Genomic DNA, 115343 nt, shown 5'->3' with positions numbered 1-115343 from the left:
GATTTGTTTTAATCCTAAATCTGCTGGGCTTAGCATGGTTTCAGCAGTGTTAGAAATGATTTTTGTGTTTCCGGTCAATGAGATTTCATCATAACCATCTAAAGCGTGAACAATGCTATAATTTTTGTCGGTATTTTGGTAGAGATAGCCATAGATACGTTGCAATTCTAAATTGAACACACCAACCATTTGGTGTTTAGGAAAGGACGGATTTACCATTGGACCTAACATGTTAAAAAAGGTCTTCACACCTAATTCTTTGCGGATAGGAGCCACATTTTTCATGGCTGGATGAAATAATGGCGCATGGAGTACACATATGTTTGCTTGATCTATAGCGTATTTTAAAAAGTCTGATTTATTCGAAAAATGAATTCCTAAGGCTTCCATAACATTAGATGATCCAGAAGCAGATGAAACGCCATAATTACCATGTTTGGCTACTTTTACTCCAGCGCCAGCCGTGATAAAAGACGCGATTGTGGAGATGTTAAACGTGTCTTTTCCGTCACCACCAGTACCACATAAATCGATAGCCTCGAAGTCGGATAAATCTACAGGAATGCAAAGTTCTAATAAGGCATCCCTAAAGCCTTGTAACTCTTCTAGAGTAATGCTACGCATCATGTAAATTGTAAGAAAGGATGCAATTTGACTTTGATTGTATTTGCCTTCGGAAATATTCACCAATACCGTTTTTGCTTCTTCACTAGAGATGCTTTCGTGGTTGATTAGTCTGTTTAGTATTTGCTTCATAGTATTTCCCATTGCAGCGGGAATCTTTTAATTAAACTTTAATTTTTAGGTCTCTATTTAGATGGCTTATGCCGCTGTATCATTTACTTTACAACTGTTAACTATTGACCCAGTTTTCTAGAATTTGTTTTCCATTTGGTGTCAATACCGATTCTGGATGATACTGTACACCTTTTACATCGTAAACTTTGTGTCTTAACGACATTATTTGTCCGTTACTATCAAAAGACGTTGCTTCTAAGGCTTCAGGTAAATTTTTATGTACAACCCAAGAATGGTAGCGACCAACTTCTATAGTCTTTTCCATGTTTTTGAATAAGACTTCGTCGTCTACGGTAATATCAACCTGAGTGGCAACACCATGATAAACATCATCGAGATTAACAAGTGAGCCACCAAAAACTTCACCAATGGCTTGTTGCCCTAAGCAAACACCTAAAATGCTTTTGGTAGGTGCATAGGTTTTGATAATAGCTTTTAATAATCCGGCTTCGTCAGGAATGCCTGGTCCTGGTGATAATACAATTTTTTGAAAAGCCTCAACGTCTTTAAGCGTGAGTTTATCATTTCGTTTTACGGTGACTTCGCAATTTAAATCCTCTAAATAGTGGACTAAATTATAGGTGAAGCTGTCGTAGTTATCTATTACTAATATTTTCATATATAGTTCCCGAGAAAGTGGGAGTTTTATTAATTAAACTTGTGTTTCGTTTGTTCTCGTTTTCCGTTGCGTTAAGGATTGAGGCTTTGTTGGAGCTCCTCAAAGAGAGCGACTGCCGAAAGCCTGACCCTTGCGGTAACGCCCTAATTTTAAATATCTTCAGCCATTTCAATCGCTTTTGTTAAGGCACCTAATTTGTTATAGACCTCTTGTAACTCGCTTTCTGGATTGGATTTTGAAACCAATCCAGCACCAGCTTGCCAATGCAGTTTATGATTTTTACTCATAAACGTTCTAATCATAATGGCGTGATTATAATTACCATTAAAATCCATAAAACCAATGGCGCCACCATAAAAAGCGCGACTTGTTTTTTCGTATTGTTCTATCAATTGCATGGCGCGATGTTTTGGTGCACCACTCAATGTTCCGGCTGGAAATGTATCGGCAACGACTTGCATGGTTGGTGTTTTATCATGAATTCTTCCTGTGACTTTGCTTACCAAATGGATCACATGAGAGAAGAATTGTGCTTCGCGATAGGTTTCAACTTTAACCTGGCTACCATGACGGCTCAGGTCGTTTCTGGCGAGATCAACGAGCATGACATGTTCGGCATTTTCCTTATCATCTGCAGCGAGTTGCTTGGCTAGTTTTTGATCATCTTCATCATTTCCTGTTCTTTTAAATGTGCCTGCAATGGGATGGATTTCGGCTTGGCCATTGTTGACAACAAGCTGAGCTTCTGGTGAACTTCCGAAGATTTTAAAATTTCCGTAGTCAAAATAAAAGAGGTAAGGAGAAGGGTTGATACTTCTTAGGGCACGATATACATTAAACTCATCACCTTTAAAGGCCTGAGCGAATTTTTTTGAGAGCACGAGTTGGAAAACATCGCCTCGAGCACAATGCTTTTTAGCGAGTTCTACGTGGTCTTTATACTCGTCATCGGTAAGATTGGATGAAATATCAGAATCGGTTTTAAAGGTATAAGATGCAAAATTTTTAGAACTGATTAATTGTAAAACCTCGTCTATATTATTTTCGGCTTCAAAACAATGCGCGAATATATACGCCTCATTTTTAAAGTGATTAATGGCGATTATGTTTTGATAAACCGCATAAAAAATATCTGGAATATCAAGAGAATCAGGTTTTTCGCTAATCTCAATATCTTCAAAATATTTTACAGCATCATAAGCAGTGTAGCCAAAAATACCATTGTTTATAAATTTAAAATCTTCATCAGAATTTACTTTAAATCGTTTCGTGAATTTGTGAATCTCTTCGGTAACCGAAATGTTTAAGGCATTATTTGTTTTAGAACTTCCGTCAGGATAAGACTGTTCAATAACATTATTTTTGACTTTAATAGATGCTATTGGATTAAAACAGATGTAGGAAAAACTATTATCATTAGCATGATAATCACTACTTTCTAGTAGAATGCTGTTTGGGAATTTATCTCTAATTTTTAAGTAAATGCTCACAGGTGTTATGGTGTCTGCCAGAATTTTCTTGTAATGCGTATATAAACTAAATGTTTTCATTTTTTATAATTAAAAAAAGGCTTGTCGTGAATGACAAGCCTTTTTGATATGTTACTTTAAATATACCTATAGGGTTAGTTCACGAAGTTGTTGTTTCGAGAGTTCCACCACCAAGTATGATTTAAGTTTATGTTCATTGTTTTGTAAAGTTCAAATATAGACATCAAAATTTAGTTTTCAAATTTAATTGCATAAAAATGAAAAAGATTCCCAAATTCATGGGAATCTTTAAGACTAAATGTTGCTATTAATCAAATTTACTTAAAATTTCAACTTTACATTTAGATCGAATTCATCATATATTGCTTTATCTTTTAGTCCGTCAAAAAAGCTTGCCGAACCATATTTGATATCATATTTTGTTCGGTCCACTTTAAGCGATGCTGTTGCTGTGTTATCTGCAATAGTCATATCAAATGAAATAGGATGAGTTTTTCCTTTGATGGTTAAATCGCCTGTAATGTTATAATTTCCGTTTTTGCCTTTAACGTCAGTGATGTTTAAGTTTGCTTTAGCATGATTGCTTGTTCCGAAGAAATCATCAGACTTTAAATGTCCTTCAAGTTTTTCTTTGCCTTTTCCAGCTTCTAAATCGGTAACATTAATTGAAGTCATATCCATAACGAAATTGCCTCCGGTTAATTCATCATTTTCAAATATTAGCGTTCCATCAAGCAGGTTGATAGTACCTTCATGGGATCCAGTGACTTTGTGACCTTTCCATGAAATAGTCGACTCTGATATTTTAACTTCATTTTTCTTAACTGAAGTAAATGATGCAAAGGTTAATGCCAGAATTAAAATAGCTGCTGTTTTTAATGTGTTTGTTTTCATTGTTTTAAATTTGTTTTTGGGTTTGTTTATGCTCTTAGTTTATCTAATAATAAGTTTAAAGTTGTTAACTCTGATGTGTTTAAATTTTTTGTAATGTTAAGGTTGCTTTTTTTTACTTTATCGTCTAATTCGGTTAATAGTTCTAGGCCTTTAGAGGTGATTAAAATTTCTATTTTTCGTCTGTTTGAAGGGCATGTTTGACGCGTAACCAAATCTTTCTTTAATAGTTTGTCTATCAAACGCGTAGTGTTACTCATCTTGTTTAACATGCGTTCTTGTATCGTGCTAAGATTAGCAGGCTGTCCTTTTTGTCCTCTTAATATTCTCAACACATTGTACTGTTCAGACGATAAGCCGTACGATTTAAAGTCTGTTAATGCCTTTTCTTTTAGCCAATTATTGGTGTAAATCAAATTAATAACGGTTTTGTCATTTTCATTGAGTTTAACGGTACTTTTAATATCAGATTCTATTGACATATGTATATACAATTGTTGTATGTACAAATGTATGATAATTTATACTTGTAATGATTAATGTTTTGTTAAATTTTTAAATGCATCTTATTTGATTTATAACTTTATAATATGAAACACGTATTTATCATTATTTTAGTTGTGTTTAGTCTTTTTGAAGATCAAAAAAGCGAAGCCAATACGCAAGATTTAAAAGTGCTTAATTTTGATGAGCTTCAATCTTATCTAGGTTCTAAAGATGAGAGTAAAACGTATGTTGTGAATTTTTGGGCAACATGGTGTGCGCCTTGCGTGAAAGAATTGCCATATTTTGAACAACTAAATGCTAATTATGTCAATAAATCGGTTGAAGTTATTTTAGTCAGTCTCGATTTTCCAAAGCAAATTGACACCAAATTGAAGCCTTTTCTTAAGAAGCACAATTTAAAAAGTGAAGTGCTGGTATTGGATGACGTAGATTCAAATACATGGATTCCAAAAGTGAATAAAAACTGGTCAGGTGCAATACCTGCTACTTTAATATATAACAAAGACAAAAAAGAATTTTACGAACGCTCTTTTGATTATCAGGGACTTGAAACCCAATTAAAACAATTTATAAAATAGAATATCATGAAAAACACACTTAAAACATTTTTTGCATTAATAACTATTGTGGCTTTGTCGTCATTTACAAATGTAGATGAAGGTCAAGGGTATCACATTGGTGATATTGCAACCGATTTTGACTTAGAAAATATTGATGGAAATAAAGTCTCAATGAAAGACTACAAGGATGCCAAAGGTTTTATCATTGTTTTTACCTGCAATACGTGTCCTTACGCTGTAGCTTATGAAGATAGAGTTGAAGCTTTAAATAAAAAGTACGCAGATAAAGGCTATCCTGTAATAGCTATTATGCCAAATAATACAGATGTTAAACCAGGCGACAATATGGATGCCATGAAAGCCAGAGCTAAAGCTAAAGGATTTACGTTTCCTTATTTAATGGATGAAGGTCAAAAAATATATCCGCAATATGGAGCAACTAAAACACCACACGTGTATGTTTTAGAGCGTACCAAAAAAGGACATGAAGTAAAATATATTGGCGCAATTGATGACAATTATAAAGATGCTAGTGCTGTGACAAAGACCTATGTTGAAGATGCAGTTGATGCTTTATTAGTCGGAAAAGAAGTACCAGAAGCTACAACTCGTGCCATTGGTTGTTCAATTAAGGTGTAATGCTTGCAATAACTTTAAAAAATTTTAATCCGAAGTGTAACACTTCGGATTTTTTTTCGTCTATATAAAAAAATGTCCTAAGGAAAAGTTAAATTTGCATGATTTTTGATATATAAAAATATGACTGATTTAACACAACAAGAATGGGCTTCAAAACTTGCTGCTGATAAAAATGCAGTAGTATTAGATGTAAGAACTCCAGAAGAGGTAGCGCTTGGTATCATTCCAGATGCTATCGTTATTGACATTTATAATGGTCAAGGATTTATTGAAGCTATTGAAAAACTCGATACATCCAAAACCTATTATGTATATTGTAAATCTGGAGGTCGAAGTGCTCAGGCATGTCGTGTAATGAATCAGTTAGGTTTTAAAAACACGTATAATCTCATTGGAGGCTTCAGCGAATGGTCAGGTGAAGTAGCTTCAATTTAAAAATCAATCAAAATGAAAAACAAGGTACTTATGTATTGTTTTGCACTATTTGCATTAGCATATAGCTGTAAAGAAGAACCGCAAAGTGAAATAAAAATGGTTTCACCAGAAGAAATGCAATCACTGTTAGAACTTGAAGATATTCAACTAGTCGATGTAAGAACACCCGCTGAACATAAATCAGGATATATAGAGCATGCTCAAAATATAGATCTTACATCACCTACTTTTGATGAAGATATTGTAAAACTAGATAAAACAAAACCAGTTGTGGTGTATTGTAAATCTGGAGGAAGAAGTGCCAAATGTTCTAAAAAACTTAAAGAAGCAGGCTTTGTCAAAATTTATGACCTCGAAGGCGGATTAGAAAAATGGAAATTCAAAGGTCTCGAAATTAAAACTATAGAGTAAATAGTTATACACTATATCATACAAATTAAACCGAACGTTATGTTCGGTTTTTTTATATGCTGATTTCTGATATGTTAATGAACTCTCAATAACTTATTTAATCCCTTTGTTTTTTTTAAATTAGCGTCTTTCAAAACCTAACTAATTCTAATGAAGCATTTAATTCTTTCGCTCTGCAGTATTTTTGTATTTTCAATCACTACGAATGCTCAAATTTTAGAGCCTGTAAAATGGGAAACTTCAGTTGCTAAAATTTCTGATACCGAATACGATTTAATTTCTACTGCAACGATAGATAGTGGCTGGCATTTATACTCTCAAAGTGTGCCAGATGACGGACCAATTCCAACTACATTTCTCTACAAAGCGAATGCCGATTACGAACTTAGTGGAACGACTTCTGAAGACGATGGTCATGTTGTTGACGATCCTGTGTTTCAAATGAAAATCAAGTTTTTTGAAAATAAAGCAGAATTCAAACAGCGTATTAAAGTCTTAAATCAAGAACTCTCAATTGTTGAAGGTGAAGTTGAATTTATGGCTTGCGATGATGAAAAATGCTTACCACCAGATTATGTTGAACTAAAGTTTAATTTAAAAACTGATGAGACATCTCAAATATTTGAACCAGTTACCTGGGAAGCTTCCGTAGAAAAAATATCGGATACAGAATATGTATTGGTGTCTAAAGCTAAGATAGATCAAGGCTGGCATTTGTATTCTCAAAATGTTCCTGATGACGGCCCAATACCAACAACGTTTGATTACACTTTAGAAAATGGTGTCGAACTCATTGGTAATACAAATGAAGAGGAAGGTGTCACTATTGATGATAAAGTCTTCCAGATGAAAGTGAAGTATTTTGAAGACTCTGCCGAATTTAGGCAGCATATCAAAGTGTCAAATCAAGATATAAAAAGCATAAAAGCCGAAGTTGGATTTATGGCCTGTGATGATGAGAAATGTTTGGCTCCTAGTTATTTGGATTTAGAATATTCGCTTACAGGAGAGCTTATTTCTAAGAGTAATATTGTATTAAGTGAACGTAGTAGAAAATTGTCTGAAGCATTAAAACTTAATGTGTCTGGATGGGAGAAATTTGAAGAAGAGAAAGTAGAAGAGAAGAGCAATTTTACCATATTCTTACTTGGATTTCTTGGAGGTTTAATAGCGTTGTTGACGCCTTGCGTATTTCCAATGATACCATTAACGGTATCCTTCTTTACCAAAAGTGCTGGAAACAATCAAAAAGGAATTGCCAATTCAGTAATGTATGGTTTTTTCATATTCCTTATCTACTTTTTATTGAGTTTACCATTTCATTTATTAGATTCACTAGATCCTGAAATATTAAATAATGTATCTACTAATGTGACATTAAACATTATTTTCTTTATCATTTTTATTGCATTTGCGTTTTCATTTTTTGGGTATTACGAGTTGACACTTCCCGCTTCATGGAGTAATGCACTTGATAGTAAAGCGAATAAAATAGGCGGACTCATAGGCGTGTTTTTTATGGCGCTTACTTTAGCTATTGTTTCATTTTCATGTACTGGACCCATATTAGGAACTTTGTTGGGAAGCTCGCTTACATCTGATGGTGGAGCAACACAACTAACACTAGGTATGAGTGGCTTTGGTTTGGCGCTAGCATTACCATTTACCTTATTTGCAATGTTTCCTAAGTGGCTTAATTCTTTGCCTAAATCTGGAGGCTGGTTAAATACAGTTAAAGTCGTTTTAGGATTTATAGAATTAGCCTTAGCGCTTAAGTTTTTATCTAATGCCGATTTAGTGGAGCATTGGGGACTTTTAAAGCGTGAAATCTTTATAGGTCTTTGGATTATTATTGGTATAGGTTTGGCATTATATCTCTTCGGAAAAATTAAATTTCCACATGATGGGCCATTAAATAAATTGGGTAAAGGCCGTATTACAACAGGAATATTGACTGTTGCATTTGTGATTTATTTAATTCCAGGATTGACCAATACAAAATATGCTAACCTAAAACTTCTAAGTGGTTTTCCACCTCCGCTGTTTTATAGTTTGTATGATAAAACTTCTGAATGCCCTTTAAATCTTAATTGTTACAAAGATCTGGAAGCAGGTATTGCTGCGGCTAAGTCTGAAAACAAACCCATAATGCTTGATTTTACTGGATGGGCTTGTGTAAATTGTCGTAAAATGGAAGAGCAGGTCTGGAGTAAACCTAAGGTTTATGATTTGTTAAATGAAAACTATATCATTATTTCGTTATATGTTGATGACAGGAAAGAGCTACCCGAAGAAGAAAAATTTGAATTTCTAAGACCTTCAGGTAACGTTAAAAAAATTAGAACTATAGGTGATAAGTGGGCGACTTTGCAAACGATAAACTTTAAAAATAACTCACAACCTTTTTATGTTTTATTGGATCATGATATGTCGTTGTTAAATCATACAACAGCTTATACACCTAATGTTGATGAGTATTATGAATGGCTTGTAAAAGGCTTAGAAAACTTTAAATAGAGATTTTATTTTTCAAAATACACATCTTCAAAAGGGACTCTAAACCGAGGTCCATATATGCCTTTGTCTTCATCTCTGATTCCGCAACCAATGACCATGTTAATTTCGGCACCTCTGGGCAAGGCTAAAATTTGCTTAACTCTAAGCGTATCACTGCCTTCCATCGGACAGGTGTCATATCCAATTGCAGACATGCTTAGCATAAAATTTTCAGCTGCTAAAGCGGCACTTTTGTGTGCCACAATTCGCATGTCACTTAAACGGGTTTGACGATACACAGGTCTGAATAAGCCAACAATTTGAAAAACCAGATACTTGATAAAACCCAATATTCCGAAAACATCGGTATAGATCGTCGGAATTAGTTTTTGGTAATAATCAATGGCCATTTTTTTTCGTTTTAACCAGCGCTCTTCAAGATTTGGTTTGTCGTAAACTTTATTGAGAAATTCGATATTTGCTTTAGCACGTTGTCGCCATAAGTCTTTTCTTGTTACTATAACAACAAGCTGTTGAGCAGTTTTAGCTGCATTTTGATTAAGACAAGCCACAGCAAGTTGATCAAGTAGAGTTTTGTCTGTGATATGATAGAATTCCCATAGTTGCAAATTGCTGCTGGTAGGTGCTAGCGATGCTTGATAAAGGCACTGTTTTACTTTTAGGGAGTCTATGGGTTCACTTTTATAAACTCTGGTAGATCTTCTATAATTAATTGCTTCTGTTACTGTTTTTTCCATAGGCTGAATATAACGAAAAAAAGCCTCCATTTATCATTAGTTAATTTGAAAAATGGAGGCGAAAATTATAGCTTAAAATGAGTGTTAAGTCACGCTGGTTTTTAATTTGTCAGCATGCATTTGTCTCAATTTTGCCAGTTTTGGTGTAATTACAAAACTACAATACCCTTGAGTTTGATTGTTGGCATAATAGTTTTGATGCACAGCTTCTGCTTCGAAAAATGGACCTAATTCACTTATTTCAGTTACAATAGGATTCTCATAATAGGAAGCCATCTCTTTAACAACCAAATTGGCTACTTGTTTTTGTGTATCGTCGTGATAAAAAATCACAGAACGATACTGCGAACCAACATCTGCACCTTGACGGTTTAATGTAGTTGGGTCATGACTTGTCATAAAAATAACTAGCAAATCTTGGTAAGAGATAATGTCTGGATCAAAGGTGACCTGAACCACTTCGGCATGGCCAGTTAATCCGGAACATACTTCACGATATGTTGGTGTTCCTGGTACTGTGCCACCGCTGTATCCTGAAACCACTTTTTCTACACCTTTTACTTCGTTGTAAACCGCTTCAATACACCAGAAACATCCAGCTCCTACGGTTAATTGTTCTAATGTCTTATGTGTCATTATTTAGTCTCCTCTACTTTAGAATCTAGTTGCATAGATTCTGAATTGATACAATAACGCAATCCACTTGGTTCAGGGCCGTCTGGAAATACATGTCCTAAATGTGCATCACATGTATTGCACATGACTTCTACGCGAACCATTCCAAATGAAGCATCTTTTTCATATTTGATTGCGTTTGGTTTAATAGGTTGTGTAAAACTTGGCCATCCCGATCCAGATTCAAATTTTATGGTCGAATCAAATAAAGGAGTGTCGCAACAAATACAATTGTATTGGCCTTCATCATAGATACTGCATAAAGCACCACTGTGAGGGCGTTCGGTTCCTTTTTGACGCGTAATTCTGAATTGCTCTGGAGTTAATTGTTGACGCCATTCGGCATCTGTTTTTTCAACTCTGCGCTCAGGAATTGGATTACCGTTTACGGCAAAGTTGATTAAGTCTTTCCAAGTTAACATAGCTTTTGTCCTTTCTGTTTTATTTAATAATTACTGTATAATTAACTTCACATTTTAGTCGAAATGAAACTCATAATCTTACAGTATTGAAGTTTTTTATACTTCATTTTAGATATGAAGTATGGTCTCCTAAAGTTACGAGATAAATTTAGAATTCTATTGAATTTATTTTTATAAATAACATCTATTTTGACAGTAAATTCGTATATAAACCATAACCAATCATTATATTCCTATCTATGACATTTAAAATAAAGTCAGTTTGGCTAAAGCGTATAATCAAAACTCTATTAGCTGGGCTAGCTATGCTTTTATTATTTTGGTTTTCGGTGTATATCGGACTTTGGGGAACTCTGCCATCTGGTAAAGATCTAAAAGATATTAAGCAGGCAGAAGCTACATTGCTTTTAGATGCCAACAGTGAGTTACTGGGAAAATATTTCATTTTTGATAGGCAAATAGTATCCTATGAAGATTTGCCTAAGCATTTAGTAGATGCTTTGGTTGCTACTGAAGATTCACGTTTTTATGAGCATAATGGTGTGGATTACACAAGTTTGTTTCGGGTATTTTTTAAATCGATTTTATTGCAAGATAATTCCTCTGGAGGCGGAAGTACTATCAGTCAGCAATTAGTGAAAAATATCTATGGAAGAGAAAAGCATGGTTGGTTTTCAATGCCAGTGAATAAGGTAAAAGAAATGATTGTTGCCAAACGTTTTGAAAGCATTTATTCTAAACAGGAAATCATTGCTTTGTATTTAAACACGGTACCTTTTAGTGAAAATGTTTTTGGGATAGAAAGTGCTTCTCAGCGATTTTTCAATACAACAACAAAAGACCTGAGTTTAGCGCAGTCGGCAACTTTAATAGGGACATTAAAAGCGCCTCATGGTTACAACCCTAGATTATTTCCAGAGCGAAGTCAGTTAAGGCGTGATGTTGTTTTGCAACAAATGGAAAAATATGACTATATAGATGAGGCTTTAAAAAAGACAACCAGCGATATACCGTTAGAGACTGATTATAGAAAATTTAACCACACTGATGGTATAGCACCTTATTTCCGTGAAAAAATCAGATTGGAAGTTAAGCGTGTTTTGGATAGTATCAATGCAAAAGATGGCATAGCATATGACCTGTATAAAGATGGTTTAAAGATTCATACCACACTTGATATTGCAATGCAACGTTATGCCGAAACCGCAATGAAAACGCACATGGCGACACTTCAAAATCAGTTTGAAAAGGCGTATGGAACACAAGCACCATGGATAAAAAATACGGCTTTGATTGATAGCAGAATTAAAGGTCTAAAACTCTATAAAACTTTAAAAAAGAAGAATTGGAGTGATGCACAAATCATGGATAGTTTACAAGCAAAAGGGAACTTTAGATTGTTTTCATGGAAAGGTGATCTAGTAGAAGAATCTTCAATTTTGGATAGTCTAAAGCATACCATGAAATTTTTAAATGCAGGTTTTGTTGCTGTTGATCCTAAATCTGGTGCAATTAAGGCTTATGTTGGAGGTATTGATTTTGAACGTTTTAAATACGATCACGTTTCAGCGTCTAAACGTCAGGTAGGCTCTACATTTAAACCGTTAGTTTACACAACTGCTTTAGAAAAAGGAATCGAACCTTGTTCGTATTATCCTGTTAAAGAAGTGACATATACCAATCAAAAGGGGTGGACACCAACGAATAACGGCGAAAATGAAACAGATAGACATCTCAACTTTTCTTTGGAAAAAGCGATAAGTGAATCTGTAAATACAATTGCAGTTAAGGTGCTTGAAGATGTTGGTATAGAGGCAGTAATCGAACAGGCTCAAAAAATGGGAATCAAATCACCTCTACCAAAAGTGCCTTCATTGGCTCTTGGGACTGCAGAATTATCAATGTTAGAACTTATTGAAGCTTATACAAGTTATGCAAATGAAGGACGTATTTCAAAACCTTTCTATATTACCAAAATAGAAGATAAGACAGGACAAGTGATTTATGAAAGTCTGCAAGCTAACGAATCACCTGAAGCATTTTCGAAAACCACACAGCAAACCATGATTGAGATGATGAAATCTACAATTAATTCTGGAACTGCACAGCGCATACGTTCGCGTTACGGACTTCAAAATGACTTAGCAGGAAAAACAGGAACTACACAAAATAATAAGGATGGCTGGTTTGTTGGCTTAAGTCCGAAATTAGTCATGTTATCCTGGGTTGGAAATGATGATCACCGCATTGGTTTTAGCAATACATCTATTGGACAAGGCGCCAATTCGGCATTACCAATAGTTGCTTTGTTTTTAAAAGAGATGAATACCGATAATCAGTTCAACGCCATTACTCAGGCGAAATTTGAAGCACCATCAGAAGCTGTCATTAATGCATTAGACTGTGAATTAGAAAAACGCGATGGGTTTTTAAAGCGTCTGTTTAAGAAAGATAAAAAAGAACGTGAGTTTGATTCTTCTTCCGAAGTTATAAAGAAAAAGAAAAAAGGGCTCTTCAATTTCCTTAAGAAAAAGCAATAATTTAAAAGATTTGTGCTGTGTTTGAAATCAAATTTTTAAGGCGCCTTAATTTGTTTTATTCTTTTTTGTAATATGAAATAGTATGTATTTTATTTTGTACATTTAGCTTCTCCCACAGTTGCAGAATTAATTCTGTTGACACTTATTTAGAAATAATAGTATGATGGTATATTAAGTTATGCTGTCCTAAACATTTATTTATACAATTAAGTGAAATAGAATAATTATGATTCAGAACGCTCTACAATTTACTACGCAACTCCTCAATCAATACATTAAAAATAAATTTAGATTACATGATGATGTTGTTATTTGCAATGCTATTGTAAATGCTGATAATTCGACAGAAAGAGTCAATCAGAATAAAGTGGTTGTGTCATTTATAAATTTAGAACTGGATAAATCTATCCGAAATACTGTTCATCCGGCGAATGCGCCAAATATACAGCCTGTTAGCAACAGGTATAACCTGGATGTTTTGGTCGCTTCAAATTTTGACAGCTATGATGAGTCTTTAAAATTTCTCGATGCCGTAATTACTTTTTTTCATACCCATCCAGTAATAGATTCTAATACAAGACCCAATATGCCAGACACTATTGAACAGATGTCTTTTGAAATGGAAAAGTTGGGGTATCAAGAAACGGATAGTCTTTGGAATGCATTGAATGCAATATATCGACCTTCTGTTATTTATAAACTTCGTTTGGTGTCAATTAATACGGATGAAATTTGAATTAAGATTGAAATTTTAAAACTTTAAACATCGAGAATTAATGAGTACCGTTCGCTATAAGAAAATCTTTGAAATCAAAATAACGCATGGCTATTTCAGTACGTTAATTCCTGAAGATTTAAATATATTATTTGGTCCAATCACGCAAGACATTATGAGACGGTTCGATATTCAGGTTAAAAGAACACTTAGCAATTGTAGTTTTTATATGAATTCGGAATCTTCGATTATTGATTTTATTAATCATTTAGATTCGGAATTAACTCAAAATTATTTTGATTTCTATATCGAAATTAAAAGCCCTTATTTTTATAATTATACTCAAATTGATTTGGATACTCAGCAATCAATTCTCTATGAAAGTCGCTCAGCTGATAATACCTTTACAGAAACTTCGATAGTCTTAAATCCAATACAGCATCATCTAAGCTCGACGGATAAATTTGCTGAGGTAAACATCTATTTTCAAGATATTATAGATGCTGTTGATGCAGAGTTTGTTATTGCATTCGAATCCAGAGCAACTTATTGGCAATATTTCATAATAGATAGAAGTGATTTTCATCTTAAACAACCACATATAATAAGTGATCAGGATATCTCTTTTCAACCACCAAAATTAGTGACCACACAACAAGGAGTACAAGCTTTTGAGATAATTAGTGAAATGCCTTTAAAACTAAGTCAACAGCATCACTATACATTTAGTTTGTATGATGTGATTACCGATAATTCTGAGTCACCAAATGAATCGTCGCAAGGTCTGAAGAAAATCATCAACAGTTTGCCTGGTGCAAATGCTAATTTAATTACTCTCAAAGAAGAAAATGGAAAACAAATTTTTTTATCACCAATCTATATTTACATATAAGTTAATCGTCTAAAATAAAAACTAATGAATGAAAATAAAATGAAAACTCCAGGTGTTTATATTGAAGAGATTAATGCTTTCGGAAATTCTGTTGTTCCTGTTCCTACAGCCGTGCCAGCTTTTGTAGGCTATACACCACAAGCTAAATATGAAGGCGTATCTTATATTAATGTGCCTAAAAAAATATCATCATTTGCTGAATTTCAGTCCATTTATTGTTATCCAGATTCAGTGCCTCCTGAACAGCCTGTAAAACAGTATAACCCAGATTATTATTTGGTTAAACAAGACCAGCAACCAGTTAAGGGAGATTTTATAACGATTGAAGGCAGCCTTTATGCCATCGTTCCTGATCCTAATACCATTTATTATTTGTACAATAGTATACGTTTATTTTTTCTTAATGGAGGAGGAGATGCCTATGTTGTATCGGTTGGCACCTATGGTGATCCATCTGGGAATCCTTCAAATCCAGAAGATCATGTGGTCAATCCAAATGTTGAATTAAATGATTTACTTGCTGGGATCAAATTATTGGAAAATGAAGCTGAGCCCACGATGTATATCTGTCCTGAAGCAACATTATTATCTTTTGAAAATAATGCGACACTCATGCAATCAATGTTATTACAAAATGCTGAAATGAAATCTGCGATAAGCATATTTGACGTGATTGGAGGACGTCAGCCAGATCCTTTTTTTTATACTGAAGATATTTCAACGTTCAGAAACAATACTGGAGTAGAAGGACTGAGTTATGGTTGTGCGTATTATCCTTTTATTGGAACAACAATAATGCAAGATACCGATATAGATTTTACAAATCTTTTTGGAGGTAATATTGATGCTTTGGCAGTTTTATTAAAATCTGAATCTTTATCTAATCCGAATATAACCAGTATTATTAAAGCAATTAAAGATTCATCTACAATACATTCAAATATAAGTCAGCTTCATACTGCGTTACTCAATGCTAGTCGTATATATCATGATATCATAGCAAAAGTACTATCAGTAATAAATGTACTTCCACCAAGTGGAGGAATGGCAGGTGTCATTACTGTAACCGACAATGAAATAGGACCTTGGCAATCGCCTGCAAATAGGTCTATAGTGGGAGCAGTGTCACTGCCAATCCGACTTACAGAGGCAGAACAAGCTGGGCTAAATGTAGATGCTATTTCAGGAAAGTCTATCAATGCTATTCGGTTTTTTAATGGTGTTGGGATATTAATTTGGGGCGCACGTACATTAGATGGCAATAGTAATGATTGGAGATATATTTCAGTACGAAGAACATTGATATTTATTGAGCAGTCATCAGTACTTGCCGCTCGTGCTTATGTGTTTGAACCTAACGATGCAAATACATGGAAATCTGTCAAAGCACTGCTTTCTAGTTTTCTGACTAGCATTTGGAAAGAAGGCGGACTTCAAGGTGCTATGGCTTCTGATGCATTTTCTGTACAGTGTGGTTTAGGAACAACAATGACTAGCGAAGATGTTTTGAACGGACTTATGAAAGTGAGTATTAAGGTCGCTGTGGTTAGACCTGCAGAATTTATAGTAATTACGTTTGAACAACAAATGACTACAACTAATTAAATAGTCAGTTAACACGATATATTTTGGGTAAATTCAATAATAGTTTAAGTGATGCTGCAAAATCACTATTAAATGAACAAGTACTTGAGCAACGTAAGTTAAATGTACAGTTAGAAGCATCTGTGCTGAGTTTATTTTATATGCAAGGCGCAAGAGTAAATGATTGTAATAAAGTTACAGAATCTGAAAAAGCAGATGAATTGCTAATGAAATTAAAATCACAACTAACAGATACTAATGAAATAACTAAACAGCTTACAGAATCTGCTAATGAAATTCAAACTTCTGTTGAAGCATCTGTAAATTGTGTTGCCATTATGGCTAGCAATATACAGAGGGCAGCAAATGCCATTCTAAAGCTAGCAGCAGATGTTGGAAGTATTTATAATATTGTTAATGCTTCAGACAGTGGAAGTGATATTTTAAACCAAATTGATACAATTAACTCGCTAATCAAGAAAACAGCTTTTAACGCACAAATAAGTTCTCAACGTTCAATGGAGACCTCTGTGTTGGCTGCTCAAATGGTTCCAGAAGTAGTTGTTACTCATGTTGAAAAGATTCATTTAGAAGCGGTCAAAATGTTAGGAGATGCTAACAAAAATGAAAGTTTACTTTCTGAAAAAGTAGCTAATAATAAAAGTAATTTACTCAAAGCCTTGTCTGAGGAGAAGACTTTAGGAGGTCGATTACAACATACATTTGTTAATTGTAAAGGCCACTTAAATACCTATGATAATATTAATAAAACGGTCAATTTTGGGCTTAATGTTATAACAGAAGGTAAGTCTGGCAATATGTTTACAATAGCTTTTAATAATGTTGAGTCATTCTTTTATAACACCACAAAAGCACCTTTTAATGGTGTAAAGGACTATGTGCTCTTTTTTGTAAAAGACAAGGATAAATCTGCATTTAGTATTGCAAAAGCGCAGGAACTATTACACGCTACAGGCGAAGGAAAAAAACGCTTTACTATTATCGAAATGGATGGTAAAAATAAACCCGTAAGTACTGATGGGAAGATAAAGAAAGTGATTGAGTTCGATGAAGTTCTGGATACAGATGGAGAAACACTTATTAGAGGTAATGATTATGTGGTTTTTTTAATGATAGAGTTTACGGATGACTATAAAAAGATGCGTAATGATTATTCTGATGTGTTATCGGCACCTTCGTTAGCATTTAGCATGAAATACAAATTAAATTCACCAGAAGCACGTTCCATCAAAGTGATGCTGAAGCAACCGGGTTCGACGATAGATGGCGTATTAACGTTTGAAGTAAATCAAATAAGCACTGCATTTACACCAGAGTACAGATGTTATTTTTTGCCTTATGCTTTGGATAAACAAAACAGGTTTTTAACTGAATCTGAAATGGCAACATTTATACATGATTTAGAGGAACAAAATAATAAGAGTATTAGTGAGATTAAGAAGGAAAAAGCCTTAAGTATGTCTCTTTTAAATGGCCTTGATGGTTTATACGAGTTGTCACCAATACCAATTTTTAATAGTGTTGTGGCTAATAAAGTTCCTGTTAGTAATTATTCTGTTGCTCAGTATAAAAACGCAGCACCAAGTACTTTTATTACTGCTACAGTGAAAATTCAAGCGAATACGACAGACAGTTTTGGGCATCCACTAATCAAAGGGCAAACCTACCTTCCCGTGATTTTAACTACATCTGATGGGACAGATAAGACAGCAAAACAATATGCAATTTCGCTTTCAGATCCTTTGCAAACAAAACCATTTGTGATAAAATAACTACTAATAAATTCATAAGACCCTAAACGTAAACGCATAAAAAAAGATAGCTATGGCAAATAATGATTTTTATAAAGTTACCGATTTTAAACAAGCCGAATTGGATAGGCTTAAAAATCTAGTGTATGAAGCGAAATATGAAGCAGACTACTATGAAGCTATATATAATGCTCTTTCAGAAAAACAAACGAGATACAATGCTTCTTTAAATACTTCCGAAGCTAATGCCAATCAAGCAGATACAAATAAAAAGCGAATAGATACACTTGTGCAAGAAGCAAAACAATTATTTGATGATTCAGGAGATTTGTATAAAGCTATACGTCATTTAAAATCAGAGACATTATCTATTGACTCTGAAATTAAGGTGCTTCTGGAAAACCTTATATATAACATAGATTTAATAAGTAAACTCTCTAATCTTATTAAGACAATTAAAGCTCAAAACCCTTTAATCTCTGATCAGTTGGTAGACATGATTAATACAGCTGAAGTAGATGCAAATACTGCGTTTGATTTCACTTTTAAGGCTTTAGAATCAAGTTTTGAAACGCAAATTTTGATTTCAAAATCTCAATCTGCGGCTACCACTGAGTATAAACAATCTTTAGACTTACTAGCACTTCTCATTGGGCACTTTAAACTTTTAGATGTTGTGCGTCCTGGAGCTACTCATGAAGTAGATGCTGATGCTATTGATGCTAAAAGTTTACAAGACTTCGTAAACGATATGTATAATGCTGCACAGACTAATTACATAACAAATGCTAAAGCGGTTGAATTATGTGATGCCGAATTAAAGGATGTAACGTTGTCCTTAGATAATGCCAAGTTGAAATTACAGTCTTTAACCGATGAATTAAATGCTGTTGAGGCTGCTATGTAATTTAATAGTACTCGTTTATTTTTATCAGTTTAAATCACGTAACCTTTTGGGATTGTAACACCTTTCTTAATTACGACAATACCATCTTTTATAAAATACATGTCAGTTTCGGTGTCTTCTAAATGTTTTCCTCCATTGATTCTGACATCATCTGCAATTCTACAGTTTTTATCAATAATAGCATTTTTAATAAAACAGCGTTCACCTATACCAAGCAGGACTTTGATTTTATTATTTTCAATTTCCTCTAGAGTTTCATAATGATCAGAACCCATCATATATGTGTTGATGATTGTTGATTCTTTTCCAACTCTACTTCGAATACCAATCACAGATTTTTCAATTTTGGCAGCACTTATAATACAGCCCTCCGAAATCACCGATCGCACTAAAGTTGTTCCTGCTATTTTTGTAGTTGGAAGCATTCGGGCTCTGGTATAAATTCGTTTGGTCTTGTCGTATAAGTCAAATTTTGGGATGTCATCTGTCAATCCGATATTGGCTTCAAAAAAAGAATCTATGTTTCCAATATCTGTCCAGTAGCCTTCATATTGATAACTCACGGTTTTGTGAGTGTCGATACTTTGAGGAATGATCTCTTTTCCGAAGTCATTAGTATCTGGATTTTCCATCAATTTAGCTAACAAGTCTCTGTCAAAAACATAAATACCCATAGATGCTAAATAATGTCGACCCTGACCTTTCATTTCATCACTCACCTCAGAGGTCCAGTCTGGAAGCAATTTTTTATCAGGCTTTTCTATAAATGAAGTAACGACATCATTATCATCAGATTTCATAATACCAAATGACGTGGCGTCTTTTGCATTTACAGGAATAGTTGCAATAGAAATTTTAGCATTGCTTTTAATATGTGCATCAATCATTTTTTGATAATCCATCTGGTATAATTGGTCACCAGATAAAATCAAAAAGTATTTAAAATCATGACTTAAAAAGTGGTGCATACTTTGACGTACAGCATCAGCAGTCCCTTGAAACCAGGTTTTATTACCTGGCGTTTGTTCTGCAGCCAGGACATCAACAAATGCCGAACTAAAAAAACTAAAGTGATATGTGTTTTTAATATGACGATTTAAAGATGCCGAATTAAATTGCGTTAAAACAAACATGCGTTTGATATCGGCATTAATACAATTGGAAATAGGAATATCTACTAATCTGTACTTTCCAGCAATAGGTACAGCTGGTTTAGAACGTTCGGCAGTTAAGGGGTAAAGCCTGGAGCCTTGACCTCCACCTAAAATTATGGCTAATACATCATTATTTATCATATGCTATTTTGTTACAGATTGGTATAATTCTTTTACTTGAACGGCTATAGATTTCCAGTCAAAATGATCTTCAACACGCTGACGCCCTTTTTTTGCCATAGACTGGCTTAAAGCTAAGTTACTAATTAATTGATTAATACCTTCAGCTAAATCTCTGGAAAATTTTTCAGGATTTTCAGGCTCAAATGGTGCTTCTTGTTGTTGTTCGACAGGAATTAATAAGCCTGTTTCATTATGAACAACGACTTCTTTTATGCCACCAACAGCACTTGCTACAACAGCAGTATTACAAGCCATCGCTTCAATGTTTATAATTCCGAAAGGTTCATAAATTGATGGACAACAAAACACATCAGCATGAGAATAAAACTGAATGATGTCTTTTTTGTTGAGCATTTCAGAAATCCAAATCACATTATCTCTCTCTTTTTGGACTTCAGCAACGCGTTCCTGCATTTCTAATTCAATTTCTTTAGTGTCTGGTGCTCCTGCACACAATACAATTTGCGTGTCTTTATCAATATGCTTGATAGCATTAATTAAATGTATAATTCCTTTTTGGCGTGTGATCCTTCCTACAAATAAAACATAAGGCTTACTGGTATCAACATTATAGCGCTCTAATGCAGAAGTATCAGAAGTGGTTTTGTATTCATCCAGGTTAATACCATTATAAATCACTTTTACCTTATCTTCATCGACATTAAAATGTTTTAACACATCAACTTTTGTTTCTTCAGAAACTGCTATAATGGCGTCTGCCATTTCAATTGCTGTTTTTTCAATCCATGATGAGGCATCATAACCTTTACCGAGTTGCTCTCTTTTCCAAGGACGCAGAGGTTCTAATGAATGCGTAGTAACGACTAATGGTGTGCCATAGCAAAGCTTAGAAACAATTCCTGCAAACTGAGCATACCAGGTATGGCAATGAACCACATCAGCATCAAAAACACCAGTATTCATCCTTATACAGGTTTCCATAAACTTGAAAATAGGCTTTAAATTTTCAGTAGTATTTGACAAATCTAGAGCTTCAGAAGAAAATCCTTTAACGGTTAAGTTGCCATTTGCTACATCTTGATCTCCAACACATCTCACTTCAACATCCATCAGGTTGGCCAATTCACTTGCCAAGTATTCAACATGAACGCCAGCGCCTCCATATACATAAGGTGGAAATTCTCTGGTGTAAAAAACAACTTTCATAATTGGTGGTTTTAGTGTATCACATATGATATGCATTCAACAACGTATATAACTTTTAAACAAATATAATTGTCCAGTTATATGTCGTATGCTTTATAGCAGTATGATATGTTTTGTAATGTAATAGTTTTCTTGATGAATGAATTTGAGCGTTTTTATCTGAAATATTAATTGGCTTTAAGCATAAATTTCAAGTCTCATTTCTATTCATTTAGATTTTAACATGAAATTAAATAAAAAATATCAGTATTTGAAACAAATCAGTCTTTTATCTGAAATTTAATGTTCTTGTTTTCAAATTGTTCTGAAAAGGCAACTTAATATGTGTAAAAATCACAATTGTATGACATTATGATTGTAAGTTGTCTTAAGGAGACTACGACATGGTATTCCAAATGGATTTTGATGATTCCAATTTAGATTTTGGACGGGTCTACCGAAGCGGCTAGATTCACCTTGCTCACCATGCCGTTACTGCAAATGCAATGTATTGTCTTTACAGGACAAATGCTTTAAAACAAAAAAATCTGATCAAGTAAACTTGTCAGATTTTTTCATTCCAAATCGCAATCAAATTGCGCTTAATGTGGAGTCGGAGAGAATCGAACTCTCGTCCAAACAAGCTATTAAAGAGCTTTCTACACGTTTATTCTGTTATTAGGTTTTCGATGTTAAGCTGGCAAAAGACAACCTACTCAACACTTAGCTTTTTAATCTCGAAAGTGCATCAAAGCGCTACACCATCTAAGTTAATATTTACGATGCCTCTATTAAGAACGCCATTAACCAAGGCTTTCTGGAGACATTTAGCTTTCCTACCTAGTAGGACGTGGCTTAATCTTACTGTGATTCAGATTAGGCAGCTAAAGCGTAGTTATTCTCGCCGTTTAAAAAGTTGACCTAGCCTTTTACGTGTTTCAATGTCATTACACGACGTGCTTACCGTTTAATGAGTCTCGCTGTCAAAACCAGTCGACCCCATTATAATGAGATAGTAAACTTTAATTTACGTCCTCGAATTTATCCCGAACTTATTTCGAAATTTTATCCGTATCTCTTTTAGTAATTTTTTTAGCGTTCCCTTTCAGGTCAGGCTCTCACTACTCGCTCTCTGCGAGGAGCTCAAACAAACCGTTCCATCCTTAACGCAACATCCCAATCACCTGTAATACCCGTGAAAGGTGTGCGAAATTACTAAAAATATTGACTCAAAAGCTATACCAAACCCTTTTTATAATCCTTTTAAGAAAAAATGTCAGTTCTAATTATTAGTTTTAAGTAAATTCAAAAAACAATGATCAGAAAAGGAACAGAGGTGAAGTGGACTTGGGGCAACGGAACCGCAAAAGGAAAAGTTGAAGAAGTATATACCAAAAAAGTGACTAAAACAATAAAAGGGAATGATGTTACACGTCGTGGAGAAGAAGATAATAAAGCCCTTTATATTCAACAAGATGATGGTGATTATGTCCTAAAAAGCGAAAGTGAAGTAGAGCGTGTAGATTGATTTTTCCTTAAAAATTGACTTGCTAAAGCGGTAAAATCCGCTTATTTTCGTGAAAAATTATCTCATATGAAATTCGCTATCATCAAAGAACGTAAGAATCCACCAGATCGTCGCGTGGTATTTTCACCAGAAAAGCTAGCAGAAGCTAGAGCACAATTTCCACAAGCCGAATTTGTAGTAGAATCTTCAGATATTCGTGTGTTTCCTGATGAAGCCTATAGAGAACTTGGGTTTACTGTGACTGATGATGTGTCCGATTGCGATGTGATGATTGGCGTAAAGGAAGTGCCATTAGAGCATTTAATTCCAAATAAAAAATATTTTTACTTTTCGCATACGATTAAAAAGCAACCTTACAATAGAAAGCTTTTAGTGGATATGCTTCATAAAAATATCGAAATGTTTGACCACGAAACCATTGTTAAGCAAAGTGGTGCAAGACTCATAGGTTTTGGACGTTATGCTGGTTTGGTTGGTGCATATAACGGCTTTAGAGCATTGGGCTTAAGAGATAAGTTGTTTAATTTGCCTAAGGTAGAAACGCTGGCCGATTTAAATGAAGTTAAAGCCGAACTAGATAAAATTACATTACCTAATATCAAGATCCTTCTCACAGGAACTGGTAAGGTAGCTATGGGAGCAAAAGAAATTTTAGACCATTTAAAAATTAAGGAAGTAAGTGATGCCTTATACCTTACGTCTCAGTTTACCGAACCTGTATATGTCATGGCTGATGTTATGGAATATGCCAAACGTACCGATGGTAAAGTGGGTGATAAGTGGGAGTTCTACAAAGATCCTATAGGCTATGAAAGTAATTTTATGCCTTATGCTAAAGAAACCGACTATTTTATAGCAGGTCATTTCTACGGAAATAATGCACCTTATATGTTTACAAGAGATGATGCTAAACATCCAGATTTTAGAATTAATCTCATCGCTGATATTTCGTGTGATATCGACGGACCAGTAGCGAGTACAATCAGACCTTCAACTATCGCCAATCCGTTTTATGGTTATGACCCACAAACCGAAAGTGAAGTTGCTTTCGATGCTAATGATGCTATCACAATGATGGCTGTCGATAATTTACCTTGTGAATTGCCTAAAGATGCCAGTGAAGGCTTTGGTGACATGTTTTTAGAGCACGTTATTCCAGCATTTTTTAATGGCGATGAACGCGGTATTTTAAAACGAGCAAAAATTACTACTGCAGATGGTCAGTTAACCGAACGTTACAAGTATTTGCAGGATTATGTCAACGGACAATAGTGTTAGATTGGAAAATATTCAGTGACTTTAGCATCTGTAGCTTTCAGATCATAATAGAAATAATGCATCTTGTCTTTTTTATCAAACTCACCATTATTGTCGGTATCTTCTATAGTTTTAAAATATAATCTGGAGTTAATAGGTAAAGGTTTCCATTCTATTAAATCTTGATGTTCTGGAGAGAGTCGTTTAAAATGACTTCCATCATTATAACTTATGTAAATTGACTTTAAATCTTGTTTGTCTAATTTTCCGTTAGCATTGGTGTCTTTATCAATAACATCGTATACATAATAGCCTTTTTTTAATGTTTTAAAGGATTCAAACAGAAATGACATTTGATGTATTTTAATGATATTGTTTGTGAGTGGTTTTAATACATCAGAGTGTATATTTTGAAACTTTACATTAGATAAATCTCCAGCAATTCTGTAGCCATTATATTTGGCAACACTGTAATTCTGGCTGTAAAAACTATCGCCACCATACTTGCTCGATCTTGAGTTTTCGATGCTATAGGTTCCAATAGGATGAATGACGTAATTTGTACTATCGATATATATTGGTAAATCTGCAATATCTACTGAATGCTCTTCTTTTTTTAGCTCAGGAATGGCATCAACGGTATCTACTACTTTTCGTTTATCATCAGTTTTACAAGCTGTGAAAGCTAAGATAAGGCTACATATTAGAATGATGTTTTTCATGAGTTTTAAATTTTAGAATTAGAAAATGCTTTTAACAACCAATAGGTTATGGCTAAAAAAGAAGCAAAAGTGACAGTAAATACCCAGGCTTCTATATGCGGTTGAAATATGATATCGTAAATATCTGAAAATATATGTAACGGATTATGTAATATCTCCCAAGAATTATAGCGTAAAAAGCGTCCTAAATAAATGCCCAATGCTGTCAAACCAAAAATGCTTAGCATCATAGGTGATATAAGCTTTGGGTTGAGATATTGTTTCAATAGGTGTTCCATATCTGAAAGTGATAAGAAAAATAAAATCAATCCGTTAAAAGCAAAAGACATAATGACCAAAATATCTAGCCATAAAAAATGTTGGTTGGTACGTGTTAGATGTAATAAATCGGTAACGATGTATGGTGCGTTTGGTAAAAATAATAACCAGACAGCAAACGAAATGAATAAAGTAAGTTTATTCAGCTTTGATGTACTGGTAAGGCTTGTTGTGATGGCATAAGGAATGATGGCCAGAAATAAATTCCATACAAGAAATAATAAATAAAATGATTGGTGAATTTTCATTCTAATCATCAGTAAGATGATACTCAATGCCATTGAAATGGTTAATAAGGATAGAATTTTAAATCTGTTAAGAATATGTGTTTTTATGGTGTCCATGTGATACTAATTTTTGTGTCTATTAAAAAAATGGTAATAACGCCTAAGATATAGGCGATGAGGTCTGAAAAGCTAAACGTACTGCCTAGAATTATATGAGCAAGACGATGATTTTGAAGGTTTAGATAGTCTAAGAAATCAAACAGTTGTAAAAACTCAATTAAAAATGAAAATGCTAAAACGACACTGGCAATGTATATAGGTTTGATATGAATGAAGGTTCTAATCATGCAATACATTAAAATGACCACCAAAAAATCACCAAAAGTGTGTCGTATAAAACCTTCGGTTAAAAATGCAGCAATACATATTTCTATAGATAGCAGCATTAAGCTTGAGGCAAAAAAGAGTGTATTGAATTTGATGGTCATTTGATTTCTATTTTTTTACCTAAAAACTTAGGTTCTACATTAAACAAGACATCTATTGAAGCTTTAGCTCTAGCTAGATACTCACGCAATTGTACTTTCAGGCCATAACGCCCTTGAACATTTTGAGCATTAAACGCTATAGCTGTTACATCATTATGATTAGCGAGGTAAATGGCACGCTCGTTATGAAATTGTTGAGAAATAATTGTTATAGAATCTTGTCCAAAGATGTCTTTAGCTCTTACAACAGAATCCAGGGTTCTAAATCCGGCATAATCTAAAAAAATCTTATTTTCAGGAATGCCTTTTGCTACTAAATCGGCTTTAAAAGTTGTGGGTTCATCATAGGTTTTGCTTCCGTTGTCACCACTAACCAGTATATATTCTATTTTATGTGCTTTGTAGAGTGCTACTGCTGCATTAATTCTATAAGTATAATACAGATTAACATTTCCGTTGGATAAATATTTAATAGTACCCAGTAGTAAACCTACTTTATTTTGAGGAATTTCATCAACAGAATCATAGATATGATCTTTAGCTTGATAGCTTACCATATAATTGGTAATAATCAAACCAAAAAGAAGCACAATGGCTATTAATATAAGGAGTCTTAGTTTTTTCATAATATTATAAATAATCAAGATGTTGATGCATACAGATTCATAGATTTTACACTGCAGGTTTTAATTCTGTCATCTGTATGAAATGACAATTGTTGACGTTGCTTTTCAGAAAAAATGGCTTGTCTTAAATCGTTGATGTCGATGTAAAGCAACTGTTTATAATCAAACTGATGAAATGGGTTAGCATTTTTGCCTATTGTATACGACTTGTGATAATAGACATAATATTCAGGTAAAATGGCAACACCCAAAATCATGGCACCATAGAGATACGGACTCCTTTTACCGTTTCCAAAGCATAAACACTGTAACGCAATTTCATCTTCTACTTTAGTACCATAACCGGTTAAAGTATGGTAGGCATCATGACGTTCTACTTTTGCTATAAGTTCAAAATTGTTGTTCTGAAGGAAGCTGCCTAGATGTCTGCCAAAGGAATGTTCAGGATAGGATAGGAGTTCATTACGATAGATTCCCCATGGTTTATGATGTTTAAACCATTGTGTGTAGATGTGTTGTGAATGCTCAAAAAGCCATTCTATAAGTTTTTTTCGAAAGTCTTTCATTCGTTTTTTTCTTTTGCGAACCAAACCCAGGATTGGCACGTGGTTATAAAAGCGGACGAAAAAAAGGCTATTAGTTCATTATTAGAGGCGTAAATTCCGAAGACACAAGCACTAGAAGCGATAATGGCGTAATACGGAAAATAGGTTTTAAATATGTCTTGTTTATTAGTATGCTCTTTAGATGCTAGCCAAAATACGGGGCAAATGGAACCAATAATAACTATGGTAACCATTAGGAATATTGGAATACAGGACAAAAACATAAGTAACAGAGTGTCACTATCTATACCGTCTTCTGATATAATAATGAACCAGAAAATAGCAAATGCTAGTAAAGCAGATTTAAAAAGGTTGCCTGGTAAATTCATTTAGTTTCTGAGTTTGGATGTTTTTTTGAAATAACAAAGGTTTCATAGCTGTATTCCTGCCATTCATTTTGAACTACATCTTCAACATATGACCAGTACTTTGTGTCTATCCTTTTTTTATGCTCATGCGAAGCTATGATATTGTCTTTTTGTTCGTAGAGCAGTACAGCATTTCTATTAGATAAGTTTATGAGGTAACTAATATCAAAGTTTTGAGCAGTATTAAGGTTGTATTTAGTGATGGTATGGTCCCAATTGATTGTACTAAATACTATGAGTAATATGAAAGCAATTTGTGTGTTTATTCGAAATAAATACACCATATTTTTGATATTGAGGACTTTTAAAAAGGTCGTGATAAGTCCTACACACGTTAACAAAATATAGACGTACACACCAATGCGCTTGTAAGTTAATCCATATAAAGCGATGTAGTTTTGATTCTTGATAGCAATGAGGCCAATAAGACTTACATTGAGAATAATCCATACATAGGTTAAGTTTTTAAGAATTTTATTCTCACTATAAAAATTAAGATTGCCTCTAAAAAAGTATAGAATGATCACTATTGCGATAAGGATTGATGCTATTAATGTATTAATCCCATTATGAACTTGTGATGATAGTTCTGTTCCTGTCGTTGCGTTGGTAGTCATGAGGTAAGTCACATCTGTAGCGATATACAAAAGGATAAGCAAGTTTAGGAGTCCGAGCAAAGTAGTACCAAGCTGTTTTTCTTTTTTTAGTTGTACTTCGGAAAAGTGCTCAGATTTGTAAAGTTTGTCTGTGATCTGTTTGTCTTGAGAGGTTATGGGTTCTATTTGAACAGGTTTTGAAATGTTACTAAATAGATAATATCCTAAGATGGTAAATAACACCCATTGAAAGTTGATAAAATCAAAACTAATGGTGTTGATTAAATCATTAAATACAGGATTTCCGTTTTTATACAAAAGCACAAACACGATGATGAATACTAAAGGAATTCCAATAAGTTTAGCGAGGTGAAGGATGTCAATATTTTTTTTCCAGTCTACTTTTTCTTCGGAGCTATTTCCTGAAATATATTTGTAAAAGAAAGCGGCTATTGTGGTGAACATACCATTAAGCCAATTGATATAAATGGATGTGTTTTGTTCTGAAATTGCACCAACCAATGTGAAAAAGGCTATACAATTTGCGATGATAGACAAACCTGAATGCTGTACAAATACAAAAATGGCTGTTATTATATAGGCTAGTGTATAAAAGCGTATCCTCAGGTTTTTAAAAGCTTTAAGATTATAAAACCCTAAAAACACAATCGTGATTATACTAAAGATTGATAGATTCAAACCAATAGACTTATCAAAAAAGAGAAGGCTAAATAAAAAGGACGCGATGAGAATTGAAATGTGTTTCATAGTGGCATTGTTAAAGTACTTTGTATTTCAAAGTAAACGTATAAAAAAAATGTTTTATTGTTTATTAATTAATTTTTCTAGTGCTTCTATATGTTTATTAAATGCTACTCTACCTAGTTTTGTAGTGGAGTAGCGTGTGTTAGGCTTTCGTCCAATAAATTGTTTTTCTACACTGATGTACTCAGCTTTCTCCAGCGCTTTGGTATGGCTCGCCAGATTACCATCTGTAGCACCTAAGAGTTCTTTCAGCATATTAAAATCGGCATATTCATTGACCATTAGAATTGACATGATGCCAAGTCTGATACGATGGTCAAAGACCTTGTTTATGTTAGTTATAATGCTCACGTTTTGTTTAAGTATTCAGTGTGTAAATTTAAGTGATACTGATTACTCTTTTTTCCTATCATATTTAAAATGCATTAATGTTCCGTAGAAAATATGCATAAACCCAAATCCAATAACCCAAAACCAAAAGCCATAACTAGGATAAAATGCACAAATTAAACCAAGAATAATTTCAGTGAGTCCTAAATATCTAATATCACCAAGACTGTATTTTGAAGCGCTAATGAGCGCTAATCCATAAAATATCAACATGAGGGCTGCGGTATGTCCATAACGTTCCTGATTTAAAATAATGAGAATATAAATACCTCCAGTGACCAGCGGAATTAAAAAATTAATTAATAATCGTTTAGAAGAATTATCCCATATTTTTTCACCATTCTTTTTTGCCTTTTTGGTGGTTAAGAAAATACCAGTAGCAATGCTTAAAGCCGCTACACCAACTAAAATGGCCATGCAAATTTTATATATCGTGCCATCGAGAATTAGATAGCCTCTTGAGGAATTTGTTACAATGTAATACGCAGCTGCAGCACCTATAAGTGCATAAATACCAGCAAGTATTCCAGACAAACCACTTAGAGAAATAAACCGGGACGACTTGTGCATCAGGTTTTTGATTTCTGTGATATCTTGTAAATAGTTTTTTGATTCCATGTAAAAGTACTTTGAAATACAAAGTAAATTAATTTATTCTGATTTAACAAATATTATTCACAATTTATTGGTTAAATTTAGCTTGTAAATATTTAATAATTTAGATTATGATTGGATTACTTTTAACCATTGCTAATATTTCAGGAGGTATATTATTAGGTTTAGCAACACTAGATAAATGGGATGGAGAAAGCAATTTTTTTAATAAAATCGCTGGTGTTTTGGCACCATTTCAAACCGTTATAGGTGGCGCACTTGTTGGGTTGGCTATACTGAAGTTCTGGAATTCACCACTACTAAATGTAGTTAGTATTTTAGGAGGTTTTCTATTATTGACGCATGCTATTGGAAAAGCACCTGCTTTTGGAGATGCATTAAAAAAACTATCTGATAAACTAATGCCGTTTAAAGCAATAATTGGTATTGGACTTCTTGTTATTGGAATTTTAAGACTGTTTTAGATCAGTTTTCAATCTTAAAATCCAGAATTTTTTCATTGTCATAGTGCAGGCTTAGTATTTTAGATGTACCTGATTTATACTTTAGTGATGCCTTCAATAATTTTAACCTCTATATTGGATTGGTTGCAAAGTTCCTTATACTGAGCACTCAGGCCCATACACAATTCTTTACATCTTTTAAAAAACGCGTCGGGCAAGCTTTTTTTGTCGTTGATTTGTGATGCTTCTGTTAATGCGTTCTGAGTCAAATGTAATATAAAACTTTGGCGGACGAATGGCATAATATTCGTCTAAGTCATAAGTGACATTATTAGCTATCCATGTGAAATGAGCTCTGGATTTTTCAATGTCTGTATTAAAGCTGTTATTGACTCAAAGTACCAATTGTTCAATCGAATCAAATTTCGGATAATTCTTTACATTAGTGTCAATCAATTCGTAATTTTGAGAATAGATACTAATATAGCAAAGTGAAAATAGAAGAGTAATCACATATTTTATCTATTACATATAATAAAATTCTTAGATAATGAATCCAGCTGAAGTTTACATATTAGAACAGTCAGAGCCTTACAAGTCCATACTCATGCATTTGCAATTACTAATTGAGCATACGTTTCCTGAAGCTGAATTAAAATACAAATGGCGAATCCCTTGTTATTATGTTAACTCAAGACCCATTTGCTATTTAAATCAAAGTAAAGATTATGTTGATGTTGGATTTTGGCATTCGGCACATTTAACCCAATACACCGAATTTATGGTGTCTGAAAAGCGTAAAGTTGTTAAATCTATGCGCTACAAAATGCTAGATGATATTGACGACCAGTTGTTTATTAATATTTTGAAAGAAGTAGAGAAGCACAAGAATAAATCGTTTTTGAAGTAATCCTTATAATTCTTTGTAAACGATATAGTTTTCGAAAACCATCCCTTTATGAGACTTCTTTTGTTTCTTTTCAACTTCATAGAAATGTGAATCGAAAAATGGTAATGCCGTAATGCTTACATCAGATTTTATAACCTCAAAGCCATTAATAGACACTTGAGATTCTATAATGCGCAATAATTTTGAAGCAATGGTTCGTCTTTGAAAATCTTTGTGAACAAATAAGCCATCGAGATAATAGCCTTTAGTTAAATACGAAAAACCAACAATGGTATCTCCAACATGAGCAACAATAAAATAAAATCTTTTGATGCGCTCTTCCCATTTGTCTATATCATCAGCTCCCGAAGCCCAAACCTCTATCTGCTTTTCATTGTAGTCTCTACTGTTTACTGCTCTAACTGTATCTCTGAAAATTGAAGTAATTTCAGGAATATCATCTAAGGTTGCTTCTCTAATTTCGATGTCGTCTATCATGATTATATTGGAACTATTGTTCTGTATATTACAGCTATTAAAAAGAATATAAGTATTATGACGAATATAACTGCAAAAATTTTTAATGGCCACTCTGTAGCAACAGCTACGAGATTATTATCATATTTATTTTTTAAAATTGTCTGTCGTTCTTCTTTCTTAGGGTAATTCACTCTTAATATTATCCAACCTATCAAGTACAAGATAAGATCAATCATAAACCATTAACAGTTTTTCTAATGGCGACCAAATTGCTTAATAAGCCTTCAAGGTTATCTAAATGCAACATGTTAGCACCATCACTTTTGGCATTAGCAGGATCAAAATGAGTTTCAATAAACAAACCATCTATATTATTTACAACACCAGCTCTGGCAATAGTTTCAATCATATCTGGTCGACCTCCTGTAACACCTGCACTTTGATTAGGTTGTTGTAATGAGTGTGTGACATCTAGAACTGTTGGTGCAAAAGATTTCATTGTAGGAATACCTCTAAAGTCAACAATCATATCCTGATATCCAAACATGGTACCACGATCTGTTATCCATGCTTTATCACTTCCAGAATCCTTCACTTTCTGAACGGCATGTTTCATGGCTTCCGGACTCATAAACTGACCTTTTTTAAGGTTCACCACTTTGCCAGTTTTGGCAGCAGCTACAACTAAATCGGTTTGACGCACTAAAAATGCAGGTATTTGCAAGACATCAACATATTCAGCAGCTTTATCTGCATCAGAAACTTCATGAATATCTGTAACAGTAGGAATGTCAAAAGTCTGTGATACTTTCTGAAGAATTTTAAGGGCTTTGTCATCACCTATTCCTGTAAAACTATCAATCCGACTTCGGTTTGCTTTTTTAAAACTTCCTTTAAAAACATAGGGAATATTTAACGTGTCAGTAATAGATAGTACACGTTCAGCAATACGTAATGCCATATCTTCACCTTCAATGGCGCAAGGACCACAAAGTAAAAAGAAGTTGTTAGAATCGGTGTGTTTCAGTTTAGGAACGTCTGATAACTGCATCTGCTTTTTATTTTTCAATTTGAGCAGCAAAGATACATATTAAAAGCTTCTGTTAAGACTATTTCGTATCATCCATAAGGCCATTATAAAGTTAGCAACTACAAATACACCTCCAAACACCATAAAATGTTTAGTTCGAGATGATAATTCTATGATATGAAAAATATCAGAGAGGTAGGCTAAAATTAAATACGAAGACAAGCACACGAACGTGATGCCTAAGGTGAAATTTAATTTTTTATTTGGTTTTATGAGTTGCCATAAAAATGGGATACCAAATAATAAAATTGGATAGGCGGTAATGCCTTCACTTTTATTTACGTTAGTAAACCAATATGCAATTACCGCTAAGAAATAGAGGTAAGGTACAAATTTTGAGTATTTGTGTATTGTTTCCATCTGTTTAGGTTTCAGATGTAAATCGCCACTGTGGGTTGGTTGAGGGAGGCTATTTACTATTAATCAATTTAATAACGAAAGATACGTACAGAAATTATACTTTTTAAGGAGTATAACATTTTATTAACTAAATACATCTAAAAATTAAATGTAACATTGTATAGAGGTAAACCTTTGTAGTGCCAGTGTTTTAGCCTAAAACCAGGATGTTTTTCTTTATATGAAAAAGGATAAAATAGTATGAGTTTTATTTCTTGTATAAGAATGAATTTTTAAACGGAATTTAACGTACCTTTGCACGCTTAAAATAAGGCATCATTATGGCTAATATTAAAAACATTGCAATTATTGCACACGTCGATCACGGTAAAACAACCTTGGTAGATAAAATCATGTATCACTGTCAGTTATTTCGTGAAAACGAAAATACAGGTGATTTAATTCTGGATAATAACGATTTAGAGCGTGAAAGAGGAATTACAATTACGTCAAAAAACGTTTCTGTAATCTATAAAGACACTAAGATTAACATTATTGATACACCTGGTCACGCCGATTTTGGTGGAGAAGTAGAGCGTGTTTTAAACATGGCCGATGGTGTTTTGTTATTAGTTGATGCTTTTGAAGGTCCGATGCCTCAAACACGTTTTGTTTTACAAAAAGCTATCGATTTAGGATTAAAACCTTGTGTGGTTATCAATAAAGTTGATAAAGAAAACTGTACTCCAGATGAAGTACATGAGAAAGTATTTGATTTGATGTTCGAGTTAGGTGCCGAAGAATGGCAATTAGATTTTCCAACAGTTTATGGTTCTGCAAAGAATAACTGGATGAGTGACGATTGGCAAAATGAAACTGAAAACATTGAGCCACTTTTAGATATGGTTATTGAGCATATTCCTGAACCAAAAATTGAAGAAGGAACAACTCAAATGCTAATTACATCATTAGATTTTTCTTCGTTTACAGGACGTATTGCTATCGGACGCTTAACTCGTGGAGAGCTTAAAGTCGGACAAAATATTTCACTTGTAAAGCGTGATAAAAGTATAGTGAAATCAAAAATAAAAGAACTTCATGTGTTTGAAGGTCTAGGAAGAAAGAAAGTTGACGAAGTTCAAACAGGTGATATTTGTGCTATTGTAGGATTAGAAGGATTTGAAATTGGTGATACTGTTGCCGATTGGGAAGCGCCTGAAGGTTTAAAAACCATTGCAATTGATGAGCCTACAATGAGTATGTTGTTTACAATTAACGATTCTCCTTTCTTCGGAAAAGATGGAAAGTTTGTAACGTCTCGTCATATCAAAGAAAGATTAACTAAAGAGTTGGAAAAAAACTTAGCACTTCGTGTTGAAGAAACAGATAGTGCTGATAAGTTTATGGTCTTTGGACGTGGTGTATTACACCTCTCGGTTTTAATCGAAACTATGCGTCGTGAAGGCTATGAGTTACAAATCGGTCAGCCACAAGTAATCATTAAAGAAATTGATGGTGTAAAATGTGAGCCAGTTGAAGAAATGACTATTGATTTACCTGAAACTGTTTCGGGTAAAGCTATAGAAATGGTAACCATGCGAAAGGGTGAAATGCTTAGTATGGAAGCTAAGGGTGAACGTATGGTATGTGAATTTATAGTGCCTTCAAGAGGTATTATTGGTTTGCGTAATCAGTTATTAACAGCAACAGCTGGAGAAGCGATTATGGCACACCGTTTTAAAGAATATCAACCCTTAAAAGGAGGAATTCCTGAGCGACAAAATGGCTCATTAGTATCTATGGAAAAAGGACAGGCGATTCCATATTCTATTGATAAATTACAAGATAGAGGAAAGTTTTTCGTTGATCCGGGAGAAGATATTTATGAAGGTCAGGTGATTGGAGAAAATTCACGAGGTGATGATATGACGGTCAATGTAACTAAGACGAAAAAATTAAGTAATGTTCGTAGTTCTGGAGCTGATGATAAAGCTAAGATTGTACCAGCTATTAAATTTTCTTTAGAAGAAGCTTTAGAATATATTCAAAAAGATGAATATGTTGAGGTAACTCCTAATCATTTAAGGCTGCGTAAAATTTTCTTAACTGAAGTAGAGCGTAAGCGTAACAAAACGATATAAGTAATACACAAGTTTATAAAAAAAGGAATCTGTCATAGGATTCCTTTTTTGTTTTGAGTTTTCTTTATTTACAGTAATGTCAGCTGTTAGTTGGCCAGATAATAAAGCACCAGATTTTGATGACCAACTAAAAACCAATGTAAATTTATTTCGGATTTTATTTTCTTATTTGAGTGACAATCAAAAGTATTTGAATGCCTTAGAAGATGATAAGAGCTATCAAATCATCGATTCGGAAGCACCTTTTGGTGTGTATGAACTTATTGATGAAAATTACCAAGTGGTTTTTAAACGTTTTGACACTCCATAAAAATTGAGGTATACGGAATTCTAAAGTAACTCTCATCTATTGTAGAATCGATTTTAGAAAACGAATGACCTGCCAGAGCTTCATAAGATTCTTGCGTGCGAACAAATTTACCTCTGTCAAATTTTAGCATGTATTTTGAAATTATATGTTGTCCTTTAATATAACAACCATCAAAGGTAACCAAACGAGCATTTGGCTTTAGTGCTTCAGCTGCAATTTCAAAAAGACGTTTGGTTTCGCTGTCGTTTAAATGGTGAATGACACCTGTTGCTATGACGACATCAAAGCTATGAGGTTCTGATACCTTAAATTCGCTGGCATTAGCACAAATAAAAGTACCTCTGTCTCCGTAATTTTTTTTAGCAGCTTCAATGTATTCTGGGTCTACATCAAATCCGTAATAATCCATTTCTGGAAGATAATCTAAGATGTTTCCAGGACCGCAACCAATATCTAATATTTTTTGACCCACTTGTGGACGCACCTGATTTTTTATAAATAAGCGTCTGGCTCTATCACCACCAACCAGTTTTTGATAACTCCAATATACAAATGGGTTACCAAGAATTAATTGAGAAAGAGAGAATTTACTCATTGTTAAAATTTCAGTGTTTTACAGGCTCCGAAATTATATAATTTATTTGAAATAGTTTTGACTATCGAACAAGATTTGATAATTATTTTGAATTCGTTGGAACTACCCGGTTTAGGGATAGTTTCATTGCTAGTATTTATTTATATTAGCGATTGGTATATAATCACCAGCAATAACCAAACAAATACACTTGTCTATGTTCGAAAATGTAACTTTTAAGACCTGGTATTACCCAGTATTTTTGGGTTGTATTGTCTTGATTCAATTTGCATTAATGATTCATGGGTTTGATGTTTGTGATGAAGGCTTTTCCCTAACTTTCTATCAGCAATTTTTTAATTCACCAGAAAGTGTTGAATACTGTTTTGTATACTGGTTGTCTGGTTTGGTTGGAGGCTTGTGGTATCAGTTATTTGAAAGTGGAGGCATTTTAGGTTTTCGAATTTTGACCATCATATTCAACACAGCAACTTTTATGGTTTGCTACCAGATTCTTAAAAACTACATTAATAAATATTATGTCCTGCTGGGATTGTCGATGGTGTTGTTTGTAAATGACTTCGGGTTTCTCGCCTTTTATCACAACCATTTAACCATGTTGTTGGCAGTTTTAAGTGTGTATATTTTATTAAAAGGTATTCAAAATAACAGACTGATATTGATAGGTTTATGTGGTTTAATACTTGGGGTTAATATTTTTGCAAGGCTTCCAAATATTACACTTCTTATATTCGTTTTAGTTATTCCTTATACCTCTTTTGTTTTAAAAAAGGAACCGTTAATAAAGTCAGTAAAACCAATGTTATCTATGCTTTTAGGTAGTATTGCTGGTGTCGCTTTAGTTATTCTTTTAATGAAGTTGCTAAACCAATGGGATGTAATGGAGAATGCATTTTCTGTACTCTTTAGTTTGGGTAAAACTGACGACAGCGGGCATAATATTTTAACCTTAATAAGGGTGATAAAGAATAATTACATTGCTATATTTTATGAAGGCAGCAAGTTTATTGCATTGATATCTGGATTGGTATTGTTGTATAAGCTTTTAAAACATAAAATGATAGGTAAAATTTGTTTAGCAGTTATAGCCTTATTATCATTTTTAGTAGTGTTTGCTAAAGGCGATATTTATATTGTTTATGTGTTCGGGTTTATTGGGACTATTGGTGTGATGTTTACAAAACAAAAAACAGATCTCATAAAGGTCATTGCTTTCTTATCCCTACTCATAATGATATTTTTGCCCTTAGGTAGTGGAGGTGGAGTTCACAGTAGTGGATATATTTGTATTTGGTTAGCAGTTCCATTTTTTTTCCATTTTGTATCTCAACTTATTTCGATGACGATTTCTGTTGAATTAGAACAAACCAATACTAGTTTTAAAATAGATGGTAAATTATCGAAATATCTGTTTGCAATTTTAGCATCATCTTATTTTTTATATAAAGGATATAGCATGTCTCAAGAGGCTTATTTTGACAAAGGGAATCGTTTAAGTAAAACAGCTACTATACATAGTAAATATGCAAATGGTATCTATACTACAAATGAGCGTGCACAGGTTATTAATGATGTCATATTAGAATTAGAAAAACACGTAAAGCCAGATGATTATGTATTTTTATATGATAGTGCACCAATGCTACATTTTTTAACAGAAACGAAGCCTTACGTTTACAATCCTTGGGTTTGGATTTATGATCATGTATCATTTGAAGAAAAAATTAAAACGGCCGAAAATCAAATAGAAGTCCTACCTGTTGTGGTTCAACAAAAATTCACAACAATTTGGGAGTTTTCATCACCTATGCATGATTATTTGTCTGAAAACAAAATACCTAGCAATACCTATCATCCTGAAAGAGCTAAAATTATGAATGCTTTTTTAAAGCGACATGACTATGAAATCATATGGAGTAATGCCTATTTTAATATCTATAAAACTAATCTTGAATAAAAAATAAGTCATCAATAGCTATGTGTTTTTTATCATAAGATATATCTTGTAAACCAATTAGCGTATTGAAGTTTTCTAATGAATACAACTACAGACATATCAGTTATTATTCCCATTTATAACGAGGAACATAATATTGATGAACTCTATAAGCGTTTAAAAGCAGCACTCAATGAAGTGACTCAACAGTACGAACTTATTTTTGTAAATGATGGTAGTGCAGATCATTCACTTCAAAAGCTAATAACGCTCACACAACAAGATCAGCGTGTGTTTTATATCAATTTAAGTCGAAATTTTGGGCATCAGGTAGCGGTTTCTGCAGGTCTAGATTATTGTAAATCTAAAACCACAGTTATTATAGATGCCGATTTACAAGATCCTCCTGAGCTAATTCCGAAGTTATATGCAGAACACAGCAAAGGATTTGATGTGGTTTATGCTAAGCGCATATCGAGAGACGGAGAGACTTTTATGAAAAAAGCAACGTCAAAGCTTTTTTACCGAATACTACAAAAAATCACTTCTTTTGATATTCCCTTAGATGTTGGAGATTTCAGACTTTTAGATAAAAAAGTAGTTGAGGCTTTACGTGAAATGCCTGAGCAAAATAAATTTTTAAGAGGCCAAATCGCTTGGTTAGGATTTAAGCAAACCTTTGTCGAATTTAAGCGAGAACCGAGAAAACATGGAGAATCTGGATATTCGTATGGCAAGATGTTTAGCTTGGCTTTTGACGCTGTTACAGGATTTTCAGATAAGCCATTGCTATTAGTAAGTAGACTCGGCTTTCTTATTTCACTGGTCTCGTTTTTTGTTATTTTATTTGCCATTTTCTCTCATTTTGTACTCAAGGAAACTATTACTGGATGGACCTCACTTATCATCAGTTCGATGTTTATTGGTGGTATTCAGTTATTGTCTATTGGTGTCATTGGAGAATATATCAGTCGTATAAGTACCAATGTAAAAAATAGACCGTTATATGTTATTAGCGATAGTAATATTGAAAAGGAAAATAAGTAACCAAGCTTAATTTTATATTTTTAACTTTTAATAGTTTAACGATTTTAACCGTAAAAACATACCAGCCAGATCATAAAAAAGAGTGGGATTCATTGTCTTTGAATTCTAAAAATGCAACATTCTTATTTCAAAGAGATTTTATGGATTATCACAGCGACCGTTTCAATGATGCGTCTTTAATGATCTATAAAAATGAGAAGCTTATAGCATTATTGCCTGCAAATAGAGTGGATTCAACTATATATTCTCATCAAGGTCTTACTTATGGCGGATTGATATTTGGTGAAAAACTCAAATTTAGAGACGTTTTAAAGATATTTAAAGCAGTGCTCAAATATCTGAGTGATAATGGTATTGAAACATTAGAATTAAAGCAACTTCCTTCATTTTATGCCAGATGTCCTAATGATGAACTATTGTATCTTATGTTTCTTACTGAAGCACAATTATTTCGAAGAGATGCACTTTCTGTTTTAAATTTAAAACATCGCCCTAAATTTTCTAAAGACCGAATAGAGGGCAATAAACGCGGAATTAAAAATGGTCTTATCGTCAAAGAAGTTGACCATTTTGATGCGTTTTGGAATACCATTCTGACAATAAATCTTGAAGAAAAGCATCAGACAAAGCCAGTACACTCATTAGAGGAAATTACGATGTTAAAACGAAAATTTCCGAAGCATATTAGACAATTCAATGTGTATAAAGATGATGTTCTCGTTGCAGGCACGACCATCTTTGAAACGGAATTTGTTGCACATTCGCAGTACATTTCTGGTAACAAAGACAAAAATATACTTGGTAGTTTAGACGTGTTGCATACCTATCTTATTGAAAATGTATTTCATAATAAAGCATATTTTGATTTTGGAATATCCAATGAAAACAATGGAAAGCAAATCAATGAAGGCTTGCAGTATTGGAAAGAGGGTTTTGGTGCCAGAACGATGATTCAAGATTTTTACAGAATACCTACTGAGAATCATAAATTGCTAAAAAACGTTATGATATGATAAAGTTTTTAGACTTAAATAAAATGAATTCCAGGTTTGAAGACGAATTCTCTTCTCAGTTCAAAACTTTTTTGAATTCAGGATATTATATCAACGGCTCTGAGGTAAAGGATTTTGAAGAGCGCTTTGCAAGTTATTGTGAAACGAAGCATTGCATAGGTGTGGCCAACGGTTTGGATGCGTTAACGCTAATTTTTAAAGCTTATATTGACCTAGGAAAATTGCAGATTAATGATGAAGTGATTGTTCCAGCGAATACCTATATCGCATCTATGTTGTCTATCATAAATGCTGGATTAAAACCTGTTTGTGTTGAGCCTGACGAAGCGACATTTAATTTGAATCCTTCGGAAATAGAAAAGCATATCACATCTAAAACTAAAGCTGTTTTGGTGGTTCATCTCTATGGTCAACTGGCAGATATGGTGACGATAAACGATATAGCTAAACAAAATAATTTGCTTGTGGTTGAAGATGCAGCACAAGCTCATGGCGCTATTTTAACTTCGAAAAATAAAAAAGCAGGCAACTTATCTCATGCTGCTGGATTTAGTTTTTATCCCACAAAAAATCTAGGAGCATTAGGAGATGCTGGAGCCATAACTACTAATGATGATGAATTAGCAAATTGTATTAAACTTCTGCATAACTACGGAAGTTCAAAAAAATACGTCCATGATAAAATAGGTGTCAACAGTCGCTTAGATGAATTACAAGCGACCTTTTTAAATATAAAACTCAATCACCTCGATAGTGACAATAGAACTAGAAGACATATTGCAGAGCAGTATTTAAATAACATAAATAATCCGAAAATCAAGCTGCCATTTTACGATTTTTCTGATAATCACGTGTTTCATGTCTTTGCTATTCGTGTAGAGGATAGAGCACATTTTAAAGCTTACTTAGATGCATTGGAAATTGGCTATTTAATTCATTATCCTATAGCACCTCACCATCAAAAAGCATTATTGCCATATAAATCTTTATCTTTACCGATTACAGAAGCCATCCATGAGACAGTGATAAGTATACCTTTGAGTCCTGTGATGACAACTGAAGAGATAGAAACTATAATTAATGCCCTAAACCTTTATTAATTGAAGAGTTTAATAAAGTATATTAACAATAATGTTTTATTTAAAGTTGCTCACCTTAATTCGGCAACGATTATTACTAAAATCATAGCTGGAATTTTAACATCTAAAGCAATAGCTATTTTTATTGGTGTAGAAGGTATGGCACTAATAGGTAATCTCCGAAATTTTCTAAGCGCTGTTCAATCGGTCTCAATTCTAGGGTTTTACAACGGTGTTGTTAAAACCATTGCAAAGGTTAAGGAAGATAAAGTTAAGCTAAGTGAGACACTTTCAACGGCTTACTACTTGTGTTTTTTCTCTACTATTTTGGTTGCTTTTCTGTGTTATTATAATGCTCAGTATATCAATGACTTGTTGTTTTCGGCTAATTATAATTATGCATATGTCATAAAAATAATGGCATTAGCACTGCCTTTTTATGGTTTAAATATGATGAGTTTCTCCATAATGAATGGCTTTGCTAATTATAAAATGTTGCTTATTATCAATATTATAGGTCAGATTCTTGGTTTACTTGTGACCTTACTTTTGATATATGAAAACCATATAGATGGCGCTTTAGTAGCAGCGGTTGTAGCACCTTCACTTATCTTTTTAATCACTTTGGTAGGTATTATTAACCGACGAAATTTAATGACTTATATTAAAACAGATCATATAAGTTTAGAGGTATTAAAGCGATTTGGACCTTATGCAATTATGGCTTTAGTATCTGCAATTGCACTACCATTAATATCTATATGTATCAGAAACTATATCATTTCTGAGGTTGGTATTAAAGAAGCGGGTTACTGGGAGGCAATGAACAGAATTTCTAATTATTACCTCATGTTCATAATGTCAATAATTACCCTATATATTGTGCCCAGATTTAGTGAAATTGATTCAAAACAAGAGTTTAGAAAAGAAGTATTTGGGTTTTATAAATCTGTAATGCCAATTTTTGGATTAGCTTTAATCCTACTTTATGTGTTGAAATCGGTTATTGTTCCTCTTATATTTTCGGATGAATTTGCACCTGTAACCGATTTGTTTTTCTGGCAGCTATTAGGAGATTTTGTTAAAGTATTATCCATTGTTATAGCGTATCAATTCTTGGCAAAAAAGATGTTTACACACTTTATTATAATTGAAATATTTTTAGTTGTAATGCTTTATGTTTCTAGTGTGTACCTTATTGATGTTTTTGGTGTGAAAGGTGCAGTTATCGGACATTTTATAAGCTATTTGATGCATTACGGAATTGTTTTACTCATCTTCGGGTCTTCACTATTTGGTATTTTACCTGATGATGAAACAAACTCTAGTTCGTAAACAAATAGTATATTTAGGCAACTAACTTATTAAAAACAACGTTAATCCGCGTGATAAATTTAAAGGGCATTATAAAAAGAAATCTTCTGCTCAAGATGACGTCCTTGAATGCTGTAGTCATTATCATCCGGTTAATTATTTCAATTTTTGTACAACGCTTGTTAGCAGTTACTTTAGGAGAAGCTGGAATAGCTAAAATTGGTCAGTTGCGAAACCTGGTACAAATGCTAACTAGTACATCATCGCTGGGTATATTTAATGGTATAGTAAAATATGTTTCTGAAAATGAAAACGATACCAAACAATTATCAAAATTGTTTTCCTCTGCTTTTCTTTTTGGTGCTATCGGTTCAATTATCTCAGGTGTTGTATTATTTTTTAATGCAGATTATATTTCTGTGAGATTATTTGGGGATGCTGCTTTTGTAAATTTGATAAAGTGCTTGTCTCTTTTACCACCAGTGATTGGCTTGAACAGAATTTTATATGGGTTGATTAATGGTTTGTCAGACTATAAAAAACATGCTAAAATTGAATTGGGAGCTTATATTCTTTCTGTAGTATTGTTATTAATATTTCTCTACTACTTTAACTTAAAAGGCGTTTTGTTTGCAATTATATTGTCACCATTAATCAGTTTTGTAGTAGTTCTATTTATCTTTTTTGATAAGCTTAAAGCACATATTAAGTTGCAGGAATTAAGTGCAGATTTTTCATTTGCAAAGCCATTATTAGCATTCACGCTCATGTCTTTCATTTCTACAGTGTTGCTGAACTATATTGAGTTAGATGTAAGAACAACCATCACTGATAGAATAAATATTGAAGAAGCTGGATATTGGACAGCTATGAACTTTATTTCTAAAAATTATATGGTATTCTCATCTAGTATTTTTACATTATATGTTATACCGAAATTTGCTAAGATTAATACAGGAAGTGCCTTTAAAAAGGAAGTTCTATATATATACAAAACACTATTACCTTTATTTGGACTGGGCATGCTTTTAGTGTACGTGTTTAGACATTTAATTATTGATATAATATACCCGAATTTTGAGGGATTAAGTGAATTATTTAAATGGCAGCTCTTAGGTGATTTTGTAAGATTAGCTACGTTAGTGATATCCTATCAGTTTTTAGCAAAAAAGATGGTTTGGAGCTTTGTGATAACAGAACTTATCTCATTAGGCCTATTTTATGGCTTGTCAAAATATTATGTAGATATTTATGGAGCCGAAGGGGTAGTAATGGCACATTTATATAGATACATTATCTACTTTATTATCGTCATTATTGCTGTATGGTATTATTTTAAACGAAACAAAAAACATGTATAAAGTTTGTGAACTGTTTTTGGATGGTGAAGGTTACCAATTTGAAGTAGAAGGAGACTTTTTTTGGGGAGAATCTAAACTGCTATTTAAAACCGAAGACAATGTGATATCTAAGATGCCTTGGAAAGATGAAGGGTATGCTGTTGTTAATGCTTTTTCTTCTGAAGATTTTCAACGATTAAAAAAGTCCATGGAAAATAACATTGTAAAGGCCATACAAACTTGCATTCCCAATTTTGATGCCAGCGATTTTCAGCTTGAGAATTATCATAAGATTGTGACTACTGATGAATTGCATAACCAAGTTATAAATATTACTCGAAATTTAGAAAACGAAGATTTTGATTTCGATATTGATGCTTTAGCCAATCGCTTCGGAGAAATTTTAGGCTATAAGTTAACCTCATGGGTTGAAGAACTTCAGAAATCACATATCCAAATTAGATTGAGTAGACCCAACTCTTTAGATATTAATCCACCACATCGCGATGGCTATTTAAGTTATTGGGAAGATATTATTAATGTGTGGATTCCAATTGTGGGTTGCAACCAAAATTCTTCTTTGCCAGTATATCCCAGAAGTCATTTAATCCCTGAGAATGAAATTTTAAGAACAGCAAGTAAAGGGGCTAAAATAAACGGAAACACCTATTATGTGCCTTGTATATTAGAAACTAAAAAGGGGAAAATTGAAATGATAAGACCAAATCCAAAACCAGGTGAAGCACTTATTTTTTCACCTTTTCTTATTCATGGGTCAGCAGTAAATAAAAATGAAAATATCACTAGAATTTCATTGGAGTTGAGATTTCCGAAGATAAAACCTTAAGACGTTTTCCAGATTTTTAAATACCTTTCAGCATTTTTTACATGATGATGTTCCCGTTCTACAAATGCTCTGGCATTATTAGAGATTTCAATTAATTTCTCTGGATTCGCAATTAACCATTCTAACTTTTTTACTATAGCATGAGCATCAGGCAATGCATTAATAGCAACAGTATCTTCCTCTAAGTGATAATAGTCCAACCATTCTTGTTCAGCACCTGTAAATACGACTTTTCCCTTGGCCATAGCTTCGAGTGCATTATACCCTTGATCATAGGCATATACTTGGTCTAAAAGAATGTGCGCAGAATCAAATGCCTTGATATAAATCTCGTATGGCACATCTTCAACTGTGATTATATCTATTTTGTTTGGATGTTTTTCTTTAATAATAGTTAACGCCTTCTCAAAAATGTCATTTCCTTTTTTTATATAATTGGTTCTATTAATACCATGAAAAATGACAATCTTATCATCGTATGTTAAAGGTGTAAATCTTATGTCATCTAGATGGATAGCATGTGGTATTAGTCCTAAATGTCTTGGATGATTCATTAGAGGGATGGTGTAATCTAGGTCATTAGAGATAACACCTACAATTGTATTGTATATGTGGTTATGCAGTTTTACAAAATCTGGTTCTAAGTATTTTAATCCTAATGCAAAACTGGTTTTAGGAAGACGATTTTCAAAATAAGGTGTAAGAATCGAGTATCTGAATTTTTTTTCGTAAGCATATTTAACACTTAAATGATCTGTACCACAAGATAATAGAAAGGCCTTGTTATTCCAGCTAGTAAGTAAATCGAAAATATCCATTTCAGTTTTTGGCAGACATAAAAAAGGAGATTCATTTACAAATTGTACAATATCATGACCACTTAATTGCTGTTTTAGACTTTGAATTTGTTTTTTGACACTTAACGAATGTAGGTCAACCTTAATGAGTTTGTAGATTAAAACCTTAAAATTTTTTATAAAGCCACTTTTGAATTTATGTTTGATTTCAATGTCAATATCTACCTTTTTAAAACCATCGGTTAGACCTACAACTTGAGCTTCATGACCCAATTTTAATAAACCCTCTTTAAGAGATTTATGAGATCTGTTATATTCGCCAACCAATAATATCTTCATTTAAGTTATATTTGAGACAAAGATAATAATTGTTGAAGTCTAACGGTAAAAAGATATGTATAGTAGTCACCTCCTTAGGGAAAGGAGGTGCTGAAAGGTCTTCGGCTCTATTATCAAAATTATTAAGTGGTTTAGGGTATACCATTCACATCGTTATGATTGTTGATGAAATCAACAATGAGTTTCAGGGAGAACTTTTAAATCTTGGGAAGATAGATTCGCGATTTCCAATACTTAAAAAGATTAAAAAACTTAAAGCTTTTAAAAGCTATTTAAAAAAACACCATTTTGATTTTGTAATTGATAACCGCTCCAGGCCCAGTCTATTAAGAGAATTTATTGTGTCTAGATGGCTTTATGATCCTAGGAAAACAATATACTGTATACATAGTTATAGACTTAATACATATTTTTCAACTGTAAAGCGTATAGCAAAATATATGTATAAAGATGCTTACAAACTTGTAGCGGTATCTGAGGAAATTAAAAAAGCAATTGCATCTGTTTATGATTTAACTAATGTTATTACCATTTATAATCCTGTTGGAGATCTACAATCACAAGCTATTACAGATGAACAATTGGTTAGTGACTATATTTTATTCTATGGAAGGATTAATGATGAGGTTAAAAATTTGTCACTTTTAATTGAATCTTATCATAAATCTGAATTACCTGAACATAATATTTCACTAATAATTTTAGGAGATGGAAAAGATTTAGAGGCTATCAAATTGAAAGTCAGAGCTAAAAATTTAAATAAAGATGTCATCTTTAAATCATTTATTGATAATCCTTATTCATATGTAAAACGTGCTAAATTCACAGTATTGACAAGTCGATATGAAGGTTTTCCGATGACTATTTTGGAATCTCTAGCGTTAGGCACACCAGTAGTTTCGGTAGATTGTAAATCGGGACCTAGTGAAATGATTAGAGATGGATATAATGGGTTGCTTGTAGAAAATAATGATTCTGAAAAAATGGCTTTGGCTATGAATAGATTCATCGAAGATAATCCCTTATATTTGAAATGTAAGTCTAACACAAAGCCAAGTGTTGCTAAGTTTTCTATGGAACATATCGGTCAAGCTTGGGAGCAATTGTTGACTAAAAATTAATGAATTTGAATACAATAAATGACGTTTTAAATCTTCAAATACCTAATGTTCATGACATAAGAGGGAAGCTTGCAGTTATTGAAAAGGAAACTATCCCTTTTTCAATAGAACGTGTGTATTATTTGTATGATGTCCCAAATGATGCTTTCCGTGGCGGACATGCTCATATAGCTCAAGAGTCTGTGGTTATTGCTTTAAGTGGTAGTTTTGAGGTCATTCTCGATGATGGTAAGGATCGCAAACGAATTATGCTCAACAAACCCAATATTGGGTTGTATATTCCAACAGGTATTTGGCGAGAGATTGAAAATTTTTCATCTGGTTCAGTGTGCCTGGTTATGGCGTCAACAGTCTTTAATGAAGAGGATTACATTAGAAATTATGACGATTTTGTATCGTCTAAAATGGGATAGTAGGTTTTTGTGTTTTTAACTTTCCTTAATTTCAAAAATTGCTTTGTCAGCCATATTGGAGCTATCAATAGAAACCGACGTTTTAGCGATAGATTCTTTTTAGATATTTCAGACTTGTAATACTTGTATGCTTTTTTGTTCTTATTGAGCTTAGCCAATAAGGCTAACGAAAATCGGTTGTTGTCTAAGAATTTTTTTAAATGAACGTTCTCTTTTTCCTCAAACTTATAATTGTCAAATCTTGATTTATTATTTAAGTCAGTAGTCGTGTTTGATAAACTGTTTTGATTTTGTACATAATACACTAATACTTTATTTAAAAATACGATTGGATAATGTAAACCAATCCTAATCCATAAATCGGTGTCTTGTCCAGACTTTATGTCTGTATCAAAGTTGCCAGTTACATCTAAAATATCTTTTTTGAAAACTGTACTCGAACCCGAAAGTATGGTATGACGCTCACTAGCTTTAAAATAATCCAAAATGGAGACGTTTGCTGTAGCTTTAAAACTATAAGGAACAGGGCTAATTTTATCACCATACTTATGCGCTATTGCTGTTGTAAATACAGAGTATTCTGGATGATTTGCTATTAATGTTTTTATGTTTTCCAAAAACGTTTTGTCCCATAAATCGTCACCATCTAAGAGTGCGATGAACTTACCTGTTGCTCTAGATATACCGTTATTTCTAGCTTGAGATGCTCCTTGGTTGTCTTGATTAATAATCGTGATTCTAGCATCATCAAATTGGTTTAAAACCGACAAGCTATTATCCGAAGAGCCATCATTGACGATAATAATCTCAAAATCTTTATAAGTTTGATTCAGCACAGATTGCAATGTGTCTCTGATATATTGCTCCTTGTTATAAACTGATATGATGACAGAGAAAAATGAATTCATGGATTTCAACTATAAGAACAAATGTAATTTAAAAATCAAAGATTTAAAGAATAAAAATATTTGATGCTAAAAATGGTCAATTACACACTCAAAAAATTATAAAAAAATAACAAAGCAAAAAAGGAGGCTGATTTCAGTCTCCTTTTTTTAAATCTTGATAACACATAAAACTAATACGATACAACTGTAAGTAGTTTACTGATGGCTTTGGGCCTAATAGATTTTGTTTTAATAAATTATGACTTATTTGGTAAAACCACGATAACACATAATTCAGTCTTAAACGTTTGAGTTTAGCAAATAATTTTAATAGATGATTATCATGATTTGCTGTGTTTTTTGTGTAATAAAGTGCAATTAAAGCATTAGCAGCAGCTTCCTTTTTGTTCAAATAGATGCTACTGGTTTCAATACCTAAATGATACACATAATTATCAATGTGTAAAACCGAAATAGATTCGTCCTTTAATTGTGCGCTAAAATGGTTATCGCTTCCATAGCCACTGTAAGTAATTTTATTGTTTAAACGTTTAAAAATAGAAGCCTCAATTAAAAAATTGGCAGAAACTATACTTTTATATGGTGTTTCATTTCGTTTAGCAGCAGCGACTTCTTCTTTCTGTTTTCCGTAAGCCCATCGTAACAAATAATCATTTCCTGGTTTTTCAGAAGTATAGGCAACACCTCCATAAACCGCATCATATTCAGAATTGATAAACTCTAAATAATTAGCTATAAATGTGTCATTTTTTGGTATCACATCGGCATCCAAAAATAAAAGATGCTCATATAAAGCAGATTCGGCTAACTGTTGCCTCGTTGTAATTCGACCTTGATTGTTTTCTGAAATGGTGTAGGTGGTGTGTGTGAGAGCTTCGACGATTTGTTTTTGCTTCTGAAATTCAAAATCTGAAGCATCATCTAGACATCGTATTTCAAATGCAATACCGCATAATTCCAACTGCTTATGAACTCTTTTTACGAGCTCAGTAACATCATAATTATACACCGGAATTAATACAGAAATCATTGCCATGAATTAAAGCCTAAAAATACAGTTTTAAATTAAAAGGATTAAATTGCAGTACCTAAATATGATAACTATGGAAGTTTCTAATCGGGAAGAAATTTCAGAATTAATTTATAAGACAATTCTCAGTAATAAAGAGAGCCTGATTCAAGCGTATAACGCTTCAAAATCTAATATTGGCTATTTTTATATAGATAACCTTTTACCAGAAGCGATTGTTAGAAAATGTTATGATGTATTTCCTGATAAATCTGAAATGCGCTGTTTAAAGAGCTTGCGAGAATACAAATATATTTCGGCGCAAATGAATCGGCACAATCCATTACTCGAAGAAGTTTTATATGCGTTTCAGGATAAAAAAATAGTACAGCTTATAGGCGAAATTTGCGATATAGATTCGCTTTATGCTGACGAATCTCTCTATGCTGGAGGTTTGTCATTAATGGCAAAGGATAATTTTTTACATCCGCATCTTGATAACTCACACGATGCTCAGCGAGAGCGATGGCGCGTACTTAACTTACTGTATTATGTAACTCCAGACTGGCAAACACCAAATGGAGGTCATCTGGAAATATGGCCTGATGGACCAAAAAAAGAACCCTTAGTCATAGAAAGTGCATATAACCGCCTGGTGATTATGGCTACGCATGATACCTCGTGGCATTCGGTAAATAAAGTAACCGTTGACCATAGTAGATGCTGTATTTCTAATTATTATTTTAGTGATAAGCCTTTACATGAAAAGGATAAATTTCATGTCACTAAATTTAGAGGGCGTCCCAGTGATACGCTTACCAATATTATTCTTGATTTAGATGCTGGTTTACGAACCATGGTACGAAAAATTTTTAAAAAAGGAATTCGAAAAAACCCACATGTTTATAATAAGAAATAACAGAGCTCTAAACGATTTTGGTATAGTAATTGGAAATATCCAATTATGAAACAATACCTAATCTATATTATATGCTGTATTCTGGGTTTTTATGCAAACGCTCAGGAAGAATTTCATGTCTTTTCAAAAAATGATGCTAAAACACCAGGAAGTGAACGTGGTGACGGCTCGTTAAAAGCACCTTGGGATTTGCAAACAGCTTTAAGTCAAACACCAGAAGTGGTAAAGCCAGGAGCTGTAATTTGGTTGCATGAAGGTATTTACAATGGTCGTTTTATAAGCACACTTAAAAGCCTTGAGCCTAATACTTATGTAACTGTTTCTGGATACAAAAATGATAAGGTTGTTTTAAACGGAAATGTAACCTCAGATAGAGATGTCGTTCTTGATGTGAAAGGCAAACAGGTGATCTTTAAAGATTTTGATGTCACCTGGCTTGGTGATTTTTCCAGAAATGAAACCGATAGTAATTTTGAAACAAGTGTGGGAATTCGGCATCTTTCCGGAGAAAATTGCAAGTTCTATAATTTGAAAATTTATAATATCCCAGGACTTGGTTTTGGGTCATGGAAACATGCTGCTGGCTCTGTTATAGAAAACTGTATGATTTATAATAACGGCTATATCGCTAAAGATGGAAAAGGTAGAGGCGAAGGGATTTATGTTCAGAATAAAAGCGATGAAGTGAGGTTGATCAAAAGAAATATTATTTTCAATAACTACTATAAGGGTATAGAAGTATGGTCGGCAGGAAAAAATGCCGATTTTCAATATGTGAAGCATATCACTCTCGAAGATAATATCATTTTTAACAGTGGTTCACCATCTGGACGGTTTTTGGACAATGTGATTGTAGCATCAAATGATAGAAATGGTATAAATGTCGCTAGTAATATCTCAGTCATCAATAATGTGCTTTATCACAATACGCAACAAGATAATGGGAGAATAATAGGTGATGCTCCTGCTTTAACTTTAGGGTTTCATAAAAATGCACCTATCGAAGACGTGGTTGTTGATGGTAATATAATCGTTGGTGGTTATAATGGTCTAAGAATTTTAGAAGCTAAGACACTTCAGTTTACAAATAACATTGTACATACAGGTATCGTACAAATCGGACCTACAGTTTCTAATCATTTTAGGGGTTGGAATTCTAATGGTAATGTGATTTATAGTCGTTTAAAACAACCGTTTCGTATACCAAAAGTTAAGGATCATTCTTTAGAAAGCTGGACATCGAATTTTAATTTGGATAAACAAAGTCAGCTTATTGCTATAACAAACTTTAATTTAGATCCTGTCGTTCACCTGTCTCAGCATAGTCAGCACAAAAACAAATATAATCTCGCCCTCTTTAATGCAGAAGGAAATGCTGTCACTGTAGACTTTTCAGCCTATGATATAGCAGCTAACAGTGGTTTCAAACTTTATGATGTTGAAAACCCAGAAGTGGTCTTAAAATCAGGTAAACTTTCAGAAGACCTTAAAATTTCGGTTCCCATGAAGCTTACTAAAATTGAGAAACCACGTCATAATACAAAAGCGAAAAAGACGTTATCAAATTTTGGCGTTTTTATGGTAGAATTTGATGTAGAGCAGGTTGAGATTTCTGAAGACAAAAAAAAAGATAATGCGATTAAGCGATTTTTTAAATGGCTGGGTTTTTAGTGAAACTTTCCTAATAGTTTGGTTATATTTACCTAGCTATTAAAACATCTGAATGAAATTTTATAAGAATTTTCTAGCCTTTTGGTGTGTCATTTATCTGCTCATTGCTTTTGTAGGTAGATTTACATCTTCTAAAAAAGAATACTTCCCTTTTTTTAGATGGTCGCTTTATTCTAAAACTCCCAACTCACTTAATCATGCTTATATTTTGGTTGATAAAGTTGGAGATTCTATTCTAAGTAAACCTACAGATATTAGAAATTTAAAAGATTACCACCATGTCGAACTCGTTGATATGAATCTTATCGTGCAGAAATTTTATGAAGATGTTAAACGCAAGGCTGATTATGATAATCATATGATTTTTAATGCTATTCCTAAAACGTCTGTGTTCAAACTATATGAAACTACTGCAGATTTAAGCAAAGTTGATTATAAAGCTAGTATAAAAACCAATCGAGTATTAACTTTTAAAAACAACAGGTTTTATTTTGAATAAGGTATTAGAGGATCATTTTTTCTGGAAGTTTGTTGTACGTCATACCTCAATATTTAGTAGAGATACAAATGCGTTATTTGCTTGTGTAAATATGCTTGTGAAATTGGCTTATGTTGTCGTCTTAATGATGGCTTTCAACCACCTGTTTATAGTTCATGATTTGGCCAATTCTAAATTGGTTGATCCATTATGGCCTTTATTCTTTTTAAAGCAAGAACATTTGCAGGTCACTACCTATATTTTGCAAATCAGTTTGGTACTAAGCGCCATTTTAGTGATAATTAAACACACACAATTTTTAAGAGTATATGTCTTTATAAATTACTTTTTATATGCGGCACTTCTCAGTTCGTTTGGCAAGATCAATCATAGTTTGCATTTTATTTTATTGTTGTTATTTTGTTTTGCATTGATACCAGGTTCTACAGCTAAACAGTTTAAAGAAAAGTCTTTATTGATGTTTTTAAGTGCTAAATTCTTTTTGCTCTTAGCTTACAGTTTGACTGGCTTTTGGAAATTGTTTTGGGGTGTCATAGAGCTATTCACACAAGACGTTAGTTTGTTCTCACCATTATCTTTTAGAAATGTTTTAGTGTTTCAGTTTGAATCAAAACCAATGACAGCATTTGGAGGTTGGTTTCTAGAGCACTATGTCATCGGTTGGCTGTTGTACCTCTTAGTCATATATCTAGAATTGTTTTCTATTGTGGTTTTCTTTAAGCCGAATCTATATAAAATTTGGGGAGCGGGTTTGATTGTCTTACACCTGAGCTTAGCACTGATTTTGGACGTAAATACTTATCCAGCTGTTGCAGTTATAGCTATAGTGTTATTGTTATCACCATTTTACAAAAAATCAACCATAAAAGAGACGATTTTATCCTTACCTGTAATAGATTGGTTTATTTACCTCATTAAAAAAAGAAAAGCATAGGTTAGATTATCCCTTGCGTTGCACAACCTCAAAGACTTTATTCTCGTCACATTTTAAGGTTTTACTAGGATATTTAAGTAGTAAAGCATAATCGTGAGTTGCCATTAAAATCGTATTTCCGTTTTTGTTAATGTCACGCAAAACTTCCATAACTTCGATACTTGTTTGTGGATCTAAATTCCCCGTAGGTTCATCGGCCAGAATGAGCTCAGGCTCATTCAATAAAGCTCTGGCTATAGCAATACGTTGTTGTTCTCCACCTGATAATTCATGAGGAAACTTAAAACCTTTGGTTTTCATTGCAACTTTATCTAAAACAGTTTCAATGCGCTCACTGATTTTAGTCTTATCCTTCCAGCCAGTAGCCTTCAAAACAAATTCTAAGTTACTGTTAATGGTTCTGTCAGGTAGTAGTTTGAAATCCTGAAATACGATGCCAAGTTTCCGTCTTAAAAACGGAATATCTTTTTCCTGCATTGTTCTCAAATTATAGTCTACAATATGACCTTCGCCTTCAGTTAATGCCAAATCGCCATACAATGTTTTCATAAAACTACTTTTGCCACTTCCAGTCTTACCAATGAGATACACAAAGTCACCTTTGTTCATTTCAAAATTAACATCAGACAATACCATACTATCACCTTGATAGATTGAAGCATTTTTGAGTTGTAAAACAGTTTCAGACATAATTTATATGAAGATTTTTTATAGAAGTGTAAATGTATTATAAAAACTAGCAACTACCAATAATGAAAAATTAATTTCTAAATCACTGTCAGTAAAACGTTATGTGTAACACAATCTTATATAATTAGTCTATTTGATAAGTATGTTTATAATTATAGCACGATTATTGCGTTATAGATTTGAGATAAATTATTTTTAACATCAATTAAAATCGAACTTAATGAATTGCAGGAAACTAAGTTTTTTACTATCCTTTTTACTGTTTGCATCGTATTTAAATGCTCAGCAAACAGCCGCTTATACGAGTGATTTGGTAGACTATCAAAAAGCGCTTACACTTTATAACAATAAGCAATATCAAGCAGCCCAATCTTTGTTTGAAGCGATTAAAAATGAAGCGCCAAACGAAACTGTTGAATCTGAATGTGCGTATTATATTGCCAATTGTGCTGTTCGTTTAAATCAGAATAATGCAGATGATTTAATTCAGGACTTTGTTGATGAATATCCAACCAGTACAAAACGAAATACAGCTTTTTTAGATGTTGCCGATTATTATTTTACCAACGGAAAATATGCTTATGCCAGAAAATGGTATGATAAAGTTGATGAACAGAGCATTTCGCGTTCAGAACGTGATAAGTTCAATTTTAATTATGGATATACCTTATATTCTACAGGAGACGAAACTGGAGCGAATAAGTATTTAAATCGCGTAGTGACATCACAAGAATATGGTTCGCAAGCAAAATATTACATTGGGTTTATGGCTTACGAAGGTGACGATTATGATAAAGCTAATGAGTATTTTGATCAGGTGAGCGATCAGGATAAATACAAAGAAAAACTATCGTATTATCAAGCCGATTTAAATTTTAAACTTGGTAAATTTGAAAAGGCTATTGCATTAGCGAGTGAACAAATTGATAATAGTAATCCGCAGGAAAAATCAGAGCTTTCAAAAATTATAGGAGAAAGTCATTTTAATTTAGAGCAGTATGCTGAAGCCATTCCGTTTTTAAAAGCTTATAATGGAAGACGCGGTAAGTGGAATAATGTCGATTATTACCAGTTAGGTTATGCTTACTACAAACAAAATGATTTTGATAATGCGATTTCCGAGTTCAACAAAATTATTGATGGTAACAACGCTGTAGCTCAAAATGCCTATTACCATCTAGGAGAAAGTTATATCAATCTCGATAAAAAACAGGAAGCTTTAAATGCATTTAGAAATGCATCACAAATGGATTATGATTTAAAAATCCAAGAGGATGCTTGGCTCAACTACGCTAAAATTAGCTACGAAATAGGAAATCCTTACCAGTCTGTTCCACAGGTACTCACAAGTTATTTGAACAAATATCCTGATACGAGTTATAAGGAAGAAATTGAAACCTTATTAATCGATTCATACATTACGTCAAAAAACTATAAGGAAGCTATCAAACTCTTAGAAAATAAGAACAGTTTTGAGAATCGTGTAGCCTATCAAAAAGTGGCATTTTACAGAGGAATTGAAGTTTATAACGAAGGTCAGTATAATGAGGCTAAAGCATTGTTTGATAAATCCATCAAAGAAGCCAAAGACCCTATATTTACTACAAGAGCCATATTTTGGAAAGCAGAAACAGATTACCATCTCAGTAACTTCGATGACGCACTTATTGGTTTTAAACAATTTTTACAACAAGGAGAGGCGCAAAATGTTAATGAAATACATAACATAGATTACAATATTGCGTACACCTATTTTAAACTGAAAAATTACAGTCAGGCAACAACGAGCTTTCAAAAGTTTATTGATAATCATAAAGACGATAAATTACGATTAAACGATGCCTACCTCAGATTGGGTGATGGGTATTTCGTGTCAACAAATTATAACAGTGCTATTGCTGCTTATGACAAGGCTATTGCCATTAATGAAATCGAAAGTGATTATGCGTTCTTTCAAAAAACAATGAGTCATGGCTACATTGGAGAAGGCTCTAAAAAGATTCAGGATTTAAATAGATTTATTTCAGAATATCCTAGATCGTCATTACGAGATGATGCGATGTACGAATTAGCTAATTCCTATATTAAAATCAATGACACTGAAAATGCGATGGTCATGTACAACCGACTCATTTCAGAATACAGCACCAGTGTGTTTATTCCAAAAGCATTACTTCGTCAAGGCTTGTCGTATTACAATGCAAATGATAATGAAAGGGCGCTATCTAAGTTTAAGAAAGTGGCTAACGAATATCCTGCAACAGATGAAGCAAGTCAGGCTGTATCTACAGCGCGATTAATTTATATCGATTTAGGTCGAGTAGATGAGTATGCGGCTTGGGTGAAAACTTTAGATTATGTTGATGTAACCGATGCCGAATTGGATAATACAGCTTATCTCGCTGCCGAAAAGCAATACTTAGATAATAATACAGATGGTGCAATTCGTCAGTTTAATAAATACTTAAATGAATTTCCTAATGGAATTCACGCGTTGAAATCTCATTTTTATATTGCCGAACTGTATTCGAAAAAGCAATTGCCTGAGAATGCAAAGCCACACTACGAGTATGTGGTCAACAAACAAAAAGGCGAGTTTACAGAGCAGTCTATCGTTAAACTTTCAGAAATCTATCTCAATAATTCTAATTGGGATACAGCTATTCCTCTGTTGAAACGTTTAGAAAACGAAGCCGATTATCCGCAAAATATAACCTATGCGCAATCAAATTTAATGAATGCCTATTACCAGAAGCAAAACTATACTGAAGCTGTAAATTATGCAGAAAAAGTGCTTCAGGATTCTAAAATTGATACTAAAGTAAAGAGTGATGCTCATATCATCATTGCGCGTTCTGCTATAAAAACTGGTGATGAGTCTAAAGCCAAAGCAGCCTACGCTCAGGTTGAGAAAATTGCTTCAGGAGCTGTAGCTGCCGAAGCCTTGTATTATAATGCCTATTTCAAGCATAAAGACGGGAATTATTCATCGTCAAATACTACGGTTCAAAAGCTGGCGCGAGATTATAGCAGCTATAAATATTACAGTGCTAAAGGTTTGGTGATTATGGCAAAAAACTATGATGCCTTAGGAGATGCCTTTCAAGCGACTTATATTTTAGAAAGTGTTATTTCTAATTTCCCTGAGTTTGATGATGTCGTTGAAGAGGCACAACAAGAACTTAACCGAATAAAAACTGAAGCCGCTAAAACGAACTCGTCTGTTGAAACTGAACAAAACTAAAACCATTGAAGATGATTAGAACACCAAATATATTCCTAAGTTTCATTTGTATCTCAATAATGATATTGTCATGCAATAAAGATGATGACAAAACACAAGAGGTTCAGGATATCTATGAAGGCTGCTGTTCTACAGAACCAGTTTTTGGTGCGAACATAGATAATTTAGATCAGTCAGCTGGTGATATTGAAGTTTACACCATTGTCACGCAAAATGGAGATGGGTTTAATGATATGTTTGCGATAAAGAACATTACTTTATATCCAAACCATACGGTTACTATATACAATTCTGATAATGAACAAATTTATGAATCGACTAATTATGCTGAAGATTTGAATAGGTTTCCAGGATATCCTCAAGATGAAAATAATGGGGCTGTAAGCATTCCAAATGGGACCTATAAATACAAGATTGTCATCGAGAACGAAGAAACATTCAGAAAATCAGGAAGCTTTTGTGTATATACTTGGGCAGATCCTGAGCCGAGCTTTGTTGGTTGTAATCTAGGAAGTGAATTTGATCCAATTATAGCATTTCCTCCAAATTAATATCATCATATCAAAACAATAACTATGTTTAAACAAATTTTAATTCTTTCATTAATTTTGGGTAGTGTTACTGTCCTCAGTGCGCAAGAACGTAATAAAGACTCTTTAGATGCAGGTACCGTAAATGTGGTAAAACCATATACACCAAAAATTTCCGATGCATTTAAAATCAAAGAAACACCGAGTTTAAATGATTCTACAACGGCTAAGAAAAAAGTGATTAAATACAATATTTTTTCAATTCCGGTAGCATCGACATTTACACCAGCAAAAGGAAAAGCCGCAACAGTTGATAAAGAGAAACCTGTTAAATTATTTGATAATTATGCGTCTTTAGGTGTGGGAACCTACACTACAATTTTAGGTGAAGTCTATCTCAATCATGAGTTGAGTAATAACGAACGTGTTGGTGGTTACTTTAGTCATCACTCTTCAGCAGGAGATATTGAAGGTATTAATTTCGATAATAATTTTTCTGAAACCGGTCTCAATGCACATTACAGTCAAAAGCTAAGCGATTATTCTTGGAAGGTTGAAGGCGGATTTCAACTTCAAACCTTTAACTGGTATGGAGTTCCAGACCAGAGTATGCCAACCTTTGATGTAGACCATTCGTTTTATACAGCTCAATTTGGCGGACAAATTAATTTTGAAGATGCAATTATCAATAAAGGAAGCGTTTTATACAGACGTTTTGGTGACGACCTCGACTCAGGTGAAAACCGCTTTATTTTAAAAACGGGTTTTGATATTCCGGTACAAGGAGAGTCGATAAATGCTGAAGTAACCTTTGATTATCTTGGAGGATCATTTGACCGTTTGTATTTTGTAGAGGACGCTTATGACTACGGAAATTTTAACCTTACAGTAGCACCTAGCTACCAAATGAAACAGGATGATTTAACGGTTAACCTTGGTTTGAAAGTAGCTTATCTCAGTGATTCGGAAACCAGCGAAAGTGACTTTTTTATCTACCCAAATATTTCAGCAAGTTATCGTTTGGTTGACGAGTTAATGATTGCTTATGGTAGTATTGAAGGTGGTCTGCTTCAAAATTCATATTACGATTTTGCTCAGGAGAACCCATTTGTTTCACCAACATTTTTTATAGCACCAACCGATCAGACGTATAATGTGGCATTAGGTGTCAAAGGAAAGTTGTCTAACAGTGTGAGTTATAATGTAAGTGGTCATTACCGCTCTGAAAAAAATAAACCATTGTTTAATATAAATCCGGATTTAAATGTAGATCGTGAGAATTATCAATACGGAAATTCATTTGGTGTGGTATATGACGATGTGTCAACATTTTCAATTGCAGGTGAGTTAAATATTGATGTAAACCGTAATTTTAAACTCGGACTCAAGGGTGAATATTTTACATATGATACCGATGAACAAGCTGAAGCATGGAATTTACCAGATATCAAAGGCTCTGTGTTTTTAGATTATCAAATTGATGAACATTGGTTTGCAGGAGCAAATTTATTTTATGTAGGAGAGCGTAAAGATAGACTTGTAACTGGTTTAGGTACATTAACTTTGCCAGTAACTACTAGAGTTACTTTAGATAGCTATTTTGATGCTAATGCACATGTAGGTTATAAAATTAATGACCAGTTGTCGGCATTTGCTAAGGTAAATAATATAGCCAATCAGGATTACCAGCGTTGGCTGAATTATCCGGTTCAGGGAATTCAGTTTTTGGCAGGAGCGACCTATCAGTTTGATTTTTAATTCTTCTTGTCATCCTGAACTTGTTTCAGGATCTCATTATTGGTATGTTATAGATAATAGAATAGTAAAAGCATTCAATCAAAAAGGTTGAATGCTTTTTGTATTTTTATGATCCTAAAACCATATCCATGAAAAAACTAATTATTCTCCTGTCTTTAGCATTTATTGTGTCCTGTTCTCAAGAACAGAAACATGTAGATTCTATCATTATTAATGCTAATGTTTATACTGTAAATGACGATTTTGCTAAAGCAGAGGCCTTTGCTATTTCCAATGGAAAATTTGTGGCTGTAGGTTCTACAGATGAGATGACATCAAAATATACCTCAGATACCATTATTGATGTTGAAGGCAAAACAATTGTTCCTGGATTTATCGATGCACATTGTCATTTTTTAGGATTAGGTCTAGACCAACAAGATGTAGATTTGGTTGGAACGAAAAGTTTTGAAGACGTCGTAAAACGTGTTTTAGATTTTCAAAATGAAAAGCAACAAGACTATATCGTAGGAAGAGGTTGGGATCAAAATGACTGGGAAGACAAAGCGTTTCCGAATAAAAAATTGCTAGATAATTTATTTCCTAATACACCTGTTGCATTAACACGAATTGATGGTCATGCTACGTTATGCAATCAAGCGGCTTTAGATCTTGGAGGTATCACTGTTAATAGTAAAGTTGATGGAGGAGAAGTAGTGATAGAAAATGGAGAACTTACGGGAGTTTTAGTTGATAATGCCGCAGATTTCGTGTGGAAACAATGGCCAGGATATACAAGAGAAGATTTAGTAGAAGCTTTATTAGTTGCGCAAGACCTCTGTTTTGATTTCGGGTTAACAACCGTTGATGATGCTGGACTAGATCAGTATACAATTGAAATGATAGATAGTCTACATACTACTGGAGATTTAAAAATGCGCGTGTATGCTATGGCTTCTGGAACTGAACAAAATGTGGATTATTACTTAAACAAAGGCATTATTAAAACCGACAGATTAAATGTACGTTCATTTAAATTTTATGCAGATGGCGCTTTGGGCTCAAGAGGAGCAATGTTACGAGCACCTTACAGCGATAAACCAGACCATTTCGGATTAATGGTTACTGACTTAGAAACTTTTAATAAAAATGCAGAGCGAATTGCCAATTCAGAGTATCAAATGAATACACATGCTATAGGCGATTCTGCAAATCATGCGGTTTTACAAACTTACAATAAAGTACTGGAAGGAAAATCTAATCGACGCTGGAGAGTAGAGCATGCACAAGTCGTGTCTCCAGAGGATTTTGACCTGTATAAAAATGTATTACCATCCATTCAGCCAACCCATGCTACAAGTGATATGTACTGGGCTGAAGATCGATTAGGTAGTGAACGTGTTAAAGGTGCTTATGCTTACAAACAATTGTTGAATGCCTACGGAAAGGTAGCTTTAGGTACCGATTTCCCTGTAGAGCGTGTGAGTCCGTTTTTAACCTTTTACGCAGCTGTTGCACGACAAGATTTAGAGCAATTTCCTGAAGGTGGATTCCAAAAAGAAAACGGATTAACTAGAGAAGAGACCTTAAAAGGAATGACGATTTGGGCAGCCTATTCCAATTTTGAAGAACATGAAAAAGGAAGTATTGAGGTTGATAAATTTGCTGATTTCATTGTTTTAGATAAAGATATCATGACCGTAAATGAAACTGAAATCCCGAACATTAAAGTCCAACAGACCTTTGTCAATGGTGAACAGCAAAACTAATTCATTAGCAATATGGAACACTTTTTGTGTTAATGATCATATGAAACATCTTTTAATAATCATATGCATGTGTTTTACAGCTTTGGCATCTGCACAAGACGTCAAAGTAGTAAAATCAGTAATTAATTGTGAAACAGGGACTCAAAAAGCAATTGAAGACTTTAATGATGGACGCTATCAGGTTTATACTTTTGGAATGATGATGTCTAGTACAAATGACAATGATTTTAATCAGTTTTACAGTGCTTACCTTACTGAAAACTATAATATAAGCCTTATCCATAAAGGCGATATTGTCATGCCTGATGATAAATGCTATAGTGATAAAATGAAGCAGTTGTTATCTGTTAAATATGGGAAATCTATGCTTGATGAGGTGAAAGATGACGCTTTAATAGCTTATGAAAAGGTGCAACAGGTCAAAAACGGAGTTTGCTTTAAGTCTCCTGAAGAAGCTAAACGTTATGTTTTGGGAGATTGGAAATTAAAAGATGAAACCACGCATGTTACCTATAGGTTTGAAGTAACTGAAGGGGAAATTTCAACACAGGTACTTTTGGATTTGGATTATTACAATCTTGATGAAAAGGAAGTACTTTTATTTCCTTCCAATCAGGTTATAAAGATATTAGAATTTGATGGCTGCTATAATGTTGGTATCGAAAACAATGAATATAAATTTGGTGGTATTTTTTATGACTTTATTTTTAATTCAAACAACGAATTTGAATGTGAAGGCTACCACTTTATTCGTGTAGAACACTAAATGTAAATTTTGGCTAAGTAGTCATGGTGCTCTCCATCTATGACTTTATCACATTGTAAACCAACAGTATTACAAGCCAGATGTAAACGCTCAAAGTCAAGATATAACCATTTCATAGGCGCTTCATCTTCACCTTTGTAACTCAGAAAGTAATCCAGCTCACCATAGTAATTGGCGTTTGTGTCAATCCAGAGTCCGCCATCCTCATCCTCATACATGTATTGTATATCAGAAGAATCTACCAAAATTTGACCATTAGGACGTAATAAAGATTTTATATGCTTGAGATAGTGCGGTACTTGTGATAACTCTTGAAAAATTCCTGTGCCATTCATCAGTAATATAATAGTGTCAAAGGTTTCCGTTTCATTTAGAATATCTTTTAATTCAGCTTGTACAATACCGCGTAGCTTTGCGACCTCAATAGCACCTTCAGAAATATCAATAGCTTTTATATCCATGCCTTTATCTTGTAAATAAAGACTATGACTTCCAGAACCACAACCAACATCAAGTACTTTACCCTTTGCTAATTGTAAGGCTTTTTGTTCGAGTTTGGGCATTTCCGAATAACTCCTGAATAAATAGGGAAGTGGTAGCACATCGTCTCCGGAAATGTTTGTAGATGTTATAAGGTCTTCGGTATAATTATTGTGATAAAAATCGAGTAAGGCTTTTCCGAAAAGGTCTTTCATAAAAGTGTTATTTTTGAACCATGCAAGACATCATCAATAATCTTCCAAAGCTCGCCAAAGATAAGCATAAGGAAAATAAAACATTCTTTACAAAGCTTAAAAAAAAGCCGCCGAAGCAATTGGACTATCTCATGCAGGAACTTCATGACGATGAATTTCAACATACCGATTGTTTAGAATGTGCTAATTGCTGTAAAACAACAGGACCGTTTTTTACCGCTAAAGATATTGAGCGCATTGCTAAACATTTTAAAATGAAGCAACAGCAGTTTATTGATACGTATTTACGAGTAGATGAAGACAATGATTATGTTTTACAATCGGTGCCATGTACTTTTCTAGGCGCAGATAACTACTGTTCTATCTATGAGGTTAGACCCAAAGCATGTCGCGAATTTCCACACACTGATAGAAAGAAATTTCAACAAATTTCAAATCTAACATTAAAAAATGTAGCCATTTGTCCCGCTGCATATAACATTGTTGAAGAAATGAAACGCAGATTAAAAATGTAAATAGCCTTATGAAAAAAGTACTACTCGTTTTATGTTTGGTAGGTTTTGCATCTCAAATATGTAAGTCTCAAGAATGGTTAACTTCATTAGATGCTGCACAGCGTTTGGCTTTAATACAAGACAAAATGGTGCTTATGGTTTGGGAAGAGGCAACTACTTATCCTTATCCGGTTTTAGTTGAAGATGCCAGTGGTCGTAAAGTTTTGGTTGAAAATCTTTTTGAGGCGGATTATCTCAACACGTGGATTTGGAATCATTTTGTACCAGTGATAGTCAGTGAATCTGATTATGCCAAATTATTCGAAGACATAGACGGCAAACGAAAAGCGACTTACATTAATAAGTTTAATGACGACTCCATAAAAATTATGGATATCAATGGTAATATCGTTAATACCAAACCTGTGTACGACGAATTTTTAAATCTATCGGCTCACATCAGAAAATACTATATCAATACGGCCTTTTTAAAAGGAGAATTACTGAACTATTTTAATGATAAAAATTTTAATACCTCCTTTTATTTAGCATCAAAATATATAGACGCTGCTATTTATCTCAATAAAGATGTACGCTCTGAAGTCATCGAATTGTCCAGCCTGTATCTGCAGGAGGCTAATCAATTTTTAAGTGCTGAAAATTTAGATAATAAAAATGGTCTCGCTCAAAAGCTTGAATTGTTAAGCATATACCAAGATCTGGTATTAAATAGACCAAGAAAAGTATTACGGCAGTTAAATCGAATAGAACCAACAGAAATCGACCAATCTAACGAAGCAATGGTCGCCTTTTTATATCTAACAGCTCACCGCGATCTTAAAGACGAAAAAAGTGCCAGCATATGGCGAAGTAAAGTTTCTTTATTAAATTTGAAGAAAGCTAAAGATATCATTACTAATTAACCCTACACCTATTGGATACAATTATTAATTACTTTGAAACTATACCATCTCTCCACAGAAGTTTAATTCTGGTAGGTGGGATTACTTTATTTTGGCTTCTCGAAGGGACGTTGCCTTTATATAATTTTAAATATAAAAAATGGAAACATGCCTTTCCTAATCTTTTTTTTACGGCGACTACTATTGTAGTTAATTTCGGATTGGCTTTTATGTTGGTTGGAACATCAAAATGGGTCATAACCAATCAGTTTGGAATCATTAACTGGATTCCTAATTTACCTACTTGGGCTTATGTATTGTTAGGTGTCTTACTGCTCGACTTTATTGGTGCTTATCTGGCTCACTATGTTGAACATAAAGTCAAACCTCTCTGGATGGTACATTTAGTGCATCATACCGATCATAATGTTGACACTACTACAGCCAACAGACATCACCCTTTAGAAAGTGTTATCCGTTTTGTGTTTACACTGTTTGGCGTATTTATTATTGGTGCTCCAATAGGTATTGTCATGTTATATCAATCTATGTCGTTAATCGCTACGCAATTTAGTCATGCCAATATCAGATTGCCTAAACGCGTCGATAAAGCGCTAAGCTTTGTGTTGGTGTCACCAGATATGCACAAAGTTCATCATCATTATATGTTACCTTATACCGATTCTAACTACGGAAATATCTTCTCTATCTGGGATCGTCTCTTTGGAACATTCATGACTTTAGATAGAGATGATATTATTTATGGTGTTGATACATTTCCTGATGAAGAAGCTAACGGTAAAATAGGGGAGCTTCTTAAACAACCTTTTCATAAATACCGAAAACCGACCAATATAAAACTCTCAGAGTAATGCGTTTCATTTGGATTTTATGTGTCGTTCTAATGAGCTGTAAGGCTGAAAATACATTAGATATTCAGGGACACAGAGGCTATAGAGGTTTGTATCCTGAAAATTCATTACTAGGTTTCCAAAAGGCAATAGACCTTGGTGTTACTACACTAGAACTAGATGTCGTTATCTCTAAAGATCATCAGGTCGTTGTATCTCATGAACCGTTTATGAATCATAAGATTGCTTTAGATGTCTACGGAAATGAGATTATCAAAACAAACGAAACAGCATTCAACATCTATACAATGACGTATGATAGTATAAAATTGTATGACTGTGGAACAAAAATCAATTCTCAATTTCCTTTTCAAAAACATAAAAAACTCCATAAACCTTTACTTTCTGAAGTTATCGATTTGGCAGAAACTCATCTTCCGAATAAACTGTTTTATAATATTGAAATTAAAAGCAAACCCGAATATGATGGGATTTATACGCCACAACTTAATCGCTTTGTAGATCTGGTTTTAGATGTTATCCAAAAGAAAAATGTTGTAAACCAATCCACTATTCAATCTTTTGATGTCCGAGCACTAAAAGCAACTAAGGTGAAAAATGAAGCCATTCAAATAGCATTGCTGGTCGATGAAAATGAATCTATTGCTGCTAAATTGGAGCAGCTCACTTTTAAACCCGAAATTATTAGTCCGTATTATAAATTATTAACCCAGGAAACGGTTTCAAAATATCAAAATCAAGGCTATAAAATTATTCCATGGACGATCAATACTGTAGGTGATATTAACCTGATGATCGACTTAAATGTTGACGGAATTATATCAGATTTCCCAAATAAAGTAATTCAGGTCAAATCATTAAAAAAGTAAAATAAAAAATCGTTTAAGTGTTCATTTTTAAGGATTTACGATTTTTTGTTTTTGCTTTATTTTCTTCTTTTTATGTATTTTATCTGTTTTTTATACACTAATTTTCAATTCATCGTATCTTTTTTTGCTTTCGGCTAACAACTTAGATTTTGGTCATAACCTCACTTAACTTTGTCTTGTATTGTAATGATTACCGCTTAATAATTTAATCAATTAGAATACATCAAATAAATTAATCCAAGTTCCCTCAAAAAGGGTTGGAAATATTTTTAGTTTAATCTTTAAATGACCCCAATCATGAACAAGTTAACTATCCTTGGCGTGCCAATAAATCGCCTATGCGTTATAGTATTATTTCTACTTATGAGCAGCAATAGTTTTGCTCAAGAAGAAATCTATACAACCATTAGAAAAAATGTAAATCCATTAGCATTTGATCTGGATCATAATCTATCCAACAAGCAAGATTCATTACTCTTAGATAGTAAGTTTTTATTTAAAAAAGTGCGTTTTTTAAATAAAACTACAGAACGAGTTTTCGATTTTAAACCAGCTGTCAAACGTGCTAAAATTTCTCTAGAAGACTTACCCCTTGGAAAATATACAGTCATGTTTTATCAAGCTGATAAGATTATTGTTTTTCAAATAGATCGCTTATTGCCGTTTGATTATGAGCCTGCATACGATAGTGATGTGGCATCAAATGAGCTAAGTGATGTTAAACTGGATACAGACGTCGCTTTGGCTGACGTTAAAGATAAAGACTTAGATTTTGATACACCTAACTTAAGTATGGGTACAAGAGGAAGAGATGAAGAATATGATAGCATCGAAGAGTCTATGTCAATGAGTTATAACCTATCTGAACCAGATCGCTCTAAAGTTCAAACCAGAGCAGAATACAGACGCACACACTTGAGACCTAACGGCAAACCTTATAACGACTAATATTATTGTAAATCATAAGAAAAAGTTCATACTTCGGTTTTATTTACCGTTCATGGATTTTTTTGCTTCCTAACCAAAAAAGAAATTAGTTTTAAGGTTCGGGATTACAAAAGCTATTAGTTCAAAATATTGTTGACGTTAACCAACGTTTATACATGAGACTATTAAGTATTGTAATCTTTCTTTGTTTAATGACCACATTAAACCATTCGGCACAAGCACAAAATGACTTCGCTAAACTCGAAAAAAATGTCAATGTTCGAGCCAAAGGCTTAATCCATAAGTTAAATACGACCAAAGACACTCTTATTCTAAATAGCCAATCGCTAATCAATAAAGTCTATTCAGTAAGTATGGATTACAAGCGAGAAGTGGATTTGACTGTCAATAAAAAAGCCATCAAAATACCTTTAAATACTTTGAGCAAAGGAAAGCATGTATTTGTTGCAGTTCAGGCTCCTATTCGTATTGTTTTTGTTATAAAAGTACTTCGTGATAATGACATACTGTTAACTGTAGAAGAGGAAGATTTAATTGCTAAGAACGAGAAGTAGTAGAGTCTAAGCTATCTATGTTGTTTTGAAGCATTTCAATTAATTTGAAGATATTAGATAAACTGTTAATATCCTTTTTTCTAACAGAGCCTTTAAAAATTAAACACTTTCCCTCAAGTTTTATCGATGCATTTTTACTATCCATCAAGCACTGTGTTTCAACAGATTCTAAGAGTAGTTCTGAGTAGGCGCTTTTCTTACCTGAAAAATTAAAGGTATCAGATCTCGAAATAAAACTTAAAACATGGGCTTGAGTTAATGCGCATGATTCAAAATCTGATTTTAAATGGAGTTGTCTTGATGTCACACTAGTGGTGAACCATCGCTTTGTCCATTTGACGTCAACTTCCATAGACCAATTGTCTGTACGCTCCACAAATTCAACACGACCTTGTAATAGTGTTTTCATTGAGCGACTTATTGACGCAATAAATCTGTGCTTCTCTTCCAAATGATTGTCTTTTTCAAGTAATATAAATCCTATTCTTTAATTATCAAATTTGCGTCTCCCACCATTGTTTCCAGAAACTGGAAGAGGTCTTTCCAAGTGTCTGTTTTTATTAAAAATAGCATTAGATAATTTTTTAAGTTCTTGATGTTTTTCTAATCTCGAAGTTACCACACGATTCATTCTATGTAAGTGTTCGGTCTCAATATGTCTGTTCCATATAAGTTTATCACCATAAAACTTGATACCTTCAATATCATTTAAGACATCTGCTTTTAAAAACTTCTGCCAGTGTTCATCAAATACTGATGCATCTTTTTTTATGTCATTATACCTGTAAATTTGATATCCTATAGCTAATGAACTGAATACTATAATGAATATGACTATGATTTTCATAGGATATAATTCAAACTAGTTATAGATCAAATACGCTTTTCTGGTCTTTTGAAATGTTTTGAGACCTTCAGCCCAGCTCTGTCGTATATCACTTTCCGAAACTCCAGATTCAATTTGTTTTTGTAGTGTTTTAGTACCAGCCAGAGTAGTGAAAAAGTCTGTGAAAAACACCTTTTTGTCGATTGAGTTTTCATAGGCTCGAATCACATAACTCAAATCTAATGCGGTCATGGTTGCATGCTCACTCAAGTCTTCGCCATAGCATAATGTTCCGTCATGCTTGGGGTATTTTGAACCTTCATTTGGTGACGGAATATATTTAAACGTATATACGGTTTTGTCAAGATACGGACTCCCATAAATCTGAAACTGCTTTGAAGTCCCTCGTCCTGCATTGACATTAGTACCTTCAAAAAAACATAAACTCGGATACAAATTAATAGCCTGGTCATTAGGTAGATTAGGAGAAGGTTTAATGGGTAAGCTATAAAAGTTATTATGGGAGTAGTTTTGCATTTCAATAACAGTGAGATCACATTTAATTTGATTTGCTAACCAGTTTTCACCGTTAATCATTTTAGCATATTCGCCTATAGTCATTCCATGTACCACAGGAATAGGATGCATGCCTACAAAACTTTTATACTCAGGCTCTAAAATTGGTCCGTCAATATAACGACCATTAGGATTAGGTCTGTCTAATATAAGAACAGGAATCTTAGCTTCAGCACAAGCTTCCATCACATAATGTAAACTCGAAATATAAGTGTAAAAACGGGCACCTACATCTTGAATATCAAATATAACCATATCCAAATCGGCTAATTGCTCAGAAGATGGTTTTTTATTTTTTCCGTAGAGAGACACAATTGGTAAGCCTGTTTTGGTATCTGTTCCGTCTTTAACCAGTTCACCAGCATCTGCTTTACCTCTAAAGCCATGTTCTGGCGCAAATACTTTATTGATGTTGACGTTCAAACTTACTAACGAATCCACCAAATGTGTATAATTAGTCATCCCGTTTTCTGTGTTATCAGTAAAGATGACACTGGTTTGATTGGCAACAATGCCTATGCGTTTTCCGCTGAGTAACGGTAAATACAGATCTGTTCGATTAGCACCAACAATAATTTTAGAATCAGATTTAGTTGAATCGTCATCCTCAACTTGTTTCTCAATCTCAGTATTGCGAGCAGAATCTTCCTTAGATTTACTTCCACAGGAAATCAGAACCAAAACAAGCACTATAATTATTGGGAAAACCCTATTTTTGAACATCGATAAACGCATATTTTAAATTTTGAATTACGAGTTTTTTATAGCTAAACGCATTATTGGTAGTAAAGCGTATAAAAGTAGTGTTTCGGCACCAATAATAAAAATTGGTATTGCGGCAATAGCTATTGGTGTTATTGTTATGCTTATTGCTATTGCGACGGGTCTCGGACTTCAAAAAAAAGTACGCGAAAAGGTAGTCGCCTTTAACGGTCATATCACAATCACCAACTTTGATACCAATGCCTCTAACGAATCTCTTGATCCTATTTCAACGGACCAAAACTTTTACCCAAACTTCAATTCAGTCGATGGTATAAAACATATTCAGGCTGTAGCAACCAAATTTGGTGTCATTAGAACAGAAACCGATTTTGAAGGCATCGTCCTTAAAGGTGTTGGAGCTGATTATGACTGGAATTACGTCAAAGAGTTTTTGGTAGAAGGCGAATTACCTAGCTATAAAGGTGAATTGAGTAATGATGTCGTGATTTCTAGTTATTTGGCAAACCGCTTAAATTTTAAATTGGGAGATAACTTTCAAACCGTTTTTGGGAAAGAAAATATTGAAGACCTTCCTTTTCAACGAAATTTTAAAATTGTTGGAATTTTTAATTCAGGATTTCAGGAAATCGATAAAAATTTTATGATTGGTGATTTAAGCCATATTCAACGCATGAATAAATGGTCATCTACTCAGGTCGGAAACTTTGAAGTCTATCTTAACGATTTCACGCAGCTTATCGAAAAAGAACAGCAAATTAGAAGTAAAACACCCTCTTTTTTAGATACACAAACCATTGAGGAAAAATTTTCGACAACCTTCGAATGGATTAAAATTTTTGATAACAATACTTACGGTATCATTGCTATTATGATCATAGTTGCTGGTATCAATATGATTACAGCTTTACTGGTGCTAATTCTCGAACGTACACAAATGATAGGAATTTTAAAAGCCTTAGGAAGTAGCAACTGGAGTATCAGAAAAGTATTTCTTTATAATGCAACTTATCTTATTGGTTTAGGACTGTTTTGGGGCAATCTCATCGGACTCAGTTTACTCTTTTTACAGCAACAATTGGGTATTTTAAAATTCCCGGATCCAGAACAATATTACGTATCTGTCATTCCCGTACATATTGCATTAGATTACATTATACTTCTTAACCTAGGTACCTTTATCGCATGTTTCCTCATGTTGCTTATCCCTTCGGTAATCATCACAAAAATTTCTCCGGTAAAAGCCATTCGATTCGAATAATTTGGGCGTTACCAATACGAGCAAAACTGCATCGTATCGGTCAGGCTGTCCGCTATATCTCTAACAAAACTGTTAGAGGATGCCGCTACCATCCTTAACGCGAGCCAACACGACTACACTTTAATTTTTAACGTGATTTTAAAACAGGTAGAATCGCTGTCAGTTCAATTTCAAAAGGTCTTAACATAAAAATAAAGGCATTATGTTTTTAACTCTTCACTTTTGTCTATTTTTGCATCCAAATTCACCAACGTATTGACGTCGGTGAGACACAAAATAAATACAATGGATTACGCAAAGAACATATTAGAAACCATCGGTAATACACCTTTAGTTAAACTCAATAAACTCACAGAAGAATTACCATGTTTAGTATTATCTAAATACGAAACTTTTAATCCGGGTAACTCGGTAAAAGACCGTATGGCACTGAAAATGATTGAAGATGCTGAAGCCGACGGACGCCTAAAACCTGGAGGTACCATTATTGAAGGAACTTCTGGTAATACAGGAATGGGACTGGCATTAGCTGCTATTGTAAAAGGATACAAATGTATTTTTGTAATTAGCGATAAGCAATCTAAAGAAAAGATGGATATACTTCGTGCTGTTGGTGCTGAGGTTGTAGTATGTCCTACCGATGTAGAGCCTACCGATCCGCGTAGCTACTATTCTGTATCAAAACGTTTGGGAGAAGAAACACCAAACTCATGGTATGTGAATCAATATGATAATCCGAGTAACGCCAAAGCGCATTACGAAAGTACAGGTCCAGAAATCTGGAAACAAACGGATGGTAAAATCACACATTTTGTAGTTGGTGTTGGTACTGGAGGAACCATTTCTGGTGTTGGAAAATACCTCAAAGAACAAAATCCAAATATTAAGGTTTGGGGCATTGATACTTACGGTAGTGTCTTTAAAAAATATCACGAGACTGGTGTGTTTGATGAAAATGAAATTTATCCATACGTCACCGAAGGGATTGGTGAAGATATCTTACCCGAAAATGTAGATTTTTCAATTATTGACGGATTTACAAAAGTTACCGATAAAGATGCTGCAGTTTATACACAGTTACTGGCCAAAGAAGAAGGGATGTTCTTAGGGAATAGTGCTGGAGCGGCTATTAAAGGTGTCTTACAACTCAAAGAGCATTTTACAAAAGATGATGTTGTTGTGGTCTTATTTCACGATCATGGAAGTCGCTATGTTGGAAAGATGTTCAACAACGATTGGATGCGTGAAATGGGCTATATCGATTAAAACCTATTCCAATTCAATCTTATCTATGAGCAATTCAAACGATTGCTCTTTTTTATTTCCAATCAAGAAACCAATTTCTTCCATTTGTTCTCCTTTAAAATTGGGCATACGCAAACGTTGCCCTCTAAATGCAGGATTCATCACTTCAAAAGGGATTTCAATAGTCATCCAATCACTAGAGGTCTCAAATTCATAAATGTAAGACGCATAATCTTGAGAAGATTGCTTTACCCTAAATTGGTAAGTCTTGCCATCACCTTTAATACGAAGCTTGACTTTAGAATAACTCGAGACGTCCTTAGTTTTAAAGTTATAACGTAGTGAGGAGAAACCACCATTGTTTTCCAGAGATACATATCCACTAAATGTCCCATGACCTTCTTTGCTAATTTCAAAACTCCCATTAGAGCGACCACCCATAACCACGTCGTCTATTATACGCCAATCTTCAGTACTACTGGATGTGGTAAAATCAAAAAGGGTGAAGGTGTTCATGGTTAATAGTAGTAAAATGAATACTGAAGCTCTCATAACATGGCTTTTTGTAAAGATACGAAGCGATTTAAGGATTTAAGCATACTTAGTTGTTTATCTATAGAATCAACTGTTGGTTCATTCAATATTTCAGTGTTTAATATGACCTTGATTCCTTATCTTTATCAAAAATTGTAAACGTGAATAAACGATTACCATTCCATCGTACATTCTTCATAGTTGCTGTATTACTCTTAAGTATAGTACAAACTGCCAATGCTCAAATTTTTGAACAAGTACAGGTGTCTTCTGGTTTAGGGATACTTGAAAATAATAATGGTGTTGCGGTTGCCGACTATGACAACGATCTCGACCTCGATATTTTTGTGGTAGCCTTAGCTCAAGATCAAGATGATGACGAACGCACCAAAAGCAGATTGTTTAGAAATAATAATAACGGAACATTTACCGATGTAACCGAAGCCGTTGGTCTTACCAACCTTTTACCCTTTAATAGTCTGTCTGAAGATTTTTTTGGACTCAAAGGCTTTAAACATGGCGTGTCTTGGGGAGATTATAATAATGATGGATTTCCTGATATTTTATTTACCCATTCCGAAAAGTTGCAACTTTTCATCAATCAAAATGGCATATTTACAGAGGTTACTGAAGGGGCAGGACTAGAAGCTGAAAGCCAATGTAGGCATACAGGTGCCACTTGGTTTGATTATAATAATGACGGGCTCCTCGATATCTATGTGTCCGATTGGGATGCCTGTGACACTAATTCACTCTATTTAAATAATGGTAATGGGACATTTACCAATACTACAGTAGCAACAAATATGCAGGATACTCAAGGTTTAGCGAGTTATACTGCAGTGCCTTTTGATATCAATGGCGATGGCTGGATGGATTTATATGTGTCTAACGATTTTAACGAGCCTAACAGCTTATTCATTAACCAAAACGGTATGACCTTCTCCGAGCAAGCAGCAAATTTTGGCTTGGATAATATGTTAGATGATATGGGCATTACCTTTGGGGATTTTAATCTTGATGGTGATTTTGACATATTTATTACAGGTATTGATGAAAATGCCTTACTGGTTAATGATGGTACTAATAATTTTACCGATGCAACAGCTAGTAATAATATCACGGAAACAGGCTGGGCTTGGGGAACACGATTTGCAGACTTCGATCTCGATCGTGATGAAGATTTAATTATTGTCAATGGCTTTGAATTTGAAAACCGAAGCACAGAAACAAATGTCTATTATAAAAATTTAACTTCAGAAGGCATGTCTGGATTTGAAGATATTTCCGAAGTATTAAGTTTCAATGCACTTACAGTGAGTGTTGAGGCTGTTGATTGGGATTATGATAATGATGGAGATTTAGATATATATATTACCAATGCCGACCAGCAATCATTTTTATATGAAAACAAATTGCTCAATTTTGATGAAGACAACAGTTTACACTGGTTTAAGATTATACTTCAGGGAACAGTGTCTAATCGCGATGCTATAGGTACAACAGTTACGTTAACGACAGATTCAGGTGTACTAAAACGCTATTATACAGGTGTAGGGTTTTTATCTCAAAGTTTGCAAGCTGTCCATTTTGGTTTAGACCAGGATTTACAAATTCAAGAGCTCGAAATTAAATGGCCTTCAGGTATTGTAGAGACGTTTCAAAATATAGAAGCAGATGTCACAATTAGAGCTGTAGAAGGTGAAGGTGTTGAGGTTTTAGATATAATTCCTAGTCAGAAAATTTATGGATGCTTAGATCCATTTTCATGTGCATATAATCCAGAGGCAACTATAGATGATGGTTCATGTAGTTATTTGGAATCTAATGAAATTTCAGGTCCGCTAACGTCAGGCTTTTTTAGAATTGAAACCTATAATTATCCCATTTCCGCAGACTCTGAAGCTAATTGGATTGTTTCAGGTGGCGAAATTGTTAATGGTCAAAATACAGATACAGTTACCATTAAATGGGGAATTACCGAAACAGGAAGTTTACGCGTTAGAGAACACAATGGAGACTGTTTTAGCGAAGAACAAGCAATTACAATCACCTTATCTGCTGCTGATATTCCTGATGATGTATCTATTGCCAGGTTATGGAATGAATTACTATTGGAAGCCATTAGAAACGATTTTGCAAGACCGACAGTGCATGCCAGAAATTTGTTTCATACCAGTGTTGCTATGTACGATATCTGGGCGATTTATGATGATGAAGCTCAACCTTATCTAATTGGTAATACAGTCAATAATTTCACAACAACCTTGCAGGATTTTGTTCCAGCTGAATCCCTTGAAGACTCCCAGAATAAAGCGATAAGTCATGCGATGTATCGTTTGCTGAGTTATAGATTTCAAAATTCACCCAATGCAGAAACATCTCAAGAATTGTTCGATTTGGTGATGAATCAATTAGGTTATGATATCGAAAATACCTCTACCTTATATGAATTTGGAAATGCAGCTGCACTCGGAAATTTTGTAGCTCAAACACTAATTAGTTACGGAAATGGTGATGGCTCAAGAGAATTAGACCTTTTTAATAATGCCTATTATACGACTGTAAATTCGCCATTAGGTCCATCAGTTCCTACGACAATACCAATGAATGATCCTAACCGATGGCAATCGTTAAGTTTAGATACATTTATTGACCAAAGTGGAAATTTAATCGAAGGAACCGTTATCGAGTTTTTAAGTCCAGAATGGGGAAATGTACTTCCATTTGCGATGTCTGTTGATGTCAGTAATACTTACCAACGTGAAGAAGGGACCTATAGAGTTTATAATGATCCAGGCGATCCTCCATATTTAAATACAACTGCCAATGATGATTCTAGTGATGCATACAAGTTAGGATTTTCAATGGTTTCGATTTGGGGTTCACACCTTGATCCAGCAGATAATGTCATTTGGGATATTTCTCCTGCAGCGATTGGTAATACTGATATTTCAAGCTTTCCTACCAATTATACAGATTACCCTAATTTTTATAATATTATTGAAGGTGGCGATATTGGAGAAGGTCATAGTATCAACCCGATAACAGGCGAACCTTATCAGTCACAATTAGTGCCAAGAGGAGATTATACAAGGGTTTTAGCCGAATTTTGGGCTGATGGTCCAGATTCTGAAACACCTCCAGGACATTGGTTTACAATCTTAAATTACGTTAATGAACATCCGCAATTTGAAAAAAGATTTGAAGGCGAAGGAGAAATTTTGAGTGACTTAGAATGGGATGTGAAATCATATTTTATCTTAGGAGGCGCCATGCATGATTCGGCAATTTCTTCATGGAGCATCAAAGGCTGGTATGATTATGTAAGACCAATTTCAGCGATACGACACATGGCATTATTAGGGCAAAGTAGTGATCAGACTCAAGACAATTACAATGTTGGCGGAATTCCACTACTTGACGGATATGTTGAGGTTGTAGGACCTGCAGATCCTCTGAGAGGTGATGATAATTCAAACGTCGGAAAAATAAAATTATACACCTGGAGAGGACCAGATTATATTGATGATGAATCGACTGATATGGCTGGTGTTGGTTGGATTTTAGCTGAAAACTGGTGGCCTTATCAACGACCAACTTTTGTAACGCCACCTTTTGCGGGTTATGTCTCAGGACATTCAACGTATTCGCGAGCGGCTTCAGAAGTATTAACACAAATTACTGGGAGTCCATTCTTTCCTGGAGGATTAGGAGAGTTTACGGCAAAGCAAAATGAGTTTCTGGTTTTTGAAGAAGGACCTTCAGTAGATGTGAAATTACAATGGGCAACTTATAGAGATGCGTCAGATCAAACCAGTTTATCTAGAATTTGGGGTGGAATTCATCCACCAGCAGATGATATTCCTGGTCGGTTTATTGGTGAAAAGGTAGGTAATGACGCCTTTGATTTTGCCGTGCCTTTTTTTAATGGAAATAATGAAATCGTAGTCAATACTGAGCAAATTATTTATCCTAACCCTGTGACAAATGGTACGGTTTTTATTACTAATACTTCGCAAGATGACACTTTCGCGATGTATGATATTAGAGGGCGACAAGTTAGTGTGCTAAAAAAAGAATTTAATGAATTTGGAAGCTTAACCCAGTTAACAATTCCTGAAAGTACTTCAGCAGGACTCTATTTTTTGACCATCAACAGTACTTCAAAATTACTGGTTATTAAGGATTAGATTTGTTATGCAAGAGGCACTTCAAAAGTATATACCAATTCATGCAGTTTCTAGAGTTTCTGAGCTTTTAAGCCATGATAATTTAGTGGTTAAAGTTAAAAGTGAACGTAAAACCAGGCATGGTGATTATAAACGTATGCCTAATGGAAAACATCAAATTACAATTAATGCTAATCTGAATACGTACAGGTTTTTAATCACACTTATTCATGAAATAGCTCATTTTGAGGCTTATAATAAATTTGGAAAAAGTATCAAGCCTCACGGCATAGAATGGAAACGCACGTTTCAGCATTTAATGTTGCCATTTTTAAATCCAGACATATTTCCTTTAGATCTATTGCCATTATTAGCAAAGCATTTTAAGAATCCTAGAGCTTCCAGCGACACAGATGTTCCACTCGCCTATGCATTAAAGCAATTTGACGCTCCAAACAATAAAACCTATATATTTGAAGTACCTTTGCATAGCGTTTTTAAAATGTATAACGGACGAACATTTAAAAAAGGAAATAAACGACGCATACGTTATGAATGTACTGAGATTAAAACTGGACGTGTGTATCTTTTTAATTCCAATGCAGAGGTTGAATTATTAAATACTTATAATGAATAAAAATTATTACGCCATATTAATGGCAGGTGGAGTAGGTTCAAGATTTTGGCCTGTAAGTACAGGTGATTTTCCAAAACAGTTTCATGATATGTTAGGAACGGGAGATACCTTGATACAGAAAACATTTAGTAGACTGTCAAAGTTAATTCCTAAGGAAAATATATTTATTTTAACGAATGAACGTTATAATGACTTAGTGTTAGAACAATTGCCAGAAGTTACTAAGCGCCAGGTTGTATTAGAACCGGCTATGAGAAATACGGCACCTTGTATATTATATGCTGCACTGAAAATACAGAAAGAAAATAAAGATGCCGTAATGATTGTTGCGCCTAGTGATCACTGGATTGAAGACGAAAATGCATTTACAAATAACGTTGAAGAAGCTTTTAATTTTTGTGCTCAAAATGACGCCTTGATGACCTTAGGGATTACACCAACATTTCCTAATACAGGTTATGGTTATATTGAATATGATAAAGCTTCTCAGGACGCTATTAAGAAGGTGAGCCAGTTTAGAGAAAAACCCGATTATAAAACGGCAAAAGAGTTTATATCTCAAGGTAATTTTCTGTGGAATGCAGGCATTTTTATGTGGAGCGTAAAAAGTGTTGTAGAAGCATTTAAAGCAAACCAACCCGAATTGTATAGCTTGTTTGATTCTGGGTATGACGCCTACAATACAGATTTTGAAGACGATTTTATCAGAGATAATTACGGTAAAGCTGAAAACATATCAGTTGATTATGCCATCATGGAGCAGTCTAAAAATGTGTATGTAATACCAGCCACTTTCGATTGGAATGACCTTGGTACTTGGGGAAGTTTATACGATAAGCTTGACAAAGATGATAGTGGGAATGCCGTTGTTAATGCACAGACACTTACTGAAGATGCTTCAGGAAATATGATTAGAACCAAGGCAGAAAAAGTAGTTGTTGTTGATGGTCTAGAAGACTATATTATTGTTGATAAAGACGAAGTTTTGCTTATCTTTCCGAAGGCAAAAGAACAAGATATTAAAAAAGTACTTCAAAAAGTTAAAGACAAGTTTGGAGAACAATACGGATAGTATATGAGTGACGAAAATAAATTTAATTTCTCTGAAGAGGAAGCTCAGGTAAACAAAGAAAAAGCAGTAGAGGAATCAAAAGAAGCGGTGAGAAAAGATGCGGAAGGCCTATGGCAAAGCATCAAACGTTTTTTAAATGAATTATTAGATTTTAGAGATGACACTGATCGTGATGCTACTGTAGAAGCCATAAAAAATGACATCCCGTTTAAAGGTGCTACAGCTTGGATTTTGGTGTGTTCAATTATGGTAGCCTCTGTAGGTTTAAATGCTAATTCTCCAGCAGTTGTTATTGGAGCCATGTTAATTTCACCTCTTATGGGTCCGATATTAGGCGTTGGTCTTTCGATTGCTATTAATGATATTGATACACTGAAAAAATCGCTTATTAATTTAGCGACAATGATTGTACTGAGTTTATTGACTGCTTATTTGTTTTTTAAATTTTTTCCTACCGCAGACTTGATGACCAATGAGTTATTTGGTCGTACCAAACCTGATCTTAGAGATGTACTTATTGCATTTTTTGGTGGAGCAGCACTCATCATTGCACGAACCAAAAAAGGAACCATTGCTTCAGTGATATTTGGTGTCGCTATTGCAACAGCTTTAATGCCACCATTATGTACAGCAGGTTACGGCTTGGCTCATGATTGGGAAATTTTTATTGGAGCGATGTACTTGTTTACAATCAACACGATTTTTATTGCCTTAGCGACCTTTTTGGTATTAAAAGTATTGCGTTTTCCAATGCTTAAATATGCCAATTCAAAAAAGCGTAAACGCATTGCTCGGTTCGCTTCCTTGGTAGCCGTTTTAGTAATGGCTCCAGCAATTTGGACTTTTTATAACTTTATCATTCAAAAAGGATTTGAAGGCGATTACAATAGTTTTATAGCTGATGAAATTGATTCTAATAATGAGCTTTGGCTACAAAAAGGAACACCAAACTGGGAAGACAAACAAATTATACTTTATTTTAATGGTGAAGTTTCTGATCAAATTGTTGCCAATTTGGAAAATAAGATAAAGACTTATGATAAAATTAAAGATTTTGAACTGGAGATAAAAGGGAATCGAAATCGTAGTTTTGATAAGATTTCTGATGCTTATGACAGAGCTATTAGAGACCTGGATCAAAAAGATTTAATCATTTCCGGACTTCAAGAACAAATTGAAGAACTGAAAGCTAATATTACAAACTTAAATAAGCAGATAGAATCGAAAAATGCGCAAGGAACAGTGTCTTTCACAAACTTATCTCGTGATGCAAAAGTAAGATTTAACGAATTAGAGTATTTTGGATACTCTAAAATGCTGGAGTCTAAAGATTTTATTAATATAGATACAGTAACGATTGCTAACGTTAGATGGAAAGTAGCATTGAGCGATAGTATTATTGTCAGTAGAGAACGAGATTTACAAGAGTGGTTGCAGAAAGCACTTCAAGTTGATACGATTGTCATACAAAGAAACTAACAGTATTAGTTTTCGTCTAAATACATTTTACGAACCTTTTTAAATAATTCTGAAGAGTAAACGAAGTCGGTAACCACTTCATTGTCGGTCTTAAAAATAGTTTCTTTAGAGCCTTCCCATGCTTTGAGTCCGTCTTTTAAGAATACAATTTTTTCACCAATCTCCATTACAGAATTCATATCATGTGAGTTGATTACGGTCGTGATATTATATTCATCAGTAATTTCCTGAATAAGATTATCAATAACAATTGCTGTTTTTGGATCTAAACCAGAATTAGGCTCATCACAAAATAAATATTTAGGTTTATTAACAATTGCTCGGGCAATAGCAACTCGTTTTTGCATTCCGCCAGAAGCTTCGCTTGGCATTTTGTGATGTGCATCATCAAGATTAACACGTTTAAGAACAAAGTCTGCACGATCTTCCATTTCACTTTTACTCTGTTTGGTAAACATCCGTAAAGGAAACATTACATTTTCCTGAATGGTCATCGAATCAAAAAGCGCACTACCTTGAAAAACCATACCCATTTCGGCTCTTAAATTTCGCTTCTGGTCGTCAGAAAGTTCAGAATATATGTTCCCATTGTATGCAATACTTCCTTCTTCTGGAGCAAATAATCCGAGTAAGCATTTTAAAAATACCGTTTTTCCAGAACCACTTTGTCCAATAACTAAACTCGTTTTTCCTTTTTCAAAAGTCGTCGAAATTCCTTTTAAGATGTGCGCATCTCCAAATGACTTATGTATGTTTTTAACTTCTATCATTAGCTAAGCAGGAGTTGAGTTAAAATATAGTTTAAAAGAATAATTACAACACTGGTCCAAACAAATGATGTGGTACTGGCTTTACCAACTTCTAGCGCACCACCTTTCATATAATAGCCATAAAAAGAAGGTATTGTTGCTAATATAAAAGCAAATACAAAAGTTTTTATAAAAGCATAGACCATATGAAAAGGAATAAAATCATTTTGTACACCCGCTACAAAATCTTCTAAAGTTCCAAAACCACCATAGACAGCAGCAACCATTCCACCTAGAACACCTAAAAACATGGCGATCGAAATCACAAAAGGGTATAAGGTTAATGCCACAAATTTTGGAAAGACCAAATAGTTGAGTGAGTTAATACCCATAACTTCCAGGGCATCAATTTGTTCGGTAACTCGCATTGTACCAATACTAGATGTTATAAATGAACCTACTTTACCTGCCATGATTATGGAGATGAATGTAGGAGCAAATTCTAAAATTACCGATTGTCGCGTGGCAAATCCAACAAGGTATTTTGGGATTAATGGATTACTAATATTTAATGCGGTTTGAATCGTAACAACACCTCCGACGAAAAATGAAATAAATGCTACAATTCCTAAAGACCCAATAATTAAATCATCGATATCCTTTAAAATAAGTGTACGCATCACCGACCACTTCGTGGGTTTTCGAAACATTTCGGCAATCATCAAAAAATAAGCACCAATATTATGAAGGTATTGCATAGTAAAATTTGTTACGGTAAAAGTAAAAAATTAAGATGAGTTCTTAACCTTAACTTTAAAAGATGATGAATTAAATTCTGTATTTTTGAGTTTTAAAACTCTTTATAATGCTAAAACGTATTTTTTCATCTCTTTTATTTTTATTTTTCATACTGTCCTGCAATTCTCAGAAGTCGGTTGTTACTGATGAAAATGCATCTGCAATCTCAGAAAACACTAAAGTATCAAACCATACTAACCCTAAACTGGTTGTTGGTATTGTCGTTGATCAAATGCGTTATGATTACCTCACCAGATTTTATAATAAATATGGCGATGGCGGATTTAAGCGTATGATAAAAGAAGGATTTAATTGTAGAAATAACCATTTCAATTACGTCCCAACCTATACAGGTCCAGGTCATGCTTCTGTATACACTGGAACAACGCCTAAATATCATGGTATAATTGGTAATAACTGGTATGATAAAGAGCAAAAAACTATGGTGTATTGCGCTCAGGATGATACTGTGTCGTCTGTTGGAACGACTGATGATGCTGGACAAATGTCACCTAATCGTATGAAAACAACATCGTTTACCGATGAGAATAGACTATTTACACAAATGCAAGGTAAAACTATTGGGATTTCATTAAAAGATCGCGGCGCTATCTTACCTGCTGGACATACAGCAAATGCTGCATATTGGTTTCACGGAAGAGATGAAGGCGTATGGATTTCAAGTACATTTTATATGAATAGCCTTCCGCAATGGGTGTCAGATTTTAATGCTTCTGAAAAAGCAGCATCTTATTTTAAAGTTTGGGATACCTATTATGATATCTCGTCTTATACCGAAAGTGGACCAGACGAAAATACATTTGAAGGAGGTTTCCGAGGAAAAGAAAAAGCGACATTTCCGTATGATTTAGCACAATTAAAAGATGAGAATAGAGGTTTTGATATACTCAAAGCCACACCATATGGCAATAGTTTAACAACAGATTTTGCCATTGAAGCTATAAAAGGAGAGCAATTGGGACAAGATAGCATCACAGATGTGTTAGCCGTAAGTTACTCTGCAACCGATTATGTTGGTCATAATTTTGGCGTGAGTTCAAAAGAAATTGAGGATACCTACATTCGTTTAGATAAAGACCTCGAGCGTTTTTTTGAGTTTTTAGACACTGAGGTTGGCGAAGGTCAATATACCGTATTTCTCACTGCAGATCATGGCGCTGTTGAAGTACCTGCATTTTTACAAAGCATGAAAATTCCTTCGGGATATTTGGATAACTCTGAAACCAGAACACGATTTACAGATTATTTAAACAGAAAGTTTAAGTCTTCAGACTTTATTGAGAACATCAGTAACGATCAGATTTTTTTAAATAGAAGGTATATTGATAGTTTGGGATTACATATTAATCAAGTGCAAGAGTCTATAGTTAATGAATTAATCAGTTATAAGCATGTTGAAAAGGTGTTTTCTGCTCACACCATGACAACGACCAATTTTACCACTGGTATTGAATCTTTATTACAAAATGGATACAATCAAAAACGCTCTGGAGATATTATTTTAGTAGCAGATCCAGCCTATATTTCTTATGGAAAAACAGGATCTACGCATGGTAGCGGATTAAATTATGATACGCATGTGCCATTGTTATTCTTCGGAAAAGGGATTACTCATGGCGAAACTTATCAAAAAACGGTGATTCCTGATATTGCTCCTACCATTTCTGCTTTGCTAGGAATTAGTTTTCCTAATGCTGCGACAGGTCAGCCTTTGGGATTTGTGATTGATAAGAACTAAAATTCCTCTAAAAGGATATACTCTTAGAGGAATTATAATTAAATAGAATGATTCGTTACAATCTCTTTAGATAGTCTTTTGTTAGTTACAATTAGGATTGTTAGATAACGGCTCAGCACCTCTAAATGCTATATATCCATGATACTTACCATTATCGTAGTCACTATCATTTTTTCTAGAATCTAATAAATTAAAATAATCTCTAAATTCTCTTTTTACTTTATTCGGAATTATGTATCCAGAACTTACCTGAACAGTATATAATGCTGGGTCTGAAGGTGATGAACCTGTTGCTCCAGTAAAAACAGTGTAACAAGCACTATAATTCAAGATATTTTGCGCTACGTAGTTATAATGATAAACATAATCTCTGTAGCCCGCAGTCCATCCGCAATTATAATCTTCATTTGAGGTAAAGTCGTAACAATAAGGATCTGAATTGTCGTTAGGGTCTTCTCCAAATTCACCTGAGCCACCATCTCCTATTGGAGCTCCCTTCATGATCATATCAGATGCAGAAGGATCGTTAGTAGGCATGAAATCATTGCTGTCATTTGAACAAGAAGAGAAGGTTAAAATACCGAGGGTAATTACTAATAATTTTTTCATAATAAAAGGTTTTAATTTTTTTTGATGTGAACAATTGATGACACTCACATATTGTGTCTAGTCTTCGCGAAAAACTTATATACAATACTTTCGACTGTATATATCATTGTTCATGAATTGATCATGTGTTACCCAAAAAAATTAGATTTTTTTTCTGCGGAAAATTAAAATGATGATAATTAGTAATATAAGTGAAAAAATAATGTAGTAAACATAGGGAGTAGTATCAGTGTGTACTAGCGTTTTTGTATCTCCTATCAAAACAAAAGATGCCCAGTAGTATGGAGATTTTTCAGAAAGTTTACTCGATTGAATATAGTTTAATTTGGCTTTATGAAGTGCTATTGAAGTATTATCACCATTATTAAGATTCTTATAAAAGTTTTCCATGATTTGAGTACTTGACTTATCATTAACCTTCCATAGGGTTGACACGACACTTTGTGCGCCAGAGTTAAAGAAGCCACGAGCTAAACTCATGACGCCTTCTCCTTTATAGGTTTCACCAAGTGAAGTCTCACAGGCACTCAAAACGACCAATTCGGCTTGATGATTTAAGCGATACAGTTCTTGAAGATTTAAACGTTTGTCATGAAAAGCTATCCATGGGCTAATACTATCATTGGTTCCTGCATTAGCATGAGAAGCAATATGAATGATGTTATGATGATTGCTGTTATTTAAAAAACTAGATTTTGTAGCGTTAGTGTCTAAATAGATGTCTGACGGAATCAATTGACCAATAAGTTCCAGTTCTAATCTGGTATTTTCTAATGAAGGTAATGTTTCGAAATTTATAGGAGCAAAGCCAGCGAGTTTATTTTTATTAGTTGAAGTAATGCTTTGAATAGTATTTAAAAGTGACAGCGAATAGGCATAACTTATATCGTGATTAAAAATCAAAAAGCTATCAGTTTTTTGATTCGTTAAAAGTGCTTCAAAAGGAATGTCTTGTAAATAGTAATCAGGGATAATTGTGAGTGATTTTTTGCCAATTCTATTTATAACATGTTCAGGAAAAAGAGATTTATAAATACTGTTTGAAACAGTAAAATACTGGTCTTGATCTGATTTGCTTATTAATGGTTTACTTAGCAAAGCCCGAAATTTTTTAGCTATATTTTTTAAGGTCTTACAGTCATCGATTTCAAAAAAATCAATATGGTCTTTCATAATTAGAAGTCCGTATCCCTCGTCATCATCTAGAATATATTCAAGGTAGGCCTGATTAGATGCTATGGTGTTTTGAACACTTTCTAGTACAATTGGATGGGCAGGTTCTTGAGACTTATAATACAAACGAATATCTGAATCCAGCGAATCAACAAAACGCCTGTAATTATCTTTCGCTTTTGATAAAGACGCGCTATAGGTATCAGTTGTTGTGTGCTTAGCAATTTCAGCACTAAGAATAGCTTCACGCTCGGTTATGGCTTCCGGTATAGATGATTCTTCTAAAAGTTGTTTTCTATTGAGATCTTCAAGTAGTAGTAAGGCTTTATTTTTCTCCATAAAATAAAACGCCTCTTCAGGTTTGTTCAATTTAAAGCAAACTTTGGTAGCATTGACATATATTTCTGAAGCTGTTTCTCTCCAAAAGAGTTTAGATTTATTTTCACTAGCGTCTAATCTAATAAGGTCAACGAGTTCATCGGCAAGCCGTAAAGTAGATAGCGCATGCTCAAAGGATGCTGTTTGATTGTGAGGTTCTTCTTCACTGAGTTCTATCCAAATTCTGGCTTTGTCAACGATACTCGACAACAGTAAAAACTTATAATTTTGCTGTTTTAAGCTATCTGATTTTGGCAGGCTTTCTACACGTGAGGTGTCAATTTTGGTTAAGGTAAAAATGGACTTTTGAATGTACTCTAATGCCTTAGGTTTATCTCTGTGTTTTAGGTAATATTCAGACTTATTTCTAAATAAAATCGAAGACATCGAGACATCAGGTTTAAACGATAATGCTTTATTAAAATATTCAATAGACTCTTTTCTTGAATCTTGTAGATGAAGATATCCGATATTATTATGTACGTCTGCCAGCCTTAAAGAATCATTAATAAGCTTTGCAATCTCCATTGCCTTACTGTAATTTTTGAAGCTGATTTCAAAATTGTAATCTTCTCTATCATTATAGAAATCTCCTAAAAGTTCATAAAATGTATATAAGTACTCGTTGAAATAATCTAATTTTCCTTTGTTTTTATGAAGAAGATCCAATCCTTCGTTTACTAATGCGATACCTCTATTAATGCTTTTTTCAGATTTAATAGCTTTATAGGCATAGCCAACTCTAAGTATATTTGTAAGGACTTGGACAGTGTTATTTTGTGTTTTAGAAAAAGCTATTGCCTTTTCAAATTGTTCGGCTGCTAAGTAGTAGTCTTCCGCGTCATAAGCCATCTGAGCTTTTACTATATAGGCATCGTAAGTGTATATATCTACGACACCAGAATCAACTAAATAATTGAAATATTTTGAGGCTTCTAGCTTATTTCCGTTAGCCATTAAGTAGTACCCTAAGCTATAAGTATTTCGCCTGTAAAAGGATGGGTTGTCAAATTTTAAAGAATCCATTAAGAAAAGATTCTCTTTGTTTAATCGAATTGCTTTTTCAAGGTTTCCTTGCTGAAATTGCCATTTTATGATTTCATATCTGTCACCCAGTAATAGGCCTATTTTATCTTTGTTTTTATAACTTATTAATAAGGAGTCAAACAGTTTGTCTTTTTCAATAACTGAAATATTTGTGTCGTTTAGTGATGCAAAATCATCAGAAATTTCTTGTGCAAAACCTAAATTTGAAATGATGAGAGCAATACTGGTAAAGAAGATGATTTCTCGAACTTTATTGCAAATTTGTAATACCATTTCAAATTTAGGCTTAAATAATTTTTATTAAAAACAATCTTCAACATTGTAAGGCTGTGGTGGTTTTGATGGTATTGAGTTGCCAAATGGAGGTCTTATAACAGTACCAATACCCTCTTCATGAATTTCACCATAAAAATGAGCATTATATTCATCTTCGTAAACTCTAACGCTATAAAAACCAGGACAATTAATACTTTGAGATGCACTGAGAACAGTCATATATACTTCCAGATCAGGAATGCAAGTACCAAATGAGGAAGGGCATTGAATGTATATGGTTATAACCCGTCTTCTTGCATCCAATGTGACATCATCTTCAAGATCAATTTGAACGGCTTCAATGGCTGTATCTTCTATGATGTCTTCAGATTGATCATTTGAGCAGCTATAAATTGAGATCACAATTAATAAGCATAATAATTTTGATAAATAAGTTTTCATGTGTTTCTAAATTTTAGTTAATATAGTACATTGTGATTAAATATTTATATTTGTTACCCAATAAATACAACTTTTTTATTACTTCATATCTATGTTAATGAAAGACCCTAATTTTTTTTTAGAAGGATTAATAAAAAATGATGAAAAAGTAGTTAAAGACATATACAATAATTCTTTTTATAAGGTCTTAAGTTTCATTTCAAAGAATAAAGGGTCTCGTGTAGATGCCGAAGATGTATTTCAAAATGCCCTTTTACAATTGGCAGTACGCTATAAAAAGGAAAAATTTCAAATCAATACTAATTTTGAAGCTTATCTATTTACAGTATGTAAAAATTTATGGAGACGCGAGTTAAATAAATCAAAACTTAAGGTAACAAATGACTATGTTATTGAACTAAGAGATGATAATGAAGATATTGCACTATCAGTTCTCGAGCAACAACGATGGGAATTATTTAATGACTATATCCAGCAATTATCTGAAAACTGTATTAAAATAATGAGCATGTTTTTTAAACGAAAATCCTATGCTGAAATGGTAAACATTTTTGAATATAGTTCTGAAACTGTAGTAAGACAGCGCGTTTTTAAATGCAAAGCTAAATTAAAGGAAATGATTAAAAGTGATAGTAGGTTTAAATCGTTATTGGAGTTATGAACTTAGAAGACGACATCCTAATTGATAATTATCTTAGAGGTTTGCTTGATGAAAAAGCTAAAAAAGACTTGGAATTAAGATTGCAATCTGATACGCCTTTTCGTGAGAATTTTGAATTAGAAAAAGCGCTTTGGCTATCTCAGAGTGATCATGACTGGAGTTTTGCTAATCAAAATCATGCTGAGGTTACAACTTATAAGAAACTATTAGAGGATGAAAATTTGCAAGATTTAAAAAAGAGTATTCAGCAAATTTCATCTGCGTCAAATACTAGTTCTAGCACAACTAGAAAGTTGTCTAAATGGTATTATCTGGCTGCAGCTTCAATTGTACTATGTATCGCTTTAAGTGTGTTTTTAAAGCAAGATTTGTCGCATCAAGACTTAGTTAATGAATATTTGCAAACTTCCGATTTACCTTCATTTGTATCACGAGGAGATACTAATGCTGATGGTTTAATCAAAGCACAGCAGTTATTTGAAAATAAAAACTATCAAGGAGCATTAGATTTGTTTACACCTGTATTGGAAACTTCAAAACCAGACGCTTCTGTGTATTTGTATGCAGGAATTGCACAAATGCAATTACAACGTTATCAAGCTGCTGAGTCGACATTTAATCAACTAATTGATGCCGATTTAATTGATGCTCAAAAAGGCTACTGGTATAAAGCCTTACTGTACCTCAAACAAGATAAAACTGATGATGCCAAACAGGTTTTAAATACCATCATTTCAAACTCCTATTACAATCACGAAAAAGCTAAAGACCTGTTAAACGAAATAGAATGAATAAAAAAACAATCTCCTCTCTAATTGCAATTGTCATTATTTTAGGTGTTTTTGGTTATGAATACTTTTTAAAAGAAGAAGAATCTGCTCAAACCATTCAACAAGGTCAGGTTGTTAAAACCAATACCAACGAATATTTTTTACCTACGAGTACTACAGGTCAGGTCGTGCATCATGAAAGCTATTCATTATCCTATAGTGAACCTCATGAACAAGCCGAATGGGTTGCATACGAATTAAAAAAATCACATTTATCAAATACCAATTTTAAGCGTCCGTATTTTGAAATAGACAAGGCTGTAAAAACTGGCGCTGCGCATTGGAGAAATTATAAGAAATCTGGTTATGATCGCGGACATCTATGTCCTGCAGGTGATAGGCGATACAGTCAAGGTGCACATGACGAAACATTTTTAACAAGTAATATTAGTCCGCAAGAGCATAAATTCAATTCTGGAATTTGGAATACTCTCGAACAGAAGGTAAGGTATTGGGCGAGTAAATATGATGGTGTTTTTGTTGTGACTGGAGGTGTATTAAAAGGAAATATGGCTACCATTGGCGAAGAAGACGTTAGTGTGCCTAATCAGTTTTATAAAGTTTTAATCGATGCTAATTCTGGAAAAACAAAAGTGATTGCTTTTTTAATGCCTCATAAAGATTCTAATAAACCACTTTATGAATTTGTGGTATCTGTAGATGAGATTGAAGCCTTAACAGGAATTGATTTCTTTTCAGAATTAGACGATACAATTGAGCAGCAACTAGAAGCATCGAGCAGCTATAAAGATTGGAGTTTTAATTAATAAGAATCGTTATCCTGAACTTGTTTCAGGATCTCATCATCTAAACGTGCTAGTCAGTAATTATTTCAACTTCCCCAGCATGCCTTTCCAGCGTAATTGTCGGATAAAACGTCCTTGGTCTTCGGTGACTAATTGTTCTAAATTATGTCGTTTTCCTCTAAAATATCCTGAGATATAATCCTTAAAAAGCGCAAAGTTTCTTTTTTTATAAGCGAGTTTTATTGCCGAGATTAAGGTGATGAAAAATCCATAGCGCATTTTATACATAGCTTCGCCTTGGAGGTATTTTGAGGCTTTATTATAACTGATTCCTGTAGGTTTGAGATGTTTAACATGAAGCGATTCATCTGTCAGTAATTCCCAATCATAATACTTGGCTAGAAGCTCGTCAACCGTATCCCATCCCATCGAAGGTTTTAGTTTTCCAATATCTAAAAAACACGCTTTACGATAGGCTTTAAGTGCGCCTCTAATATGATCTTTTCGTGTAAGGTTTTCTAAAACCCAATCGTTGTCTTTTTTGATATAGCAGAAACCTGCCACCATTCCTAAGCGTTCGTTCTGATTAAAATGAAAGGCGAGCTGTTCTAAATAGTTTTTAGGAAAAATAAGATCGGCATCAAATTTACAAATCACATCATAGTGCTTGTCTAAAGTATCATACCCTTTATAAAATGCATTGATAATTTTAGCACCAGGAATATGTTTGTCTGAAGATCTAGTATTAACTAGCTTTATATTGTGATGTTTGGCGGCGAAAGTCTCTACTATAGATGGTGTCTTGTCGGTAGAATGGTCATTAACAACAACTATCTGTTTTGCAGGTAGAGTTTGGGCAACTAAAGATTCTAAGGTCTTTTGTATAACCGTTTCTTCATTATGTGCAGGAATGACGATGTAGAAATTCAAACTTTAAAAATTAGATTCCAAAGTTAAACTTTAAAATTTCAAAATGGAATAGTAATTATGATTCTGAAATTCTTTCAGCATAAACAATATAATATCGCGGTGTAAACCACCTTAGAATAGGTCTGATACCAATTTTTTTAGTAGGATTGGTCCATTTTTCAGAAGCAATTATCTTCCAGCCAGCTTTTTCTAAAAGCCAATCAAATTGCCAGTCTTCAAATTCGTGGAAATGACGGTCTCGCATATCTGTTTTGCTTCTGTAAGCTGAGGCAAACCATAATTTAAGCGGAATGCTAGCTACTAATTTATCTGTTTTTATTGATTGTAAGACGGTAAAAGGAGAGAGGAGATGCTCAAAGATTTCAAAGGCGGTTACCACATCTGACTGAGAATTTTCAATTTCCGAAGTATTTATATCTAAGTCGGTTCCTGATGTGTTTTCTACAGAATATCCATGAGATATCATCAGTTTTGATAAGGGGTTTTTAACACCAAGGTCTAATATAGTGTCATTGGTTGAAACATGCTGCTTCAAGAAATTAATGGTGTGTTTAAATCGTTTATTAGGAAATGTCTTTTCGTACATTATATCAATACTTATAGACAATCGCATTAATATTCATACCTGCACCAACACTGGCAAAGATAATGATATCGCCTTTATTGATGTTTTGACCTTCTAATTGTCCTTTTAAAATCATATCGTATAATGTAGGTACTGTTGCGACACTAGAATTACCAAGGGTATTAATAGTCATGGGCATAACACCTTCTGGCATGTCCATATTATGAAGTTTGTAAAATCGTTTTACAATAGCTTCATCCATTTTTTCATTAGCCTGGTGAATGAGTATTTTTTTAACATCAGTAACGGCATGCCCACTTTTTTCTAAACATGATTTTAGAGCTACTGGTACATTAGTAAGTGCAAATTCATAGATTTTACGACCATACATTTTAATGTATCTGCGCTGGTCTGTAATGTCAGGATGGTTAGTTTCCCCAAAATAGATGAAATGTGCTTCGTCTAAAGCAAATGTCGCAGAATCATGAGTGATAATACCTCCATCTTCGTCGCTTTCTTCAACAATAACAGCACCTGCGCCATCGCTGTAAATCATAGAATCTCGATCATGCTTATCTACAACACGCGATAAGGTTTCGGAACCGACAACCAAACATCGTTTAGCAAGTCCGGACGCAATAAATGCTTTTGCTTGAATAACACCTTCAATCCATCCTGGACATCCAAATAATAAGTCGTAGCCTACACACTTCGGATTTTTAATTTTTAATAAATGCTTAACTCTCGACGCTATACTCGGAACAGTATCACTTTGCTCAGTATTGTGTTTAACATCACCATAATTATGAGCAACGATAATGTAATCTAAAGTTTCTTTATCAATATTGGCATCTTCGATAGCTTTTTCCGAAGCATAGAAAGCAATATCAGAATTTAATAATTCGGGCTTTATATATCGCCTTTCCTGAATTCCAGTAATCGCTTTAAATTTATCAACAATTACTTCATTACTGCTATTTATTGAGGAGCCATCAGCATTTAAAAACTCATGATTATAGAAATCTTCATTTTTTTCAATACGACTCGGGATGAAACTTCCTGTTCCAGTTATTTTAATACTCATACATTAGGGTTTTCTGTAAGACAGAATCAAACATGGCAATATACTAACATTTACTGAAATGCTAATTTTCAATTTGTGATTTTTACGATGTTCAAAAAGCGTAAAACTAAACTTCTTCCATGTAAGCTTCTATAGGAGCGCAAGTACAGACAAGGTTTCTGTCGCCATAAGCATCATCCACACGACGTACACTAGGCCAAAATTTATTATCTCTAACGTAATCTAATGGAAATGCAGCTTGTTGACGCGTATACGGTAACAACCATTCGTCATCAGTAATCATAGCCATAGTATGAGGTGCATTTTTAAGAAGATTATTCTCATTGTCTTTTGAGATATTATCAATTTCATGTTTAATAGAAATCATGGCGTCACAAAAGCGATCCATCTCTTGTTTACTCTCACTTTCTGTAGGCTCAATCATCATAGTTCCAGCCACAGGGAATGAAACGGTTGGTGCATGAAAACCATAATCCATTAAACGTTTTGCAATATCGACAACTTCAATACCATGAGCTTTAAAAGGTCTGCAGTCAATAATCATTTCGTGAGCAGCACGACCTCGTTCACCAGAGTATAGGGTTTCAAAAGCACCTTCTAAACGTTTTTTTATGTAATTGGCATTTAGGATGGCCATTTCAGTAGATCTCTTTAAACCAGAAGCTCCAAGCATTTTGATATAACCATACGATATAAGACAAGCAAGCGATGATCCAAAAGGAGCAGCTGAAATTGCCGTTATCGCCTGATCTCCTCCGGTTTTTACCAATGGATTACCAGGAAGAAAAGGTACCAGTTGTTTTGCGACGCATATTGGTCCAACACCTGGTCCGCCACCTCCATGTGGTATTGCAAATGTTTTATGTAGGTTAAGGTGGCAAACATCTGCACCAATATTTCCAGGGTTGGTTAGTCCAACTTGTGCATTCATATTTGCACCATCCATGTATACTTGTCCGCCATTATCATGAATAATTTGTGTAATCTCTTTAATAGCAGATTCATAAACACCATGAGTTGATGGGTAAGTAACCATTAGTGCCGATAGATTGTCTTTATGTAATTCGGCTTTTTCGCGTAAATCATCAACGTCAATATTTCCTTTTTCGGTAGACTTTGTGACAATAACTTTCATTCCAGCCATTACAGCACTTGCAGGATTGGTACCATGAGCAGAAGAAGGAATGATGCATATATTTCTATGATGATCACCACGAGATTCATGATAAGCTTTAATAACCATTAAGCCAGCAAACTCTCCTTGAGCACCAGAATTTGGTTGTAATGACGTACCAGCAAAACCAGTTATTTCAGTTAATTGATCTTCTAAAGCTTTTAAAACCGCATGATAGCCCTTAGCTTGTTGCGCAGGAACAAATGGATGTATTTTTCCCCATTTAAACCAACTCAGAGGTAACATTTCTGCAGCAGCATTGAGTTTCATCGTGCAAGATCCTAATGAAATCATAGAGTGATTTAATGCTAAATCTTTTCGTTCTAATTGTTTGATGTAACGCATCAATTCAGTTTCAGAATGATGAGAATTAAAAACAGGCTCTTGTAAAAATGTTGTTTGACGTTCTAATTGCTTGTCGATAGCATTGGTTTCTGAAATTTTAGAAATTTCAATACTGTCTTTACCAACACTTTTAGCGAAAACAGATACAATTTTATTAAGTTGTTCTAGTGTTGTTGGTTCATTTATAGATAATACAACTTCATTATCGTTAGGATAGTAGAAGTTCATTTTTTTAGCCTCAGCTTCAGCCTTAACTTTCTTGGCGTCTGCTTTGAAACATAAGGTGTCAAAAAATGAGGTGTTGATTTGTTCAAACCCTAAATTTTGGAGTGTATTTGACAAGGTTACAGCTTTATTGTGAATCGCACTAGCAATAAACTCTAAACCTTTCGGACCATGGTAAACGGCATACATACCAGCCATAACAGCTAATAATACTTGAGCAGTACATATATTAGATGTGGCTTTGTCGCGTTTAATATGTTGTTCTCGGGTTTGAAGTGCCATTCGCAAAGCTCTATTGCCATTAGCATCTTTTGTCACACCAATAATACGTCCTGGAATATCACGTTTATAGGCTTCTTTAGTTGCAAAATATGCTGCGTGTGGACCACCATAACCCATCGGAATCCCAAAGCGCTGTGTGGTACCAACAACAACATCGGCTCCAAATTTTCCAGGTGCTTCCAGTTTGACAAGACTCATGATATCTGCAGCTACGGCAACTTTAATTTGTGATGCATTAGCTTTTTCAATAAAAGACTTGACGTCAGTAACTTGTCCGTGTTTTCCAGGATATTGTAAAAGTGCTCCAAAGAAATCCTCTGAGAAATCAAAGTTGTCGTCATGACCGATAACAAGCTCAATTCCAATAGGATTAGCTCTGGTTTGTAATAAAGAAATGGTTTGTGGTAGGCAATGTTCAGAAACAAAGAATTTATTGATTCCAGCCTTTTTCTGATCGCGTTCACGTACTGAAAATAATAAGCTCATAGCTTCTGCAGCAGCAGTACTTTCATCAAGAAGCGAAGCGTTGGCGATTTCCATTCCGGTAAGATCAGTGATCATGGTTTGGAAATTTAAAAGTGCTTCTAAACGGCCTTGGGCAATTTCGGCCTGATATGGTGTGTATGCAGTATACCAACCTGGATTTTCTAAAATATTACGCTGAATTACAGCAGGCATAATCGTAGGATGATAGCCTAAACCAATGTAGGTTTTAAAAACCTTATTTTTCTTTGAAAGATCATAAATATGTAATAAATAATCTTGCTCGCTCATTGGCGCATCTAAATCTAATTCTGATGTTAATCGAATGCCATCCGGAATAGTTTCATGAATGAGTTGCTCCATAGAATCTACACCAATAGTTTCTAACATTTGCTTTTGATCTGCGGTTCTCGGACCAATGTGACGAAGTGAAAAATCTGCTGTATTCATTAAGTGACTTGAATTGAATTTTATTTTTGCAAAATTAAGCAATTATTGACCTTAATATGTTAACGTAAATGAAACTTTTCAACCATTTGAATCGGTTATTAACAGTTTGTCTATTTTTGTATGGTGCATGTTTTAAAAAAAATATTCGATTTCTACATTAACTCTAGTCTGCATGTGGCTTTAGCAGTGTTTTCTCTATCATGGCTAACCTTATTGCAATTTGGTATTGAATATGACAAACATGTGCTGTTTTTCATTTTGTTTTCGACAATTACAGGCTACAATTTTGTGAAGTATTTTGGCTTGGCAAAATTCCATCATCGAAGTTTGGCAAACTGGTTAAAAGCAATACAGTTTTTTTCGTTATTATGTTTTGTTGCGCTTTGTTATTTTTTATTCAAATTAGAAACAAAAACCATTCTGTATGTGACTGTTTTTGGTGTTGTTACTTTTTTATATGCTATTCCATTAGTTCCAAAAACGATTTTTATTGATAGTAAAAAAAATTTAAGGAGTATTAGCGGATTGAAAATTTATGTCATTGCACTCGTTTGGACAGGAGTTACTGTGCTGTTGCCTTTGCTCAATAATGATTATGCTATGACAAGCGATGTTGTCGTTGTGGCTCTACAGCGATTTGTTTTTGTGATGGTTTTAATGCTGCCATTTGAAATAAGAGACTTAAGTTATGATAGTTTAAAGTTATCTACCATTCCGCAAAAAATAGGAGTGATGCGTACTAAAATTCTAGGTATTGTATTAGTTTTAGTGTTTTTAGGCTTGGAGTTTTTTAAGATAAATAGTGCGATACAACTATGGAATGCTCATATCTTAATAAGTATGCTAACGCTTATATTTTTGGTTTTCGCAAGAGAGAATCAAAATAAATATTACAGCGGATTCTGGGTAGAGAGTCTATCTATTTTGTGGCTGCTATTAGTGCTGCTGTTTGGCTAACTCTTTTTCGAATGCTGCCTTTAGTTGCTCTTTAGCTGAAGCATCTAAAACAACAGGCTTTTTGGTGATAAGCTTTGTAAGCTTAGCGTTATTTTTGGTGTATTTTCGACACGCTTTACAATACAGTAAATGTATATTCAATTTTATTTTTTCCCATAGTGTAGCCTCCTTGTATTGTGTTTTGTCACATACATGGTTTGCTTCTTTGCAAGGAATAAAAAACTTGTTACTCATAATTAAAACCAACTTTTTTCAAGGCAACTAGCCATTGCTGTTCGTGCCCTGTGGATAATTACCCATAGATTAGACGCTGTAATATTTAATTCATTACAAATGGCTTCAGTTTCGTAATTTAAAATGGTTTTCATTTCAAAAACCTGTGCTTGTTTAGCTGGTAATTTTTCTAAACATTTGTCTATAGCGATACCCAACTCAGTATTTTCTATAGAGTCTTCAGCAGTTTTATCATAGGGATCTGCAACCCGTTCTTCTAGCCAATCGCCTTCATTTTCATCACCACTATAATTCATTCTAACTTCAGCTTTTCCTTTATTAGAATTAATTTTTCGATAGTAATCTATAATTTTTCGTTTCAATATTGAAATAAGCCAAGTACGCTCGCTGGCTTCTCCTTTAAAATTTTTCATAGATTTCAAACCAGCCACAAAAGTATCTTGAACTAAATCCTGAGCCATATCTTTATCATTTACACGCGTTATGGTGTAATTGAATAAATAATCTGAATATAAATTAATCCATTGATTAGGATCTATGACATGTTTTGGCATTTCTTTTTCTGAAAATTTTATTTCAAAAATAATGTAAAAAATTGAGTTTATCTAAAGATTTAGTAGTGTATGGTTTTTTTGTTTTTTACTGAAACTTCAGAGCCTTTGGCAAAAATTACAGAGGTTGGTATAGCTGTATGAAGTGTTTTGAAGGAAGTGCCATAATTGGCTTCAAAATCAACGTTTATACTGTAATCGTTTACTTTTAGCTGTTGCCATGAAGGATGAACAACTTCATATTCAAAAGTTTTAGTGTTGTACTTGGTGTAGCCAAAATAATGTTCGGTAATAAATTCTGCTTCAGAACCTTCATCAATATCTAATAACACCTTGTCTGTTTGTACTGCAATAGATTGCCATTTACTGTTGAGTTTCCAACAGTATTCAAATGTGTTATACCTGTCATACTCAGTAAAATTATGACGCATTTGATGGGTTTGGTAATGTTCGTGATATATTGAATTTGCAACTAATGTTATCAAAGATTTTGGAACGATTTCTTTAATGAATACGACTCCTCGTTCACCATGTCTTTGCACATAAAATCTTAAATTTACTTCTTCAAAGTTGATATGATACGGAAGTTTGATGCCTAAAACTCTGGTGTCCATAAACATAAAGCCAACAACGCTCACATAACATTTACCGTTGAAAAAGTCAAGTTCTGTTCCTTCAGGAACAAAAGGTTTAAGAATGTTAGGATCTATCTCATAATTGATGAGAATTAAATTTTTCCAGTAAGCGTTTAAAAATGTCATTATGCTAATGTATTAAATCATTTAATGCAAGTTCAATATCTGTATGTATAAATTTGAATCCGTTATCTAATAAACGTTTCGGAATCACATTTCTACTTTTTAACACCAGTTCGGGCTCTGTGCCAATTAGTTTAGCACCAAACTTAATGAGCCATTCTGGATGTGGAATACCAAAGGGAATAGCCATAACTTTTCTGAAGTTTTTCATGAGTATTTTATTATTGGTAGGTTCAGGAACCGAAAGATTAAAGTTACCATCAAGTGTTTCGTGATCTATTAAAAACGCAATCGCTCTAGCAAAATCCAATTCATGAATCCAACTCACTTTTTGAAGTCCTGAAGCCTGTTTGCCGCCTAAACCAAATGTTACCAGATTTTTTAATGGTGTAATAGCTCCCCCATCTTTTCCCAAGACTATAGATGTTCTTAAAGCAATTTTTCTGGTTTTCGGATTGGTGATAGTGTAAAAGGCTTTTTCCCAGGATTTAGCTATGTTCATGGAGAAGTCGTCACCAATTTCTCCATTAGCTTCTGTCATTTGCTTATCTGTCGAATGTCTGTAAATGGTAGCAGTGGAGGAGTTGAACCATACTTCTGGTGGATTTTCACATAAGTTTATCGCTAAGCCTAAAAGATGAGTAGTATCTATTCTGGATTCGTAAATACGTTTTTTATTGGCATCAGTATATCTGCAATCTACAGATTTTCCGGCAAGATTAATAAGGACATGTGTTTGGTTAAGAATTTTAGTCCATTGTCCTAAGTCTTTGGCATTCCAGTAGATGTCATTCTCACGTTTAGGTGTGCGAGTCAAAATGTATATGGTATGTCCTTTATTGACAAAATAGTTTTCTAAGACCTGGCCTAAAAAACCACTACTACCTGCTATAGTTATTGTTTTCATTGCTTTTGAATTAAATAGGTGATGTAAACAAAATAAGTTGCAATTGACATTGGTAAAACACATATAACAGTAATTTTAATACCATGTGGAATATTAAGAGTCGATTGACTTAGTAATACAAGAATTCCTAATAGTACACATAAGGAAACAACTGCTACTTTATAGTATTTGAGATGTTGTTTCTGGCTATTGGTGTTTGCTTTATATCTACTTATCAGAAGGTATAATAGCTGAATTATTCCTAAGAAAAACTGACATGTTAATCCGCTAATATTATCGATCAAGATATAAGCGAATAATGTTGATGTGAGAAAAATCAAGTTGGTATAAAATAGAATTTTCATGTTTAATGTCTATTGTTCGTTGTGTACATTATAAACAGGTGTCTTTATTATTTTTTTGTTGCCTTGTCTAGACTTACGACGCCCTCTAAAAAAGAAGAATAAGTTGATGAATAACATCACGCCTAAGTAAATAGAGAAACCACCAATTTTCTTACTCAAGATCTCGATTAGTGTCTGTAAGCTCATTTCCGAAGCACTATAATAACTAATCTTGAGGATAAGCAAAGCCCAACCAATATTGATGAGGTAAAAGCCAATCTCAAAGAGTTTGTTGGTAGCTAATGCAATGTCCTCTTGACCTTTAAAGATGTCTAACATAAAGTATTTACCATTTTTAAAGAGCATTTTAGAGACATAAATCGTAAGTAAGATCACGACAGGTAAATAGATGAGATAACCGATAATAATTTTTGAATTTTCCATGATGTAATATTTAGTGTGTTGATTTGATGTATTGGTTTACTTTTTTTGATTTTACTAGGTAGTTAAGACAGAGCACGTTATTATAATGTAAAACCGCCAAGCCAATGATTATGTTACCTAGATGCTCACTTAATGTGTTTAGCATTTCGGTTAGGTTATGAACTTTATCCCAATACGCCAGCGTTATAATTGCATAACCTAGATTTGTGAGATAGTAGCCAATGAGTAATAGATTATTGATTGGCTTTACAATGGTATTGTCTTGTTTGTATAGATGCAATAGAAATACTTCGCCATGAGTATAAAACATCCAACCTACTTTTATCATAATCAATGCGATAATTGGAAGGTAGATGCCATATGTTAAGATGTTGTAGTTCATTGCTTGTTGTTTTGAATTTTCAGAAAATATTGAAAGTTAGATTTAAATTTTTTTAGTGTGTATGGTGTAGGTTAAAAAAATCATCAAACCTAACGGAAATATAAATTGCCATCCGAAAATGTTTCCTTGCCAGACCAGAAAAAAGAAACCTACTATTGCAAAATAGATGTAAATTAATTTGTCCTTCGGAAATGCGATAACAAATAGAATCGCAGCGATAACTTGAAGGATTCCGGTAAAAATTAGTCCGTAAGCCAATCCAGCTAAACAGCATAGCGCCAGAATATTAATGACTTTTGAAAGTTGAAATACAGTTTTCATAGTTTATGGTATTATAGAACTTTCAGAAAAAATTGAAAATTTCGTTTAAATTTTTTTACTTGATGAGTTTGAGTAATGACTTGGTAATCCAGTTTTGTTTTTGGTTTACTATTTTATTAATCATATCATCTGCGGTTTCAGTTAAATCGTGTAAGGCTTTAGTTTGTTTTATGAGTTCTTTTGTTTTTTCTGTGCCATCATCTTTAATAGAAGAAACGTCTTTTAAAACTTTAATAACGGGTTGAATCTCTCTACGACTGCGTTCTTTAGCGATAATTCTTGCCAATTCTTGTACATCTTTCTCTGTTGTGAAATACTCTTTGCGTTCACCAGGAATAATTTCCTTAGTGACGATTCCCCAATCCATTAATTGACGTAGGTTCATACTTGTATTACCACGAGAGATTTTTAGGTCTTCCATGATATCTTCCATAGATAAAGGTTTGGTAGAAATAAAAAGTAAAGCCTGAATTTGAGCCATAGCCTTATTAATGCCCCAAAGCGAACCTAAGCTTCCCCAGGTACTAACAAATTTTATTTTGGCTTCGTCGTAATTCATGGCGTTAATTATGTTTAACATGACAAATATATAAAATATTTTAAACTTTCAATAATTATTGAAAGTTTATTTTAAAAAATAACCGAAGCTGTTACACTTCGGTTTAATTGTTAAGCCTTTTCAATCAGTCCAGCACGTTTCAGTAAAGCGTCTGGTTTAGGTTCTTTTCCTCTAAATCGTTTGTATAAGGTCATAGGATCTTCAATACCACCTTGAGAGAGCACATGATTTTTAAATTTAGTGGCAACTTCTTTATTAAATACGCCTTTTTCTAGGAAATATTCAAAGGCATCTGCATCTAGAACTTCAGCCCATTTATAACTGTAATATCCAGAACTGTAGCCACCTTGAAAAATATGAGAAAACGAAGTGCTCATACAATTTTCTGCGACATCAGGATAGAGTTTTGTTTTTGAAAATGCGTTTAACTCATGAGATTTAACCGAAGTAATTCCAGAAGGATCTTGTCCATGCCATGACATATCCAACAAGCCAAAACTTATTTGTCGTAAGGTTTGCATGCCTTCATGAAAGGTTGCCGATGCTTTTATTTTTTCAATGAGTTCCATAGGAATCACTTCTCCAGTTTCATAATGTGTAGCAAATAACTCTAACGCTTCCTTTTCATAACACCAGTTTTCTAAGACTTGTGAAGGTAATTCAACAAAATCCCAAAATACACTTGTTCCTGATAGACTCGGATAAGTTGTATTGGCTAACATGCCATGCAAAGCGTGTCCGAACTCATGAAATAAGGTGGTGACTTCATTAAAGGTGAGGAGGGAAGGTTTACTTTTTGTAGGCTTTGTAAAGTTACACACTATTGAAATATGCGGTCTGTCATTAACACCGTTTTTGATGTATTGCGATTTGTAAACTGTCATCCAGGCGCCATTTCGTTTTCCTGCTCTTGGAAAAAAATCAGCATAGAAAATCGAGACAAGATTTCCTTTTATGTCTGTCACTTTATAAGTTAACACATCCTCATGGTATTTATCGATAGTATCGATGGCTTCAAATTTCAAATCGTATAAACGTTCAGCAATGGTAAAGGCACCATCAATAACATGTTCTAATTTAAAATACGGTTTAAGCTGTTCGTCATCTAAACTGAATAATTTTTGTTTTAGTTTTTCTGAATAATAGGCGCCATCCCATTTTTCAAGATGATCAATCCCATCTATATCTTTTGCAAAAGCTTCTAAATTTTGAAATTCTCGTACTGCTGCTGGTTTGGCTTTATCTAAAAGTTCATTCAGGAAATTTTCAACAGTTTCAGGTGTTTTAGCCATACGTTCTTCCAGTACAAAATGCGCATGGGTTTTATAACCCAGTAAATTGGCACGTTCGTGACGTAATTGGGCAATTTGAAGGACATTGTCTTGATTGTCTAAATCATCACCTTTAAAGGCTTTTGCACCTGCTGCAATAGCTAGTTGTTTTCTGAGCTCACGATTATCAGCATAAGTCATAAACGGAATATAACTCGGGTAATCCAATGTAATCAACCAGCCTTCTTTTCCTTTTGATTCAGCTAATTGTTGTGCGGCTTCTTTAGCACCTTCTGGCAATCCGGAAAGGTCTGCCTCGTTGGTAAGATGCATTTCATACGCATTCGTTTCTGCTAAAACATTTTCACCAAATTTGAGTTTCAACTGGCTCAATTGTTTATCAATCTCTCTGAGACGTGCCTTTTTTTCTTCGGAAAGGTTAGCTCCATTTCTGGAAAAGCCTTTATATTTTTTATCGAGCAAGGTTTTTTGTTCGACGGTTAAATCTAAAGAAGCTCTGGTATCATAAATAGCTTTGACACGTTTAAATAAATCTTCATTTAAAGTAATGTCATTACTAAACTCTGATAGTAACGGTGAAACTTCTTGAGCAATTTTTTGAATCTCATCATTGGTTTCCGCACTATTTAAATTGAAGAAAATACTGGAAATTCTATCCAGTTCTTCTCCAGAAAAATCTAATGCTTCAATAGTGTTTTCAAAACTAGGCGTTTCAGTGTTAGAAGTAATGGCATCAATTTCTGCTCGTGCGTGTTCGATAGCTTTTAAAAATGCAGGTAAATAGTCTTCATTTTTAATTTTTGAAAATGGTGCTGTATGAAAAGGTGTGTTAAATTTTGAGTTTAAAATGCTCATATGGAAAAGGCGTTATTTTTTATGTCGATTAACGTATTGTTAAGAACGTTATGTTAAATTAATTACTAATTTTGCAGTATTATTAAAACTTATTTTTTTGTAAGATTTTAGTAAGAATTGATTAATAGCTCTGAACCTCGTGTAAAAGCGAGGTTCTTTTTGCAGTGTACTTTTCTAAAGGTCTTTAGAAGATGCCGTAACTTTATCCTTTAAACTCTCTTTATACCTAATTATTGTTTCACGAACATCAGGCTGAGTTGCTCCAATAATCTGAGCCGCTAAAATTCCTGCATTTTTAGCACCATTTAGCGCAACAGTTGCCACTGGAACACCTCCAGGCATTTGAAGAATTGATAAGACCGAATCCCATCCATCAATAGAGTTGCTGCTTTTTACAGGAACTCCAATTACAGGTAACGGTGATAATGAGGCTACCATGCCTGGTAAATGCGCTGCTCCTCCAGCGCCAGCTATGATAACATTGATACCTCTGGTATGGGCATTTTTACTAAAATCAAATAACTTTTCTGGAGTTCTATGAGCTGAAACAATATCGACTTCAACCGCTATATTAAATTCTTTTAAGATGTCTATCGCATCTTGCATAACAGGAAGATCACTTTTGCTTCCCATAATTACTGCTACTTTTTGCATAACCTTAAATTTTTGTCAGGTCCAGAATAATCAAAACCTAATTAATAATAACACCTCTCAACTGCAGTCGAGGTCATGTTATTCACTTATAACTTTTATTGTGTTTTTTACAACTTCAGCAATTTGTCTTGCTTCATTAATATCTTCATTTACAATAGTCACATGTCCCATTTTACGAAAAGGTCTGGTTTGTTTTTTTCCATAAATATGTGGTGTAACGCCTTCGAGTTCCATAATGGTTTCAATGTTTTTATAAACTACAGGTCCAGTATGCGCTTCATCACCTACTAAATTTACCATGATACCACCAACTTTACTATCAGTTTTCCCAAGCGGTAGATTTAATATGGCACGAATATGTTGCTCAAATTGTGAGGTGTAACTGGCTTCAATGGTTTGATGTCCAGAATTATGAGGTCTCGGAGCAACTTCATTAACCAGAATTTCGTCATTTTCAGTTTGAAACATTTCAACAGCGAGCAAACCAACATGGTTGAAAGCTTTAGATACATTCATAGCAACTGTTCTTGCTTTCTCTGCGACATGATTACTTATTCTCGCCGGACAAATGACATACTCAACTTGGTTGGCTTCTGGATGAAATTCCATTTCAACCACAGGATAAGTTTTCACTTCACCTTGCTGATTTCTAGCAACAATCACTGCTAACTCATTCTTAAAAGGAACTAAATCTTCAGCAATACATTCGCCTTTAGGCAGACCTTCTAAGTCGGAGAGTGATCTTACTATTTTGACACCATTGCCATCATAGCCAAATTGAGCGGCTTTCCAGACAAAAGGGAATTCTAATCCGCCATTTTCGATAGCATCCTCAATTTCAGAAATGTAGGCAAAACGTGTAAAATCAGAGGTCGGGATACGATGATCTCTATAAAATAATTTTTGTGTTGCTTTATTTTGAATGGTACGTAAGGTCTTTGACGACGGATACACTTTAATACCTTCTTTCTCTAGTTTTTCAAGAGCATCAACATTGACGTTTTCAATCTCGAAAGTTAAAAGGTCAACATGTTTACCGAAATTATAAACGGCATCAAAATCCATTAAATCTCCTAAGGTAAAATGATTGCAGGCAATCTTGCATGGTGCTTCGTCACTGGCATCCATAACATGTGTGGTAATATCAAACTTTCTGGTGCTGTACAACATCATTTTGCCTAATTGACCACCACCAAGAATACCAAGTTTAAAATCTGAAGAAAAATAGTTCATCAACTTTTGGTTGTTTCCGAGAAAACGGAACTCTTTTTATAGGTTTAAAATATCGTTTTCGTTTCACAAAAATACATTATAAATATAAAGGATTAGCAAAAATGGAATTCAAAAATCGGTAATCGCCAATCTATTGATTATCTTTGCTTTTTTAAAATCAAAATCAAGTGATTAAACTACACGATTTATACTTTAAACCATTCATTTCCGAAGATGAAGTCGACACTATAGTTGAACGTATGGTAAATGATATCGCCAATGATATGCAAGATGAAGTTCCTGTATTTGTAGGGATTTTAAATGGTTCGTTTATGTTTGTTAGTGATTTTGTAAAAAAATATCCAAAGCCTTGTGAGGTTACGTTTATCAAACTGGCGTCTTATGAAGGTTTAAAGTCATCTGAAGATATTCATCGCCTTATTGGATTAACTCAGGATTTATCAGGTAGAAAAGTGGTCATTTTAGAAGATATTATCGATTCAGGTAATACTTTAGAAGAAGTAAATCGCATTTTTGAAAACGAAAATGTTGACGAACTTAAAATTGCAACTTTGTTTTATAAGCCTGAAGCCTATAAAAAAGATTATAAACTCCATTATATTGGTAAAGAAATTCCTAATAAATTTATTGTAGGTTACGGATTAGATTACAACGGACTAGGACGTGATTTACCAGCTATATATCAATTAAAAACAACACAATACATGACTAATTTAGTGCTATTTGGACCTCCAGGCGCAGGAAAAGGAACTCAAGCCGAATTTCTAAAAGAAACCTATAATCTGGTACATATTTCTACAGGAGATGTGTTTAGATTTAATATCAAAAACGAAACAGCTTTGGGTATGCTAGCCAAATCTTACATGGATAAAGGCGAATTAGTTCCAGATCAGGTCACAATCGATATGCTTAATGCTGAAGTTGAAAAAAATGCTGATGCCAACGGTTTTATTTTTGACGGATTTCCGCGAACGCATGCACAAGCTGAAGCATTAGATAAACTCATGGATAGTAAAGATTCTCAAATCAATGCCATGATTGCATTAGAGGTTGATGACGAAGTGCTTGTAGGACGTTTATTAGAGCGTGGTAAAACAAGCGGCAGAAAAGATGATGCCAATGAAACTGTCATTAGAAACCGAATTACAGAATATTACAAAAAGACAGCAATTTTAAAAGATTACTACACAGCACAAGATAAATACTTTGGTGTAGATGGTGTTGGTAGTATTGCCGATATCACTAAGCGATTAAACGCTGTAATCGATACATTGTAAAAAAAAGCTTTAAAAGGAAACGAATTTAGATAACAAAGATTATGACTGAGGGTAACTTCGTTGACTATGTTAAAATGCATGTGTCTTCTGGTAAAGGAGGACAAGGTTCTGCACACTTACATCGCGAGAAATTTATTGAAAAAGGTGGACCAGATGGTGGCGATGGTGGTCGTGGTGGACATGTTATTATCCGCGGAAATTCTAATCTGTGGACACTCTTGCATCTCAAGTTTAAAAGACATGCCAGAGCTGGTCATGGCGGACACGGAAGTAAGAGTCGAAGTACTGGAGCCGATGGTGAAGATATTTACTTAGAAGTCCCTTTAGGAACTGTGGTTAAAGACACTGAAACTGATGAAGTGCTTTTTGAAATTACCGAAAATGGTGAAGAACAAATCGTCGTTCAAGGTGGTCGAGGCGGATTAGGAAACTGGCATTTTAAAAATTCCCGAAATCAAACACCACGTTATGCCCAGCCGGGAGAAGAATTGCAAGAGAAAGATATCACTATCGAACTCAAAATCTTAGCAGATGTAGGATTGGTAGGCTTCCCAAATGCAGGAAAATCAACATTATTATCTGTAATTACTGCGGCTAAACCTAAAATTGCCGATTACGAATTTACAACACTCAAACCTAATTTAGGAATTGTTGAATATCGAGATTATCAAACCTTTGTCATGGCCGATATTCCTGGAATTATCGAAGGTGCAGCAGAAGGTAAAGGTCTAGGGCATTATTTTTTACGTCATATCGAACGTAATTCCATACTACTGTTTCTAATTCCTGCCGATGCCGAAGATATCCGTAAGCAATACGATATTCTATTAGATGAGCTTAAGCGTTACAACCCAGAAATGCTGGATAAAGAACGTATGATTGCTATTTCTAAGTGCGATATGTTAGACGACGAGCTAAAAACTGAATTAAAAGCAGAATTAGATGACACTCTGCCTATTCAATATATGTTTATATCATCTGTAGCACAACAGGGTATCACAGCACTAAAAGACAAACTCTGGAAGATGCTCAATGACTAGGTAAGTCAACCTTATTTATTATGAAGCAATACATTAAAAGCATTGTAGAAATTAATGATAATCGGTTAAGCCGCTACTTTTCATTTTTTATTCAAGCATTAATTTTAGTGTCTATCATTACCTTTTCGGTAGAAACGATTCCAGATTTAAAACCACAAACCAGAACGATTCTTCAATCTATAGAGTTGTTTTGTGTTATCGTTTTTACCATAGAATACCTCCTGCGCATTTACGTAGCAAATAGCAAACTCAAGTTTATATTTAGTTTTTTCGGAATCATAGATGTCCTCGCTATTTTACCATTTTATTTGTCCTTTGGAGTCGATTTAAGATCTTTACGAGCCTTACGCTTTTTGCGCTTGTTTAGAATCTTAAAACTAGTGCGTTACAACAAAGCAATGAACGAGTTTCTCAATGCTATTAAGTCGGCTAAAGAACAAATACTACTGTTTATATTCATCACATTAATTCTTATTTATTTCGCAGCCGTAGGTATTTATTATTTTGAAAATCAAGCCCAGCCCGAACATTTTTCATCCATCTTCGATAGCCTCTGGTGGGCAATTATCACACTAACAACAGTGGGTTATGGTGACGTTTATCCTATAACTGTTGGCGGCAAAGTGTTTACCTTTTTCATTCTCATGATTGGTTTGGGTATCGTAGCGATTCCAACAGGAATTATTTCATCGGCTTTAACAAAATCTGTCGATAAAAAGGAATCTGAATAAGCTTCAGGGCATTCCCATGCCGCTCGTCAAAAACTCGGTCATGGTCAGGCTCTCGGTAGTCGCTTCCCAAGCTAGAGCTTAGGAGAGCTCCAACAAAACCTCCATCCTTAATGCAAGCACTAAAGTTAAAGTTGGCCTTGTAGGATGATTTTTTTCTTATCTTTAAAATAAAAATGCAATGAGATATACCTTTTTATTACTCGTCTTATTTATAGTGACATCATGTGCACCAATTCGAGTAGATTACGACTATGAAAAGACAACAAATTTTGAAACGTATAAAACCTATAATTACTATGGTGATATTAAATCTGGATTGAGTGATTTAGACACCAAACGATTATTTAGAGCTCTAGATGAAGGGTTAGAAGCTAGAGGTTATACCTTATCTGATACACCAGATTTTTTTATCGATATCAAAAGTGTTGAGTTTCAACAGCAACGCCAAAATAATGTCGGTGTCGGTGTTGGTGGTACTGGCAGAAATGTAGGAGGTGGTATTTCAATAGGTTTGCCCATCGGACAAAGTCAGTTAGGTCGGGAAATTGTTTTCGAATTTGTTGATGAAAACAAAACAGGACTCTTCTGGCAAGCTATATCCGAGTCTAATTATAAACCAAATGCAACTCCCGAAAAGCGTGAAGCGCAATTTAAAGCCATTGTAGAAAAAGTGCTTGAAGGCTTTCCTCCAGAACAAAAATAACTCGATATTTAGCGTTAAGGTCTTGTTAATCATAAGGCTTTGAGTGAGTTGTTGTTTTAATTTTAAATGAATTTTAAAAAAACAACCATGAAAGTTACATCACTCGTAATGCTATTATTTATGTTTAGCAGCTCAATTTTTGCTCAAGAATCAGTTATCGAAATTCCTAAAGGATATTCTGATGATGTCGGACAAATGATCTCAATGTTAGATAATTTAAAAGCACGTGTTACACGACAAGTTGTGAATCTAGATCAAGAGGGTACCGATTTTCTTTTAGATGAAAATGCGAATACTCCTGGCGCTATAATATATCATTTAGCAGCAACCGAAGCCTACTATCAGGTCTATACGTTTGAAGGTCGTAGATTTAATAAACAAGAACAAAGACAATGGAATACAGCTTTAAATCTGGGTGCAAAAGCGCGTGAAGAATTTAAAGACAAGCCTATATCGTATTATTTAAAAATTTATGATGACGTAAGGGCAAAAACAAAAGCACTCTTAAAAACTAAAGATGATGCATGGTTTAAAGAAAAAATAGGAAACATGAGTCATCATTGGGCCTGGTTTCATGTGATGGAACATCAGGCGAATCATATGGGTCAATTGGCACTTATAGTAAAACGTATTTAAAAAAAGAGGCTTAACAATTTAAGCCTCTTTTTTGTAGTGTATGTAAACTATTTATTTAGATTCTACAGTAATTCTTGTTCCTTCGCTATGGCTGCTAAACTCAGGAGCATACATACTTTGAATAGTTGTAATCCCATTGCTCATATGTCCAGCATTATTAACTCTAAGGTCATATTCAAATACGTAAACGCCTTTTGGTAAATGGTCAAAAAAGAAATTGGTAGATGCATCTTTGGTGCTTTCATAATAACCCAATCCGTCTTGGTATTTATAACGGGATAAAACGTTTACAGGTTCTAAACCAGCAGCACGCATATCTTTCATATGAATAAAATCCATGGCTCTATCACTTCGTAGCTCGATGCGAACTCTTACTAAATCTCCAACATTCAATTGAGTTTCAGTAGTTATTTCAGTCATCTCTTCACCTGTATCAGTATTGGTCTTTTTAAAGAGTTTCTTTTTTAATTTCAGTGGTGTTTCAGCAGAAGTAATTTTATCTAAATCTTCAAAATATTGCCAGTATAAAGCTCCCCAAGCAATCCCATTACCTTTTTTTGTGAGCTCTACAGTTGCCATTTCAGGCTTAATTTCAGCAGTGTTCCAGGAGGTTTTAAAATAGCCAGTACCTGCTTCAACTTTAACATCTTCTAATGCAGAAGGCTCGATGTGTTTTCCGCCTAAAACAATATCTACCATCTCAGTAACGCTAAGCCAGTCACTACCTTGAAGTAGTAAAGCATATACTGCATCTGTAGTGGCTTTTGTGGTAGACCAGCGATTGGTTTGTTTGTGTTTTAGTAACCATATTTTTAAATTATCGACTGTAGTGATGTCATTTTCGATTTCTGAAAACGCCTCAATCAATAGGGCTTGTGTTTCGATTGGCGCCTGATACCAGTACCATGAGTTTGTATTTTCTTTCCAGTACATGCCTAACTCTTCAGAAGTAATACTGTTTTCACGTAAGGACTCTAATAGCTTTGCAGCGGTAGATTTATCATCCATTCGATTTAATACAAGTGCCATTAATCCTTTGGCGTATAATGTGCGGTTTAACCAGTATTTCTGAATTTGTGTTTGGTAATAGTCTGTAATCTCTTGAACTTCTTTCGACTTGTTGATCTGCGGAAAAAAGCTACGCATGTACAGGTAATGCAGTTGCGTATAACTTAAGTGATCTAATGATAAATCGGCATCAGCGTTATACTTTCTAATGTTTTTGTATTCCTGAACAAATTCATCATCCAAATACTGAATGGCTTTTTTAATCATTGAAGCTTCCTCATTACTGGTATTGACCTTTAATTGCTTTAAATGACCAAAACCTGTAATGATATGTTGTGTGATGTATCGGTTAGGTCGTCCGCCATTAAACCAAGGCCAGGCACCATTTGTCATTTGACCATTGATGAGTTTGCGTTTAGCCGATTCTAATTCGTTATTCATTTTGTTTAAATCGAACAATAATGCAATGCGTTTTTTCTGTTCGGTTTCACTTTGGGCATCACGTAACCAAGGTGTTTCTTGAATTAAAATAGATTTTAGTTCCTGATTCTTTTCCAGATTACTTAATAATGCGTCAGTATTTCTCCACTGATTAAATACCTCCTGAATTCTAGGATTAGTATTGGCTATATGGCTCGCCAAAGCATTGGCATAGTAACGGCTAAAAGTTTGTTCATTACATTCGTATGGGTATTCCATCAAATATGGTAAGGCTTGTACAGCATACCAGGCTGGATTTGATGTCATTTCTAATGTAAGCTTATGATGTTTTAAGGTGGTTGAGTTGTTGGAAGCTAACTTATCAAGTTTAAAAGTTTTACTTTCATTACTTCTAATCCACATTGGTAAGGTTTCAGTAACTAACATTCTGTTGCTTAAAACAGGTAAAGCACTTTGTTCGCCATCGCTGTAACTACCAGATTTTGCAATGATTTTGTATTGAACAGCATCTACATCAAACGGAATGTTTAGCGTCCAGGATGCTTGAGTATTTCCTTTAGCATCAACAGTAAAATCTTTTACTTGTAAGTGTTGTATGGCATCGTAATTCATGTTACGTCGTCCTAATAACTGTTCGGTGATGTCATCTCCCGAAATGGCATCAGAAAGTATCAATACCGCTTGACCTGATAAAGAATTATCGGTTAAGTTTGCGATTTTTGTACTAATGGTTATTTGGTCACCTTCTCTTAAAAAGCGAGGTGCATTTGGTAAAACCATTAGCTCTTTTTGTGTTACTGTCTCTAGAGTTGTTGTCGCACTTTCTAAAGACTTCGTATGCGCTAATAATTGTAATTTCCATTTTGTTAAGGCTTCAGGTGTGGTAAAACTAAAACTGACCTGACCTTCGCTATCGGTTAATAACTGTGGAAAAAAGAAAGCTGTTTCTTGTAGGTTTTTCCGAATGACGACTTCATTAAATTTTTGCGTCATGTCTTGACTTGAGGATTCTTCAGATTCAGAAGTATTTGAACCACCAGCTACAAGGGATTCAGCATTCCCAGCAGCATCCATGTCCATTTCAGCATCTTCAGAAGCCAAACTTACTGCAGCAGACCTTTTCATTTTTGGTTCTGAAACGGCATAAGCAGCTACTACAACTTCTTCTAACTCGACAGACTCATTCATTGTAATTGTGAAGTAATTATCTTCTGAGATTTTAATGTCTAAATCTGAAAATCCTAGATAGCTTATATGTAAAACCTGTCCTTTTTTAGCTTTTAAAGAAAACTTTCCGTCAAAATCTGTGACAACTCCTGTTTCAGTACCTTTAATTACTACATTGGCACCAGGAAGTGCTAACCCTTGATTATCAGTTATAATTCCTTCAACATAGCCTTTTTTTACACTGGAAAAGTTTTTACTTGTATACGTCGATGGAATCACCTGTTGTTGCCTTAAGTATTGCTGTCTTCCGTAGTAATAATCGCTAAAATAAAGTCCGAAAAAATCCAATTGATCATAATACTGAACCGTATAATTTCTATGACCATAATTTAGATTTTCAACTCTAAAGTTATTAACCCTAAAGCTTTTGCCAGCATTCAAACGATATCTTGAATAATAATGCGGTTGCTGTATTGGGGTAAAATACCAGTCATGAGATTTAAATTGATCTAATGAAGCGTCATACATACTTGCGAGGAGTTCGGCAGAAACTTTATCACCTTGCGGACCTTTAATTTTAAAGCGCCAAGTCTCATCAGTACCAGGTTGTAACTTATCTCTGAACGTCATTGTTTCAATATCTAAATCGGTTTTTGGATATGGTACAACAATTGGCATGCTGCCGTGTTTAAACGTATTTTTAAACGCATAAGTGTAATGCACTACAAAACCACCAAGGTCTTTAGTTTCTACTGGAATTCGAATGGTTTTTTTGTTATTGTTTAAAGTGACAATTTGCTTGCTTATAATTTTTGAAGCTTTTTCAATTTCAACCGTAACATACAAATCTGTTGCTGAAGAGGCTAGTGTCAATTCAGCAGTGTCACCCGACTTGTATTCATTTTTATTTGTTGTTGCACTAAATAAGGCATTGTCGGCCAAGTGTTCATCAGTTCTACTATAAAGTGTAGTTTGTATTTCATCTTTTACAGCTTGTCCAAAGCGATCTTTAGTCTCTAATAGTATTACATATTTACCAGAAGTCCAGCGTTTTATTTTTCCTAATGCTATTGTTTTTGATTCTCCTGTATCAAAGTCTTTAGAAAACACCATTTCACCTTTATCCCAGTTGATACTCTTGTCCTCGTCAGAATAAGCCTCATGTGGAAATAAGCTTTTAAACTCTGTTTCAGAAAAGACTTGATAATCTGGAGCTTCCCAAGGTCTTGATCTTAATACTGTATTAGGTGCTTTAAGTTTATAAATTTTTATGGTTCCTTTGGCATCAACAGGTTCGCCATTAAGATTTTTTGTATCTATAGTAATTTGATGAGTTTTTTCATCTTTATCTAATGTAGGAGCGACACCTATAGAAGCAGTCAATGCATGATATCCTACATAAACAGTAGTGGTAGCGCTTCGGGTTTCTCCATTAATATCAGTGATATCTGCGCTTATTTCATAGTTAAATGTTGGAAGTGAAGATCTATCGACACTCGTGTCAGGTATGGCTTTAAAATTGACTTCAAAATTTCCTTCGGCATCTGTAATCGTTTCACCATGGGTAATTTCCTGAGGTTCTGTATTAAAGTAAGGTCTATACCAGTAATACCAGCGTGGATATTGCACTTTTCGGTGTACACGATACACAACTTTTGCATCAGTAATATGACTTCCTGCGTAGGCAAGTGCATTTCCCTTTACAGTAACTGTATCGTTAACTTTATACGTATCAGAAACCGGGTTAAACGTGGCCTCAAATTTAGGTCGCTTATATTCTTCAACCGAAAAGGAATGGTAAGCATTGATATTATTGGAACCCTTTAACCGAATAGAAAAGTGACCAGTTAGCCCATTGTTAGGTAAAATAAACTCACCGGCTACAGATCCAAAATCATTTGTTTTGAGTTCAAGTGTCTTGACTTTTTCATTATTGGTATTGTACAGCGTGACTGTAACTGGTTTATCTGAAAGTACTTCCGATTTATCCTTTTTAGTTGTCATCACTATACCTTTAAAATATACAGGTTGCCCTGGACGATAAATACTACGATCTGTAAATAAAAATGCTTTGTAAACCGGATAATTCGGAGTGTTATTTCCGTAGTTGTAGTAACGGTTTAAGTACAGGTCATCATATTGCGCCTGGTCATTACTTATGTTTATAATCAGCTTAGCATCAGTACGATTATACCGCACTTGAGATACAAAAAATTCGCCTGAATCATTAGACGTATAGTTTTCAGTAATTCTTTTGCCTTGATAATTTTTGACATAGGATAACGTAATATTTGCACCTTTAAGTGGTTTTCCATTTTGTCTGTTGACAACCTGATAAGTTATATTGCCTTCATTTTCTTTTTGAATATAGGCAATGTCAGTAACTTGAATTTCTTTGAAAGCGTAGGCGTCACTATCATTTTTAACCTCACCAAAAATGACGTAACGCCCATTTTTAAGTTTAGGAATGGCTATTTCTGTATTATGTAATTGATAGTCTTTTTCATCCTTAAGATTGGAAGTCCATCGCTCAATAGGCTTCATTCCCTTTAAAATCTTTAATTGATCTGAAGACTGGTTATAGGTACGGAGTATTTTTAAATCAGCTTCGGAAACTGTACCTATTTTAAAATCAATAGCAGCCGTATTTTTATAGCTAATTAAAGCCAGTGAATTGGTGTTTATTGGCACCAGTTCTTCGGTAGTGATTTGTAAGGTTTGTGATAAAATTTGCGTTTTAAGAATGCTACACTTTTCAGCACCTTTACTTTTTGGGTAGCTATTGATAGCACTATTACAAACTGCTAAAGCATCTTTGAGTTTCCAACGGTTATTGGGATTGGTTTTGTTATGATAGTTTTGACCTTGCTGGTGGAATAACTTAGCAATCTCAAAGTCGTACAAAGCAGTAACATCAAGTTTCGCTGTATGCCATTTTTTGCGTTCTTCTTGTAGAGCATTAAGTAGAAGTTCTTCTTTATTGTCAAAAACAGCATGCTCGTACACATAGTTTAAACGTTCAATATTGACATCGACAAGTGCTTTGGGAGAATTGTCTTTGAGGTGGAATTTTATCAGGTTTTGATAAATCTTTAAGGCTTGTAATTGTAACGAGGAACTATCTTTAGAAACTAATTTTATATTGGCAAACTTGTTTGATGGACTGAGTAAATTGGAATTGTCAATTTCAAATTTATAAGCAGGTCTGGTAATATTATTTTCTTCTGTTTTATAAAATTGAAGGGCATTATGTGACAATAAATCAAAGAGCGTAGGTCTGTAGATTTTAGAATCGACTTGCTCTATTAAGATTGCATCATAGGTTTTTAAATCTGTTTGCTGTAAAATTAATCCGTTTGCTAAAGATTGCTCATAATGCGTGTGTACCTCATCGAATAAGGTTTGTAAGTCCCAGGTTCTAAAATCATTTGTGTCTACTTTTTCACTGGTTTTAGTACGATTGTAAAATTTCCATTTATTCTGATTAAAATACTGCCAGTATAAAGTCGCTAAAATGTTTTGAAGTACATTTTTTGTAGGTGTTTTACTCTTAGAAATAGCGTCTTTAAAATCCTGAATGACACTAAACTGAGCTTCTTCTTCAAGAATAAGCGCATATTTGCTTTTAAACAATAAGGATTTAATTTCCTGTGGTGTATTTTGACTTGTTTTTGCTTTTTCTGCAATTGATTCAACAA

The 115343-nt window shown here is 34.0% G+C and carries 111 protein-coding genes and 1 other RNA gene (2 of these 112 running past the window's edge); 57 read left to right on the top strand and 55 right to left on the bottom strand.

The features are described 5' to 3' along the window. The 5 genes from trpD to H7350_RS13475 all read right to left on the bottom strand — a co-directional run. Positions 1-756: the 5' portion of an anthranilate phosphoribosyltransferase gene (trpD, locus tag H7350_RS13495; RefSeq protein WP_204346444.1), read on the bottom strand. The gene continues 237 nt to the left of window position 1, outside the view; 756 of the gene's 993 nt are visible here — the first part of the coding sequence; the start codon lies at positions 754-756; its stop codon lies off the left edge, out of view. Positions 757-853: 97 nt separating this feature from the next. Further along, complete coding sequence (locus H7350_RS13490; RefSeq protein ID WP_204346443.1) at positions 854-1417, bottom strand: anthranilate synthase component II; 564 nt, start codon at positions 1415-1417, stop codon at positions 854-856. Between the two features lie 149 nt (positions 1418-1566). After that, a complete protein-coding gene (locus H7350_RS13485) occupies positions 1567-2967 on the bottom strand; it encodes an anthranilate synthase component I family protein (protein ID WP_204346442.1) in 1401 nt (466 codons plus the stop codon). A gap of 261 nt (positions 2968-3228) precedes the next feature. Then, positions 3229-3801, bottom strand: a complete 573-nt coding sequence (locus H7350_RS13480; RefSeq protein ID WP_204346441.1) for a YceI family protein — start codon at positions 3799-3801, stop codon at positions 3229-3231. A 26-nt stretch (positions 3802-3827) separates the two neighbouring features. Beyond that, positions 3828-4280 carry a MarR family winged helix-turn-helix transcriptional regulator gene (locus H7350_RS13475; protein WP_204346440.1) on the bottom strand — a complete coding sequence of 151 codons (453 nt, stop codon included), beginning with the start codon at positions 4278-4280 and terminating at the stop codon, positions 3828-3830. A 108-nt stretch (positions 4281-4388) separates the two neighbouring features. Between H7350_RS13475 and H7350_RS13470 the strand changes: the two genes are divergently transcribed. From H7350_RS13470 to H7350_RS13450, 5 genes are all read left to right on the top strand, one after another. Continuing rightward, the gene (locus H7350_RS13470; RefSeq protein ID WP_204346439.1) at positions 4389-4883 is read left to right on the top strand and encodes a TlpA disulfide reductase family protein; all 495 of its coding nucleotides are present in this window, start codon (positions 4389-4391) and stop codon (positions 4881-4883) included. Positions 4884-4889: 6 nt separating this feature from the next. Beyond that, positions 4890-5504: a thioredoxin family protein gene (locus H7350_RS13465; protein ID WP_204346438.1), complete on the top strand. Its 615-nt coding sequence runs from the start codon at positions 4890-4892 to the stop codon at positions 5502-5504. 120 nt (positions 5505-5624) lie between these two features. Continuing rightward, positions 5625-5939, top strand: coding sequence for a rhodanese-like domain-containing protein (locus H7350_RS13460; RefSeq protein WP_204346437.1), 315 nt, complete (start codon positions 5625-5627; stop codon positions 5937-5939). A gap of 12 nt (positions 5940-5951) precedes the next feature. Continuing rightward, on the top strand, positions 5952-6350 hold the full coding sequence (locus H7350_RS13455; protein ID WP_204346436.1) for a rhodanese-like domain-containing protein: 399 nt from the start codon (positions 5952-5954) through the stop codon (positions 6348-6350). 150 nt (positions 6351-6500) lie between these two features. After that, complete coding sequence (locus H7350_RS13450; protein WP_204346435.1) at positions 6501-8867, top strand: protein-disulfide reductase DsbD family protein; 2367 nt, start codon at positions 6501-6503, stop codon at positions 8865-8867. Between the two features lie 5 nt (positions 8868-8872). On the opposite strand, the gene H7350_RS13445 is transcribed toward H7350_RS13450, so the two are convergent. The 3 genes from H7350_RS13445 to msrB form a co-directional block, all read right to left on the bottom strand. Continuing rightward, positions 8873-9604 carry a nitroreductase family protein gene (locus tag H7350_RS13445; protein ID WP_204346434.1) on the bottom strand — a complete coding sequence of 244 codons (732 nt, stop codon included), beginning with the start codon at positions 9602-9604 and terminating at the stop codon, positions 8873-8875. An 84-nt stretch (positions 9605-9688) separates the two neighbouring features. Further along, positions 9689-10240, bottom strand: a complete 552-nt coding sequence (gene msrA, locus H7350_RS13440) for a peptide-methionine (S)-S-oxide reductase MsrA (RefSeq protein ID WP_204346433.1) — start codon at positions 10238-10240, stop codon at positions 9689-9691. Beyond that, the gene (gene msrB, locus H7350_RS13435) at positions 10240-10701 is read right to left on the bottom strand and encodes a peptide-methionine (R)-S-oxide reductase MsrB (protein WP_204346432.1); all 462 of its coding nucleotides are present in this window, start codon (positions 10699-10701) and stop codon (positions 10240-10242) included. The genes msrA and msrB overlap by 1 nt, the downstream gene beginning before the upstream one ends. A gap of 305 nt (positions 10702-11006) precedes the next feature. On the opposite strand from msrB, the gene H7350_RS13430 reads away from it, so the two are divergent. The 6 genes from H7350_RS13430 to H7350_RS13405 all read left to right on the top strand — a co-directional run bounded on the left by H7350_RS13430 (position 11007) and on the right by H7350_RS13405 (position 19111). Next, complete coding sequence (locus H7350_RS13430) at positions 11007-13241, top strand: transglycosylase domain-containing protein (protein ID WP_235989352.1); 2235 nt, start codon at positions 11007-11009, stop codon at positions 13239-13241. Positions 13242-13467: 226 nt separating this feature from the next. Then, positions 13468-13977: a Pvc16 family protein gene (locus H7350_RS13425; protein ID WP_204346430.1), complete on the top strand. Its 510-nt coding sequence runs from the start codon at positions 13468-13470 to the stop codon at positions 13975-13977. Between the two features lie 40 nt (positions 13978-14017). Beyond that, the gene (locus tag H7350_RS13420) at positions 14018-14848 is read left to right on the top strand and encodes a hypothetical protein (protein ID WP_204346429.1); all 831 of its coding nucleotides are present in this window, start codon (positions 14018-14020) and stop codon (positions 14846-14848) included. Between the two features lie 24 nt (positions 14849-14872). Beyond that, positions 14873-16453: a phage tail sheath family protein gene (locus tag H7350_RS13415; protein ID WP_204346428.1), complete on the top strand. Its 1581-nt coding sequence runs from the start codon at positions 14873-14875 to the stop codon at positions 16451-16453. A gap of 23 nt (positions 16454-16476) precedes the next feature. After that, the gene (locus H7350_RS13410) at positions 16477-18225 is read left to right on the top strand and encodes a hypothetical protein (protein WP_204346427.1); all 1749 of its coding nucleotides are present in this window, start codon (positions 16477-16479) and stop codon (positions 18223-18225) included. Between the two features lie 52 nt (positions 18226-18277). Then, complete coding sequence (locus tag H7350_RS13405; protein WP_204346426.1) at positions 18278-19111, top strand: hypothetical protein; 834 nt, start codon at positions 18278-18280, stop codon at positions 19109-19111. A 29-nt stretch (positions 19112-19140) separates the two neighbouring features. Here the strand turns inward: H7350_RS13405 and H7350_RS13400 are convergent, their stop codons facing one another. From H7350_RS13400 to ssrA, 3 genes are all read right to left on the bottom strand, one after another. Beyond that, a complete protein-coding gene (locus tag H7350_RS13400) occupies positions 19141-20406 on the bottom strand; it encodes a glucose-1-phosphate adenylyltransferase (RefSeq protein ID WP_204346425.1) in 1266 nt (421 codons plus the stop codon). Between the two features lie 3 nt (positions 20407-20409). Continuing rightward, complete coding sequence (glgA, locus tag H7350_RS13395) at positions 20410-21615, bottom strand: glycogen synthase (RefSeq protein WP_204346424.1); 1206 nt, start codon at positions 21613-21615, stop codon at positions 20410-20412. 584 nt (positions 21616-22199) lie between these two features. After that, positions 22200-22595, bottom strand: a transfer-messenger RNA (tmRNA) gene (gene ssrA, locus H7350_RS13390). 314 nt (positions 22596-22909) lie between these two features. On the opposite strand from ssrA, the gene H7350_RS13385 reads away from it, so the two are divergent. Together H7350_RS13385 and H7350_RS13380 are read left to right on the top strand one after the other, a co-directional pair. Beyond that, positions 22910-23122 (top strand): hypervirulence associated TUDOR domain-containing protein, encoded by a 213-nt coding sequence (locus H7350_RS13385; RefSeq protein WP_204346423.1) that lies wholly within the window; start codon positions 22910-22912, stop codon positions 23120-23122. Positions 23123-23188: 66 nt separating this feature from the next. Beyond that, positions 23189-24394, top strand: a complete 1206-nt coding sequence (locus H7350_RS13380) for an NAD(P)-dependent oxidoreductase (protein WP_204346422.1) — start codon at positions 23189-23191, stop codon at positions 24392-24394. A 2-nt stretch (positions 24395-24396) separates the two neighbouring features. On the opposite strand, the gene H7350_RS13375 is transcribed toward H7350_RS13380, so the two are convergent. The 9 genes from H7350_RS13375 to H7350_RS13335 are packed head-to-tail and all read right to left on the bottom strand — an operon-like array spanning position 24397 to position 30102. Beyond that, positions 24397-25101, bottom strand: a complete 705-nt coding sequence (locus H7350_RS13375) for a hypothetical protein (RefSeq protein WP_204346421.1) — start codon at positions 25099-25101, stop codon at positions 24397-24399. A 5-nt stretch (positions 25102-25106) separates the two neighbouring features. Then, on the bottom strand, positions 25107-25763 hold the full coding sequence (locus H7350_RS13370) for a DUF1361 domain-containing protein (protein ID WP_204346420.1): 657 nt from the start codon (positions 25761-25763) through the stop codon (positions 25107-25109). Then, the gene (locus H7350_RS13365; protein WP_204346419.1) at positions 25751-26134 is read right to left on the bottom strand and encodes a ribosomal maturation YjgA family protein; all 384 of its coding nucleotides are present in this window, start codon (positions 26132-26134) and stop codon (positions 25751-25753) included. The genes H7350_RS13370 and H7350_RS13365 overlap by 13 nt, the downstream gene beginning before the upstream one ends. Next, positions 26131-26760, bottom strand: coding sequence for a SanA/YdcF family protein (locus tag H7350_RS13360; protein WP_204346418.1), 630 nt, complete (start codon positions 26758-26760; stop codon positions 26131-26133). The genes H7350_RS13365 and H7350_RS13360 overlap by 4 nt, the downstream gene beginning before the upstream one ends. A gap of 14 nt (positions 26761-26774) precedes the next feature. Next, on the bottom strand, positions 26775-27326 hold the full coding sequence (locus H7350_RS13355) for a Coq4 family protein (RefSeq protein ID WP_204346417.1): 552 nt from the start codon (positions 27324-27326) through the stop codon (positions 26775-26777). After that, positions 27323-27694: a hypothetical protein gene (locus H7350_RS13350; RefSeq protein WP_204346416.1), complete on the bottom strand. Its 372-nt coding sequence runs from the start codon at positions 27692-27694 to the stop codon at positions 27323-27325. Before H7350_RS13350 ends, H7350_RS13355 begins: the two co-directional genes overlap by 4 nt. Next, the gene (locus tag H7350_RS13345) at positions 27691-29097 is read right to left on the bottom strand and encodes a DUF4153 domain-containing protein (protein WP_204346415.1); all 1407 of its coding nucleotides are present in this window, start codon (positions 29095-29097) and stop codon (positions 27691-27693) included. The genes H7350_RS13350 and H7350_RS13345 overlap by 4 nt, the downstream gene beginning before the upstream one ends. 54 nt (positions 29098-29151) lie before the next feature. Further along, positions 29152-29445, bottom strand: coding sequence for a transcriptional regulator (locus H7350_RS13340; RefSeq protein WP_204346414.1), 294 nt, complete (start codon positions 29443-29445; stop codon positions 29152-29154). A gap of 42 nt (positions 29446-29487) precedes the next feature. Continuing rightward, positions 29488-30102, bottom strand: coding sequence for a hypothetical protein (locus H7350_RS13335; protein ID WP_204346413.1), 615 nt, complete (start codon positions 30100-30102; stop codon positions 29488-29490). A gap of 107 nt (positions 30103-30209) precedes the next feature. On the opposite strand from H7350_RS13335, the gene H7350_RS13330 reads away from it, so the two are divergent. Both H7350_RS13330 and H7350_RS13325 read left to right on the top strand, forming a co-directional pair. Beyond that, positions 30210-30563 carry a hypothetical protein gene (locus H7350_RS13330; RefSeq protein WP_204346412.1) on the top strand — a complete coding sequence of 118 codons (354 nt, stop codon included), beginning with the start codon at positions 30210-30212 and terminating at the stop codon, positions 30561-30563. A 529-nt stretch (positions 30564-31092) separates the two neighbouring features. Then, positions 31093-31452 carry a DUF1801 domain-containing protein gene (locus tag H7350_RS13325; RefSeq protein ID WP_204346411.1) on the top strand — a complete coding sequence of 120 codons (360 nt, stop codon included), beginning with the start codon at positions 31093-31095 and terminating at the stop codon, positions 31450-31452. A 3-nt stretch (positions 31453-31455) separates the two neighbouring features. Here H7350_RS13325 and H7350_RS13320 read toward each other — a convergent pair whose 3' ends face one another. From H7350_RS13320 to H7350_RS13310, 3 genes are all read right to left on the bottom strand, one after another. Beyond that, a complete protein-coding gene (locus H7350_RS13320; RefSeq protein WP_204346410.1) occupies positions 31456-31929 on the bottom strand; it encodes a GNAT family N-acetyltransferase in 474 nt (157 codons plus the stop codon). A gap of 214 nt (positions 31930-32143) precedes the next feature. Then, a complete protein-coding gene (gene kdsA, locus H7350_RS13315) occupies positions 32144-32962 on the bottom strand; it encodes a 3-deoxy-8-phosphooctulonate synthase (protein WP_204346409.1) in 819 nt (272 codons plus the stop codon). A gap of 39 nt (positions 32963-33001) precedes the next feature. Continuing rightward, positions 33002-33361, bottom strand: a complete 360-nt coding sequence (locus H7350_RS13310) for a hypothetical protein (RefSeq protein WP_204346408.1) — start codon at positions 33359-33361, stop codon at positions 33002-33004. Positions 33362-33681: 320 nt separating this feature from the next. Here H7350_RS13310 and typA point away from each other — a divergent pair, with 320 nt between their 5' ends. Both typA and H7350_RS13300 read left to right on the top strand, forming a co-directional pair. Beyond that, positions 33682-35481 carry a translational GTPase TypA gene (typA, locus tag H7350_RS13305; protein WP_204346407.1) on the top strand — a complete coding sequence of 600 codons (1800 nt, stop codon included), beginning with the start codon at positions 33682-33684 and terminating at the stop codon, positions 35479-35481. A gap of 76 nt (positions 35482-35557) precedes the next feature. Continuing rightward, positions 35558-35791 carry a hypothetical protein gene (locus H7350_RS13300; RefSeq protein WP_204346406.1) on the top strand — a complete coding sequence of 78 codons (234 nt, stop codon included), beginning with the start codon at positions 35558-35560 and terminating at the stop codon, positions 35789-35791. On the opposite strand, the gene H7350_RS13295 is transcribed toward H7350_RS13300, so the two are convergent. Continuing rightward, positions 35769-36386: a class I SAM-dependent methyltransferase gene (locus H7350_RS13295; protein WP_204346405.1), complete on the bottom strand. Its 618-nt coding sequence runs from the start codon at positions 36384-36386 to the stop codon at positions 35769-35771. The two genes, H7350_RS13300 and H7350_RS13295, sit on opposite strands and share 23 nt — an antisense overlap. Before the next feature lie 190 nt (positions 36387-36576). Here H7350_RS13295 and H7350_RS13290 point away from each other — a divergent pair, with 190 nt between their 5' ends. The 7 genes from H7350_RS13290 to H7350_RS13260 all read left to right on the top strand — a co-directional run bounded on the left by H7350_RS13290 (position 36577) and on the right by H7350_RS13260 (position 44962). Further along, a complete protein-coding gene (locus H7350_RS13290; protein ID WP_204346404.1) occupies positions 36577-38343 on the top strand; it encodes a hypothetical protein in 1767 nt (588 codons plus the stop codon). A gap of 78 nt (positions 38344-38421) precedes the next feature. Then, positions 38422-39369: a glycosyltransferase family 2 protein gene (locus H7350_RS13285; RefSeq protein ID WP_204346403.1), complete on the top strand. Its 948-nt coding sequence runs from the start codon at positions 38422-38424 to the stop codon at positions 39367-39369. Between the two features lie 140 nt (positions 39370-39509). Then, entirely contained in the window at positions 39510-40382 is an 873-nt protein-coding gene (locus H7350_RS13280) for a GNAT family N-acetyltransferase (RefSeq protein WP_235989351.1), read from the top strand. Then, positions 40379-41482 carry a DegT/DnrJ/EryC1/StrS family aminotransferase gene (locus H7350_RS13275; protein ID WP_204346402.1) on the top strand — a complete coding sequence of 368 codons (1104 nt, stop codon included), beginning with the start codon at positions 40379-40381 and terminating at the stop codon, positions 41480-41482. The genes H7350_RS13280 and H7350_RS13275 overlap by 4 nt, the downstream gene beginning before the upstream one ends. After that, positions 41483-42796 carry an O-antigen translocase gene (locus H7350_RS13270; RefSeq protein ID WP_204346401.1) on the top strand — a complete coding sequence of 438 codons (1314 nt, stop codon included), beginning with the start codon at positions 41483-41485 and terminating at the stop codon, positions 42794-42796. Positions 42797-42891: 95 nt separating this feature from the next. Beyond that, positions 42892-44136, top strand: a complete 1245-nt coding sequence (locus H7350_RS13265) for an O-antigen translocase (RefSeq protein WP_204346400.1) — start codon at positions 42892-42894, stop codon at positions 44134-44136. Continuing rightward, positions 44129-44962 carry a phytanoyl-CoA dioxygenase family protein gene (locus H7350_RS13260; RefSeq protein WP_204346399.1) on the top strand — a complete coding sequence of 278 codons (834 nt, stop codon included), beginning with the start codon at positions 44129-44131 and terminating at the stop codon, positions 44960-44962. Before H7350_RS13265 ends, H7350_RS13260 begins: the two co-directional genes overlap by 8 nt. Here H7350_RS13260 and H7350_RS13255 read toward each other — a convergent pair. Next, positions 44959-46098, bottom strand: coding sequence for a glycosyltransferase (locus H7350_RS13255; RefSeq protein ID WP_204346398.1), 1140 nt, complete (start codon positions 46096-46098; stop codon positions 44959-44961). The genes H7350_RS13260 and H7350_RS13255 overlap by 4 nt on opposite strands. Positions 46099-46130: 32 nt before the next feature. Between H7350_RS13255 and H7350_RS13250 the strand changes: the two genes are divergently transcribed. Further along, the gene (locus H7350_RS13250) at positions 46131-47219 is read left to right on the top strand and encodes a glycosyltransferase (RefSeq protein WP_204346397.1); all 1089 of its coding nucleotides are present in this window, start codon (positions 46131-46133) and stop codon (positions 47217-47219) included. Beyond that, on the top strand, positions 47219-47632 hold the full coding sequence (locus tag H7350_RS13245; protein ID WP_204346396.1) for a sugar 3,4-ketoisomerase: 414 nt from the start codon (positions 47219-47221) through the stop codon (positions 47630-47632). Before H7350_RS13250 ends, H7350_RS13245 begins: the two co-directional genes overlap by 1 nt. Here H7350_RS13245 and H7350_RS13240 read toward each other — a convergent pair. Then, positions 47599-48540, bottom strand: a complete 942-nt coding sequence (locus H7350_RS13240; protein ID WP_204346395.1) for a glycosyltransferase family 2 protein — start codon at positions 48538-48540, stop codon at positions 47599-47601. The two genes, H7350_RS13245 and H7350_RS13240, sit on opposite strands and share 34 nt — an antisense overlap. A gap of 133 nt (positions 48541-48673) precedes the next feature. Next, complete coding sequence (locus H7350_RS13235; protein ID WP_204346394.1) at positions 48674-49570, bottom strand: glycosyltransferase family 2 protein; 897 nt, start codon at positions 49568-49570, stop codon at positions 48674-48676. 73 nt (positions 49571-49643) lie between these two features. Between H7350_RS13235 and H7350_RS13230 the strand changes: the two genes are divergently transcribed. Genes H7350_RS13230 through H7350_RS13215 form a run of 4 tightly spaced genes read left to right on the top strand, consistent with a single transcriptional unit; the run spans position 49644 to position 53572 of the window. After that, complete coding sequence (locus H7350_RS13230; RefSeq protein ID WP_204346393.1) at positions 49644-50468, top strand: 2OG-Fe(II) oxygenase; 825 nt, start codon at positions 49644-49646, stop codon at positions 50466-50468. Positions 50469-50513: 45 nt separating this feature from the next. After that, positions 50514-52139, top strand: coding sequence for a right-handed parallel beta-helix repeat-containing protein (locus H7350_RS13225; protein WP_204346392.1), 1626 nt, complete (start codon positions 50514-50516; stop codon positions 52137-52139). 52 nt (positions 52140-52191) lie between these two features. Continuing rightward, entirely contained in the window at positions 52192-52638 is a 447-nt protein-coding gene (locus tag H7350_RS13220) for a hypothetical protein (protein ID WP_204346391.1), read from the top strand. Then, positions 52631-53572, top strand: coding sequence for a hypothetical protein (locus tag H7350_RS13215; protein WP_204346390.1), 942 nt, complete (start codon positions 52631-52633; stop codon positions 53570-53572). Before H7350_RS13220 ends, H7350_RS13215 begins: the two co-directional genes overlap by 8 nt. A gap of 6 nt (positions 53573-53578) precedes the next feature. Here H7350_RS13215 and H7350_RS13210 read toward each other — a convergent pair whose 3' ends face one another. Further along, positions 53579-54262, bottom strand: a complete 684-nt coding sequence (locus H7350_RS13210) for a cell division ATP-binding protein FtsE (RefSeq protein ID WP_204346389.1) — start codon at positions 54260-54262, stop codon at positions 53579-53581. A gap of 220 nt (positions 54263-54482) precedes the next feature. Between H7350_RS13210 and H7350_RS13205 the strand changes: the two genes are divergently transcribed. From H7350_RS13205 to H7350_RS13185, 5 genes are all read left to right on the top strand, one after another. Then, positions 54483-57506, top strand: a complete 3024-nt coding sequence (locus H7350_RS13205) for a tetratricopeptide repeat protein (protein ID WP_204346388.1) — start codon at positions 54483-54485, stop codon at positions 57504-57506. Between the two features lie 11 nt (positions 57507-57517). Beyond that, positions 57518-58057, top strand: a complete 540-nt coding sequence (locus tag H7350_RS13200; protein ID WP_204346387.1) for a T9SS type B sorting domain-containing protein — start codon at positions 57518-57520, stop codon at positions 58055-58057. A gap of 24 nt (positions 58058-58081) precedes the next feature. Continuing rightward, positions 58082-59794 (top strand): TonB-dependent receptor, encoded by a 1713-nt coding sequence (locus tag H7350_RS13195; protein ID WP_204346386.1) that lies wholly within the window; start codon positions 58082-58084, stop codon positions 59792-59794. A 128-nt stretch (positions 59795-59922) separates the two neighbouring features. Then, a complete protein-coding gene (locus H7350_RS13190) occupies positions 59923-61542 on the top strand; it encodes an amidohydrolase (RefSeq protein WP_204346385.1) in 1620 nt (539 codons plus the stop codon). A 40-nt stretch (positions 61543-61582) separates the two neighbouring features. After that, positions 61583-62308 carry a hypothetical protein gene (locus H7350_RS13185; protein ID WP_204346384.1) on the top strand — a complete coding sequence of 242 codons (726 nt, stop codon included), beginning with the start codon at positions 61583-61585 and terminating at the stop codon, positions 62306-62308. Here the strand turns inward: H7350_RS13185 and H7350_RS13180 are convergent. Continuing rightward, complete coding sequence (locus tag H7350_RS13180) at positions 62305-63003, bottom strand: class I SAM-dependent methyltransferase (protein ID WP_204346383.1); 699 nt, start codon at positions 63001-63003, stop codon at positions 62305-62307. The two genes, H7350_RS13185 and H7350_RS13180, sit on opposite strands and share 4 nt — an antisense overlap. A 20-nt stretch (positions 63004-63023) precedes the next feature. On the opposite strand from H7350_RS13180, the gene H7350_RS13175 reads away from it, so the two are divergent. From H7350_RS13175 to H7350_RS13150, 6 genes are all read left to right on the top strand, one after another. Then, a complete protein-coding gene (locus tag H7350_RS13175) occupies positions 63024-63518 on the top strand; it encodes a YkgJ family cysteine cluster protein (protein ID WP_204346382.1) in 495 nt (164 codons plus the stop codon). 8 nt (positions 63519-63526) lie between these two features. After that, the gene (locus tag H7350_RS13170; RefSeq protein ID WP_204346381.1) at positions 63527-64420 is read left to right on the top strand and encodes a hypothetical protein; all 894 of its coding nucleotides are present in this window, start codon (positions 63527-63529) and stop codon (positions 64418-64420) included. 11 nt (positions 64421-64431) lie between these two features. Next, positions 64432-65271, top strand: a complete 840-nt coding sequence (locus tag H7350_RS13165) for a sterol desaturase family protein (RefSeq protein ID WP_204346380.1) — start codon at positions 64432-64434, stop codon at positions 65269-65271. Further along, positions 65271-66140 (top strand): glycerophosphodiester phosphodiesterase family protein, encoded by an 870-nt coding sequence (locus H7350_RS13160; protein ID WP_235989350.1) that lies wholly within the window; start codon positions 65271-65273, stop codon positions 66138-66140. Before H7350_RS13165 ends, H7350_RS13160 begins: the two co-directional genes overlap by 1 nt. Before the next feature lie 297 nt (positions 66141-66437). Beyond that, a complete protein-coding gene (locus H7350_RS13155) occupies positions 66438-67088 on the top strand; it encodes a hypothetical protein (RefSeq protein WP_204346379.1) in 651 nt (216 codons plus the stop codon). 191 nt (positions 67089-67279) lie between these two features. Continuing rightward, complete coding sequence (locus H7350_RS13150) at positions 67280-67642, top strand: hypothetical protein (RefSeq protein ID WP_204346378.1); 363 nt, start codon at positions 67280-67282, stop codon at positions 67640-67642. Here H7350_RS13150 and H7350_RS13145 read toward each other — a convergent pair. The 3 genes from H7350_RS13145 to H7350_RS13135 form a co-directional block, all read right to left on the bottom strand. Then, a complete protein-coding gene (locus H7350_RS13145) occupies positions 67626-68051 on the bottom strand; it encodes a hypothetical protein (RefSeq protein ID WP_204346377.1) in 426 nt (141 codons plus the stop codon). The two genes, H7350_RS13150 and H7350_RS13145, sit on opposite strands and share 17 nt — an antisense overlap. Positions 68052-68129: 78 nt before the next feature. Then, a complete protein-coding gene (locus H7350_RS13140; protein WP_204346376.1) occupies positions 68130-68489 on the bottom strand; it encodes a hypothetical protein in 360 nt (119 codons plus the stop codon). 15 nt (positions 68490-68504) lie between these two features. Beyond that, positions 68505-69779 carry an exo-beta-N-acetylmuramidase NamZ family protein gene (locus tag H7350_RS13135; protein ID WP_204346375.1) on the bottom strand — a complete coding sequence of 425 codons (1275 nt, stop codon included), beginning with the start codon at positions 69777-69779 and terminating at the stop codon, positions 68505-68507. Positions 69780-69789: 10 nt separating this feature from the next. Here H7350_RS13135 and H7350_RS13130 point away from each other — a divergent pair, with 10 nt between their 5' ends. After that, the gene (locus H7350_RS13130) at positions 69790-71028 is read left to right on the top strand and encodes an ABC transporter permease (protein WP_204346374.1); all 1239 of its coding nucleotides are present in this window, start codon (positions 69790-69792) and stop codon (positions 71026-71028) included. Between the two features lie 285 nt (positions 71029-71313). After that, the gene (locus H7350_RS13125) at positions 71314-72294 is read left to right on the top strand and encodes a PLP-dependent cysteine synthase family protein (protein ID WP_204346373.1); all 981 of its coding nucleotides are present in this window, start codon (positions 71314-71316) and stop codon (positions 72292-72294) included. A 3-nt stretch (positions 72295-72297) separates the two neighbouring features. Here the strand turns inward: H7350_RS13125 and H7350_RS13120 are convergent, their stop codons facing one another. Continuing rightward, complete coding sequence (locus tag H7350_RS13120) at positions 72298-72825, bottom strand: CIA30 family protein (RefSeq protein ID WP_235989349.1); 528 nt, start codon at positions 72823-72825, stop codon at positions 72298-72300. A 143-nt stretch (positions 72826-72968) separates the two neighbouring features. On the opposite strand from H7350_RS13120, the gene H7350_RS13115 reads away from it, so the two are divergent. The 4 genes from H7350_RS13115 to H7350_RS13100 are packed head-to-tail and all read left to right on the top strand — an operon-like array spanning position 72969 to position 80167. Continuing rightward, the gene (locus H7350_RS13115) at positions 72969-77000 is read left to right on the top strand and encodes an FG-GAP-like repeat-containing protein (RefSeq protein ID WP_204346372.1); all 4032 of its coding nucleotides are present in this window, start codon (positions 72969-72971) and stop codon (positions 76998-77000) included. 7 nt (positions 77001-77007) lie between these two features. Continuing rightward, positions 77008-77616, top strand: coding sequence for a SprT-like domain-containing protein (locus tag H7350_RS13110; protein ID WP_204346371.1), 609 nt, complete (start codon positions 77008-77010; stop codon positions 77614-77616). After that, positions 77609-78688, top strand: coding sequence for a mannose-1-phosphate guanylyltransferase (locus H7350_RS13105; RefSeq protein ID WP_204346370.1), 1080 nt, complete (start codon positions 77609-77611; stop codon positions 78686-78688). Before H7350_RS13110 ends, H7350_RS13105 begins: the two co-directional genes overlap by 8 nt. Before the next feature lie 3 nt (positions 78689-78691). Beyond that, on the top strand, positions 78692-80167 hold the full coding sequence (locus H7350_RS13100; RefSeq protein ID WP_204346369.1) for a DUF389 domain-containing protein: 1476 nt from the start codon (positions 78692-78694) through the stop codon (positions 80165-80167). Between the two features lie 5 nt (positions 80168-80172). Here the strand turns inward: H7350_RS13100 and H7350_RS13095 are convergent, their stop codons facing one another. Further along, positions 80173-80937 carry an ABC transporter ATP-binding protein gene (locus H7350_RS13095; protein WP_204346368.1) on the bottom strand — a complete coding sequence of 255 codons (765 nt, stop codon included), beginning with the start codon at positions 80935-80937 and terminating at the stop codon, positions 80173-80175. Continuing rightward, complete coding sequence (locus tag H7350_RS13090; RefSeq protein WP_204346367.1) at positions 80937-81674, bottom strand: MlaE family ABC transporter permease; 738 nt, start codon at positions 81672-81674, stop codon at positions 80937-80939. Before H7350_RS13090 ends, H7350_RS13095 begins: the two co-directional genes overlap by 1 nt. A gap of 107 nt (positions 81675-81781) precedes the next feature. Here H7350_RS13090 and pafA point away from each other — a divergent pair, with 107 nt between their 5' ends. Beyond that, on the top strand, positions 81782-83473 hold the full coding sequence (gene pafA, locus H7350_RS13085) for an alkaline phosphatase PafA (RefSeq protein ID WP_204346366.1): 1692 nt from the start codon (positions 81782-81784) through the stop codon (positions 83471-83473). Positions 83474-83554: 81 nt separating this feature from the next. Here the strand turns inward: pafA and H7350_RS13080 are convergent, their stop codons facing one another. From H7350_RS13080 to H7350_RS13070, 3 genes are all read right to left on the bottom strand, one after another. After that, complete coding sequence (locus H7350_RS13080) at positions 83555-84082, bottom strand: hypothetical protein (protein WP_204346365.1); 528 nt, start codon at positions 84080-84082, stop codon at positions 83555-83557. A 141-nt stretch (positions 84083-84223) separates the two neighbouring features. Then, positions 84224-86953: a CHAT domain-containing protein gene (locus H7350_RS13075; RefSeq protein WP_204346364.1), complete on the bottom strand. Its 2730-nt coding sequence runs from the start codon at positions 86951-86953 to the stop codon at positions 84224-84226. Positions 86954-86980: 27 nt separating this feature from the next. Beyond that, the gene (locus H7350_RS13070) at positions 86981-87397 is read right to left on the bottom strand and encodes a hypothetical protein (protein ID WP_204346363.1); all 417 of its coding nucleotides are present in this window, start codon (positions 87395-87397) and stop codon (positions 86981-86983) included. Between the two features lie 97 nt (positions 87398-87494). Between H7350_RS13070 and H7350_RS13065 the strand changes: the two genes are divergently transcribed. From H7350_RS13065 to H7350_RS13055, 3 genes are read left to right on the top strand one after another with little or no spacing between them, the layout of a single operon-like run. Beyond that, positions 87495-88058, top strand: a complete 564-nt coding sequence (locus H7350_RS13065) for an RNA polymerase sigma factor (RefSeq protein WP_204346362.1) — start codon at positions 87495-87497, stop codon at positions 88056-88058. Continuing rightward, a complete protein-coding gene (locus tag H7350_RS13060) occupies positions 88055-88849 on the top strand; it encodes a tetratricopeptide repeat protein (RefSeq protein ID WP_204346361.1) in 795 nt (264 codons plus the stop codon). Before H7350_RS13065 ends, H7350_RS13060 begins: the two co-directional genes overlap by 4 nt. Further along, on the top strand, positions 88846-89655 hold the full coding sequence (locus H7350_RS13055; protein WP_204346360.1) for a DNA/RNA non-specific endonuclease: 810 nt from the start codon (positions 88846-88848) through the stop codon (positions 89653-89655). Before H7350_RS13060 ends, H7350_RS13055 begins: the two co-directional genes overlap by 4 nt. Before the next feature lie 60 nt (positions 89656-89715). On the opposite strand, the gene H7350_RS13050 is transcribed toward H7350_RS13055, so the two are convergent. The 4 genes from H7350_RS13050 to gcvP form a co-directional block, all read right to left on the bottom strand. Beyond that, on the bottom strand, positions 89716-90564 hold the full coding sequence (locus H7350_RS13050) for a glycosyltransferase family 2 protein (protein WP_204346359.1): 849 nt from the start codon (positions 90562-90564) through the stop codon (positions 89716-89718). Positions 90565-90619: 55 nt separating this feature from the next. Further along, positions 90620-91150 (bottom strand): class I SAM-dependent methyltransferase, encoded by a 531-nt coding sequence (locus H7350_RS13045; protein WP_204346358.1) that lies wholly within the window; start codon positions 91148-91150, stop codon positions 90620-90622. Between the two features lie 4 nt (positions 91151-91154). Then, a complete protein-coding gene (locus H7350_RS13040; RefSeq protein ID WP_204346357.1) occupies positions 91155-92213 on the bottom strand; it encodes a 3-oxoacyl-ACP synthase III family protein in 1059 nt (352 codons plus the stop codon). A 106-nt stretch (positions 92214-92319) separates the two neighbouring features. Beyond that, on the bottom strand, positions 92320-95172 hold the full coding sequence (gcvP, locus tag H7350_RS13035; protein WP_204346356.1) for an aminomethyl-transferring glycine dehydrogenase: 2853 nt from the start codon (positions 95170-95172) through the stop codon (positions 92320-92322). Between the two features lie 120 nt (positions 95173-95292). Here gcvP and H7350_RS13030 point away from each other — a divergent pair, with 120 nt between their 5' ends. Then, positions 95293-96129: a UbiA prenyltransferase family protein gene (locus H7350_RS13030; RefSeq protein WP_235989348.1), complete on the top strand. Its 837-nt coding sequence runs from the start codon at positions 95293-95295 to the stop codon at positions 96127-96129. On the opposite strand, the gene H7350_RS13025 is transcribed toward H7350_RS13030, so the two are convergent. The 12 genes from H7350_RS13025 to H7350_RS12970 all read right to left on the bottom strand — a co-directional run bounded on the left by H7350_RS13025 (position 96109) and on the right by H7350_RS12970 (position 104642). After that, positions 96109-96363, bottom strand: a complete 255-nt coding sequence (locus tag H7350_RS13025; RefSeq protein ID WP_204346355.1) for a glycine dehydrogenase — start codon at positions 96361-96363, stop codon at positions 96109-96111. The two genes, H7350_RS13030 and H7350_RS13025, sit on opposite strands and share 21 nt — an antisense overlap. A 2-nt stretch (positions 96364-96365) precedes the next feature. Further along, on the bottom strand, positions 96366-96917 hold the full coding sequence (locus tag H7350_RS13020; RefSeq protein WP_204346354.1) for a sigma-70 family RNA polymerase sigma factor: 552 nt from the start codon (positions 96915-96917) through the stop codon (positions 96366-96368). 59 nt (positions 96918-96976) lie between these two features. Next, a complete protein-coding gene (locus H7350_RS13015; RefSeq protein ID WP_204346353.1) occupies positions 96977-97675 on the bottom strand; it encodes a YqjF family protein in 699 nt (232 codons plus the stop codon). Between the two features lie 4 nt (positions 97676-97679). Continuing rightward, entirely contained in the window at positions 97680-98579 is a 900-nt protein-coding gene (locus H7350_RS13010) for a TIGR01777 family oxidoreductase (protein ID WP_204346352.1), read from the bottom strand. Beyond that, positions 98576-98923 (bottom strand): hypothetical protein, encoded by a 348-nt coding sequence (locus H7350_RS13005; RefSeq protein WP_204346351.1) that lies wholly within the window; start codon positions 98921-98923, stop codon positions 98576-98578. Before H7350_RS13005 ends, H7350_RS13010 begins: the two co-directional genes overlap by 4 nt. Before the next feature lie 9 nt (positions 98924-98932). After that, positions 98933-99346 (bottom strand): hypothetical protein, encoded by a 414-nt coding sequence (locus H7350_RS13000; RefSeq protein WP_204346350.1) that lies wholly within the window; start codon positions 99344-99346, stop codon positions 98933-98935. A gap of 10 nt (positions 99347-99356) precedes the next feature. Next, positions 99357-99728, bottom strand: coding sequence for a hypothetical protein (locus tag H7350_RS12995; RefSeq protein WP_204346349.1), 372 nt, complete (start codon positions 99726-99728; stop codon positions 99357-99359). 42 nt (positions 99729-99770) lie between these two features. Further along, a complete protein-coding gene (locus H7350_RS12990; RefSeq protein WP_204346348.1) occupies positions 99771-100049 on the bottom strand; it encodes a hypothetical protein in 279 nt (92 codons plus the stop codon). 55 nt (positions 100050-100104) lie between these two features. Beyond that, positions 100105-100608, bottom strand: a complete 504-nt coding sequence (locus tag H7350_RS12985; protein ID WP_204346480.1) for a GbsR/MarR family transcriptional regulator — start codon at positions 100606-100608, stop codon at positions 100105-100107. Positions 100609-100718: 110 nt separating this feature from the next. Further along, a complete protein-coding gene (locus H7350_RS12980; RefSeq protein WP_204346347.1) occupies positions 100719-102755 on the bottom strand; it encodes a M3 family metallopeptidase in 2037 nt (678 codons plus the stop codon). A 174-nt stretch (positions 102756-102929) separates the two neighbouring features. Further along, entirely contained in the window at positions 102930-103409 is a 480-nt protein-coding gene (purE, locus tag H7350_RS12975) for a 5-(carboxyamino)imidazole ribonucleotide mutase (RefSeq protein ID WP_204346346.1), read from the bottom strand. 78 nt (positions 103410-103487) lie between these two features. Beyond that, positions 103488-104642, bottom strand: a complete 1155-nt coding sequence (locus tag H7350_RS12970) for a 5-(carboxyamino)imidazole ribonucleotide synthase (RefSeq protein ID WP_204346345.1) — start codon at positions 104640-104642, stop codon at positions 103488-103490. A gap of 167 nt (positions 104643-104809) precedes the next feature. Here H7350_RS12970 and H7350_RS12965 point away from each other — a divergent pair, with 167 nt between their 5' ends. The 5 genes from H7350_RS12965 to H7350_RS12945 all read left to right on the top strand — a co-directional run bounded on the left by H7350_RS12965 (position 104810) and on the right by H7350_RS12945 (position 109029). After that, positions 104810-105919, top strand: coding sequence for an adenylate kinase (locus H7350_RS12965; RefSeq protein ID WP_204346344.1), 1110 nt, complete (start codon positions 104810-104812; stop codon positions 105917-105919). Positions 105920-105960: 41 nt separating this feature from the next. Beyond that, the gene (gene obgE / locus H7350_RS12960) at positions 105961-106959 is read left to right on the top strand and encodes a GTPase ObgE (RefSeq protein WP_204346343.1); all 999 of its coding nucleotides are present in this window, start codon (positions 105961-105963) and stop codon (positions 106957-106959) included. Positions 106960-106979: 20 nt separating this feature from the next. After that, positions 106980-107690: an ion transporter gene (locus tag H7350_RS12955; RefSeq protein ID WP_204346342.1), complete on the top strand. Its 711-nt coding sequence runs from the start codon at positions 106980-106982 to the stop codon at positions 107688-107690. A gap of 178 nt (positions 107691-107868) precedes the next feature. Continuing rightward, complete coding sequence (locus H7350_RS12950) at positions 107869-108393, top strand: DUF4136 domain-containing protein (RefSeq protein WP_204346341.1); 525 nt, start codon at positions 107869-107871, stop codon at positions 108391-108393. Between the two features lie 87 nt (positions 108394-108480). Next, on the top strand, positions 108481-109029 hold the full coding sequence (locus H7350_RS12945; protein WP_235989347.1) for a mycothiol transferase: 549 nt from the start codon (positions 108481-108483) through the stop codon (positions 109027-109029). A gap of 51 nt (positions 109030-109080) precedes the next feature. Here the strand turns inward: H7350_RS12945 and H7350_RS12940 are convergent, their stop codons facing one another. Next, positions 109081-115343, bottom strand: the 3' portion of a protein-coding gene (locus H7350_RS12940) for an alpha-2-macroglobulin family protein (RefSeq protein ID WP_235989346.1). It continues 139 nt past the right edge of the window; only the last 6263 of its 6402 coding nucleotides appear in the window; its start codon lies off the right edge, out of view; it ends in the stop codon at positions 109081-109083.

The sequence above is a fragment of the Psychroserpens algicola genome (genome assembly GCF_014526325.1).
In the GTDB taxonomy this organism is placed as follows: Bacteria; Bacteroidota; Bacteroidia; order Flavobacteriales; family Flavobacteriaceae; genus Psychroserpens; species Psychroserpens algicola.
Note: the sequence above shows the minus strand (reverse complement) of the source record. Positions and strands in the feature narration are given on the sequence as shown.

Coding starts and splice junctions, on each gene's coding strand:
- H7350_RS13490 (WP_204346443.1), bottom strand. CDS start 1,417: ATGAAAATATTAGTAATAGATAACTACGACAGCTTCACCTATAATTTA.
- H7350_RS13485 (WP_204346442.1), bottom strand. CDS start 2,967: ATGAAAACATTTAGTTTATATACGCATTACAAGAAAATTCTGGCAGAC.
- H7350_RS13480 (WP_204346441.1), bottom strand. CDS start 3,801: ATGAAAACAAACACATTAAAAACAGCAGCTATTTTAATTCTGGCATTA.
- H7350_RS13475 (WP_204346440.1), bottom strand. CDS start 4,280: ATGTCAATAGAATCTGATATTAAAAGTACCGTTAAACTCAATGAAAAT.
- H7350_RS13470 (WP_204346439.1), top strand. CDS start 4,389: ATGAAACACGTATTTATCATTATTTTAGTTGTGTTTAGTCTTTTTGAA.
- H7350_RS13465 (WP_204346438.1), top strand. CDS start 4,890: ATGAAAAACACACTTAAAACATTTTTTGCATTAATAACTATTGTGGCT.
- H7350_RS13460 (WP_204346437.1), top strand. CDS start 5,625: ATGACTGATTTAACACAACAAGAATGGGCTTCAAAACTTGCTGCTGAT.
- H7350_RS13455 (WP_204346436.1), top strand. CDS start 5,952: ATGAAAAACAAGGTACTTATGTATTGTTTTGCACTATTTGCATTAGCA.
- H7350_RS13450 (WP_204346435.1), top strand. CDS start 6,501: ATGAAGCATTTAATTCTTTCGCTCTGCAGTATTTTTGTATTTTCAATC.
- H7350_RS13445 (WP_204346434.1), bottom strand. CDS start 9,604: ATGGAAAAAACAGTAACAGAAGCAATTAATTATAGAAGATCTACCAGA.
- msrA (WP_204346433.1), bottom strand. CDS start 10,240: ATGACACATAAGACATTAGAACAATTAACCGTAGGAGCTGGATGTTTC.
- msrB (WP_204346432.1), bottom strand. CDS start 10,701: ATGTTAACTTGGAAAGACTTAATCAACTTTGCCGTAAACGGTAATCCA.
- H7350_RS13430 (WP_235989352.1), top strand. CDS start 11,007: ATGCTTTTATTATTTTGGTTTTCGGTGTATATCGGACTTTGGGGAACT.
- H7350_RS13425 (WP_204346430.1), top strand. CDS start 13,468: ATGATTCAGAACGCTCTACAATTTACTACGCAACTCCTCAATCAATAC.
- H7350_RS13420 (WP_204346429.1), top strand. CDS start 14,018: ATGAGTACCGTTCGCTATAAGAAAATCTTTGAAATCAAAATAACGCAT.
- H7350_RS13415 (WP_204346428.1), top strand. CDS start 14,873: ATGAATGAAAATAAAATGAAAACTCCAGGTGTTTATATTGAAGAGATT.
- H7350_RS13405 (WP_204346426.1), top strand. CDS start 18,278: ATGGCAAATAATGATTTTTATAAAGTTACCGATTTTAAACAAGCCGAA.
- H7350_RS13400 (WP_204346425.1), bottom strand. CDS start 20,406: ATGATAAATAATGATGTATTAGCCATAATTTTAGGTGGAGGTCAAGGC.
- glgA (WP_204346424.1), bottom strand. CDS start 21,615: ATGAAAGTTGTTTTTTACACCAGAGAATTTCCACCTTATGTATATGGA.
- H7350_RS13385 (WP_204346423.1), top strand. CDS start 22,910: ATGATCAGAAAAGGAACAGAGGTGAAGTGGACTTGGGGCAACGGAACC.
- H7350_RS13380 (WP_204346422.1), top strand. CDS start 23,189: ATGAAATTCGCTATCATCAAAGAACGTAAGAATCCACCAGATCGTCGC.
- H7350_RS13375 (WP_204346421.1), bottom strand. CDS start 25,101: ATGAAAAACATCATTCTAATATGTAGCCTTATCTTAGCTTTCACAGCT.
- H7350_RS13370 (WP_204346420.1), bottom strand. CDS start 25,763: ATGGACACCATAAAAACACATATTCTTAACAGATTTAAAATTCTATCC.
- H7350_RS13365 (WP_204346419.1), bottom strand. CDS start 26,134: ATGACCATCAAATTCAATACACTCTTTTTTGCCTCAAGCTTAATGCTG.
- H7350_RS13360 (WP_204346418.1), bottom strand. CDS start 26,760: ATGAAAAAACTAAGACTCCTTATATTAATAGCCATTGTGCTTCTTTTT.
- H7350_RS13355 (WP_204346417.1), bottom strand. CDS start 27,326: ATGAAAGACTTTCGAAAAAAACTTATAGAATGGCTTTTTGAGCATTCA.
- H7350_RS13350 (WP_204346416.1), bottom strand. CDS start 27,694: ATGAATTTACCAGGCAACCTTTTTAAATCTGCTTTACTAGCATTTGCT.
- H7350_RS13345 (WP_204346415.1), bottom strand. CDS start 29,097: ATGAAACACATTTCAATTCTCATCGCGTCCTTTTTATTTAGCCTTCTC.
- H7350_RS13335 (WP_204346413.1), bottom strand. CDS start 30,102: ATGGAATCAAAAAACTATTTACAAGATATCACAGAAATCAAAAACCTG.
- H7350_RS13330 (WP_204346412.1), top strand. CDS start 30,210: ATGATTGGATTACTTTTAACCATTGCTAATATTTCAGGAGGTATATTA.
- H7350_RS13325 (WP_204346411.1), top strand. CDS start 31,093: ATGAATCCAGCTGAAGTTTACATATTAGAACAGTCAGAGCCTTACAAG.
- H7350_RS13320 (WP_204346410.1), bottom strand. CDS start 31,929: ATGATAGACGACATCGAAATTAGAGAAGCAACCTTAGATGATATTCCT.
- kdsA (WP_204346409.1), bottom strand. CDS start 32,962: ATGCAGTTATCAGACGTTCCTAAACTGAAACACACCGATTCTAACAAC.
- H7350_RS13310 (WP_204346408.1), bottom strand. CDS start 33,361: ATGGAAACAATACACAAATACTCAAAATTTGTACCTTACCTCTATTTC.
- typA (WP_204346407.1), top strand. CDS start 33,682: ATGGCTAATATTAAAAACATTGCAATTATTGCACACGTCGATCACGGT.
- H7350_RS13300 (WP_204346406.1), top strand. CDS start 35,558: ATGTCAGCTGTTAGTTGGCCAGATAATAAAGCACCAGATTTTGATGAC.
- H7350_RS13295 (WP_204346405.1), bottom strand. CDS start 36,386: ATGAGTAAATTCTCTCTTTCTCAATTAATTCTTGGTAACCCATTTGTA.
- H7350_RS13285 (WP_204346403.1), top strand. CDS start 38,422: ATGAATACAACTACAGACATATCAGTTATTATTCCCATTTATAACGAG.
- H7350_RS13280 (WP_235989351.1), top strand. CDS start 39,510: ATGGATTATCACAGCGACCGTTTCAATGATGCGTCTTTAATGATCTAT.
- H7350_RS13275 (WP_204346402.1), top strand. CDS start 40,379: ATGATAAAGTTTTTAGACTTAAATAAAATGAATTCCAGGTTTGAAGAC.
- H7350_RS13265 (WP_204346400.1), top strand. CDS start 42,892: ATGACGTCCTTGAATGCTGTAGTCATTATCATCCGGTTAATTATTTCA.
- H7350_RS13260 (WP_204346399.1), top strand. CDS start 44,129: ATGTATAAAGTTTGTGAACTGTTTTTGGATGGTGAAGGTTACCAATTT.
- H7350_RS13255 (WP_204346398.1), bottom strand. CDS start 46,098: ATGAAGATATTATTGGTTGGCGAATATAACAGATCTCATAAATCTCTT.
- H7350_RS13245 (WP_204346396.1), top strand. CDS start 47,219: ATGAATTTGAATACAATAAATGACGTTTTAAATCTTCAAATACCTAAT.
- H7350_RS13240 (WP_204346395.1), bottom strand. CDS start 48,540: ATGAATTCATTTTTCTCTGTCATCATATCAGTTTATAACAAGGAGCAA.
- H7350_RS13235 (WP_204346394.1), bottom strand. CDS start 49,570: ATGATTTCTGTATTAATTCCGGTGTATAATTATGATGTTACTGAGCTC.
- H7350_RS13230 (WP_204346393.1), top strand. CDS start 49,644: ATGGAAGTTTCTAATCGGGAAGAAATTTCAGAATTAATTTATAAGACA.
- H7350_RS13225 (WP_204346392.1), top strand. CDS start 50,514: ATGAAACAATACCTAATCTATATTATATGCTGTATTCTGGGTTTTTAT.
- H7350_RS13220 (WP_204346391.1), top strand. CDS start 52,192: ATGAAATTTTATAAGAATTTTCTAGCCTTTTGGTGTGTCATTTATCTG.
- H7350_RS13210 (WP_204346389.1), bottom strand. CDS start 54,262: ATGTCTGAAACTGTTTTACAACTCAAAAATGCTTCAATCTATCAAGGT.
- H7350_RS13205 (WP_204346388.1), top strand. CDS start 54,483: ATGAATTGCAGGAAACTAAGTTTTTTACTATCCTTTTTACTGTTTGCA.
- H7350_RS13200 (WP_204346387.1), top strand. CDS start 57,518: ATGATTAGAACACCAAATATATTCCTAAGTTTCATTTGTATCTCAATA.
- H7350_RS13195 (WP_204346386.1), top strand. CDS start 58,082: ATGTTTAAACAAATTTTAATTCTTTCATTAATTTTGGGTAGTGTTACT.
- H7350_RS13190 (WP_204346385.1), top strand. CDS start 59,923: ATGAAAAAACTAATTATTCTCCTGTCTTTAGCATTTATTGTGTCCTGT.
- H7350_RS13185 (WP_204346384.1), top strand. CDS start 61,583: ATGAAACATCTTTTAATAATCATATGCATGTGTTTTACAGCTTTGGCA.
- H7350_RS13180 (WP_204346383.1), bottom strand. CDS start 63,003: ATGAAAGACCTTTTCGGAAAAGCCTTACTCGATTTTTATCACAATAAT.
- H7350_RS13175 (WP_204346382.1), top strand. CDS start 63,024: ATGCAAGACATCATCAATAATCTTCCAAAGCTCGCCAAAGATAAGCAT.
- H7350_RS13170 (WP_204346381.1), top strand. CDS start 63,527: ATGAAAAAAGTACTACTCGTTTTATGTTTGGTAGGTTTTGCATCTCAA.
- H7350_RS13160 (WP_235989350.1), top strand. CDS start 65,271: ATGCGTTTCATTTGGATTTTATGTGTCGTTCTAATGAGCTGTAAGGCT.
- H7350_RS13155 (WP_204346379.1), top strand. CDS start 66,438: ATGAACAAGTTAACTATCCTTGGCGTGCCAATAAATCGCCTATGCGTT.
- H7350_RS13150 (WP_204346378.1), top strand. CDS start 67,280: ATGACCACATTAAACCATTCGGCACAAGCACAAAATGACTTCGCTAAA.
- H7350_RS13145 (WP_204346377.1), bottom strand. CDS start 68,051: ATGAAAACACTATTACAAGGTCGTGTTGAATTTGTGGAGCGTACAGAC.
- H7350_RS13140 (WP_204346376.1), bottom strand. CDS start 68,489: ATGAAAATCATAGTCATATTCATTATAGTATTCAGTTCATTAGCTATA.
- H7350_RS13135 (WP_204346375.1), bottom strand. CDS start 69,779: ATGCGTTTATCGATGTTCAAAAATAGGGTTTTCCCAATAATTATAGTG.
- H7350_RS13125 (WP_204346373.1), top strand. CDS start 71,314: ATGGATTACGCAAAGAACATATTAGAAACCATCGGTAATACACCTTTA.
- H7350_RS13120 (WP_235989349.1), bottom strand. CDS start 72,825: ATGAGAGCTTCAGTATTCATTTTACTACTATTAACCATGAACACCTTC.
- H7350_RS13110 (WP_204346371.1), top strand. CDS start 77,008: ATGCAAGAGGCACTTCAAAAGTATATACCAATTCATGCAGTTTCTAGA.
- H7350_RS13105 (WP_204346370.1), top strand. CDS start 77,609: ATGAATAAAAATTATTACGCCATATTAATGGCAGGTGGAGTAGGTTCA.
- H7350_RS13100 (WP_204346369.1), top strand. CDS start 78,692: ATGAGTGACGAAAATAAATTTAATTTCTCTGAAGAGGAAGCTCAGGTA.
- H7350_RS13095 (WP_204346368.1), bottom strand. CDS start 80,937: ATGATAGAAGTTAAAAACATACATAAGTCATTTGGAGATGCGCACATC.
- H7350_RS13090 (WP_204346367.1), bottom strand. CDS start 81,674: ATGCAATACCTTCATAATATTGGTGCTTATTTTTTGATGATTGCCGAA.
- pafA (WP_204346366.1), top strand. CDS start 81,782: ATGCTAAAACGTATTTTTTCATCTCTTTTATTTTTATTTTTCATACTG.
- H7350_RS13080 (WP_204346365.1), bottom strand. CDS start 84,082: ATGAAAAAATTATTAGTAATTACCCTCGGTATTTTAACCTTCTCTTCT.
- H7350_RS13075 (WP_204346364.1), bottom strand. CDS start 86,953: ATGGTATTACAAATTTGCAATAAAGTTCGAGAAATCATCTTCTTTACC.
- H7350_RS13070 (WP_204346363.1), bottom strand. CDS start 87,397: ATGAAAACTTATTTATCAAAATTATTATGCTTATTAATTGTGATCTCA.
- H7350_RS13065 (WP_204346362.1), top strand. CDS start 87,495: ATGAAAGACCCTAATTTTTTTTTAGAAGGATTAATAAAAAATGATGAA.
- H7350_RS13060 (WP_204346361.1), top strand. CDS start 88,055: ATGAACTTAGAAGACGACATCCTAATTGATAATTATCTTAGAGGTTTG.
- H7350_RS13055 (WP_204346360.1), top strand. CDS start 88,846: ATGAATAAAAAAACAATCTCCTCTCTAATTGCAATTGTCATTATTTTA.
- H7350_RS13045 (WP_204346358.1), bottom strand. CDS start 91,150: ATGTACGAAAAGACATTTCCTAATAAACGATTTAAACACACCATTAAT.
- H7350_RS13040 (WP_204346357.1), bottom strand. CDS start 92,213: ATGAGTATTAAAATAACTGGAACAGGAAGTTTCATCCCGAGTCGTATT.
- gcvP (WP_204346356.1), bottom strand. CDS start 95,172: ATGAATACAGCAGATTTTTCACTTCGTCACATTGGTCCGAGAACCGCA.
- H7350_RS13030 (WP_235989348.1), top strand. CDS start 95,293: ATGGTGCATGTTTTAAAAAAAATATTCGATTTCTACATTAACTCTAGT.
- H7350_RS13025 (WP_204346355.1), bottom strand. CDS start 96,363: ATGAGTAACAAGTTTTTTATTCCTTGCAAAGAAGCAAACCATGTATGT.
- H7350_RS13020 (WP_204346354.1), bottom strand. CDS start 96,917: ATGCCAAAACATGTCATAGATCCTAATCAATGGATTAATTTATATTCA.
- H7350_RS13015 (WP_204346353.1), bottom strand. CDS start 97,675: ATGACATTTTTAAACGCTTACTGGAAAAATTTAATTCTCATCAATTAT.
- H7350_RS13010 (WP_204346352.1), bottom strand. CDS start 98,579: ATGAAAACAATAACTATAGCAGGTAGTAGTGGTTTTTTAGGCCAGGTC.
- H7350_RS13005 (WP_204346351.1), bottom strand. CDS start 98,923: ATGAAAATTCTATTTTATACCAACTTGATTTTTCTCACATCAACATTA.
- H7350_RS13000 (WP_204346350.1), bottom strand. CDS start 99,346: ATGGAAAATTCAAAAATTATTATCGGTTATCTCATCTATTTACCTGTC.
- H7350_RS12995 (WP_204346349.1), bottom strand. CDS start 99,728: ATGAACTACAACATCTTAACATATGGCATCTACCTTCCAATTATCGCA.
- H7350_RS12990 (WP_204346348.1), bottom strand. CDS start 100,049: ATGAAAACTGTATTTCAACTTTCAAAAGTCATTAATATTCTGGCGCTA.
- H7350_RS12985 (WP_204346480.1), bottom strand. CDS start 100,608: ATGAATTACGACGAAGCCAAAATAAAATTTGTTAGTACCTGGGGAAGC.
- H7350_RS12980 (WP_204346347.1), bottom strand. CDS start 102,755: ATGAGCATTTTAAACTCAAAATTTAACACACCTTTTCATACAGCACCA.
- purE (WP_204346346.1), bottom strand. CDS start 103,409: ATGCAAAAAGTAGCAGTAATTATGGGAAGCAAAAGTGATCTTCCTGTT.
- H7350_RS12970 (WP_204346345.1), bottom strand. CDS start 104,642: ATGAACTATTTTTCTTCAGATTTTAAACTTGGTATTCTTGGTGGTGGT.
- obgE (WP_204346343.1), top strand. CDS start 105,961: ATGACTGAGGGTAACTTCGTTGACTATGTTAAAATGCATGTGTCTTCT.
- H7350_RS12955 (WP_204346342.1), top strand. CDS start 106,980: ATGAAGCAATACATTAAAAGCATTGTAGAAATTAATGATAATCGGTTA.
- H7350_RS12950 (WP_204346341.1), top strand. CDS start 107,869: ATGAGATATACCTTTTTATTACTCGTCTTATTTATAGTGACATCATGT.
- H7350_RS12945 (WP_235989347.1), top strand. CDS start 108,481: ATGAAAGTTACATCACTCGTAATGCTATTATTTATGTTTAGCAGCTCA.